Source organism: Streptomyces sp. NPDC047880, assembly GCF_040706515.1.
Classification (GTDB): Bacteria; Actinomycetota; Actinomycetes; order Streptomycetales; family Streptomycetaceae; genus Streptomyces.
Genome location: NZ_JBEZOK010000005.1, coordinates 1 through 108969, shown reverse-complemented (window position 1 = coordinate 108969; position 108969 = coordinate 1). Strand labels below are relative to the sequence as shown.

The following is a 108969-nucleotide window of genomic DNA, read 5'->3' as shown; positions in this document are numbered from 1 at the left end:
CGAAACGCGTACGTTACACACATCCGGAGCATCCTCCAGAAGGCCGAACATCCCCATATGTCCGGTTCCGTATGATCGACTTCCGCTACTCCGTTCGGCGGCCCGGGCGGGTTCACGTCGAATCCGGAATTGATCACGGGGTACCCCGGCGAGCCGCCGGTGATCAATTCCCAGGCGGCCCGCGCATTCCTTCACGGAACATTTGCGGTGCCGCGCGGGTCTCTTATGTGAATGCCGGACGGCGACCATGCCAATGTGACCCGGGAGTCACATGAGACTCAGGTGGGATCAGCGGTGCCGGGGGGTCGGGTGCGGCCGGACGAGGACGGCTCGGTAACCTAAGGCCCGCTGACAGACACTTAGGGCGGCTTTATCGGCCGCTCCGCTCGAGTCAAGGAGTTGCCGCCGCCGTGAGCAGCAGCCTTCGACGCGGTGCCCTCGCCGCCGCCGTCACCGCGTTCTCGATCGCCTCGCTCGCCGCATGCGGCGCCGGCAACGACGCCCAGACCCTGGAGATCAAGCCGGACAACGCGGCGACGAGCGTCGGCGACATCAAGGTCCAGAACGCGATCGTGATCACACAGCCCGACCTCGAGTCGACCGGCCCGGCCGCGATCTCCGCCACCCTCTTCAACTCGGGCCGCAGCGCCGAGACGCTGGAGTCCATCACCCTGCCCGGCACCGGCAAGACCGCCGAGCTCAAGCCCGCCAAGGGCGGCAGCCTCAGCATCCCGCCCGGCGGCTCGCTGATCCTGGGCGGCAAGGACAACGCCACCGCGATGCTGCCGAGCAGCCGCGAGGCCGTGCAGGACGGCAACGCCCAGAAGGTCACCTTCACCTTCAGCAAGACCGGTGCCGTGAGCCTGTCCGCGTTCGTCGTCCCCGCCGAGCACTACTTCAAGGAGTGGGGCCCCACCGAGGTCCCGGCCGCGCCGGGCGCCTCGTCGTCCCCGTCGGGTTCGCCGTCCGGCTCTCCCGCCGAGGGCGAGCCGGGCGCGCCGGAGAGCCCCGCGGCCGGTGAGACGCCGGGCGGCCACGACGCGTCCGGCACGCCGAGCGACGCGGCCTCGGCGAGCGCGAGCGCCGGTCACTGAGCAGACGCGGCAAGGGCGGGCCCCCTCCGAGGAGGGGGCCCGCCCTTCGTGCTGCCGTCGCCGTCCGCCGGCCTACGGCTCGAACTTGTAGCCGAGGCCGCGGACCGTCACCAGGTAGCGCGGGGCCCCCGGGTCCGGCTCGATCTTGGCGCGCAGCCGCTTGACGTGGACGTCGAGGGTCTTGGTGTCACCGACGTAGTCGGCGCCCCAGACGCGGTCGATGAGCTGCATGCGGGTCAGGACGCGGCCGGCGTTGCGCAGCAGCATCTCCAGCAGGTCGAACTCCTTCAGCGGCAGGTCGATCTTGGTGCCGCCGACGGTGACCACGTGCCGGTCGACGTCCATGCGGACCGGGCCGGCCTCCAGGGCCGCCGGGGTGACCTCCTCGGGCTCGCCGCGGCGCCGCAGCACGGCACGGATCCGCGCGACCAGCTCGCGCGAGGAGAACGGCTTGGTGACGTAGTCGTCGGCTCCTATCTCCAGCCCGACGACCTTGTCGATCTCACTGTCCTTGGCGGTCACCATGATGACGGGGACGTTGGAACGGCCGCGCAGCTGGCGGCACACCTCGGTGCCCGGCAGGCCGGGCAGCATCAGGTCGAGGAGGACGAGGTCGGCGCCGTTGCGCTCGAACTCGTCGAGTCCGTCGGGCCCGGTGGTCGCGACGGCGACCTCGAAGCCCTCCTTGCGGAGCATGTACGACAGGGCGTCGGAGAAGGACTCCTCGTCCTCGACGACGAGCACTCGGGTCACGGAAGGACCTCCGGGGCGGGAAGCGTTGCGTACGCGGTTGATTCGGGGGATGTGGGGGTCGACCGCCCGGCCTCCTCGTCGAGGCCCGCGCCTCCTGCGCGCGTCTCTCGGGCGGGCTGCTGATGTGCGCCGCGGGCCGCACCGGCCTCCGGCAGGCGCAGGGTGAAGGTGGAGCCCTGGCCTTCGGCGCTCCACACCGTGACCTCCCCGCCGTGCGAGGCGGCCACGTGCTTGACGATGGCCAGTCCCAGTCCCGTACCGCCGGTGGCGCGGGAGCGGGCCGGGTCGACGCGGTAGAAGCGCTCGAAGATGCGCTCCTTGTCCTTGTCGGAGATGCCGATGCCCTGGTCGGTGACGGCGATCTCGATGTGGTCCCCGCCGGGGGCGTTCACACTGCGGGCCGCTATGCCGACGCGGGTGCGGGCGGGCGAATAGTTGACCGCGTTCTCGACGAGGTTGCCGAGAGCGGCGGCGAGCTGGCCGCGGTTTCCCCACACGCGCAGGTCGGCGGCTCCCCCCGCGGCCATGGTGATCTGCTTGGCGCCGGCCTGGTGCCGGCAGCGGTCGATGGCCTCGGCGACGAGCTCGTCCACGCGGACCGGCTCGGCGTCCTCCAGCGGGTCGTCGTTCTGCACGCGCGAGAGGTCGATGAGCTCCTGCACCAGGCTGGTGAGCCGGGTGGCCTCGATCTGCATGCGCCCGGCGAACCGCTGCACGGCCTCGGGGTCGTCGGAGGCGTCCATCACGGCCTCGGAGAGCAGCGAGAGGGCACCGACCGGCGTCTTCAGCTCATGGCTCACGTTGGCGACGAAGTCGCGCCGGACCGCCTCGATGCGGCGGGCCTCGGTCAGGTCCTCCACCAGCAGCAGCACCAGCCGGGAGCCGAGCGGCGCGACCCGCGCGGAGACGGCCAGGGCCTCTCCGCGTCCGGTGCCGCGCCGGGGCAGGTCCAGTTCGACCTGGCGTATCTCGCCGTCCCGCCGGGTGTCCCGGGCCATCTGCATCATCGGCTCGACGGCGAGCTTGCCACCGCGGACCAGGCCGAGCGCGTACGCCGCCGAGCTGGCCTTGACCACGGCGTCGGCCTCGTCGAGGACGACGGCGGACGACCTGAGGACCGACAGGACCGTGTCCACGCCGGGCGGGAGCACGGCGTCGGTGTGCAGGGAGCTACGGGTGGGGCGCTTCTGCTCGCGCTCACTCCAGCGGAACGCGAGCATGGCGATGACACCGGTGAGAACCCCGGCGATCGCTGCCGCTGCGGCGACCGCCGCGTTCACGTCCATGCACCCAGGTTAGGCATGGCTCGGGCACCCTCCACAGCCGTCGGGCTGCGAGCTCGAACACTCGTCGCCCAGAGTTCACCTTGGAGCCAGTATTGGTTCATTTGGGATGACGGAAACAGACGCGTACGGGGCGGAACGTGGGAGCGTGGGGTTCGGACCGCCGGTCATACGACGGTCGTACCGCCGGTTGTCCGGTGGGCCCCGGCCCTTGGACCCCCGACTGAGACGCACGAGAGGGAAGCCTGATGCGGGACGCGTACCACGAGGAACTGGACTCGATCGGCGACGGTCTGGTGGAGATGGCCCGGCTGGTCGGGTCGGCGATCGGGCGCGCCACGACCGCCATGCTCGACTCCGACCTGAAGCTGGCCGAGAACGTCATCGAGGCCGACCAGAGGGTCGACGAACTCCAGCACGAACTGGAGGCCCGGGCCATAGCCCTGCTGGCGCGCCAGCAGCCGGTGGCGACGGACCTGCGCATCGTCGTCACCTCGCTGCGCATGTCGGCCGACCTGGAGCGCTCGGGCGACCTCGCCCAGCACGTGGCGAAGCTCGCGCGCCTGCGCTACCCCGACCGCGCCGTCCCGAGCGACCTGCACGCCACGATCCTGGAGATGGGCCAGCTCGCGCAGCGCCTGATGGCGAAGGCCGCCGAGGTGATCATCACCAAGGACGTCGACCTGGCGCTCCAGCTGGAGCAGGACGACGACGAGATGGACCTGCTGCACCGCACCCTCTTCCAGCACCTGATGGACGACCGCTGGAAGCACGGCATCGAGACGGCCGTGGACGTCACGCTGCTCGGCCGCTACTACGAGCGGTTCGCCGACCACGCGGTGTCGGTCGCCAAGCGCGTGGTGTACCTGGTGACGGGCGAGCACGCGGACGAGCTCCAGGCGGACGTGCAGCCGGAGATCCAGGCCGTTTCGCAGGCGGAGAGCGCCTGACGGACCCGGTCGGGGACGGGAGCCGGGGCGGTGCGGGCGGGAGCCGGGGGACGCTCGGGGGCGTGCCCAGGGGGCAGTCGGCGGCGGTCGGGGCGCGTGGGCGCCTCAGTGCGCCGTTGATGCGCCCAGCCGGACGGGCATCCAATGGGCACAGGCACCAGCCTCGAGGAGGGACCCATGGCCGAATCCCCCAGCACCACGCCCGACCCCGCCCGGCAGCGTGAGACCGAGCAGCCCGCCGAGATCAGGAGCCTGCCGCTGATCGCCGCGTGCGGCTGCGGCTCGGGCTGTGGCTGCGGGTGCCAGTCGGGCAGCCCCTGTCAGTGCGGCTGACGCCGACGCTTCGTTGTCCGTACCACCCGAGGGGCCCCGGCCGTACCGCCGGGGCCCCTCGGCGTGGGGTCGCCCGGGTGGCCGTACGGGCGGAGCATGAGAGGTAGGCAAGGCGGCGCGGGCGAGCACCGTGCCGGGAAGGAGGCGCGAGGCATGCCCAAGTTCATGGACGTCCATCGCGGCATGAAGGGCATCACGGAAGAGCAGTTGCGTGAAGCCCACAACGCGGACCTCGCCATAGAGAAGGACGAGCAGGTCCACTTCGAGATGGCCTGGGCGGACCCGGAGTCCGGCCACGTCTACTGCCTCTCCGAGGCCCCCTCGGCCGAAGCGGTCCAGCGCATTCACGAGCGCGCCGGGCACAAGGCGGACGAGGTGCACCCCGTGCCGTTGACGGTGCGGTGACCGGTTGAACTGGCTGAACGGGTCCCGGGGATCAGGCCGGTGACCCGTCGCACGCGGCCCGTCAGCGGCGCCGGCCGGCGTTGAGGCGGGCCGCCTGGCGGGTCAGGTAGTCGCGTTCGGCGAGGTCGGGGGCCTTGAGGGCCGCCTCGGCGTACAGGCGGGCCGCCGTCTCCGGGTCGCCGTCGCGTTCGTGGAGGACGGCTTCTCGACATCCCCGCGGAAGTTTTCTCCGGCGGTTTCGCGGGCGGCGCTTCGCAGGGCCCGGCCGGAGGTGCTCACTGCCCGACGCGGCCGTCGATCCGTTCGCGCAGGAGGTCGGCGTGGCCGCAGTGCCGGGCGTACTCCCCGATCAGCGCGAGCAGGACGTCGCGGAGCTGGAGCCGGCCGCCGGGCTCGGGGCCGAAGTCGGAGTGGCCGGCGTTGCCGGTGGTGAGGTCGGTGACGCCGGCCAGGTAGCGGTCGGTGCGTTCGACCTCGGTACGCCATTGGCGCCAGGCGGCGTCCACGACCGCCGGGTCGGCGATCGCCCCGTTGAAGTCACCGTCCCGGTCCTCGGCGGTGCGGTACAGCTTCGGCGTGTCCTCGCCCGTCATCACCCGGCGGACGTGCCGCTCCTCCTCGGTCACGTGCCGCACCAGTCCGAGCAGGGACATCGTGGACGGCGGAACGGACCGCCGGGCCATCTGCCCGGCGTCCAGGCCGGCGCACTTCATCTCCAGGGTGAGGCGGTAGCCGCGCAGGTGGTCGAGGAGGATGCCGCGTTCGTCGACGGGCCTGGCGCCCGTCTCGCGGGGGTCGTCGTCGGGGTCGACCCACATGTCGGGGTGGACGGTCGCCCGTGTCCACCGGGTCGTGTTTGTATCCGCTGACGTCACTGCTGCGCCGGTGTGTTCGCTCGAGACCATGCGGGCATGGTGTCCGGGGGCGGGGCGGCCCGCCACCGGATATCGGGGACGTTCTCGTACTGCGTTCTCTCTCCGAGGAGTTCGCCGTTCTCCCTCCGAGGAGTTCGCCGCCGTGGCCGCTCCGGCATGGCACGGGGCGCGGATGGGGACGAAACGCTCACCAAATGACCGCGATGCGCGATCCGCTCTGGCAGAGTCGATGCCTGTTCGAGGGGCGCCCGAAGCGCGTGCCCCAAGCGCCCAGTGACCCCGGGACATGCCATGAGCGACGCACGCAGCGACTCCGGACGGAACACTGACCGGACTCGCACCGCCGCCTTCCCGCCCGCGTGACGTCCACCGAGCAGCGCGCCGAGGGCGCGGGACCGTTCACCACCCGGCTCACCTGGCACACCCCCGGCGGCGGAACCGCCGTGTGGGAGTCACGGCTCGCCAGGCGGCGCGGCATCATCGCGGTCCGCCCGGCCGGGGCACCGGCCGGGCGGCACACCACGGCCGACGATCTCGCGCTCGCCCGGCTGCGCAGGCTCAACGCCATCGCCGCGACCGCCTTCGTCATCGGCGGCGCGCTCTTCGCGTTCGGCGGCGGTGTCGCCCAGTTCGGCTCGGGCGACGCCACCACCTGCGCCTCGATCTACTTCACCGGCGGCCTGTTCTTCAACACCGGCGGCTACGTCTCGCTGCTCCAGGTCGTCAACGCGCCCCGGCACGTCCCCGGGGGCGCCGGCCGCCTGGTCACGAGCGGCTGGCGCTGGTGGAGCTACGAGCCGACGCGGGTGGACTGGCTGAGCACGTTCGTCCTGTTCGCCGGCACACTGGTGTTCGGCGTCAACCTGCTGGACTCCTTCCTCCAAGGGCTGAGCGTCCAGCAGATCAACCGGCTGATCTGGGTGCCGGACGTGATCGGCTGCCTGTTGTTCCTGATCTCCGGCCACCTCGCCTTCGTCGAGATCTGCCACGGCCGGCGTCCGTGTGCGCGCTGGCGCAGTCTCGGCTGGTCGATCGTCGCCGTGAACCAGTTCGGCTCCGTCCTCTTCATGGTCTCCGCACTCGCCGCCTACACCCGCCCCGCCACGGCCGACCCGGCCAGCGCGGACATCGCCAACTGGGGCACCCTCCTGGGCGCCGCGTGCTTCTCCGTCGGCGGCCTCCTGCAGTTCGGCGAACGCCCTTGAACCGTGGTCGCCCTGATCAGGCATCAGCCGCCCGGCACAGCAAACCCTGTTGCCCGGAGCGTCACCTGTCGGATTCGATCGGAGCCATGACCGATGGCGCCGCAGTCGACATTGCCGATGAGCAGATCCTCAGCAACCAGATCATCCGGGGCATCAAAGCCCTCCGTGAGCATCTGGACTGTTCTCTCCATGAGGCTCTGGAGGCCTTCGCCGCCAGGTACGAGGTACTCAGGGCGGAGCGTCCAGGCGACTTCACATGCGGTCATGACGAGTACTGGACCGGCTTCTACTCGTGAGGGCTCCGACGCCGTGATCACACCGGGCCGGGGAGGCAGGGGGGTGGGGTCACGGCGCCACCGGGACCGCTACGCGCCGGGGGCCCGGTACTGGACTTGCCCGGCTTTGCGCAGGGCATCCATGGTTTCGTCGATGCTCAGGAGAACGGTCGTCTCGAACGAGCTGAGCGCGCCGCCTCCGCTGATCGCCAGGGCGACCGCGGCCATGGAGACGTTGTCGGGGGCCTCCCACAGGTTGTAGCCGTCGCGGGTGCCGAACGCGTACCAGAAGCCGTGCAGCTTGCCGCCGACGGACTCGATGTACGACTGAGCGGCCTGCGCACGGTCCTCGGGGTGGCCGATCAGTCTCGCCCAAGTCTCCGGCGTGTAGCTGAACCTCGACAGATAGAGCGGCATCATGTCTCCCTTTCGTCCCAGCAAGGGATGCCCCCGCAGGGTGCGATACGCCCCGAGGCCGCGCGCATCTCCCCCGAATGGCCGGGATGACGACCGCCATGGCCACGCCGTGAGCGGCTCCGCCCCCCTCGGGCCGGTGACCACTCGGCTGCTCCTCACCGGCCACGGCCCAAGCACAACAACAAGCCCCCTACCAGCGGCGAACCCGCGGGTAGGGGGCTTCTTCAGCTCGGGTTACTTCTTCTTGCCCTGGTTCTTGACCGCCTCGATCGCCGCTGCCGCTGCCTCGGGGTCGAGGTAGGTGCCGCCCGGGTTCAGGGGCTTGAAGTCGGCGTCGAGTTCGTAGGAGAGCGGGATGCCCGTGGGGATGTTGAGGCCCGCGATGTCCGCGTCGGAGATGCCGTCGAGGTGCTTGACCAGGGCGCGGAGCGAGTTGCCGTGGGCCGCGACCAGGACCGTGCGGCCGGTCAGGAGGTCCGGGACGATCGCGTCGAACCAGTACGGGAGCATGCGGACGACGACGTCCTTCAGGCACTCCGTGCGCGGCCGCAGCTCCGGCGGGAGGGTCGCGTAGCGCGGGTCGGCGAACTGGGAGTACTCGGCGTCGACGTCCAGCGGCGGGGGCGGGGTGTCGTAGGACCGGCGCCACAGCATGAACTGCTCCTCGCCGAACTCGGCGAGCGTCTGGGCCTTGTCCTTGCCCTGGAGGGCGCCGTAGTGGCGCTCGTTGAGCCGCCAGCTGCGGTGGACGGGGATCCAGTGGCGGTCAGCGGCCTCCAGAGCCAGCTGGGCCGTGCGGATCGCGCGCTTCTGGAGGGACGTGTGGACCACGTCGGGGAGAAGATCGGCGTCCTTCAGGAGCTCGCCACCGCGGACTGCCTCCTTCTCGCCCTTCTCGTTGAGGTTCACGTCCACCCAGCCGGTGAACAGGTTCTTCGCGTTCCACTCGCTCTCGCCGTGGCGGAGGAGGATCAGCTTGTACGGTGCGTCGGCCATGCCTCAGAGCGTAATCCACGCTTTCGCCCGTTCGCGTGGCTGCCCGACAGTCGGACGTTTGACGGGATCTGTTAATTGAGTGGCCCCCGACAACCGACGGCTCGTAATGTGCTCATGCCTTCAGCGCTACTTACACCCGCCACTCACGCCATGCTGCCCCCGGGGGATCCATGCCGTACGTCCTGCGTGCCCGACGTGCCGTCCGGGAGACGGTCTCCGGTCTCCCCCGCGAGTTCTGGTGGCTGTGGACCAGCACCCTCGTCAACCGGCTCGGCGCCTTCGTGGCCACGTTCATGGCGCTGTACCTGACCCTCGACCGCGGCTACTCCGCCTCGTACGCCGGTCTGGTCGCCGCCCTGCACGGGCTCGGCGGGGTGGTCTCCTCGCTGGGCGGCGGGGTGATGACCGACCGGGTGGGCCGGCGGCCGACCCTGCTGATCGCGCAGTCCTCGACCGCCGTGTTCGTCGCGTTGCTGGGCTTCGTGCACCATCCGGTCGCGATCGCCGGCGTCGCCTTCCTCGTCGGCATGGCGAGCAACGCCTCGCGGCCCGCCGTGCAGGCCATGATGGCCGACATCGTCCGGCCCGAGGACCGCATCCGCGCCTTCTCCCTCAACTACTGGGCCATCAACCTCGGCTTCGCCGTCTCCTCCATGGCCGCCGGTTTCATCGCCGAGGTCAGCTATCACGCCGGATTCCTGATCGAGGCGGGGATGACGATGGCCTGCGCGATCCTCGTGTTCCTGCGGCTGCCGGAGTCCAAGCCGGCCGAGCGGGTCGTGCCGGCGGGCGCCCGCGACGACTCCGTGAGCCTGCGCACCGTGCTGCGCGACGGACGGTTCATGAGCGTCGTCGGGCTGTCCTTCCTCATCGCGCTGATCTTCCAGCAGGGGTCGGTGGGGCTGCCGGTGGCCATGGGCGAGGCCGGCTTCACCCCGGCCGAGTACGGCATGGCCATCGCCGTCAACGGTGTGCTGATCGTCGTGCTCCAGATCCCGGTCACCCGCTTCATCGAACACCGCGATCCCCGCCGGCTGCTGGTCGTCTCGTCCGTCCTCGCCGGGTACGGCTTCGCCCTCACCGCCTTCGCGGGGTCCCTGGGGGTCATCGCGCTCACGGTGTGCGTGTGGACGCTGGCCGAGATCGTCAACGCGCCGACGCAGACCAGCCTGGTCGTACGGCTGTCCCCGGTGCACGGACGCGGGCGCTACCAGGGCATGTACACGATGTCCTGGTCGGTGGCCGGCCTCGTCGCCCCGCTGCTGTCGGGGCTCGTCATCGACCGGTTCGGGGCGGAGTGGCTGTGGGGGCTGTGCGCGGTGGTGGGGACGGTGGCCGGGGCGGGGTACGCCCTGCTGATGCGGCGCATGCCCGGGGAGGAGAAGGTGGTCGAGCCGTCGGTGGGGGTGCGGCCGCAGCCGGAGGTCGGCGCGGGGTGAGGCGGAACTGCCGTCACATCGGCAGTGAGCGCAGCCGCACCGGCCCGGCGGGCCAGCGCGCGTCGTCGCGCAGGGGCGTCACCATCGTGCGCAGCGGCATGGTCACCACGCGAGAGCCGGGTTGTCCGACGAGTACGTCCGTGTCGAGCGGCTGCCATCCGAGACGCCGGTACAGCGGCACGAGGGGTGGCCGGCAGAACAGCAGCGCGTGCCGGGGGCCCTGGGTGCGAGCGTGGTCGAGGGCCGCCGCGAGTACGAGCCGGGCCAATCCCCTGCCCCGTACGCCGGGCGCCACTGCCACTCCGCCCACGCCCATGACCTCCGTCTCCACCTCCCCGACCGCGACCGGAAGCCGCAGCAGACCGGCGTGGGCCACCAGCCGGCCATCGAGCCGGACGCCGAAGTGTTCCTCCTTGGGCAGCCAGGTCAGACCGGTTTCGGCCACACCGAACGGGTCGTCGCCGGCGCCGAGGATCTCGTCCTGTTCCGTCTTCGTGTAACGGGAGAGCCGGGTGACGGTCGGTGCACCGGGGGACTCGTCCGCGGTCCGGTGAGCGGACCCGTGAGCGGACTCATGAGCAGGCGGGTCAGCGGACCCGTGAGCAGGCCGGTCAGCGGACCCGTGAGCGGACTCATGAGCAGGCGGGTCAGCGGACCCGTGAGCAGGCGGGTCAGCGGACCCGTGAGCGGACCGGTCAGCGGACCCGTGAGCGGACCGGTCAGCGGACCCGTGAGCGGACCGGTCAGCGGACCCGTGAGCGGACCGGTCAGCGGAGTTGTTCGCAGGCATACCGGAATCATGATCCAGCGCTGGGCTGTCGACACCCTCTCCCCTGGCGACCGCCGCCCTACCCGTCCACGAAGCCGAGCTCCGTGTCCGGCCGGCACTGTGGGCAGGCCTTGACCCCTTCGGCGAGGGCCCGTCGGGCGTGGTCGCGGTCGACGCCCTTGCTGCGCCGGCCCGCGGTCCAGCAACCGCCGACGTGGACGTACACGGCCTCCCGTCCGGACAGGCCGCGTTCGATCAGCCAGTCCGGCGCGGGCGGCCGGGCCTGGAGGCCGCGCCGGTGTTCGGCCTGGCGGCGTTCCTCGTCCGCGATCCATCGGCGGGTGCGTGCCAGGTCGCGCACCTGCACGCGCTCCAGGAAGCGGAGCAGCGCGAGCCGCGACTCTGGATCGTTCATACGTTCGATTCTAGGAGGAGGTCACCCCCCGGGCCCACCCGGCCCTTCGTCCCTGCCCCGGGGGGGAGGCCGGACTACCTGAGAGGTAATCGACGTCCCCCGGCCCGCCCCGGCAGGCTGGGTGCCATGACGGCTGCCGACACGACACCCGCCGACACCGCCGAAGCCACCCGCTCCACCGTGCGGAAGTTCCTCGAGCTCCGGCTCGCCGGTGACACCGAAGGGCTCGCGGCCCTCTTCGCCGACAGCGTCGACTGGGTGCTCGCCGAGAACCCCGTCGTGCCCTGGATCCGGCCCCGGTCCACCGCCGCCGAGTGCGCGGCGCAGGCCGACGAGCTGGCCCGGCACACCGTCCCCGAGGACGCCCGCGCGTCCGTCCACACGTTCCTCGTCGACGGGACGGACGCCGTGCTCATGGGGCACGTCTCAGGAACCGTCCGGGCGACCGGCAAGCCCTTCTCGGGACCCTTCGCGCTGCGGCTCACCGTCGAGGGCGGGCGGATCACCCGGCACCACCTGTACGAGAACAGCGTGTCGATCGCCGAGGCCTGTACGCCTTGACGCCCCGGCGCGTGGCCGGGCCGGGGCCGTGGCACCTCAGGTCATCCGCCGGTCACCCCCCGCACGACCCGGACGTACTGCCGCCTGTCCTCGTCCCGTACGACCACCCCCAGCCGCAGCAGCTCCCCGTGCAGCTCCCGGGCCTCGGCGCCGTCCCCGTCCTTGCGGGCCTGCGCACGGGCCCGCAGCAGGGCGTCCGCACCCGTGGGCAGCCCGGGGGCGCCGGGGACCCAGCGGCGGAACTCGGCGTGGTGCGGATCCTGCTCCACCCAGGTGTAGCCGTGTGCGGTGAGGGTGTCGGCGAGGCGGCGCCAGTTCAGGCCGCTGCGCTCCCGCGCCCGTTCGAGGGTGTCTGGGCCGAGCAGGACGAGCTGTTTGCCGTCCCGGAAGAACACGGCGGCCTCCTCGCGGGTGAACTCCTGGACGCCGCCCCGGACGGCCAGGGTCACATGGGTGTCGCAGACTCGGACGGACAGCGACTCGTGCACCGCCGTGAAGCCGAGCAGCAGTCCGCCGAGCACACCCACCCCGGTCGTACCGAGGGTGAGGGCGGGTTCCGGGACCGAGGTCAGCAGTTCGGCCGGGCCTTCGAGGGGGGCCCACGGCAGGGCGAGCAGCAGGCGGGCGAGGAGCGGGAGCAGGGCGCCGGCCACGGCACCGCAGGCCACGCAGAAGAGCACGACCGCCCAGGCCGGTTCGGCGAGTTCGGTGGCCCCTGCCGTCCGTGGCTCCGGGCGCTTCCGCATGGGAACGTTCCTGGCTTCCTCCATACGGCCAGTCTCCTGAGCAGCCGCCCGCCCTGTCGTCAGCCGTTGGTCTACGCGCCCGCGACTTTGGTCTCCCACGGACTCCCCGTTCAGGGGTGCATCCGCGCCCCCTTCACCACCTTGTCCACCGCGTTCTTCGGGCCGTACACGGCGAGCCCCACGAGGTCCAGGTCCGCGGTCGGCACGGCTCGTACCGCGGCGCGGTTGTCGCGGTCGTTGCCCGTGGCGAAGAGGTCGGAGGTGAAGACCGCGCGGGGCAGGGCACGGGAGAGGGCACGGGTGTGGGCGGAGGTCAGGGTCTCCTTCGTGGCCTCGAAGACCATGACCGGCTGGCGGAACATGGGGAGGTAGGGCACGCCGTCCGCGTCCTCGTACGGTTCGCCGATCACCTCGGGGACCTGTGTTCCGAGGCCGCTGACCAGGAACGACGTCACGTTGAGGCGCTGCCAGGGCTCCAGGTCCGCGCGCAGCAGTACGGCGATCTTCGTGTCGAAGCGGATCGGTTCGGTGTTCATGGTCCGAGCGTGCCCGCCGGCCGCCGCCGGGGTCTTGTACGTTCTTTGCATGGCCTCCGAGTCCTCCCGGATCGTCTCCGCCTGGCGGCCCGCCGTCGAGGGTGTCGTCGAGGTCTTCCACGCGCGGTTCACCGAGTACGCGTATCCGATGCACGTCCACGACGCCTGGACGCTGCTGATCGTCGACACCGGGGCCGTGCGGTACGACCTCGACCGGCACGAGCACGGCACCCCGCAGGACACCGTGACGCTGCTGCCGCCGCACGTGCCGCACAACGGCTCCCCCGTCACCGCCGAGGGCTTTTGCAAGCGGGTGCTGTACCTCGACGGGACGTACCTGGGGGACGAGTTCATCGGGGCGGCCGTGGACCGGCCCGATCTGCGCGATCCGCTGCTGCGCCGGCGGGTGGGCCAGTTGCACGGCGCGCTGGGGCGGCCCGGTGAGGAACTGGAGGCCGAGAGCAGGCTGTTGTTCGTCGGGGAGCGGTTGCGCGGGCACCTGCGGGGCGATCCCGCCGCCGCTCGGCCGGCCGATCCCGTTCTCGCGCGGCGGCTGCGCGAGGTGCTGGACGAGCGGATCGTCGAGGGCGTCGTCCTGCGCGAGGCCGCCGGGCTGCTCGGCGCCCATCCCGCCCATCTCGTCCGGGCGTTCAGCGCGGCCTACGGCATCGCCCCGCACCAGTACCTGACGTCCCTGCGCGTGGGGCGCGCCCGGCGGCTGCTCCTGGAGGGGCATCCACCGGGCGAGGTGGCGGTGGCGGCCGGTTTCTACGACCAGTCACACCTCACCCGGCACTTCCGCAGGCTGGTGGGCGTACCGCCGGGGCGGTACCGGGCCGGTTAGGGCCTGTCGCCGCGCTCCGGGTGCGGCTGCCGGGCCGTACCGGGCCCGTCAGCGCTCGGGGCGCTGGGTGAGGTGGGTGAACGCGTCCAGGTTGCGGGTCGACTCCCCCCGGGAGACCCGCCATTCGTACTCCTTGCGGATCGCCGACGCGAAGCCCAGCTCCAGCAGGGTGTTGAAGGCGCCGTCGGAGGCCTCCAGGACCTGGCCGAGCAGACGGTCCAGCTCGTCGGGGGTGACGGCGGACAGGGAGAGGCGGCCGGTGACGTAGACGTCACCGTGCTGGTCGACGGCGTAACTCACCCCGTAGAGCTTGAGGTTGCGTTCCAGGAGCCAGCGGTGGACGCCCTGTTCGTTCTCGTCGGGGTGGCGGATGACGAAGGCGTTCAGCGACAGGGAGTGGCGGCCGACGATCAGGGAGATCGTCGTCTTCAGCTTGCGGGTGCCCGGGAGCTGGGCGACGTAGGTGCCGCGCTCGGGGCTCTCCCACTCCAGGTCGGCGTCCTTGAGCACTCCCTCGATGACCTGTGCCGCACGCTGTTCCTGATCGGTTTCACCCATGCAGCGAGCGTACGCGACGCCGGTGGGCCTGCATCGCGGCCGTGTAGACGTCCGCGGTGGCGGCGGCCGCCGTGTCCCAGCCGAAGGACTGGGCGTGGCGGGCGGCCTGGTCGCCCAGCCGGGGCGCGAGCTGCGGGTCGTCGGCGAAGTCGCGCAGCACGCGCGCGTAGTCGGCCGGGTCGTGGCCGCGGACGAGGAAGCCGGTGTGCCCGTCGCGCACGGCGACCGGCAGACCGCCGACCGAGGCCGCGAGCACCGGGGTACCGGCCGCCTGCGCCTCTATGGCGACCAGGCCGAAGGACTCGCTGTAGGAGGGCATGACCAGCACGGAGGCGGCGCGGAACCAGTCCGCCAGTTGTTCCTGGCCGACCGGCGGGCGGAACCGCACGACGTCCGCGATGCCCAGACGCGCGGCCAGCTTCTGCAGGCCCTCGGGCCTGGCGAGGCCGCTGCCGGAGGGGCCGCCGACGACGGGCACGAGGATGCGCGAGCGCAGTTCGGGGCGTTGGTCGAGGAGGACGGCGACGGCGCGCAGCAGTACGTCCGGGGCCTTCAGGGGCTGGATGCGGCCGGCGAAGAGCGGGATCAGCGCGTCCTGGGGCAGGCCGAGGCGGGCCCGGGCGGCGGCGCGGCCGTCGGCGGGCGAGAAGCGGCTGAGGTTCACGCCGGGGTGGACGACGGCGACCTTGTCGGGCTCGGCCGTGTAGTGCCGCACCAGCTCGTCGGCCTCCTCGGTGGTGTTGGCGATGAGGCGGTCGGCGGCGGCGACGATCTGGGTCTCGCCGATGACGCGGGCGGCCGGTTCGGGGGTGTCGCCGTCGGCCAGGTTGGCGTTCTTGACCTTGGCCATGGTGTGCATGGCGTGCACCAGGGGGACGCCCCAGCGCTGGGCGGCGAGCCAGCCGACGTGGCCGGAGAGCCAGTAGTGGGAGTGGACCAGGTCGTAGTGGCCGGGGCGGTGATGGGCCCAGGCCTGCATCACACCGTGGGTGAAGGCGCACAGCTGGGCGGGGAGGTCCTCCTTGTTGAGGCCCTCGTAGGGGCCGGCGTCGACGTGCCGGACGAGGACGCCGGGTGCCAGTTCGACGGTCGGCGGGAGCGCGGCGGCGGTCGCGCGCGTGAAGATCTCGACCTCCACGCCGTGCGCGGCGAGGCGCTGGGCCAGCTCCACGATGTAGACGTTCATGCCGCCCGCGTCGCCGGTGCCGGGCTGGTGGAGCGGCGAGGTGTGCACGGAGAGCATGGCGACGCGGCGGGGCCTGCGGTGCAGCCGCAGGCGCGCCGGCGACGACGCGGAGCGCCTGCCGAGCCTGCCGATGTACTGGCTCACGTGGCGTTCCTCCTCGCTCCGGGCATGCCTTCGCAGGGCGCACGGTGCCCTCCGACGGGGTGCAACACCGGAGGGGGGTGCTCCATTTCCCGATTCGGGAGTTTTACCGAATCATTACCACGTATCGCTCAACCGTTCGAGGATGGCCTTGCCCTGCCCACCACGCCTTCGCCCGAGGGACTCGTCGGAGCAGGACCGGCCCGACCCGATGCCCTCACCGCCCTGCACTACGGGCATCCCACGCACCGGCGGCGGCACCTCGGCCCCGACGGGCGCCGGAAGCCGCTTAACCTCGTAGGCATGACATCCCGCGCAGCGACCCGCCCCCTGGGCACGGTGACGCGCGGGACGACCAACCCCAACCGGCTGCGCCGCATGGACCGCTGGATCGCGGCCACGCACGGCGCCGAGCTGCGCCGCGCCGCCGACCCGGTGGCGGTCGACCTCGGGTACGGCGCGGCCCCCTGGACGGCCGTCGAGCTGCTGCAGCGCCTGCGCACGGCCGCTCCCCGCACGCGCGTGGTGGGCGTCGAGATCGAACCGGCCCGGGTCGCGGCGGCCCTGCCCTACGAGCGGCCGGGGCTCGCCTTCCGGCACGGCGGCTTCGAGATCCCGATCCCGCAGCGGCCCCTGCTCGTCCGTGCCGCCAACGTGCTGCGCCAGTACGAGGAGGGCGAGGTCGCGGCCGTGTGGCAGCGCCTGTGCGCACGGCTCGCACCGGCCGACCCGGCGGCCGGGTCGCGCGGCGGGCTGCTGGTCGAGGGAACCTGCGACGAGATCGGACGCCGGCACGTGTGGGTCGCGCTCGGCCCGGAGGGACCGCGCACGGTCACCTTCGCCACCCGGCTGGGCTCCCTGGAGCGCCCCTCCGACCTGGCGGAACGCCTGCCGAAGGCACTCATCCACCGCAACGTCCCGGGCGAGCCGGTGCACTCCTTCCTGCGCGACTTCGACCGCGCCTGGGCGGCCGCCGCCCCCTACGCCTCCTACGGCGCCCGGCAGCGCTGGATCCGCGCGGCAGGGGACCTGGCGGCCGACTGGCCGGTGGTGGACGGGCCCGCACGATGGCGACAGGGCGAAGTGACGGTGCACTGGGCGGCTTTGGCCCCGGGCGCCTGATTCCTCCCGTTCGGACAGGGGCCGTTGGAACGATCTCTTTGAGTCGTTCGTCACACAGACCGGGAGATCGCCTACCGGGGGGCATACCGGCGTGGGAGCTGCGGGAAGTACTACCCCTGTCGCTTTCCGGGCCGACATGGCAGCATCCCCAGGCGAGCCGTAAGTTACTGACGGTTAATCAGTTTGGGGGCGAGGTATGGGAACGGGCAAGCGTGGCCTGATCGCGACGGCGGTGGCCGTGGTCTGCGCGGTCACGGTGCTGGCGGCACCGGGCACGGCGTTCGCGAACCCCACCCCCTCCCCGACCCCGAGCGCGGCGCTCGCACCCGCCAAGGACCTCGAGGCCGTCCGCAAGAAGCTCGACAAGCTCTACCGCGCCGCCGGGCGCGCCACCGACGAGTACAACGCCGCCGACGAGAAGGCGGACAAGCAGTCCGCCGAGGTCGTCGCCCTGGCCAAGAAGATCGTCAAGGGCCAGGAGAAGCTCAGGAGACTCAAGGACCGCGCGGGCGCCGCGGCCGCCGCCCAGTACCGCGGGGGCGGACTGCCGCCCGAGGCCCACCTGGTGCTGAGCGACGACCCGCAGGACTTCCTCGACGGCGCGGGCCGGGTCCGCGAGGGCCACCACGCGACCAAGGGCCTCCTCGGCGAACTGACCCGCACCCAGGAGGACTTGGAGCAGTACGCCAAGGACGCCTCCGCGCAGCTGAAGAAGCTGGAGGCGGGCCGCAAGGCCAAGGCCGCCGCACAGAAGAAGATCGAGAAGCAGATCGAGCAGGCGGAGAAGCTCGAGTCCGAGTTGCAGAAGGAGGAGCAGGAGCGCCTCGCCGAGCTGGAGAAGGAAGCGGCGGACAAGGCGCAGACCGCCTGGCTCGACTCCGGCATCCTCGAAGAGATCGACGGCAAGGCCTCCGCGCAGGGCAAGAAGGCCGTGAAGTACGCCACGGCCCAGATCGGCAAGCCGTACCAGTGGGGCGCCGAGGGGCCGCGGACCTACGACTGCTCGGGGCTGACGTCACAGGCCTGGATGTCCGCCGGGCGCGGCATACCCCGCACCTCGCAGGAGCAGTGGAAGCGGCTGCGGCACATCGACATCCAGGACATGCGTCCCGGCGACCTCGTCATCTACTTCGGCGACGCCAGCCATGTCGCCATGTACATCGGCGACGGATCGATCGTGCACGCGCCGCGCCCCGGGCGGACGGTGACGATCGCGGGGGCCGGGACGATGCCCATCCTCGGGGTGGTACGGCCGGACGCGGGCGCCGACGCCGACTGAGCGCGGACGCACGCCGGCACCGACTCCGATGCCAGTGAGCGCGGACGCCGGGCCGGACCACGGCCCCGACGTGACCGAGCACGGGCCGGAGCGGGCACACCGGATAGCGGACGCCCTCGGTGACCTGGCCCACGTGACCCACCGCACGCCCCACCACAAGGGGTGCGTGCGCTGACGTGACGTTCGTCATCCCCGCAGCATCTCCGAGCTGTCCAACTGAGGTGCATATCGCGGCATATGACGCTGGCCGGTGGCGCAGCGGCGTGGCTCACACCATTCCAATGCGGCGCCGACACCCGCTATGGTCCCGCTCGGTGGGTCGAGGTCCCTCGCCCCACCGTGCCCTCGGGGGGAGGGAAGGAACCCAAGACGATGCCCGTACCCATACCGCGGCAGAGAGCGATCCCGGCCGCGGAGAGTGGTCAGGCGCAGGCCGCGTCCCCGCGCGGCGGCTCGGCCGAGGAGTCCGCGAAGGACGTCTCGCCCGCGACCCGCACGCCGGACACCGCCGGGAACACCACGGACAAGGTGGAGAACAACACCGCCCACACCAACCTGACGCTGCTGCTGATCGAGGACGACCCGGCCGGTTCGCCGATCGTGCCGGACATGCTCGACCAGGCAGGCAAGCCGATCCGCGTCCGCACGGCCCGCAACCTGACGGAGGCCGGCCGGCTGCTGACCGACGACGTCCACTGCATCCTGCTGGACCTGGCGCTGCCCGCGCCGGGCCACAGCGACTCGGCGGACGAGCTCGCCGTGCTCAAGCACGTGCTGGAGCTCGCGCCCCGGCACGCCGTCCTGGCGCTGACCGCGTCCGGTGACGCCGAGCGCGGCGCCGAGGCGGTGCGGGTGGGCGCCCAGGACTACCTCTTCCGCGACGAGCTGGACGGCAGGCTGCTGAGCCGCGCGATCCGCTACGCGGTGGAGCGCAAGCGGTCCGAGTCGGCGGAGCGCCGGCTCGCCGAGGGCCGGCTGCGCGCGCAGGAGAACCGCCGCCTGGAGCGCGGTCTGCTGCCGACGCCGCTGCTGGAGGGCTCGTCGCTGCGGTTCGCCGCCCGGTACCGCCCGGGCCGCTCGCGCGCGCTGCTCGGCGGCGACTTCTACGACGTGGTGCGCACGCCGGACGGCACGGTGCACGCCATGATCGGCGACGTCTGCGGGCACGGCCCGGACGAGGCCGCGCTCGGTGTGGAGCTGCGGATCGCGTGGCGGGCGCTGACCCTGGCGGGCCTGTGCGGCGACCAGCTGCTGGGCACCCTCCAGCAGGTGCTGGAGCACGAGCGGGCCGACGACGAGATCTTCGCGACCCTGTGCACGGTGGACATCGCGCCGGACGGCCGCCGGGCCGGGCTGTGCCTGGCGGGTCACCCGTCGCCGCTGCTGGCCCGCCCGGGCAAGCCGGCCCGCCTGCTGCCCTACGACAACAACGGCCCGGCCCTCGGGCTGCTGCCCGGCGCCCGCTGGCCGCGGATGCAGGTGGAGCTGGGCGCCGAGTGGAGCCTGATGCTCTACACCGACGGCCTGATCGAGGGCCACATCGGCCAGGGCCGGGAGCGGCTCGGTCAGGACGGCATGACGGAGATGATCCGCCGCCAGTTCGCCGAGGGCCTGCGGGGCGAGCAGCTGCTGCGGGCGGCGGTGAACGAGGTGCGTGACCTCAACGGCGGCGAGCTGACGGACGACGTGGCGGTGCTGCTGCTGGACCGGGTGCCGTAGCCCCGGGCTCTGCTGCTCCGGCCCTCGGCTCCGCTGTTCCCTGGGCCCTTACCTGTTGCAGGGGGCCTTACCCGTGGCGAAGGGCTTCAAGGGTTCCGAGGGCCCTTACCGGCCGCCGTTCCAGGGGCCGTAGGGGCCGTCGCTGCTGGAGCCGCGCCGGCTGCGGCCGCCGCCCGGGAGCGCCCGGATCGCGGGACGTACGTCGACCATGTACACGATCGTCGCGATGAGGCCGATGATCGGCAGGAACGACAGGATCGGGAAGAGCAGGTTCACCACGAAGGCGATCCCGAGGATGATCAGCCAGAAGGGCTTGGTCTTCTTGTCGGCCGCGCGGTAGGCGTCCTCCCGGCGCACGGCAGCGTCGAGCAGCGCGAAACCGCTGAAAACGATCAGGGCCATGCTCAGAAGCCACATAAACCCTGCGAAGCCCTGCATCAGCACAACGTCCACCACCTGACTCGGCTCGTCCTACGCGGTCACCGTACCCGTACAACGGGCCGGACACCCCCAGGGTGCCCGGCCCGTGTGGCCGCTCCGCCGTCCTACTTCGCGGGCGGGGTGGTCTTCTTGGCGGTGGCGGGCTTGCGCACCGGGGCCTTCTTGGCGGCCGGGGCCTTCTTCGCCTGGGCGGCGGCGGGCTTGGCCGGCTCCTCCGTGACCTCGACCGGCTGCGGCTTCGGCTTCGGCTCGACGGCCACGGCCAGCTCCTCGACGCCCTCGGCGACGTCCTCGATGCTGTCGGCGGCCTCGCCGCGCCAGGTCCGCACGGCCTGCTCGCCGTGCTCGGCGACCTTCTCGTAGGTCTCACGGGCCTTGACGGCGTACTCGGCGGCCACGCCGACGCCGCGCAGTGCGAAGTCCTGGGCGCTCTCGCCGATCTTCTTCAGGTCCGCGTCGATCGTGCTGCCGAGCTTCTTGATGTCGACGTCGATGGAGCCGATGAACTCCGTGACCTTGGTCTGGAGGGTCTCCTGCGTCTCCTTGACGCGGGCGGAGGCCTCCTTGGCCCGGGCGGACGCCTTCTCCTGGACGGCCTTGGTGTCGGTGTTGCGTACGGCCTCGAACCGCGCGGGGGCCTCGGAGCGCAGCTGCTCCACCAGGGCCGGCACCTTCTTGGCCTGCTGAAGGGCGAGGTCGGCGGTGCCTGCGGCGAAGTAGAGCGGCGTCGGGTCGCTGAAGGTCTTGCGCAGGTCGTCGGTGATGGCCATGGTGATGGTCCTCCCGGATTCTGTTTCGCTCGAGGGTTCGGCTGAGGGTTGTGTGATCCGCGGCGGGCGGCCCGTGCCCTGGTCCGGCTCAGCCGGCCGTCTGCTGCGGATCGGTGTCACTGCGGCCGCTGCCCTTGCGGGTGCGGCGGGTGGCGGTCGTACCGCCGTCGTTCGTGCTGTCGCTCTTGCCGGCGGTCTTACGGCTACGGCGCCGTGCGGGCTGACCGCCGTCGGCCGGGCCGGTCGGGGGTATCGCGGTGCCGGGAGCGTCCCCGTCGACGCTCACCGCACCGTCGGCCGTGACGACACCGACGACGCCCGCGCCGTCCGAGCCGTTCGCGTCGCCGCCGTCCCCGAATCCGTTCTCCTTGCGGAAGGACTCGTAGATCTGCAGCAGCACCTGCTTCTGCCGCTCGTTCAGCGTCGGGTCGGCGAGGATGACGGCACGCGTCTCCACCTCGTCCCGGTCTCGCTCGGCGTCGAGGATGCCGGCCCGGACGTACAGCGTCTCGGCGGAGATCCGCAGCGCCTTGGCGACCTGCTGCAGCACCTCCGCGCTCGGCTTGCGCAGCCCGCGCTCGATCTGGCTCAGATACGGATTGGACACCCCGGCGGCGTCGGCGAGCTGCCGCAACGACAGCTGCGCAGTGCGCCGCTGCTCGCGCAGATAGTCACCGAGATTGCCGACGTTGAGCGATGCCATGCCTCCACAGTGCAGCACCCCGCTAACTATTGCAAGCACCCGCTTGCAAAAGTGCGCCGCGCCACCCGGACGCCTCGAAGCGGGAGTGCGTCAGCGCGTCCGGGTCGGTGAGAACGGGGCTATGAGCGCGCGGGTTGGTTGGCGATCAGAAGAGTGCTGCCCGCAGGGCGAAAGCCCAGGCGCGCGTACATGCGAGCGACGGCGTCCTCCGCGTAGGCGAGGAAGACGGTGGTCACTCCGTGGTCACGCGCGTGACCGGCCAGGGCCGTCGTCACGGCGGCGGCGAGGCCCTGGCGGCGGGCGATGGGAAGGGTGCCTATGCCGCCGATCTCGGTGGTGGCGTTCGCCGGGTGGTAGTGGCCGGCGGCCAGTGGGGTGCCGTCCGGGGCGAAGGCGGCGATGAGCGTTTTGTGCCCGGCCCGGAGGGTGGGGCGGACCGTTGCCACCGTGCCGTCCCGCATGAGTTCCCCGGCCACCGCCGACAGCTCCTTGCGACCTGCCGGGCCCTCCTTGGCGAAGGCCAGGCGGGGAAGGGCGAGGACTGCGGCCAACGCGGGGTCATCGGCCGTCAGCACGCGCAGCGTCACTCCCTCCGGCAACGGCTGCGAGGGGAGTCGGTGGTGCGGATCCAGCACCATCAGCGGGCGTTCCGCCACGGGCAGGCCGACGGCCTCGACACAGGAGCGCAGCATCGGTGCCGCCTCGGCCAGCCACTCGAAAGCCTCCGGCACGCCGAGCTCGCGCTGCCGTGCCCGCACCCGGGCGATGTCGGCGGCGGTGACCGCCGACGCCCCCTCCGCGGTGGGCTGGGCGTGGCTGGGACCGCCGTAGTACGGGGCACCTGGCTTCCTCCGCACGAAAAGCCGTAAGGGACCGAACTCTTCGGCTTCGGAGAACAGCAACGGCACGGTGGAGTAGTACTGCTCGATACGAGCAGGCAGCGAGTCGCTCATGTGGCGCATCCCATCACGGAAGTGACGGCCGCTCTGCGGCACGGCTTCGAGCCACTGGGCGTACGCCGGGTAGCCGAGCGGGCTGTCCCCTGCGGCCTACTGCGGCTCGCCCGCCTCGACTGTGTCCTCGATCTCCGGCACGGGCACGCGCATCCCCCGGGACTCGGCGACCCGCAGCGCGTCGGTCAGGCACTCGGCGAGACGGACTCCGGCGAAACGGACCTCTGCGTACGGCGAGTTCGGGTCATCCAGCACCGTGCGGGCGAGACCGAGCACGTCGATGGCGGTGGCGAGCTGGACGGCTTCCAAGTCGTCGGCGAGACGGGAGAGGTAGCTGCCGTTGTCGTCGGTCACCACGGGATGGTCGCCGTACGCCCGCGTCGGGCTCAGGTGCTCGCCGTCGCCCACGTGGCCCGCCAGCATCAGCCGGCCCCCGGGCGCGAGGGTGCGGTGGAACTCGGCGAAGACGGTCGGCAGCCACTCCGGCGGGGTGTGGTGGGTGGAGAAGTACGCCAGGATGCCGCCGAGTTCGCCGCTGCCGATCTCCAGTGCGGTCATCGAGCCGACGGTGAAGCGGAGCTCCGGGTACGCCGCCCGGGCCAGTTCGACCATCGTCGGCGACATGTCCACGCCGAGGACCGGTACGCCCAGGGCGGCCAGGTGTGCCGTCACCTCGCCGGGACCGCAGCCCAGGTCGGCGACCGGCCCGAGAGGGGACGCGAGTTCGGCGAAGGCGGCCAGCATCGCGCGGGACACCGGGTCCAACTCGGCGGGCTCCGGGACGAGTCGGACGTAGGCGGCGGCGACGGTGTCGCAGTACTCGCGGATCGCGGTGAGGTGGGACGGCTCGGTCATGCCGCGAAGCCAGACGACGGCAGTGACACGCCCGTACTCCGACGTCGGTACGCCGGACTGCTCCCGCCGGGAGACGACCGCGCGGCCCCGGCCCGGCAGGGTGCCGGGCATGGACAGGGATACGGGACAGAAACCGCAGCCGGGCCCGCCCCGGAGGCTGGGCCGGTCCGCCCGCCGGGCCGCTCTCGTCGTGCACGTCACCGCCTCCGCCTGCTGGCTGGGGCTCTCGCTCGGGCTGCTCGCGCTCGGCACCACCGCGGCCTCCACCGGGTCCGCCGCGACCGTGGAGGCCTCCGTCCGGGCCATGAAGCTCTTCGCCGACTGGCTCCTGCTGCCTGTCGCGTTCCTCACGCTCCTCAGCGGCCTGCTGCTGTCGCTGGGCACGAAGTGGGGCCTGGCCAGGTACCGGTGGGTGTACACGAAGTTCTGGCTGACCCTCGCCACCACCACCGCCACGGTCCTCGCCCTGCGCCCCGGCGTGAACTCCGCGGTCACGGCCGTCGCCGCGGGCGGGCCGCTGCCGGACGCCGGTGACGTGCTGTTCGGGCCGGTCGTGTCGCTGTCCGCCTACGTCTTCATGACGGTGATCTCCGTCCTCAAGCCCTGGGGGAAGACCCGACGCGGCCACAGAAGGACACAGCCATTTGCCTAAAAGCTTTAGGTATGGGCACACTCTCTTCAGGCAGAAAGGAGAGCCCTCATGGCACGCGTGGGACTGACACCCGAGCGTCTGACCGAGGCCGGCGCCGAGCTCGCCGACGAGGTCGGCTTCGAGCAGGTCACCGTCTCGGCACTCGCCCGGCGGTTCGACGTCAAGGTCGCGAGCCTGTACTCGCACGTGCGGAACTCCCAGGACCTTAAGACGAGGATCGCCCTGCTCGCCCTCACCGAACTCGCCGACCGGGCCGCAGACGCCCTGGCCGGACGGGCCGGCAAGGACGCCCTGTCCGCCCTGGCGAACGTGTACCGCGACTACGCCCGGGAACACCCCGGCCGCTACGCCGCCGCCCAGCTGAGACTCGACCCGCAGACCGCGGCCGCGAGCGCCGGTGTCCGGCACGCGCAGATGACCAGGGCCCTGCTGCGCGGCTACGACCTGACGGAGCCGGACCAGACCCACGCGGTCCGGCTACTCGGCAGTGTCTTCCACGGCTACGTCAGCCTGGAGCTCGGCGGTGGTTTCAGCCACAGCGCCCCGGACACCGAGGAGACCTGGGCCCGGATCCTCGACGCCCTCGACACGCTGCTGCGGAACTGGCCCGCGGCCCCCACCGATCCCCGAGGCTGACACCCATGCACACCGAGCACGACTGGATCACCACGCCCCTCACGGCGGACCTCCTGCGCGGCGCCCTCGACGCGGAGCGCACCGAGCACGGCCTGCTCCCCCACCGTCTGCCCGCCCGGGCCCGCGCGCAGAACACCAACCCGCAGCTGGCGATGGCCGAGGCGCAGCCCTCCGGCGTACGGCTGGCGTTCCGCACCGCCGCGACCGTCGTCGAGCTGGACACGCTGCGCACCAAGCGCGACTACACCGGCTTCCCGTCGCGCCCGGACGGGCTGTACGACCTGCTCGTCGACGGCCGCCCGGCCGGCCAGGCCGCCGGGACCGACGGCAACGTCCTGACCGTCGACCTGGCCACCTGGGAGGGCGAGCTCACGTCCGGCCCGGTCGGCACGGTCCGCTTCACGGGCCTGCCCGCACGGGACAAGGACGTCGAGATCTGGCTGCCGCACAACGAGACCACCGAGCTGGTCGCCCTGCGCACGGACGCACCCGTGGCGCCCGCGCCGGACCGGGGACGCCGGGTGTGGCTGCACCACGGCAGCTCGATCAGCCACGGCTCCGACGCCGCGAGCCCCACGGCCATCTGGCCCGCGATCGCCGCGCTGCGGGGCGGTGTGGAGCTGGTCAACCTCGGCTTCGGTGGCAGCGCGATGCTCGACCCGTTCACCGCGCGCGCCATGCGGGACACCCCGGCCGACCTGATCAGCGTCAAGATGGGCATCAACATCGTCAACCAGGACGCGATGCGGCTGCGTGCGTTCGGTCCCGCCGTGCACGGCTTCCTCGACACGATCCGCGACGGGCACCCGGACACCCCGCTGCTGCTCGTCTCCCCCGTCCACTGCGCCATCCACGAGGACACACCTGGCCCCACCGCCCCGGACCGCGACGAGATCGGCAAGGGCCGCCTGGTCTTCGCCGCCATGGGCGACCCGGCGGAGACGCCCCTGGGCAAACTCACCCTCACCGTCATCCGCGAGGAACTGTCGCGCATCGTCGAACAGCGCGCCGCCGACGACCCCAACCTCCACTACCTGGACGGTCTCGACCTCTACGGCGAGAAGGACGCCGCCGCCCACCCCCTGCCCGACCACGTCCACCCGGACGCGGCCACCCACCGCCACATCGGCGACCGCTTCCACGAACTGGCCTTCACGAACGGAGGGCCCTTCGCCGCGGCGTAGCGACCGGCCGGCGGGGCAGGCCGGTCGGTCCTCGAAGCCCTGGTTCGCCAGGATCCCGTCGATGCGCGTGCGATGGGCCGGCTCCCAGGCGTCCAGGGTCTCGTCGGCCTCCTTGGCCGGCTTGGCCCGGGCCGCGGCCAGGACCTCCGCGCGGCGGGCCCCGGGGACCACCACCACGCCTTCCTCGTCGGCGACGACCGTGTCGCCCGCGTCGCCCGCGACCCCGCCGCAGCGCACCCGCTCGTTCAGCGGCCGGGCGGCCGACTTGGTGCCCGGGATGGGGATGACACCGCGTGCGAACACCGGGAAGCGCAGGTCCCGGACCTCACCGAGGTCGCGGATCAGCCCGTCGGCGACGAACGCGGCGATGCCCCGGCGCTGCGCAACGGCGCACACCCTGCCGCCGGCCAGGGCGTGGTCCAGGTCGCCGGACTGCACGACGACGACCGAGCCGGGGCCGGCCCGGTGGATCGCGGCGTGCAGCATCGTTGTCGCCGGGAGGGCAGTTGACGGTGAAGGCCGGTCCGGCCACCCGCGGGACGGGTCCCCACAGGGGCCGGATCCCGATGTCCATGACCTGCTCGCGGCCCAGCAGATCGGCCAGGGTGGTCGTGGGCAGGTCCGTGAACGCGTCGACGTCGGTCATGACACGGACCCCAACCACCCTCCCCTAGAAGGGCAGTGGCCTCCCCCGTACCACCTCGAGCCGGGAGACCGCCCTGGTCAGCACCACGTACAGCCGGTGCAGCCCCCGTGCCTCCGCCTCGGCGATCGCGGCCGGCTCGACGGCCACGACCTGGTCGTACTCCAGGCCCTTGACCACGCTCGCCGGCACCAGGGCGACCCGCGCGCCGAGTTCGTCGGGGCCCGCCGCCTCGATCCCGGCCGCGTCCAGTGCCGCCCGCAGCCGGGGAACGTCCGCGTCGGCCGCGACGACCCCCACCGAGCCCTCCCGGCCCAGCGCGTCCCGTACGGCCGCCACGACCGCCCCGGGCACGCCGTCCTCGGTCGTCTCGCGCAGCTTCAACTCGCCGTCCGAGCGCAGCGAACGGGCCGCCGGCACGTCCACGTCGAGGCGCTCCAGCAGCCGGTTGGCGAGCCCGACGACGGCCTGCGGCACCCGGAACCCCGTGGTCAGGGCGACCACGGCCGCGTCGGGTTTCCCCAGGTGTGCGAGAGCCGTGCGCCACGACCGGGCCGCCCACGGTGTCGTCCCCTGCGCCAGGTCACCGAGCACCGTCAGCGAACCGAAGCGGGCCCTGCGGGCGATCGCCCGGCATTCCATCGGGGACAGGTCCTGCGCCTCGTCGACGACGACGTGCCCGTACCCCTCCGGGTGCTCGATCAGCCCCGCCACTTCGTCGAGCAGCACGAGATCGGCGGCCGACCAGCGCGCCGACTTCCAGGACCTGGGCGGCCGCCGCCACAGCAGCGCCCGCTGCTCACCGGTGTCGAGGAGCCCCTCGGCGGCCGCCGCCAGCGCCTCCTCGTCGCCGAGCAGCCCGGCCACGACCTCCTCGGGCCGCACCCGCGGCCACACGGTGTCGACGTACGCCGACACCGGCCGTGCCCGCTCGATCCGCCGCACCCAGGCGTTCGGGGGCGGCCCGGCCCGCCGCTCGGCCTGCTCGCGCAGACACCGCACGATCCGCGCCCGCACCCGCTCCCGCCCGACCCCGTACGGCGGTTCCTCCTCCCGCACCCGTGCCACGATCTCCGCCAGCTCCCCCGCCGGGACCCGCCACCGGTACGACCCGTCCGGCACGGTGAGCGACGCGCCGCCGCCGTCGGCGCGCACCCGCGCGTACAGCGCCCGCCGCAGCACCTCGGCCATCCGGGCGTCGTGCTTCACGACCGCGGCCGGATCGTCGTCGGCGCCCCGGACCGGGCAGCGGGCGATCTCCTCGCCCAGGGTCGACTGCCGCACGCCGGTCTCGCCGAGGGCCGGCAGCACCTCGGCGATGTACGACAGGAAGGTGCGGTTGGGTCCGAGGATCAGCAGACCACCGCGCCGGATGCGCTGGGGGTGGGTGTAGAGCAGATAGGCCGCCCGGTGCAGCCCGACGGCGGTCTTGCCGGTGCCGGGCGCGCCCTGCACGCACACCGACACCGCCAGGTCCCCCCGTACGAGGTCGTCCTGTTCGGGCTGGATCGTCGCGGCGATGTCCCGCATGGGCCCGACCCGGGGCCGTTCGATCTCCCGGGCGACGATCTCGCTGTCGCGGGTCTCCCCCTGCTCCAGGTGCTCGTCCTCCAGGCCGGTGAGATCCCCCCGGTCGCCCCGGCTGCCGGGCGCCCACCCGAAGCGCCTGCGCACCGCCACGCCCTGCGGGTCACGGGCCGACGCCTGGTAGAAGGCGCGTGAGACGGGCGCACGCCAGTCGACGACGAGGGGCGGTTCGGCCGGGTGCTCCGAGATCCGCAGCCGTCCGATGTGCAACGGCCCGTCCCCGCTCTCCAGGGCTCCGAAGAACAGCGGCCCCTCGGGCAGTTCCCGCAGCGCCTTCGCCCGGCTGCGCAGCCGGTATCCGAGGACTTCGGCGTCGGCCCCGGATGCGGACACGTCCTCGCCGGTGACGACCTGTTCACCGGCGCCCTCCACCATCGCGGCGAGAGCGGTCCGGCAGCGCTCGTGGTGGGCGCGTTCCTGGTCGAGGGCGTGCTGGAGGGAGGGCTCGGTGGAGGTCATTCCCCCGAGCGTACGCGAAAATCTAACCGAGTTAAATAAATTACCGAGTCTCACCCAGGGGGCCGGGCCAGGGGCCGGAAGGCAGCACGGCGGCGAGCCGGCCGAAGGCCCGCTCCGCGGCCGCCACCGCGTCCGGCCGCACGTCGGCCGCCCGCTCCCCCGCGGCGATCCGCCGCCAGTTCTCCAGCGCCAGCACCCGCAGCACGGCCATGATCTGCCCGGCGGCCAGCCGCGCGTCCAGGTCACCTCCGAGCACCTCGGCGAGCGCCGCCTCCGAACGCTCCTGATGCGCGTGTGCCCGGGCCACCAGGGAGGGCGTCCCGTAGAGCAGGGTGTGGAAGGCCAGCACCTCGGGATGGTCGTTGAGCCCGGTCACCGGGTCTCCCCGCTCCAGCCCGTCCACGAAGTGCCGCCGCAGCGCGTCCACGGGCGCCGTCCCGGCCTCCGCCACCACCCGGGCCGCCTCCCCCTCGTGGTCGGCGATCCGGTACAGCACCAGATCCTCCTTGGCCGGGAAGTACCGGAACAGCGTCGGCTTCGAGATGTCGGCCGCCGCCGCGACCTCCGCGACGGACACCGCGTCGAACCCCTTCTCCAGGAAGAGCCGCACGGCGATGTCCGACACGGTCTCGTACATCCGCTGCTTCTTGCGCTCACGCAGGCCCGGCTTGGTCATACCGGGGAGCCTACGCAGCGGCGGGGTCAGGCCAGGGCGCGGGCGAGGTACGGGTTGGCCGTGGAGCGCACCGGAAGGCCGAGCGAACCCGTCGCGACGGCCAGCGTCACCGCGTAGGAGTCCACCGCCCGCCGGACGTTGGGCGCGTCCAGGCTCGCGCCCGTCACGATGCGGTCCAGGTCGACGTAGGCGGAGCGCACGATCTCCAGCCGGCGGTACACCCGCCAGTCCTTGCGCCAGTCGCGGGTGTACGCGGCGGGCAGCAGGCGCTCCCAGCGGCGGAACATGCGCTCCCTGATCTCCGGCCGGGTCGGCGTGAGGTGCATGTGCCGGACGAGGTCGTAGAGGGGGTCGCCGACGACGGCCATCTCCCAGTCGATGATGGTCAGCGCCAGATCGTCGTCACGGCGTACGAGGTTCCAGGGGTTCAGGTCGCCGTGCAGGAGCGCGGGCTCCCGGTCACTCACGCCGTGCCGGGAGAGGATCAGCTGCAACCGGTCCGGGTCGGGCAGCCCGAGGTGCCGCGCCAGCTGCCCGGACGCCTTCGGCAGGTCCCGTACCAGGGAGATCAGCTGTTCCCGCAGCCAGTCGTGGAACGCGCCCTGGCCGGCGAGCGGGTCGACCTGCTCGTACCTGACCTGCGTCAGGGCGCACAGCTGGTCCACCAGGCCGTCCGCCTCGTGCGGCAGCAGACCGTGGACCGGGTGGCTGGGGGGCCGGTCGACGTCCCGCGGCCCGCCGTAGGTGTGAAGGGCGATGGTGTCGCTCTGGTAGGTCTCGCCCAGGGCGAGCACCCGCGGCGCCGCCACCCGGGCGGACGACTCCTCGATCGCACGCAGCACGGCGTGCTCGCTGAGGAAGCCGCGCTCCCGGCGGCACACGTCGGGCAGCTTCCGCCGTACGACCACGGGCGAGCCGAAGCCCGGCACCGCCACCACGGTGTTCAGGTGCGCGGTGCCCTTGAACACCCGGCCCGCGGGCGCGGCCCCCTCCGCCAGCAGAGCCTCCCGGACCGCAGCGGAGGGGAAGTCGGAGCGCTCGGGCACCCGCCGGTCGGGCCGCCACTCGAACGCCTCCGCGATCCACGCCCGGCCGCTGATGTCCCCGTTCATCCGCGACACCAGCCACCGGAACAGGGCCCGCCGGATCTCGCCCTCCCGCGGCACACCGACGAGCCGCAGCGGTTCCGCCGCCGCCTCCAGGGCCCGGCGCACCTCGGCCGTCGCCTCGTCCAGGCTCGTCTGCGTGAACGATTCCTCCAGCGACCGGGCGGCCCTCATCACGTCCGGGAAGACGGACTGCGCCCGCTCGAACGCCAGATAGTGCCGCAGATCCCGCGCCAGACCGCTGACCGCGGCCGGACGGACCTGCTGCATGGCCTCGCCCCAGGCATCGACCACTTCGGCCCACTGGTGCGCCGGGTACCGCATCCGCACGAGGTGCGTCGCGAGGTCGTGCAGCGGGTCGCCGTAGGTGGCGAGCTCCCAGTCGACGCAGATCAGGGGCGGGTCGCTCGCGTACGACACGATCACGTTGTCGCGGTGCAGGTCGGCGTGGAGCAGGCTGTACGGCCGCCGGGCCATCGCGGGCACCCGCCCGGCCAGCCCGGCAAGCGCGTCCTCCGGGATGCCGAGCGCCGCGAACAGCCCACCGAAAGCAGCCCAGTTGGGCTGCCTGATCTGCCGGTCGGCCAAGTGGACCAGCGTCTGGAGGAAACCCTGGCTGTCCGTGTCGTTGCGGGGCCAGCCGGACGGCAGGGCGGGCAGCGCACCCCGCCGTACGTGTGCCATCTGGGCGAGCAGACCGGCCAGGGCCCGGATGAGCAGGGTGTCGACGGGCTTGCCGTTGGCGCAGACGCTGGACAGCGGTACGCCCTCCACAAAGCTGTGGACGGCGAAGTCCTCGCCCTTGACCAGACATTCCGGCGCGTGCGGCAGGACCCCCCGGACCGCGCCGAGGATCTCCGCCTCGTCCTCCCACGTCCGGATGACGACGGGCAGCGCGTCCGGACGCCGGATCCGGACCGTCACCGACGTCCCCGCCTCACGCCCGACCAGGCGGGCCATGCCCTCCGTGAGTGGAAGGACGTAGTTCCGGTTGTGGTGGCCGCTGGTCGCCACACCCAGCTCGGCGGCCCGTTGCACGAAGGCCCGGCAGGTGGCGTCGTGCGAGGCGCGCTCCCCGAGAAGAGGTCGGGAAGGAGAGGGTGCGCCCACGGGCCGCTCCGGAAGTACGAGAAGGGGGGACGGTCAGGCAAACGGTAGGTTCGCGGTCGGTGCCCCGCACGGCGGAGTGCGCCATCACGGGTGGTTTGCCACTCATCCGCATGAGCGTGCGCGAGCTTGTTCGATGGCGGCCGGTCGGCCCCTTCCCATACGAACGTGGACGAGCGTTTGACTCAATCGCTGCACGGTGCCGGAATGCTACACCCGGCCGCCCCCCGGCCCCCTCCTGTCGCCGTAGGGCCTTTTCCGCTACTCGGGCCCCTCGGACAACAGGTCCCACACGGAGCCGTACCACTTGCACATGGTGTCCACGAAGACGGTGCCGGCCGAGTCCGGATCGCCGTCCTGCACGTGGTGCGTCAGCGTGGCACCGAGGCCCAGGACGTCGAGGGCCCGCAACTGCTCCCCGCTGTCCAGGACCAGATCCCGCTCGACGATCTGGTAAAGGCCGTGCAGCACCTCGGCCCCGTTGATCACGTACAGCTTGAAGGTCGGCGTCAGGGGCGCGTGCCGGATGTGGAGCTCCACGGACGGAACCAGTGCCGCCGCCTTCAGGTCCCTCAGCACGTGGATCAGGGACTCGGTGCTCCGCCGGGTGATGGTCCGGAAGCGGTCCCTCAGGCGGGGGGCGTCGGCGGCGTCGAGGGCTCGTGGATAGGGCAGCTCCAGCGACTCCGACGGCAGGAGTATGCGCAGGACGATGCGCTCGGGCGCGATCTCGCCGGAGCGGATCCGCTCGGCCTGCAGCCGGATGTGGACATCCAGCGACTCGGACGTCAACGTGTAGACGTCCAGCGTGACTTCCTTCTGCTCGAACGCCGCGCTGATGAGCGGGCCGAGCCGTTGACTGCTCGTCGGCGAATGGATCCGCTGGGACTTGATCACCCGGGAGCCGCTCCCCTGACGGGATTCGATCCAGCGCTCGCTCTTCAGCTCCGCGAGGACCCGCTGCACGGTGTCCCGGGAGACGTTGAACTCATGGGCCAGCTCGCGCTGTGACGGCAGGCGCGAGTGCAGCGGGTAGCGGCCGCTGGCCAGCCGCGCCCGCAACTCGCCCGCGACGCGCTCGAATGATCTGCCGCCGCCTTCGCCGGTGTGCCCCTCACTCACACCGCGACCGTACCTCCTCCCCCAAGTGGTCAAACCGCCTTCGGTCAACTGGGGCAGTCAACTTGGTTGCTGGTTAAGGGATCAGCAGCCCAGGGCAGAACCACTTCGCGGCAACCAGTCCAATTTGACTGCAAGTTGATCGCTCATCGGGAAGTGGTTCCGGGGTGGTTCTGGGGGCGCCATGAAACTCGCACAACTGCTGTCCGCACTCTTCGGCTTGACCTTCGAGCGCGTGATCGAGACCCGCTACGGCCCGTCCGGCGTGCTCTGCCTGTTCCTCCTCGGAGCCGGCCTGCGCACCCGGAACCCGACCTGCCTGATCATCGCCACCGTCCTTCTGGGTCTGTTACTGGCCCGGTGCTAGTGCCGCGGGGCAGGCGGGACAGCACCCGCGATGTCCTGTCTCACTCGATCGAGTCGTTTTCTCAACGAACCGAGTCGTTCGGGCTTCTGTCTCGGCGAACCCAGTCACGGCTGAGTGTGCTGGCATTCGGAATGGCTGTACCGGCTGGCGTAGCTCGTGCACGGCTTGGTCGATTGGCTGGTCGCGCGGTGGGCGGCACTTCCGGGCTGGTACTGGCGCCTACGACCCGAACAGTGCCAGCACGTCGGCCATGAGTCGTGGTGGTAGCAGGATCGGTTGGTGCTGCTGGACTTCGATTCCTCGGGTTGGCGCGGCTTGTTTGCGCTGCCGGCCTGGTCTGCTCGACGGCTTCGCGGGGTCGTCCAGGCCGCGGCGTGACACCATCACGAAAATCTCAGGTGCGGTAGCGGGCCAGCTCCCAGGGGTCGTGCGCGGAGAAGATCTCGACCTGGTCACCATGGTCACGGACCAGTTCGCGCAGTCTGGCCTGAGTTCCGAGCCGCAGGTCGCGGTGCGCCTGTGCGTGCGTCTGGACGATGTCCAGCAGCGGGTGTGGTTCCTTCAATTCGCCGACTTCCCGGTGGTAGTAGTAGGCGTCGCCGCAGTGGAGGAGCCACCGATCGTCATTCAGCACGGCGACCCCGGTGTGGCCGACGGTGTGACCCCCGAGGGGGATGAGTTTGATCTCCGGTGGCAGTCCCTTCGGCTCCAACGCGGTGAAGCCGAACCACTGCTCGCCAAGCTCGTGATCGTAGGTGACCCATTCGGGCTCGTGTGCCCAGTGGGCCGGGCGGTAGCGGAAGCTGGGCGCCTCGGCGCGCGCCACGGCGAGTTCGGCGGCCATCACGTGGACCTGGGCGCCGGGGAAGTCGGGAAGGCCCCCGCTGTGGTCCACATCCAGGTGGGTCACGATGATATGGCGCACGTCGGATGGTGCATGGCCGAGCCTGACGACCTGCCGGATGGCCGTCTCCTCCTCGTCGAGCGCGGGCTGTGCCATCTCGACCCACTCGGTGCCGAGCGTGCCGCCCGGATCCCGGACGTTGCCGAGGCCCAGTCCGGTCTCGACCAGGACCAAGCCGTCGGCGTCGGTCTCGACCAGCAGGCAGTGATTCACGGCAGGTGTGGGCTGTGGGCCGTCGTAGGTGGCTTCGATCGTCCGGACCGATCCGCAGTTCAAGTGATGGATCTTCATGGCGACTAGGCTGCAACTTAAACTGCGGTTCAAGTCAAGGGACTTCGATGGATGAAGCGATGCTGGACATAGCCGAGGTCGCACGGCGCTCCGGTCTGACGCCCTCAGCCCTGCGGTTCTACGAGAAGAAGGGCTTGATCGCCCCCGCGGGCCGCAACGGCCTTCGCCGCACCTACCATCCGGACGTGCTGGAACGCCTGGGGCTGATCACATGCGCGCGCAGCGCCGGATTTTCGGTTGCTGAGATTGGCCGGTTCCTCGTGGCGCGGCCGTCCGACGCGGACCTGCGCGTCCGCATGGCCGCCAAGGCCCGCGACCTGGACGAGCAGATCGGCCAGCTCAAGCGGCTCCGCGACAGCCTCCGGCACGCCGCGGTCTGCGACTACGAGCTGATCGTTGACTGTCCCGGCTTCAAGCAGGCCGTCGGCAATGTGTCCGCACCGGCACCTGGCCCAGGCGGCTCCTTCTAGTCATGATCGCCGAGCAGCGGAGGAGTCGGCACCACGTCCGGCTTTGCGGTCAGACGTCTGACTCGACACCTGCGTGGCACAGGTGCCGGGTCCTGGCGGGGCGTCACAGCCGACCGGTCTGCCTTCAAGGAACCGAGTCCATGTGTCTCACCCGATCCAGTCCCCCCCAGGTCAGTGCTATGTGAACGACTGACTTCGTTGAGACAGCACCCGCGAGGTGTGATCCGGGCCGCCGTGCCCGCGCCCTGTCGGCTCACCGCCCCCTGGCCATCGCCGCGCCATTGGATAGACGCGACGACTCGTCTAGTCTCTAGATTAGACGCAACGGTAAGTCTCGGCATGCGCCGCGCCTTTCCGCACTCAACCGCTCACGAGAGGCCACTTCAGTGGGGAACTCGACCGTCCGCGCCGCCGACCGGACCGGCGCTCCAGAGAGGGCACGCGGCGGCGGCCTCGCCGTGTTCGGCGTGGCCTTCGCCTTCTGGATCACCATGGCGGGCACCACCGCGCCCACCCCGCTCTACCCGCTGTACGGCGAGGAGTTCGGCTTCACACCGTTCACCGTGACCGTCGTCTTCGCCGTCTACGCGCTCGGCGTCGTCCTCGGGCTGCTGGTCTTCGGCCGGCTCTCGGACCAGGTGGGACGCCGTCCCGTCCTGGTCGCGGCCACCCTGCTGTCCGTGATCGCCGCGGTGGTGTTCCTGCTGGCCCACAGCGTCGCCGCGATGCTCGTCGCCCGCGTCGTGTCCGGCTTCTCCGCGGCCCTGGTGACCGGCGCCGCCACCGCCTCCCTCACCGAGCGGCTCGGGCAGCACAGCCGCATCAAGCCCGCCACCCTCGCGTTATTCGCGAACATGGGCGGCCTCGCCTGCGGCACGCTGATCGCGGGGATCCTGGCGGACCTCGCGCCCTCCCCGCTGCGCACCCCCTGGGTCGTCATGCTCATCCTCGCCACCATCGGCACGCTCGGTGTCCTCGTGAACGGGGAGAGCTCCGCCCACCGTTCCGGTTTCTCGCTGCAGGTCCAGCCGCTGCACGTCCCCGCCGAGATCCGCTCGGACTTCCTGCGCTCCGCGATGGCGGCGGGCGCGGGCTTCGCCGTGCTCGGCGTCCTGACCGCCGTGACGGGCCTGTTCCTGGGGACGGTGCTGCACGAGTCCAGCCACGCCCTCACCGGACTCGTGGTCTTCATCGCCTTCGCCTGCACCGCCCTCGGCCAGCTCCTCGTCCGCACCCTCAAGCCCGCCACCGCCCTGCCCGCCTCGTGCCTGGGCCTGATCGCCGCGGCCGGTCTGATCGCCGCCGCGATGGCCACCCGCACCCTGGCTCCTCTGCTCGTCGGCGCCGCCGTCAACGGACTGGCGACGGGCATCGCCGTCGGTCACGGCATCGGCGGCATCACCACGCGCAGCGCCCCCCAGCACCGGGGCGCCTCGGTCTCCACCTTCTTCGCCATCCTGTACTCGATGCTGGCGGTGCCCGCGATCGGTGTGGGCGTCCTGATCCGCGAGACCAGCCTGCGCCCGGCCGGCGAGACGTTCAGCGCGGTGGTCGCCGCGCTCTCCCTCGGCGTCCTGCTCAGCCTGGTGCGGACCGGCCGGAAGGCCGCCTGAGCGGGCCTGCCGTGAACCGTTTCATGGCGGAGTCGCTGTGCCAGAATCACAGCGACGGACACGATGCGAAGGGTTGACGGAACCATCAGCGCCACGCGGAAACCACCACCGGCCTGCGAGAAGACCACGGTCGTCAGCCGAACCGGCCCACGCCGCAGCGAGAGCGTCCGGCTCGCGGTGCTGCACGCCGCGGACGACCTCCTGGTCGAGCGGGGGTTCGCCGCCCTGACCATCGAGGGCATCGCCCAGCGCGCGGGGGTGGCCAAGCAGACGATCTACCGCTGGTGGAAGTCGAAGGTCGACATCCTCCTCGACACCCTCACGGACGACGCCCGCGAGGCCCTGGAGTGGCGCGCGGACGAAAGTCGCGGCGTCGAGGAGACCCTCACCTCCCACCTGCAGCGAGTGGCCGACTTCTTCGAGGAGCCCGCCGGCCAGGTGCTGCTGGCCCTCCTGGGCCACGCCCATCTGGACAGCGAGACGGCCGCGTCGCTGCGGGCCGGGTTCCTGAAGGAGCAGCGGGAGCGCGACATTGCAGGCCTGCGAGATCTCCTCGCCCGCGACCAGGACCTGGCCCTCGACGACCGCGCCCTCGACCACCTCGTGGATCTGCTGCTCGGTCCGCTGTACCACCGGGTCCTGGTCTCCGGTTCCCCCATCGACAAGGAACTGGTGGAGACGACGTCCCGTCTCGTCCTCGCGCTCGCCCGCGAGCCGTCGCCCCGGAACCCCTGACCTCGGACCGACCTGCGGCAGTGGCCCCCCGACGCGTGTCGTCGGGGGGCCACTCGCACGCGGCGATCAGTCCGCGCACCGTGGCCGAGTCCACGGCGACGACGATCCGGTCGGCTGTGCCGACAGCGTCGCAGTGCTGCTGGCCGTGGGCCAGGAGCCGGTCCCCGGTGCCGTCTGCCGGCCAGCGGCGCAAGCGCGACCCCACACCGGAATCAGCGGCCGCACACCAGCCAGCCGCGTCACCAGCCTCTCCGGGCGGCACACCTAGGACCGGCGCAGGCGCAGCAGGCGCAGCAGCGGCTCCAGGGAGTCCAGGACCACGTCGGCCCCGGCGGCCTTCAGGAGCTTGGCCTTCCTTCCGTTGCGCGCGTACCCCAGGAAGGGCACCCCGGCCCCCTCGGCCGCCTCGCGGTCGGACGGCGTGTCACCGATCATCAGGGCATCGCCCGGCGCCACCCCCATCGCGTTCAGCGCCCGGTTCAGACAGTGCGGATGCGGCTTCAGGTGGTGCAGTTCCCGGGTCCGGCCGTAGATGTGCGGGGCGAAGCAGTCGGCGAGGCCGCGCCCCGCGAGGTACTTGCGGACCACCCGGGGCGAGTTGTTCGTGGTGATGGCCAGGCGCGAGCCCACGGCGGCCCAGGTGCGGATCAGCGGGTCGGCGTACGCGGTCGGCCAGGCCGAGGACGCGGCGCGCAGCTCCTCCTGGGTGAGACGTTCCTCCAGCTCGGCGACGAGGTCGCTGCCGGGGTGGCGGCGGTCCACGGCGCGCAGCACCACGTGCGGGTCGAGGGACTCCCGCTCGGTCTCGGTGAGCAGGCCGTGCAGGCCCCGGCTCTCCAGCCAGGAGACCAGGTCGCTCGCCACCTGCTCCGCCGAATGCCCGGCGAACAGGCGGCAGATGGGCCCGTCGAAGTCCCAGAGCACGACGCGCGCGCGTCCGGTCAGATCGCGGAGTTCGTACGGATCGTTCTCGGTCTCGATTGTCACCGCACCAGTCTGCGCCGTATCAGGAGTCACTAGGAGAGTGTCAGGTCGGTCGTGATGGTTTCCCAGAGGGCGTCGAACCACTTCTGGGATTCCTCCACGAACGCCGCGTCCCGCCGGCCGGCCCGCCGGGCGAAGGAGAACAGCAGGGACTTCGAGCCCAGGACGTCGTACATGTCCAGCGTCCGGCTCCCCCACTCCTCCTCGCGCCTGGTCAGCATGTAGTAGCCCATCAGGGCCTCTTCCGCGTTGAGGAGGTACAGCTTCACCGGCGGGGTGAACGGCAGTGCCCGGAAGCGGACCCGGACGTCCATGCCGTGGGTGGAGCGCAGCGCGAGCAGGTTGTGCTGCAGGACCTGGCCCTGGGCGTTGCGCATGGCCAGCCAGCGCTGGTGGACGGAGTCGTCCTCGCCGTGGGAATCGACCGGAACGGGGAAGGCGAGTTCGATGTCGCGGGACGGGACCAGGATGCGGACGTCGATCGACTCGGGGCGGATGCGGCCCTCGTGGATCAGGCGCAGCGGCTCGCCGAGGGCGACCATCAGCGTCTCGGCGGTGTGGCAGACGACGTCGGCACGCACGGCTCGCGCCGAGAACGCCTCCACCAGGCGCGGGGCCAGGCCCACCATGGTCGGCTGGGGCTCGCCCCGGGCGGGGGCCGGGGCCGCGATGCGCGGGGGGCTGCCCTTGCTGACGTTGGTGAGGAGACCGTCCTCCTGGAGGACCCGGAGGGCCTGGCGGACCGTGCCGCGCTCGACACCGAACTGCTCCGCGAGTTCCGCCTGGGTGGGCAGGCGGTCTCCCGGCTTGAGCTCACCGGCTCGGATGCGTTCCCGCAGGCTGTCGGCGATCTCCTGGGGCGATGACCTCTTGCTGCCGTTGACTGCCACGTTCTCCGCCACACTCTCCTGGGTCACGACCAAACGCTACAACTCTGATTTATCTGGCGGGAGTTGTTTGAAAGTTGTTTATGACTAGGGGCCAAGTGGGGACAACTTAATCAGAGTTGGTTGCCAACTTCTCGGAGTTGGCGGAAGTTTTGCTTCCGGACTTCCGAAGGGGGAACACCGATGCCCGCCCTCGCTCTCCTCTCCGCCGCCTTCGTCGTCGCCTTCGAGCAGCTCGTCCAGTGGAAGTACGGTCCGGCCGGCATCGTCGGCCTGATCCTCCTCACGGTGGGCGTCAAGGCCAAGAGCCCGGCCGTCAGCTCCGCCGGAGCGGTCGTGCTCGCACTGCTGATGACGGGGCCCGCCCGATGAGTCACCGCACCACCCCGGAACGACCCGTGGGAGACGTCAGCCCGTGAGCACCAGCTCCGAACTGATCGTCTCCCACAATGCGTTGAACCACAGGTGCGACTGCTCCACGAACGTCGTGTCACGCAGCCCCGCGCCCTGCCGGAAGGCGAACAGCATGGACCGGGTGCCCTGGGCGTCGTACAGCGCCGGCTGCTCGCGGTCGGTCTCGGCCTCCCGGCGCGTCAGCGTGTAGTACGCGAACAGCGCCTCCGTGCCGTTGAGCAGGTACAGCTTCACCGGCGGGGTGAAGGGCAGCGCCCGGAACGTGACGTGCACGTCGATGCCGTGCGTGGCGCGCAGGGCCAGCAGGTTGTGCTGGAGGACCTGCCCCTGGGCGTTGCGCATCGCCAGCCACCGTTCGTGCACCCAGTCGTCGCCACGCCCCTCGACCGGCACCGGGAAGGCCAGGTCGATGTCCCGGCTCGGCAGCAGCACCCGGACGTCGACCTTGGCCGGTTTCAGCCGCCCGGCGTGGATCTGCCGCAGCGGCTCGCCGATGGCGAGCGTGAGCGAGACGGACGTCAGGCACACGGCGTCGATCTCGACGTGCTCCGCCGCGAACGCCTTGGCTATCCGCGGAGCGAGGGCAACCGTCGTGGGCCGCGGCAGCGCTTGTGGGCCGGTCAGCGCACCGGCGGGGTCGGACGCGACGGTCGCCGGGCTGCCCTTGGACACGTTGGTGAGCAGCCGCTCGGACTGCAGGATCCGCAGCGCCTGCCGCACGGCACCGCGCTCGACCCCGAACTCGTGTGCCAGCTGGGCCTGGGTGGGCATGCGCTCACCCGGGCGCAGCGCCCCCGACCTGATCCGGGCACGCAGCTCCTCGGCCACCTCGTGATGGGTTCTCCGTGGCCGTCCTGACCTCTTCCGTCCTGGGACGGAGTCGTCTTCCGGGTCCGCTTCCGGGTCCACACCGGCACGGTACAACTTCCCGCCATCTTTGGGCAGTTCAGCGGAAGGTGGTTATGAGCCGCTTCCAGGCGGAGATAAGTACGGTGAAGTTGGTGGCCAACCTGAGGAACATGGTCACACCCTCAAGGCGGTTGGCCACCCGCCAGAGGACTCCCTTCCGGAGGGGAGCCGGGAGTCCCGCCCGGCCGGCACGGCCGCACGACAACACAACAGAACAGCTCGCTACGGATGCGGGTGCCAGCACACCAGCGGCCACCACCGGCACACCGGCAGGAGGGAGCGGCTCAGAACATGTCCGGGCACCACGGCCGCCTGGACGTACGCAGCAGGGCGTCGGCCTTCCGGGCGGCGCCCACTCGTTCCTCACGCACCCGTCCCAGCGCCGCCAGCCGCACCGCCGACTCGTCCCCGAGCCACAGCGCCGCCAACTCTCCCAGCCCCAGTGCGAGTTCCGCGCTCTGCGTGGTGGGCGTGCAGGACGCACCCTCGGGCGAGGCCTCCAGCCGGTACCGCCCGCCGGTCAGCCCGTCCACGCCGGCGACCTCCAGCACCAGCGTCCCCTGACCCTCGTACGTCCGCGCCTGAAGCGCCCGCTCGACGTCCAGGATGCGCACCCACAGCCAGTCGGCGAGCGTGGTGATCCGGGCCGCCCTCGGGTCGGGGAAGAGGTGCGGGAGCAGGTCGTCGGGCGCCCGCCAGCCGCTCTTCACCCGCACCACCCAGTCGATGGAGCACAGGTACTCCCACAGCGCGCGTTCCGCGGCCGGTGTCGTGCCGATCAGCCACCGCACGGTCGCCGTGTTCAACGGCTGCTTGGCCTCACCCCAGTTGTCGTCCACCTCGTAGGCGGCCATGCCCTCGACCTCGCCGGACGCCGAGCGGTACACGGCGAAGAAGGACGGCTTCCACGTCGGGTCCCAGCGCTGGGCGCCGGTGTTCGCCTTCCACCAGAACTCGTCGCGGTCGATGGCGCCGGGCCGGCCTCGGCGCAGCCGCTCGTGCAGCTCGGGTCCGAGCTTGCGGACGTCCTCGCCCTCCACCAGGTCGATCCGGCCGCCGTCCGCCGGTCCCGCCCACCGGGCGTCGAGGCCCGTGCGCGGCACATCGACCGTCCACTCCGCCATCGAGGTCGCCGGCCCGAAGCCGTACCGGCCGTAGATCGGGTACTCCGCGGCGATCAGCGTCGCGACGACGTCCCCGCGGTCCTTCGCGGCCGCCAGGTCCCGCGCCATCATGCGGCTGAGCAGTCCACGGCGGCGGTGGGTGGCGGTGACCGTGACGCCCGAGATGGCGTCGGCCGGGACGACGGCCCCGCCGACGGCCGTGAGCTCCTGGCCGAAGGAGCGGAACGTCGCCACACACCTGCCGTGGTCGAAGGCTCCGAGGTAGCGGCCTTCGATGAACCGCCCGCGCCGCCGGCCCTCGATCTCCTCCTCGGAGGGGGCCGGCGCCCGCAGGAAGCCGGTGTTCACGGCACGCAGCCATGCGGCGAACTCGGCTTCGGCGATCGGGCGTATCTCGATGTCGTCGGCACGGGGCACGGAGGTCATGGATTCACGCTAGGCGGAGGGCCGGCCGGTGTCGTCCGAATATCCGGGCCGCCGGCCCTCCCCCGGGCCCCGAGCGGCTCACACCAGCAGGTCGTCGACCTGCGCCTCCCCCTCGCGGTAGCGGCGCGCGATCTCGGCACTGCACTCGTCGGCCGTGCGCTGGAGGCGCCGGCGGCGCCGGGACACCTGCTGCTCGTGACGCTCCAGCCGCCCCATCGCCGTGTCCAGCTCCAGGTCCGTGCGCGCGCCCAGGTCGGACAGCTCGACCTCGGCGAGCATCTCCGCGGCCAGCTGCCGGCACTCCTCGCCCTGCGGGGTGCCCAGGGTGACGTGGCGGGCCGAGGAGCGGTGCCGGACCGGGCCGTCCCGCAGGATCTCCGCCAGCCGCTCCACCACCGACGTCTCCTCCGGCACGGCGGCGGAGGCCGCTCCCGCCGGGGTGCGCCGGGCCACCTCCGCGCGCAGGATGTCGATCCGCCCCTGGAGCAGCCGCCGCAGATAGCTGAGGTCCGCCTCGTCGCGCTGGGCCTCGCGGCGCAGCGTGCGCAGCTCGGGCAGGCTCAGCGCGGGCAGCTCGGGCGCGGAGCTGTCCGAGGGCAGCCGCGGGCTGTCCGTGCGCTGTGTGGGCGGCCGGTGGTACTCCGACGCGCCCACCCCCGTGTACGTCGACCGGACAGCCGCCTGCTGCTGTCCGGTGCTTGATGTGCTCATGTGCCTCAACCGTCCCCTCGACCGGTGTGTGCAAGCATCGTGCCACCCCAAGTGGCCGCTATGGGAACGAGTGCCCCCGATAGACCCCAGTTGGGCGGTATAGCGGCAAAATACGGCCGTGCAGGGGCTGTTGGCGTCCGCGCAAACCACCCTTTCGGGCCATCCGCCGACCGCGCGGGGCGCCGATGTCACCGCCCTGCATGATGGACGTATGCGAGCAGTGGTGCAGAGGGTGGACGGCGCGAGCGTCGTCGTGGACGGCGAGACCGTGGGTGCGATCGAGGGCGAGGGGCTGTGCGTCCTCGTCGGCGTCACCCACGAGGACACCAAGGAGAAGGCGGCCCAGCTGGCCCGCAAGCTCTGGTCGATCCGCATGCTGCACGACGAGAAGTCGTGCAGCGACATCGACGCACCGCTCCTGGTGATCAGCCAGTTCACGCTCTACGGCGACGCGCGCAAGGGCCGGCGCCCCACCTGGAACGCCGCCGCGCCCGGCGACGTGGCCGAGCCCCTCGTCGACGAGGTCGTCGCCCAGCTGCGCTCCCTGGGTGCGACGGTGGCCACGGGCCGCTTCGGCGCGGCGATGAGGGTATCGCTGACGAACGACGGCCCGTTCACGGTGCAGATCGAAATCTGACCCGAAAGATCTACAAGTCCTACGGCTCGACGACGACTTCCTGGGCCGCGGCGGTGTCGCCGGCCATCAGCGGGGCGTCCACCGCCACGTTCCGCTTCACCAGCGCGAGGGCGACCGGGCCGAGCTCGTGGTGGCGGGCCGACGTCGTGATGAAGCCGACCTTGCGGCCGTCGGGGCCGTCGTCCGCGAGCCGGAGCTCCGTCCCGGCCGCGGGCAGGTGGACCTCGCTGCCGTCGAGGTGCAGGAAGACCAGCCGGCGCGGCGGCTTGCCCAGGTTCTGCACCCGGGCGACCGTCTCCTGCCCCCGGTAGCAGCCCTTCTGCAGGTGCACCGCCGAGCCGATCCAGCCCAGCTCGTGCGGGATGGTGCGGTGGTCGGTCTCGAAGCCGAGCCGGGGCCGGTGCTGTTCCACGCGCAGCGCCTCGTAGGCGAGGAGCCCGGCGGGCGGCCCGGCGTGCCCGGCGTACGACTCCAGATCGGCGCGCGGCAGGAACAGGTCCCGGCCGTGCGGGGTCTCCCGTACGACGACGCCGTCCGGCACCTCGGCGATGGAACCGGCCGGGAGGTGCACGACGGCGATGTCGGCCGTCCGGTCGGCGACCTCGACCCGGTAGAAGAACTTCATCGACTCCAGGTACGCGATCAGCGCCTCCTGGGTGCCCGGCTCCACATGGGCCCAGACCGTCGCACCGTCGTCGACGAGGTACAGGGCGTGCTCGATGTGACCGTTCGCGGAGAGGATCAGCGCCTCGGTCGCCCGGCCCGCCGGGAGGTCGCTGACGTGCTGGGTGAGCAGCAGGTGCAGCCAGGCCAGCCGGTCCTCGCCGGTGACGGTGACGACCCCCCGGTGCGAGAGGTCCACGAAACCGGTGCCGTCGGCCAGGGAACGCTGCTCACGGAACAGGTCGCCGTAGTGGGCGGCGACACCTTCGTCCACGCCCTCGGCGGGGACGGCGCCGGGCAGGGTCAGCAGGGGGCTCTTCATATCCGTAAGCCTACGACTCGGTAGTTGAAGCCTTGAGCGTGCAGTCCTTGCACCGGCCGAAGATCGCGAAGTGCTTCAGGTCGGTGTCGAAGCCGAAGGTCTCCCGCAGCTTGGCCGTGAACTCGGCGGCCACCGAGACGTCCGCCTCGATGACGTTCTGGCAGTCCCGGCACACCAGGTGGATGTGATGGTGCCGGTCCGCGAGGTGGTACGTCGGCGCCCCGTGCCCCAGATGCGCGTGACTGACCAGGCCGAGCTCCTCCAGGAGCTCCAGCGTCCGGTACACCGTCGAAATGTTGACCCCCGACGCCGTCCTCCTCACTTCCACGAGGATGTCGTCGGGGGTCGCGTGCTCAAGGGCGTCCACGGCTTCGAGCACGAGTTGCCGCTGCGGGGTCAGCCGGTAGCCGCGCTGCCGCAGATCGCTCTTCCAGTCGGTGCTCACCACACCCAAGAGTCTAGGACTACTTGAAGAAGGCGATGCCGTCGTCCGGCATGTCGTCGGGCAGGGCCTTGGCCCAGCGCTCGACCTCCTCCGGGGTGACGACCTTCTTCAGGTGGGCGGACATGTAGGGGCGCAGCTCGACCTCGGGGGTCTGCTTCTCGCCGACCCACATCAGGTCGCTCTTGACGTAGCCGTACAGGCGCTTGCCGCCGGTGTAGGGCTGTGAGGCGGCCGTGCGGGCCACCGCGTCCGTGACGAGGTCGATCTGGGGCTTCTTGTCGGCCAGCTCGCCGTACCAGATCTCGATGACGCCGTCGTCGCGGGTCATCGTCACCTCGACCTTGCGGTCGGCGTCGATCCGCCAGAAGCCGTGCTCGGACTCCAGGGGGCGGACCTTGTTGCCGTCCTTGTCCAGCACCCAGCTGTGGGACTGGTACTCCAGGAAGTCCCGGCCGTCGTGGGTGAAGGCGACCTCCTGCCCGAAATTGCACTTCTCGGAGCCGGGGAAGTCGTGCACACCGGCGCCCGCCCAGGTGCCGAGCAGGAAGGCGAGCGGGACGAGGTCCTTGTGGAGGTCGGACGGGATCTCGATCATGTGAACTTCCTAGACGTGGGTCAGCGCTGGCCCTGGTACAGCTTCTTCACGGTCAGTCCGGCGAAGGCGAGGACGCCGACGGCGACCAGGACCAACAGGATTTCGAAGAAGATCTCCACGGGGTGCTCCTTGAGCGGGGGTGCGAACGGTTGCACAGGGCCGAGCCCAGCTTACGCGGGCCCTTCCGGCACTACGATTCCGGCTATGGCGAAGAAGCTGGTGATCAAGGTGACGGCCGGGGCGGACGCCCCCGAGCGGTGCTCCCAGGCGTTCACGGTGGCGGCGGTGGCCGTCGCCAGCGGCGTCGACGTCTCCCTGTGGCTGACGGGCGAGTCCGCCTGGTTCGCCCTGCCGGGCCGGGCCGCCGAGTTCGAGCTGCCGCACGCGGCTCCCCTGCCCGACCTGCTGGACTCCCTCCTCATGGCCGGCCGCGTCACCCTCTGCACGCAGTGCGCGGCCCGCCGCGACATCACGGAGCAGGACGTCCTCGAGGGCGTCCGGATCGCGGGCGCGCAGGTCTTCGTCCAGGAGGCGATGGCGGACGAGACGCAGGCGCTCGTCTACTGAGACTCCGAGTACAGGCAGAACGGGTGCCCTGCCGGATCCAGCAGCACCCGGACGTCGTCCTGCGGCTGGTACCCGGCGAGCCGCGCCCCGGCGGCGACGGCCCGCGCGGTCTCCCGCTCCAGGTCGTCGACCTCGAGGTCGGGGTGCACCATCATCCGCGGCCGGTCCGGCTCGCTCGGCCGGACCGGTGGCCGGTAGCCGGGTTCCGTCTGGAAGGCCGGCCCCGTGCCGCCGCCGGGCGGCCGGATGTGGACCCAGTCGGGGCCGTCCTCGTCCCGCCGGACGCCCCAGCCGGGCAGCAGCCGCAGATGGAAGTGGGCGAGCTCCCGGGCGTTCGGGGCGTCCAGGACCGCCGCTGTCAGTCTCATGGGGCGCGGATACCCCGGGCGGGCGGGGAGGACGCCGGTCAGTGCCGGCGCTTCTTGCCGTCCAGCTCGTCCCACCACTCGTCGGACTGGGGATCCCCGGAGGGGTCGTCCCACCACCGGTCCTCCGGCCCGCGCCGGTTCGCGACCATGGCCGCGACGGGCGGGATGACCATGGCGACCACGCACATCCCGACGGCGACGGGTACCGACCACAGCCGCACGACACCCCAGGCCAGCACGAAGAGGCCGATGCAGAGGCCCATCATCGCGAAGTACGTGTGACGCCGCCGTGCGTACATGTCTCCAGCGTAGGTCCGGGCAGGCCGAAGGGCCGCACCCCAGGTGTCCAACCCGGGGAGTGCGGCCCTTCGAGGACCGGTCGCCGTCAGACGGCGATCGCGACCTCCGCCAGGCCGCCCTGCTGGGCGACGACCGTGCGGTCGGCGGTGGCGCCGGGCACGAGGGCACGGACGGTCCAGGTGCCCTCGGCCGCGTAGAAGCGGAACTGTCCGGTCGCCGAGGTCGGCACCTCGGCCGTGAACTCGCCGGTCGAGTCCAGCAGACGGACGTAGCCGACCACGGGCTCGCCGTCCTTGGTCACCTGACCCTGGATGGTGGTCTCACCGGGCTTGATCGTCGAGGCGTCGGGGCCGCCGGCCTTCGCACCGCACATGTCGTACTCCTGAAGTCTGGAAAGGTCGGTCGGGGTTGCTTACTTGTTGGCGCCGAGCTCGATCGGCACGCCGACGAGGGAGCCGTACTCGGTCCAGGAGCCGTCGTAGTTCTTGACGTTCTCCACACCGAGGAGCTCGTGCAGCACGAACCAGGTCAGCGCGGAGCGCTCACCGATGCGGCAGTAGGCGATGGTGTCCTTGGCCAGGTCGACGCTCTCCGCGGCGTAGAGCTCCTTGAGCTCCTCGTCCGACTTGAAGGTGCCGTCGTCGTTGGCGTTCTTGGACCACGGGATGTTGCGGGCGCTCGGCACGTGGCCGGGACGCTGGGACTGCTCCTGCGGCAGGTGGGCCGGGGCGAGCAGCTTGCCGGAGAACTCGTCGGGCGAACGCACGTCGACGAGGTTCTGCGAACCGATGGCGGCCACGACGTCGTCGCGGAAGGCACGGATGGAGGTGTCCTGGGCCTTGGCCTTGTAGTCCGTCTTCGGACGCTCCGGCACCTCGTCGCCGGGGACCAGCTCGCGGGCGTCGAGCTCCCACTTCTTGCGGCCGCCGTCGAGGAGCTTGACGCTGTCGTGGCCGTACAGCTTGAAGTACCAGTAGGCGTAGGAGGCGAACCAGTTGTTGTTGCCGCCGTAGAGGACCACGGTGTGGTCGTTGCCGATGCCCTTGTCGGACAGGAGCTTCTCGAAGCCCTCCTGGTCGACGAAGTCACGGCGGACCGGGTCCTGCAGGTCCTGCGTCCAGTCGATCCGGATGGCGTTGCGGATGTGGTTCTTCTCGTAGGCGGACGTGTCCTCGTCCACCTCGACGATGGCGATGGTCGGGTCGTCCAGGTGCTCCTGGAGCCAGTCGGCGTCAACCAGGACGTCGTTGCGGCTCATGCTTCTTCTCCTCCGGGGCAGTTACGGCGGGGCGTGCGAGGTCTGCAGGGCGCACCCTTGAGGCAGGGCGGCGCACGGGTGCCCGTGATGCAGGGCTGCGGGGATGCGCGCGCCGGCGCGACTGCCGACGCGATCGCTCAGAAGGTGCGACAGAGCATGGCGGCGACGCGGCACAGGTCTACTGCCCGCCGCTTCGTGAGGTCCGCCTGTCGCTTCATAGCGTCGATCGTAGGGACGGTTTGGCGGGCGTGTCACCGGCGTGTCGCATATTGAGACGCCACAATCCGCCATATGGGATCGAGAGGCTGCCGGGCCGGTCACCGCGCGGCCCCCGGCCGACCCTGTCCACCCTCACATCTACGCTACGGACATCGCCGTCTCGCCCACCGGACAGTGCTGGTCGGACAGCCCTGGTCGGGCCGCCACGGGCGGGCCGTCACCGGAGGGCCGTGGGCCCGCCGTGCTCCTGTCTACCCGGCCAGCCGGACGCCGGAACCCTTCACCGTGATCTCGACGCCGTCCGGAGCGGCCTCGACCGTGTCCAGCTTGATGCCGCCGGGCAGGCCGTCGATCTTCTGCTGGAAGTCGGTGATCGCCCGGACGCGGTTCTCGGCGATGTCGACGCCGCCGAACCTGGGCAGGCCGTCGGCGTGCACGCGGACGGTGCCGTCGTCCACCTTCACCGAGCTGAGCACGGAGATCGGCTCGGGGAGCTTGGTGCCGAGGACCGTGGCCTCGACGGTGACCTTGATCTTGCCGTTGCCGCCGTCGGAGAGGCCCACGACGTTGGCGGTGACGCCCGGGGCGACCTGCGTGGGTTCGGACTTCGCCGTCTTCAGCAGCTCGTCGTAGGCGATGGTCGCGGTGCCGGTCGCGCTGGTGGCGGTGGCGGAGCTGTAGTCGCCGGAGAACTCGACGCCCTTCATGTCGGCCCGGAGGTCGTCGATACGGATCTTCCGGCCGTCGTTGCCCGCGGCGGCCTCGTAGTCCTTGATCCCGACCTCGATGTCGTCCAGGGAACCGCCGGCGACCTGGGTGAGGAACGGGAAGCCCTTGATCGACACGTCGGGGGTGGACGACAGGTTCTCCGTCGTCTTCAGCCGGTCGGCGGCCTCGTCCTCGGCGAAGTTCACCGCGATGCGGTCGGCGATCACGAAGAGCCCACCCAGGATCACGACGAAGATCAGCAGTATTCGCAGTGCGCGCATGCGGTGTGTCCCCCACCGGTCCGGTGCTTCGACGACCCGGTGGCCGTCCCTTGCGCGAGGGTAACGCCGAGGGGAAGGGGGACCGCGGAATTGTTGATCACCTGTGACAGGCGCGGAGGCCCGGCATCCGGGCCTCCGCGCCTGCGGACCTCCATGACCGCGGGTTACGCCAGCGCCCGGCCCAGGACGTACACCGCCGGTGCCGCCGCCGCCAACGGCAGGGCGACGCCAGCCGTGAAGTGGACGAAGCGGGACGGGTAGTCGTAGCTCGCGACCCGGTGGCCGATCAGGGCGCAGGCGGCGGCGCCCGCGCCGAGGAGGGCTCCCGAGGTGCCGAGGTCCGTGATCGCACCGGCCGCGACGCCCGCGCCCGCCGCCGCGAGGAGGGACACGACGACCGAGGCCGGGGTCGGCAGCGACAGGGCGCGGGCCGGGACGGCCACCGCCACGGCCACCGCGCCTACCGTCACCGCGTCCGCGGCTGCCGCGAGGTACCCGCCGGCCACGATCGCCAGCGCCGAGGCGGCGACCGTCGCCATCAGGCCGTACATCCGCTCGTCCGGGTCGGCGTGCGAGCGCAGTTGGAGGACCAGCGCCAGCAGCACCCACACCCCGAGCGTGCCCAGGATCGCCGCCGGCGAGCGGTCCGAGGCCAGCAGCGCCGCGTCGGCGGCCAGCGCGCCCGCGAAGCCCAGCGCGATGCCCTGCCGGGCGGGCCACATGCCGTTCAGCCGGAACCAGCCGGCCGCCGTGACGGCCTGGAGGACGACCAGCGGCACGAGCAGCGCGTACGTCCCGACCGCCGCGGCACCGGCCAGCAGCAGCCCGAGCAGCGCCGTCAGCGCGGCCGGCTGCATGCCGGGCTCGATGACCGGGGAGCGCCCCTCCGCCCGGGCCCGCTGCGCGTCCGTGACGCGCGTGTTGCCGCCGACGGTGGCGGGGCCGTAGCCGGGAGCGGAGGTGCCGGCGGCGTCGGCCGGGGCCGGGGCGTGGGCTTGGGCCGCGTGCCCCTGCGGGGGCTGCGGGATCCCGGGGTTCTGGGGAGACCGGGGTGATCGGGACGACTGGGGCGTCAGGATCGCCGTCTCCGGGTCCGGCGCCTGCGCGGCCACCTGCCGGTGGTTCTGCGTCTCCCAGGTCTGTCCCTGCCACTGCTGCGTGTACTGCTGAGCGGCGTGCGGGTCCTCGTACCCCTGGGGTCCCTGCCCGGGCCACGCCTGCGGCTGCTGCCCGTAGGGGCCGTAGCCGTCGTACGGCTGGTGGGGCTGGTTCGGCTGGTCGGTCATCGTCACCCTCCTGCGAACGGCGGGAGCACCTCGACCGTGCCGCCGTCGGCCAGCCGTACCGTCTCATGTCCGCGGGTGCCCACCGGGTCACCGTCCACGAGGAACGAGCACCGGCGCAGAACGCGCTCGAGTTCGCCGGGGTGGCGCTCGCGCACCCCGTCGAGCGCCTCGGCGAGCGTGACCGCCTCGTACGGCTCCTCGGCCACCCCGGCCGCGGCCTTGGCGGCGGCCCAGTAGCGCACCGTGACCTTTGGCATCTGCTTCCTCAATGAATTCGACGGTGAACCCCGTCAGGCTAGCCCGCCCGGGCGACGCCCCACTCCCCGATCCTGGCCAGCAGTTCGTCGCCCGTCGCGTGCTCGGCGTGCCCCATGCCCGGCTCCAGCCACAGTTCGCCCTGGTCACCGGCGGCCGCGGCCAGCATCCGCGGATGGTCGACGGGGAAGTAGCCGTCGGCGTCGCCGTGCACGATCAGCAGCGGGACGGGGGCGATCCTCGGCACCGCCTCCACGGGCGAGAGGGGCACCGGGTTCCAGTCCCGGTGGTGGATGCGCGTACGGAAGCCGTACCGGCCGACGATCCGCCCCTCGGGCCGGGTCACCAGCCAGTGCAGCCGCCGCATGGGCGCGGTCCCCCGGTAGTACCAGCGGGCCGGCGAGCTGACCGACACCACCGCGTCGGACTGCCCCGGGTGCAGCGCCGCGTGCCGGAGCACCACCGAGCCGCCCATCGAGAAGCCCACGGTCACCACCCGCGCGTGCCCGCGGCCGCGCGCCCAGGCCACCGTCGCCGCCAGGTCGAGCACCTCCCGGTCGCCGACCGTGGAGTGCCCGCCGGACATCCCGTGCCCGCGGAAGGAGAAGGTGACCACGCCCCCGTACCGCGCGAACGCCTGGGCGATCCGGCGCACGTGCGGGCGGTCCACCGCGCCCGTGAACCCGTGGGCGACGACGAACACGGGATGAGCGGAAGGCGTCCCCGAGGTGTCGTGCACGGCCGCTCCCGGCTCGTACAGGGTGTCGATCGCGACACCGTCGGACGTCCGCAGAAACGCTCTCGAAAGCATCCGCACAGGCTTTCCCCCACTCGTCTCGGCATGCGGACGATCGGTGGAACGCGCCACATGACCTGCCCGACCGGAGCTCATGTGGGCTATTCTGCTGGGCAGAGGACTCGGGCAGCGAAGCCCCCGGGTCCTTTTGTGCTTTCGGAAGCGTTGTATACGACGCGGGAAACCGCAGGTGTACGGGGCCTTCGGGATCGCAGAGCGGTGCTGTGCCAACAAACGTCCTCGCAGGGACCGAGGAGGAACCAGACATATGAGTTCTCTGCTGCTCCTGACCAATGCCCTCCAGCCGTCGACGGAGGTGCTCCCCGCCCTCGGCCTGCTCCTGCACAACGTGCGTGTGGCGCCCGCGGAGGGCCCCGCCCTCGTCGACACCCCCGGCGCCGACGTCATCCTCGTCGACGGCCGCCGTGACCTGCCACAGGTCCGCAGCCTGTGCCAGCTGCTGCGCTCCACCGGACCGGGCTGCCCGCTCGTCCTGGTCGTCACCGAGGGAGGCCTCGCCGCCGTCACCGCGGACTGGGGCATCGACGACGTCCTGCTGGACACCGCCGGCCCGGCGGAGGTCGAGGCGCGGCTGCGGCTGGCCATGGGACGGCAGCAGATCGTCAGCGACGACTCCCCGATGGAGATCCGCAACGGCGACCTGTCGGTGGACGAGGCGACGTACTCGGCGAAGCTCAAGGGCCGCGTCCTCGACCTCACCTTCAAGGAGTTCGAGCTCCTGAAGTACCTCGCCCAGCACCCCGGCCGGGTCTTCACCCGCGCCCAGCTGCTCCAGGAGGTCTGGGGCTACGACTACTTCGGCGGTACGCGCACGGTCGACGTGCACGTACGGCGGCTGCGCGCCAAGCTCGGCCCGGAGCACGAGTCGCTGATCGGCACCGTCCGGAACGTCGGTTATCGATTCGTTACGCCGGAGAAGCCGGAGAAGATGGAGCGCGCCGCCGAGGAGGCGAAGGCCAAGGCGGCCAGCGCGAAACAGGACACCGAGGACAAGTCGGCCGCCCCGGACGCCGCCGGCGCCCGCGCCAAGGCGTAAAGAGGCGTATTGCCCCGCCGGCCTGGGCACCGCTCCTCGCACAGGGTGTCCCGGACGGCGGTCGGGATATCGTACGGAACCTCCTTTACGCCCTGCCCACAGCCGGTATATCCGCGTAGACTCCGCGCGTGGCCAAGGTGACTCGGGATGACGTGGCGCGGCTGGCAGGGACTTCCACTGCCGTGGTCAGCTATGTCATCAACAACGGACCCCGGCCGGTCGCCCCGGCCACGCGCGAGCGTGTCCTCGCCGCGATCAAGGAACTGGGGTACCGGCCCGACCGGGTGGCCCAGGCGATGGCCTCCCGGCGCACGGACCTCATAGGCCTGATCATCCCGGACGCCCGCCAGCCCTTCTTCGGGGAGATGGCGCACGCGGTCGAGCAGGCCGCCTCCGAGCGCGGGAAGATGGTCCTCGTCGGCAACACGGACTACGTCGGCGAACGCGAGGTGCACTACCTGCGGGCCTTCCTGGGCATGCGGGTCTCCGGCCTGATCCTCGTCAGTCACGCGCTCAACGACCTGGCCGCCGCCGAGATCGAGGCCTGGGACGCCCGCGTCGTGCTGCTGCACGAGCGGCCCGAGGCCATCGACGACGTCGCCGTCACCACCGACGACCTGGGCGGCGCCGAGCTCGCCGTCCGGCACCTGCTGGAGCACGGCTACGAGTACGTCGCCTGTATGGGCGGCATAGCCGAGACGCCCGCGGTCGGCGACCCGGTCTCCGACCACGTCGAGGGCTGGCGCCGCGCGATGGACGACGCCGGGATCTCCACGGAGGGCCGCCTCTTCGAGGCCCTCTACAACCGCTACGACGCCTACCAGGCCGCCCTGAAGATCCTCTCCGGCCCCGAGCGCCCGCCGGCGATCTTCTGCTCCACCGACGACCAGGCGATCGGTCTGCTGCGCGCGGCGCGCGAGCTGCGGATCGACGTCCCCGGCGAGCTGGCGGTGGCCGGCTTCGACGACATCAAGGAGGCGGCCCTCGCGGACCCGCCCCTGACCACGGTCGCGTCCGACCGTTCCGCGATGGCCCGGGCGGCCGTCGACCTCGTCCTCGACGACGGGCTGCGGGTCGCCGGGGCCCGGCGGGAGCGGCTGAAGGTCTTCCCCTCGCGGCTGGTCACCCGGCAGTCCTGCGGCTGCGCGTAACCTCCGGCGGTGGACCGCGGCCTCCGGGCGGCGGGCGTCTTTACATCGGGCATACGAGGTTCTGTCGGGCTTCTCAGGGAGCACTCAGGAAGCTCTCATGGTCGGGCGACAAGCTCGGTTCCATGACCGAGAGCTTCCACCGCAGTGGCGAGTACGAGAACCCCTACGCGGGTCAGCAGCAGGCCCCGGTGAACCCCGAGTGGCCGCCCCCGCCGGCGTACGCCCCGGCGCATGCTCCGCATCCGAAGAAGCGCAATCGCGGCCCCGTCGCCCTGATCGCCGCCGTGGCGATCGTCGCGGCGGCGATAGGCGGCGGCACCGCCTACGGCATCCAGGAACTGACCGGCGACGACACCGTCGCCTCCAGCTCCACCAGCACCCACGTGGTCCCCTCCAGCCAGAAGGGCACGGTCGCCGGGGTCGCCAAGGCGGTCAGCCCGAGCATCGTCGAGATCAGCGCCGACTCCAACGCGGGCTCCTCCACCGGCTCCGGCGTGATCATCACCAGCGGCGGCGAGATCGTCACCAACAACCACGTCATCGCCGGGGCCTCGCAGATCAAGGCGACGACCAGCGACGGCAAGTCGTACACCGCGAAGGTCGTCGGCACCGACAGCAAGAAGGACCTGGCGCTGATCAAGCTGGAGAACGCCTCCGGCCTGAAGGCGGCCACGCTCGGCGACTCGGCCGGGCTCCAGGTCGGCGACCAGGTCGTGGCGATCGGCTCCCCCGAGGGGCTGTCCGGCACGGTCACCAGCGGCATCGTCTCGGCCCTCGACCGCGACGTCACCGTCCCGACCCAGGGGGGCCAGGACCAGGGCCAGCAGCAGTGGGGGCAGGGCCAGGGGCAGGGCGACCAGTGGCCGTTCGAGTTCGGCGGCCGCCAGTTCAACGGCGACACCGGCTCCGACACGACGACGTACAAGGCGCTCCAGACCGACGCGTCCCTCAACCCGGGCAACTCCGGCGGTGCGCTGATCGACATGAACGGCAACATCATCGGGATCAACTCCGCGATGTACTCGCCGGCCGGCCAGGCCTCCTCGTCCTCCGACGCCGGCAGTGTCGGCCTGGGCTTCGCCATCCCGATCAACACCGTCAAGGCCGACCTCGCGAAGCTGCGGGCGGGGTCGACCGACTGAGTCCGAGCACCTGACGGCGAGGAGTACGGCGATGATCCAGCAGGTGGTGCACACGGAGCCGGGCGAGGACCCGGCGGCGGTGGGACCGGCCCTGGCGGTGGCGTACGCCCTGCACGCGCCGACGGGCCGGGCGGCGGAGCTCACACCGACGGGCCGGGCGGCGGAGCTCACGTCGGCGGGCCGGGCGGCGGAGCTCACGTCGGCGGGTGGGCCGACGCCCAGGAGGGCGAGCCGGTCCGCACGGGCCGGCCGCCGACCGGTACGAGGCTGACGCGCCCCTGGCACGTCCCGCCCCCGGGCCAGCGCCCCTCCCGGCCCCCGGCACCCCGCCCCACCCGGCTCCGGGCAGGCGCTCCTCCCGCCCCAGACCCCTCGCCCCCGGGCAGGCTCTCCTCCCGGCGCGGCCTGCCGGCGTGGGACGCTGAGAGCGTCAGAGCAGCACCCCCGTCCCCTTTCACCCCGAGGACCCCGACCCATGAGCCCCGCAGACGGCGACCGTGACCCGCAGCGCATCCTGATCGTCGACGACGAGCCGGCCGTACGCGAAGCGCTCCAGCGCAGCCTCGCGTTCGAGGGGTACGGGACCGAGGTCGCCGTCGACGGCGCGGACGCCCTGGACAAGGCGGCGGCCTACCGGCCCGACCTCGTGGTCCTCGACATCCAGATGCCGCGCATGGACGGCCTGACGGCGGCGCGCCGCATCCGCGCCACCGGCGACACCACGCCGATCCTGATGCTCACGGCCCGCGACACGGTCGGCGACCGGGTCACCGGCCTCGACGCGGGCGCCGACGACTACCTGGTCAAGCCCTTCGAGCTGGACGAACTCTTCGCCCGCATCCGCGCCCTGCTGCGCCGCAGCTCCTACGCCACCGCCGTGGGCGCGGCCGACCCGGCCGACGAGGACGCACTCGCCTTCGCCGACCTGCGCATGGACCTCTCGACGCGGGAGGTCACCCGCGGCGGGCGCCAAGTGGAGCTGACCCGGACCGAGTTCACACTCCTGGAGATGTTCATGGCGCACCCGCGCCAGGTCCTCACCCGGGAGCAGATCCTCAAGGCGGTCTGGGGCTTCGACTTCGAGCCGTCGTCGAACTCCCTGGACGTGTACGTGATGTACCTGCGCCGCAAGACCGAGGCGGGCGGGGAGCCGCGGCTGGTGCACACGGTGCGGGGCGTCGGTTACGTGCTGCGGCAGGGCGGCGCCGAGTGAACAAGGCCGTACGCCGCTTCCGCTCCCTGCCGATCCGCTCCCGGCTGGCGCTGCTCGTGGCGGCGGCGGTGGCGTTCGCCGTGGCGGCGGTCTCCGTGACGTGCTGGTTCATCGTGCAGGGGAAGCTGTACGACGAGATCGACAACGACCTGAAGTCCTCGGTCGGACCGCTGCGCCCGGAGGAGGTCCAGGGCCTCACGGACAACTGCCGCCAGACGCCGTCCGACTCACTGGGCATGGGGTCGCGGCCCAAGAGCTACGGGCAGCTGGTCCGCGTCGACGGCAAGGTGTGCCTCTTCCCGAGTTCCACGGGGCAGGTGCAGGTCGGCGGCGACGACAAGGCCGTGGCCAAGGATCCCGATCCGAACCGGGCCCACATCCGCGACGGCACCGACGACCACGGCAACAAGCTGCGGGTGCTGACCACGGCGGTCGTCGTCAGGGACGGGTCCCTGACGCAGGGCGTCGCCGCCGACTATTCCCTCGTCATCGCCCTGCCGCTCAAGGGAACGCAGTCCACGCTCAACGAGCTGGCCCTGATCCTCCTCCTGGTGTCCGGCGTGGGGGTCATCGGCGCCGGAGCCGCCGGCCTGGCCGTCGCCCGGGCCGGGCTGCGCCCCGTCGACAAGCTGACCGAGGCCGTCGAGCACGTGGCCCGCACGGAGGACCTGAACATCCGCATCCCCGTGGAGGACGACAGCGAGGACGAGGTCGCCCGCCTGTCCCGGTCCTTCAACTCGATGACGTCGGCGCTGGCCAGCTCCCAGGAGCTGCAACAGCAGCTCATCGCGGACGCCGGACACGAACTGCGCACCCCGCTCACCTCCCTCCGCACCAACATCGAACTCCTCACCCGCAGCGAGGAGATGGGCCGGCCCATCCCCGAGGCGGACCGCAAGGCGCTGCTCGCGTCGGTGAAGGCGCAGATGACGGAGCTGGCCGCGCTCATCGGCGACCTCCAGGAACTGTCCCGTCCCGACACGGGCCAGCACGGGGGCCGGACGCAGATCGTCGCCTGGCAGGACACGGTCGAGTCGGCGCTGCGGCGGGCGCGGCTGCGGGGCCCGGAGCTGACGATCACGGCGGACATCGAGCCCTGGTTCGTCCGCGCGGAACCCTCCGCGCTGGAACGGGCGGTGGTCAACATCCTGGACAACGCGGTGAAGTTCAGCCCGGAGGGCGGCACGATCGAAGTCCGCCTGACCGGGGGCGTCCTCACGGTCCGCGACCACGGCCCGGGCCTCCCCGCCGAGGAACTCCCCCACGTCTTCGACCGCTTCTGGCGCTCCCCGAGCGCACGAGCCCTGCCGGGCTCGGGCCTGGGCCTGTCGATCGTGGCCCGCACGGTGCAGCAGGCGGGCGGCGAGGTGTCCCTCTCCCCGGCGGACGGCGGCGGCACGGTGGCGACGGTACGGCTGCCGGGGGCGGCTGTGCCGCCGCCCGAGGTGCCTTGACGGACACCACGGCCGGCTTTCGGCTCACGTAAGACTTCCGGGAGCCAGAACCCTTGTTCATACTCGGGATGGACAACTGGAGACTCCAGTGTGGCTCTGTCTACGCGGAAGAAAGTGGACCTTTCATGACCGCACAGATGAACGCACCGCTGGGTGCACCGCAGGACTCCGTGCAAACGGAGCTTCCCGACCTCAGCGCGTTCACGTTCTCGGAGCTGCGCGACCATACGGGCCAGGACATGGATCGCGCCCTGGACCTGATCACCGCACAGGCCGATCGTGCGCCCGCCGTGTTCAGAGGCGGCGGTGAGGGCCCGGGGGGGCGGCCCTGCGGCCCGATTCGACTGACCCCGGGAGTCCGGCTTGCACTGGGCACACCATGAACTCTCCTGGGACACCTTCGACGCACTCGCCCGCGGGCACGCAGGACCTGAGTCCGTGCGCGCTCTGCGGTGCTCCGAACGCAGCCGCACCCTTCTGGTGCTGCGCGCGATCCTGGACGAAGTCGAACGAAACCCTGAGGCCCCAGGGGATCTCACATCGCTGAACTCCGCGTGGGTTCTGCTGGACCGAGTCCAGCGGTCGGCGCCGGACGTGCTCGACGCGGTACTGGCCTATCCCTACGTCAGCGGCTGGGCGGGGCACACCTTGCGCCGGCTGCGGGTGCGGGCTACGGAGCCCTCCCCGCTGTGGGCGCATCTGGGACACCTCAACAGCGTCGCCGCCGCCGCGGCGTTACGTGCCGGGCTGGACGTACGGCTGTCTGTGCCTGCACGAAACGGCATGGTGTCCTTGCCGACGCTCGGTATGGCGTACGTCCCCGACGGGGCGGGGGCGCCCGCGACACCGTGGTCTCTTGCCGAGATCCGGTCATCCGCCGGGCACACCGAGATCAGCGTCGGCCAGGCCGTCGTGGTTCTGCCCGACGACCCCACCGAGGATGTTCAGGGCTGGTGGGGCCTGCGTCGACTTCACATCCGCACGCGCCCGGACCAGCCGGCCCTCTCTCTGCACCTCGACGACCTCGATCCCTACCGCGGCTTCAGCGGCCCTCTTCCACCCGACCGGATCGGCTCCGTCGAGGCGCGACGCTGGCAGTACCTGCTGACGGAGGCCTGGAGCATCGTCTGCATCCATCTTCCCGAGCAGGCGCGTGCCCTTGGCGCGGCGTTGGACGCCTTGGTGCCGCTGCCTCCTCTCGGCCGTTTCCTCGTCTCCAGTGCTTCCAGTGGAGAGGCGTTCGGGGGCGTGCTCATGTCGCTGCCCAGGGATCCCGCCGCTCTGGCCGCCACTCTGGTGCACGAGTCCCAGCACATCCTGCTGGGAGGACTCATTCACCTCGTCGCGTTGCACAACAACGACCCGGAGCCACGTTTCTATGCTCCGTGGCGTGACGACCCCCGGCCTGTCGCAGGCATCATCCAGGGCATCTACGCCTTCTTCGGCGTAGCCCGGTTCTGGCGCGCCCTGGCCGGCTCTCCTGACGAACGACTGCGTCGCACTGCGGCTTTCGAGTACATCCGATGGCACGGCCCGACATGCCGGGCGCTGGATGTACTGCTGAGGGATCCCGCTCTCACCGAAACGGGCAGACGGTTCTTCGAGGGAGTGGGGACGCAACTTCTCTCCTGGCAGGACGAACCATTCCCCGCAGAGGTCACCATGGCTGCCACGACTGTGGCGAACGATCACGAAACGCACTGGCGGTCGCACTATCTGCGGCCCGACGCGGCATTGGTGGAGAGGATCGCCCGCACCATTCGGACTGACTCCGAGGGCTTCCGGGAAACCCTTCAGAGCGAGGGCTGTCCGCTGGCGGACACCCTTCTCGCCGAACGGAACGTTCCCTGGCCCCGCACGCGTGCGGACCTGATCCGCCGCTCGGTCGAAGGAGGCATCACCGACAAGGACTTCGGCACGCTGGAAGCCGAGGCAACTCCAGGAGATCTAGCTCTTGCCGCGGGCCGGCACGCCGACAGCCAGCACGCGTACCGTGCCGAACTGGCTGTCTCTCCGGACTCCGCCTGGACCGGCTTCGCCCTCGCCTGGGCGTCCGCTCAACCCGGCCCAGGTCCCACGCTGCTTCTGCGGCGACCGGCCCTCGTCCGGGCAGTTCACCGGATGCTGCGCGAGACCGGAGAGTCGCCGGAGCCGGATGCGCTGGCCACCTGGATGGCGACGCGATGGCCCGACCTCGCGAGCGTTCAGCCCTGCCCTCGTACGGCGATGGCGTACCGGTAGCCGAGCTTGGCGTTGCCGGTGGTCCAGCGAACACCGTCGACCGACTGGCAGTAGGCGGACTGCAACTGCGACTCCGGCAGGTCGGGCATCTCCATGCCGAGATGAGACGCCTGCACCCGATAGTGGGAGTACGGCGAGCAGGAGACCCTGAGCCCGTCCTTGCCCTTGATCGTGACCCTCAGCTCATCGGTGACGTGAAGGACATCCGTGTAGCACTTCTCCTCACGGTCGATGAAGGCGAAAGCCCCGATCAGGTCGAGCTCGACTTCGAAGGAGCACCGCGTTCGCCCCATGCCGAGGGACACCGGCACGCGTACCGCTCCCACCTCCACCGCACGCCCGTTGATGCTGGAGCTGTCGACGAGAATCTGTCTGTGCCGTTTGACGAAGGCCACCGCCGGATCGGACTCCACTCCGTCCACGCACACGCGCCGCACCACGATGCTCGACCACTCCGGACGATCCTCGGGCACCTCCGCGATCATCGTGAACAACAGCCAGGGCACAACGGCCGCCTCAGGGGACTCCACCTCACACGCCATCTGGACCGACGCATCACCCCCTGAATCGATGACGAAGGTGTCGTGCCTACGGCGGAACCGTATGAGCTGCGGGACGTAGGCGTCGAGCTCTCGCAGGTGGGCCAGCGCCCGCACCTGCTTCCGGACGGAATCGGCCAGCAACCACAGCGCGGCCCCGCCCGTAGCGATGGACGTGACGATCAGCACCCAGGTCAGTACAAGGAAAACGGCGCTTTTGGAGGCGTCGGAGCTCAGGCCGACCAGAGTTCCCGCGATGGTGAGAACCACGGAGAGCACCGCGGAGACGAATGCGGCGAGCGCAGCGCTGACCCCCTCTGAACGTTGTGGTCTGCTCACCGCGAACACCCCCGAGGCCATGGCCGACACGCGGCCGTTCCCTCAAGAGGCTGCCCCGCAGCAACGGCGCAATCACGGGCGTCTCGATGCATGTCGAGCGTTGGCGTGCGCCAACATCCGAGGCACCCCAGCCATGGCCGCACCACAGCGCCGCCACAACCCTGGCGGACCTGTTGTTCAGCCGGTTCCCCTGGAGGTGCGAACCGAGCTCTCGTTTTTGACGCCGGCCAGGAACGACGCCCAAGGGTTCACGCCGAACACGAGTACCGGGCTGTCCGGGATTTTGCTGTCGCGGACGGGGACGACGCCGGGGTGGCCGTCGGCGACCTCCAGGCAGTTTGTGCCGCCCCCGTCGCTATAGGACGACTTGCGCCACGCGGCGGCGGTGTTGTCGGGGGCTTGGTTCATTCTCTGCACTCCTCAAGAAGGCGCTTGATGAACGCCGTCGACTCCACGGGAGTCAGCGCCGCGTCCCTGACGCGATCGTAGGACAAACGGATGCGCATGACCTTGTCCGCTTCCGTGATCAACTCTCCGAAGCCAATGCCCTCCGTCCAGGCGACCGGATCACCACCACGCCGCCAGAACAGCCAGAGGTGGCTGTCCATCAAGTCGTGCACCCCGGCGCGGAAGGGCAGCACCTGGATCGCGACGTTGGGCAACTCGGCCGCGTCCAAGAGGTGCGACAACTGCTCCGCCCACACCTTGCTGTCAGGGACAGAGCGCCGCAGAGCAACTTCGTCCAGGATCACCCGCACGTCCGGCGCCGACTCACGGCACAGCAACTCCTGCCGCCCCATCCGCGCAGCCACCTGTTCCTCGACTTCCTCACTGTTGCCTGCCGTTGTCTGGGCGCCGGACAACCCTGACAACACCGCTCGGGCATAGTCCTCCGTCTGCAAGAGGCCCGGCACGCGCAGCTGGAACATCCACATGATCTGCGCTGTCGCCTCAAGGTCCATGAATGCCTTGTACTTGTCCTTGATGACCTCCCTGCGCGCGTTCCGCCACTCACGAACCAGCAGATCAGCAGAGCCGTAGTAACTGTCCAGGTCCTCCATGACCGCCAGCTTGGACAGCCGGTCCCCCTTCTCCAGGCGGCTCAAGTAGCTCTTGTCGTAACCGGTCTCTTCGGACAACTGCCCCAGCGACTTGCCCGCCTGCTCCCGCAGGAACCTCAGCGTCCGCCCCAGGACCTCCCGCCCGCCGTCAACCACTTCTCCCACGTCACCCCTCCCCGTTGCCTGAGCGCCCGGACAACACCTGGCCTCTTCCGCAGCGTACGGGCAACCGGTGACGATGTGAGCACGAACGGTGATCACCGCTCGTCACACACCTCTTCTGCTCGCCCTGGAGGTCCGCGCATGAGGCTGCTCCCCTGGACCGGCGCCGACGGCAAGGCCTGTTACCTCTCCACCGACGACCCCGACAGCCTGGTCTCCCGACTCGCCGACGACATCGAGGCCGCCCAGCTGGCGTCCGCCGAAACCGTCCTCGCGGGCGCCGGAGCCGTACTGCACGACCCCAAGGCCGGTGAACGCGCCGTGCGGTTCGCGTTGACCCGGTCCGTGGAGTCCCTGGGCGACGTGCTGCGGATCGCCGCCAGTCGCGGCCGCGACAACCGATGAGCCGCCCTCGCCGGTCTGCTCACCGGCGCGGGGACCCGCTACCGCCGGACCCGGCTCGCCCCCGAGTCCCGCACCGCGTAGGGCGGGCAACCCGGCAACCTTTCCGCGTGGTGCGGCGACTGGTCAGCGGTCATTCCCCCACACGGAACGGATCGCCGCATGAGTGAGCCACGCAGCACAGCCCAGCACCGTCGCCGCAGAAGCCGTACCGCCGTGGCGGTCGGGGTCCCCCTGACCCTGACCGCCGCCGGCGCCTTCGCCTGCGGCGGCGACCTCGGCGTTCTGGGCTCCACCGCACTGCAGGCCTCCGCCGCCTCCGCCGCCGCCCCCGCCTGGGCCGCCGACACCGCCGACGGGTTCGCCTCCGTCAACTCCCTCGGGCAGAACGGGACGTACGGCGGGCGCGGTGGCCAGGTCGTCACCGTGAAGACGCAGGCCGAGCTGGAGAAGTACGCCACCGCGACCCAGCCGTACGTCATCGTCGTCGCCGGGGTCATCAACATGAACCCCGCAGGCAAAGAGATCAAGGTCCAGTCCGACAAGACCATCGTGGGCCAGGGGACCGCCGGGCACATCGTCGGCGGCGGGTTCTTCCTCGGCCAGGGCGTGCACAACGTGATCATCCGGAACCTGACCGTCCGGGACGCGTACCAGGGGATCTGGAACGACAAGGACCACGATTTCGACGCGATCCAGATGGACGGCGCCCATCACGTATGGATCGATCACAACGACCTGCGGCACATGGCCGACGGGCTCATCGACGTCCGCAAGGACTCGACGAACGTCACCGTCTCCTGGAACAAGCTGAGCGACAACAACAAGACCTTCGGCATCGGCTGGACCGAGAACGTCAAGACCGACATCACGATCCACCACAACTGGATCCGCGAGACCGAGCAGCGCAACCCTTCCACGGACAACGCCGCCCACGCGCACCTCTACAACAACTTCCTGGAGGACGCGCCGAACACGGGCATCGGCTCGTCGTACGGGAACTACGCGCGCGGCAGGACGAAGATGGTGCTGGAGAACTCCTGCTTCCAGGGCATCAGGAACCCGGTGATCAAGGACAGCGGCGCGGCGATCGTGCAGCGCGGCAACGTCTTCTCCGGCACCAGCGGGCGCAACGAGAGCGGCGGGAGCGCCTTCGATCCGAAGGCCTACTACCCGTACACCCTCGACCGCGCCGCCGACCTCCCGACGATCCTCAAGTCCGGTACCGGGCCCCGCGCTTCCCTCGGCACCGCCACGACCACCGCCTCCACCAGGGCCGCGGCCGCCACCACCCTCACCGTCGCGGCGGACGGCAGCGGCCAGTACCGCACCGTGCAGGCCGCCGTGAACGCCGTACCGGCGAACAACCCCTCGCGCGTGGTGATCGCCGTGAAGCCGGGGACGTACCGCGAACTGGTGAAGGTGCCCTCCAACAAGCCGCACGTCACCATCCAGGGCACCGGCGGCAGCCGCAAGGACACCACGATCGTCTACAACAACGCGTCGGGAACCCCCAAGCCCGGCGGCGGCACCTACGGCACGGGCGGCAGCGCCACCGTCGCCGTCGAGGCCGACGACTTCCAGGCGCGCAACCTGACCATCTCCAACGACTTCGACGAGAAGGCCAACCAGAACATCAAGGACCAGCAGGCCGTCGCCCTGCGGACCGCCGCCGACAGGGTGTTCCTCGACGGGATCATCGTCAGCGGGGACCAGGACACCCTGCTGCTCGACACCGCGTCGAAGGACCGGCTGGGCCGGGTCTACGTCGGCAACTCCTACGTCATCGGCAACGTCGACTTCATCTTCGGCCGGGCCACGGCCGTCGTCGACAAGTCCGTGATCACGCTGAAGAAGCGCTGGAACGGCACCTCGGCCGGGTACGTCACAGCGCCGAGCACCGCAGCGAACCGCAAGGGCTTCCTGATCGCCGACTCCACGGTGAACGGCGACGTGTCGGCCGGGAGCTTCCACCTCGGCCGGCCCTGGCACGCCGGCGGGGACGCGTCCCTCGATCCGCAGACCACGGTCCGCAACACCAACCTGAGCAACGCGATCAAGTCGGCCCCGTGGACCGACATGAGCGGGTTCTCCTGGAAGGACGACCGGTTCGCCGAGTACGGCAACCACGGCCCCGGTGCGGGCCGGGCGAGCGCCGACCGCCCGCACCTGACCGACGCGCAGGCCGCGAACCAGGAGGTCGCGGACTGGCTCGCGGGATGGACGCCTTCGGCGTCCTGAACGGCTCCCTTCCGGGTCCGGCTGACGAGCGGCGCCGGACCCGGAAGGGCCACCACATCGGGGGGGCTCACTGCTTCCAGGCGTAGTGCAGCCGGTCCAGGCCGCTCTGGTTGTTGACCGTCAGGCTGAGGTTCGTGCCCGTGCCCTGGAGCGTGGTGAGGGAGTAGGTGTCACCGTTGCGCAGGCCGGGCCAGTAGACCGAGCCCAGCCCGAGCTCCCGGATGGTGTCGGTCGCGGCCTGTATGTAGGCGACCTCGTTGGACGTGCCCACCGGGCCGTTGTAGTCCAGGCCGGTGGTCATCGAGGCGCCGAACTCGTCGAGGATCGTGCGCGAGGCACAGTCACCGATGCGCGCCTTGAAGTCCTGCTTCCACTGGTCGACGCTGGTCCAGTCGGTGTGCCAGAAGCCGTAGTTGTGCAGGGCCAGCCGGACGCCCTTGAGGCGCGGGTCGGCGCAGACCGGCTTGACGTCCTCGCTGTACTTGTAGCCGCCGATCAGGACCCGGTCGCGGGGCACGTTCGCGTGGGTGTCCACCCACTTCGCGGCGGTGTCGGTCCACTCCTGGGCGGTGTAGCCGAACGGCTCGTTCATCGGCTCGAAGTACACCTTGGAGTTGCGGGCGTAGGCGGACGTGATCCGCGCCCACATCCGGTCCCAGGACGCCTGGTCGTCGATCTTGCCGTCCTTGGCGTCGTCGGCCTCCCAGTAGCCGAGGATGACCTTGAAGCCCTTGTCGGTGGCGGCGTCGATCGCGCCCCGGTACGACTTCCAGAACGGCCCGTTCACCGATGCCGGGTTCACCGGGAGGCGGACGGTGTTGGCGCCCAGCCCGGAGAACCCGCCGATGATCGCCTCGGACTTGGCGTAGGTGGTGGCGTAGCCGTCGGCGGTGGACAGACCCGAGGGCACGACCGCGTCATGGGCGTAGTTGTCACGCGGGTCCGCCCAGTTGACGCCCTTGAAGTCGCTGACGGGCGGCGGGGCCGGACGGTGAGCGGGAGAGGCGGCCGCGGGGGAGGCGAACGCTCCGCCGAATGCCGTGACGCAGGCCAGCAGCGCCCCCACGCCGGCTGTCCCGCGCTGGTTCTTGTCGGACACGACATCCCCTTCTGAGCAGGTGCGAAGGCGAACGGCCGCAGGAGGCCGCTCAGTGGAGCACGAAACTAGAAGGGGACTCGAACAGAGGTCAACACTTCTGCACACAAAGTTTCATCAAGGGAGGTCTCAGCCGCCCACCGTCAGCCCCGAGCCGGACAGCCTCACCCGGATGCCGTCCTCCTCCACCCGGACGTCCTCCAGCCGCACGTTCCCCTGCTCCGGCTTCGGCAGTTCGAAGGCCAGGGCGAGCCGGTCGGCCAGGACCGGACGGGTCAGGCCCGACAACTCCCCGAGCAGATCGGGGTCGAGGCCCAGGCTCTTGAGCACCTGGGGGTTCTCCAGGGCGAGGTCGATGAGGTTCAGGCGCTCGGCCTGGCGGGCGAAGCGCGGGGAGCCGGTCAGCTCGGCGAGCTTGCCGTCGTCGGCGAGGGCCTGGTTCACGGTCGCCTCGGGCACGCCCATGCGCTGCACGATGGCCGGGACCGACAGCAGCGCCTTGGCCTTGCGGGTCTCCCGGGCCAGGTCGGCGGAGGCCTTGGGCGTCAGGTGCAGCCCCTCCGAGGCGCGCTTGCCGGGGCGGTAGGTCGCCAGGTCCCCGATGTCCAGACGCATGCCGCCGATCTCCGTGGCGATGCCCCGCTCCCCCTGCCGCTGGATCCGGGCCTCGGCCCGCAGCTTGAGGTCGTGCCCGGCGACGGGCAGGGTGCCGCGTGCCCGCACCCGGTTCCGGCCCTCACCGGTGAAGGTGACCTGGGAGGCGCCCAGTTCGCGGTTGAGGTCCTCGAAGGACAGCAGGACGTCCCCGTCGAAGCGGGGAACGTCGGCGCCGCGCACGGACGTCAGGCCGTCCGCGTCGAGCGTCACGTCATGGGCCGTGGCCGACACCTTCGCCAGCGAGACGCGGTCGGCGGCGACGTCCGGGACGGTCACCTTCACCGACTCGAGCCGCTTGTCGGCGAGTTGGGTGAGGAAGGGGAAGCCGCCGATCTCCACCTCGGGCGCGGCGGCCAGGTCGAGGCGGTCCTTGAGGGTGTCCGCTGCGCGGTGCTCGGCGTAGAGCACCGCCCAGCGGTCGCCGAGGGCGGCGAACGCGGCGAGGACGACCAGGCCGACGACCGCCTTCACCGCGAGCGGCAAGCCAGCGAAACGATTCTTCCGACGCCGCTTGCCGCCGCGGCGGTGGTCCGGCGGGGCCCAGGCGTCCTCGGCGCCCGCATCGTGTTCCTCGGGGAGGAACTCCTCCAGAGGGGTTTCCTCCAGAGGCCCGTCATCGAGGGCGGCGAGCTCCTCGTACGGGTTCGGACGGGGATGCGCATCTAGGTGGTGGGGGGTACGCATCGATCCATCCGATCATGCGTACCTCCCCCACCCGCAACTCGAATCCCGGGTATGCGACCTACTTCACGATCGTGATCCGGTCCGCCTTCGGGGGCGCGATCGGGTTGGACGCCGAGGAGTTGGCCGTCAGGTACTGCTCCAGCGCGGTCAGGTCGTCGGAGCCGACGACGTCGTTCGTGCCCTGGCCGAGGGTCGGGAAGCCGTCACCGCCGCCCGCGAGGAAGCTGTTCGTCGCGACGCGGTAGGTGGCCGCCGGGTCGATGGCCGCGCCGTTCAGCTTGATGCTGTCCGTGACCACCCGGTCGGCACCGGACTTGGTGAGGTCCAGCGTGTAGGTCAGGCCGGACGAGACCTGGAGGACCTTCGGGGCCGCCGCGTTCGGGCCGGACACCTGCTCCTTGAGCGCCTGGATGACCTGCGCGCCCGTGAAGTTCTGCAGGTTCACGGTGTTGGCGAACGGCTGGACCGTGAAGCCCTCGGCGTAGGTGACCACACCGTCGCCCTCACCGGCCTTGGCCGCGTAGGTCAGCGGTGCGCGGATACCGCCCGGGTTCATCAGCGCCAGGTCGGTCTCCGGGTCGAGCTGCTTGCCGTGGGCGAGCTGCGCGTCGGCGATGAGGTCGCCGAGCGGGGACTCGGTGCCGGTGTTGCCGATGTCGCCGGAGATGTAACCGATCGGCTTGTTGCCGATGGGCGCGGCCAGCGTGTTCCACTTGCCGATCAGCTCGGTCATGTCGTGCGCCTTGGGGACGTCCCGGGTGACCACGCGGTTCGCGGACTTCACCGCCGTACGGGCGATGTCGCCGGTCTTGCGGTCGTAGGTCAGCGTGGTGTCGGTGTAGAGACGGCCGAAGGACGCGGCCGAGGTGACCATGCGGGGCTTGCCCGCCGGGTCGGCGATGCTGCACACGTACGCGTTGTGGGTGTGGCCGGTGACCAGCGCGTCCACCTGCGGCGTGACGTTCTTGGCGATGTCGACGATCGGGCCGGAGACGCCGTCGCCCGCACCCGGGGAGTCACAGTCGTAGTTGTACGACGTCGACGCCGGGAAGCCGCCCTCGTGGATGAGCGCGACGATCGACTTCACGCCCTGCTTCTGGAGCACCTTGGCGTACTTGTTGATCGTCTCGACCTCGTCCTTGAAGGACAGGCCCTTGACGCCCTCGGCGGAGACGATGTCCGGGGTGCCCTCCAGGGTCACGCCGATGAAGCCGACCTTGACGCCGTTCTTCTTCCACACCCAGTAGGGCTTGAGGATCGGCTTCCTGGTCTTCTCGTCGAGGACGTTGGCCGCGAGGTAGGGGAAGTCGGCGCCCTGGAACTTCTCGTCCGTGTAGCAGCCGTCCTTCGGGTGGCAGCCGCCGTTCTGCAGCCGGGCCAGCTCCTTGGCGCCCTCGTCGAACTCGTGGTTGCCGACCGAGGTGACGTCGAGGTCGAGCTTGTTCAGCGCCTCGATGGTGGGCTCGTCGTGGAAGAGACCGGAGATCAGCGGGGAGGCGCCGACCATGTCGCCGCCGGCCGCGGTGATGGAGTACTTCTCGCCCTTGCGGGCCTGCCGCAGGTGCGTGGCGAGGTACTCGGCGCCACCCGCGTCGATGGTCTTCGTCGTCCCGTCGGGCTGCGTCTCGGTGACCCGGCCGGAGGAACCGGCGGGCGGCTCCAGGTTGCCGTGCAGGTCGTTGAAGGACAGCAGCTGGACGTCCTGGTAGCGGCCGGGCCAGTACCCGCCCGCGCGGTGCTCCTCCCCGGCGGTCGCCGACCCGGGCAACCCCGCGGCGGCCAGCGCGCCGACGGTGACGACACCGGCGGCGAGAGCGACCAAACGGTTCGTACGACGTCTGCGGCGATCCGAGTGCGCCGGTGAAGTGGCTGGCATACGCCCCCCTGTGGGTGTGCTGTCGGTTGTGCTCGGACGGTGTTGCCGTCCGGCGCAGCCTAGAGTCAACGCGCGTAGCGCGACAGGCCTTTCGTGGTTACGACCTGGTTGCTTCTTTGCCGCCGATTTGCCGGTGGTGCCCCGTACCCTCGTACGCATGACCAGCGACGACACCGTGAGGCCAGGCCGCCCCCGCTCGATCGAGACCCTTGCCGCGCTCTCCGCGGAGCAGACCGAGGCCGTGTTCGGGCTGCTCGACGAGGCGGCCCGGACCGACGGACAGCAGGCGGTGTCCGAACAGGGCCGGTTGCAGCTGCGCGGCGGCGAGCGGGAGGGCGTGTCCCATCTGCTGCTGACCGCCGGCGGGGAACTCGTCGGTTATGCCCAGCTGGAGGACACGGACCTGGTGGAGCCGCCGGCCGCCGAGCTGGTCGTGCACCCCGGGCACCGAGGGCACGGGCACGGGCGGGCGCTCGGCTCCGCGCTGCTGGCGGCCTCCGGCAAGCGGCTGCGGGTGTGGGCGCACGGCGGGCACTCCGCCGCGCGGCACCTCGCGCAGGTCCTCGGCCTGACCCTCTTCCGTGAACTGCGCCAGATGCGGCGGCCGTTGACCGACTTCGACGCACCCGAGCCGGTACTCCCCGAGGGCGTCACGGTCCGCACGTTCGTCCCCGGCGAGGACGACGCCGCCTGGCTCGCGGTGAACGCCGCCGCTTTCGCCCACCACCCCGAGCAGGGCTCCCTCACCCAGCGCGACCTCGACGACCGCAAGGCCGAGCCGTGGTTCGACCCGGCGGGCTTCTTCCTGGCCTTCCGCGGCGACGCACTGGTCGGCTTCCACTGGACGAAGGTGCACGCCGAGGAGGGCCTGGGCGAGGTGTACGTGCTCGGCGTCGGCCCCGGCGCGCAGGGCGGCGGACTCGGCAAGTCCCTGACCACGATCGGGCTGCGGCACCTCGCGGGGCAGGGGCTGCCGACGGCGATGCTGTACGTCGACGCCGACAACAAGGCGGCGGTGTCGGTGTACGAGCGGCTGGGGTTCACCACGCACGAGGTGGACCTGATGTACCGGACGGAGACCTGAGAGGACGGCCGGGGGTTCGGATCACGGCGTGACGGCGCGATCGGCGGGTGGCGGGTCAGGGCGGCGCCGGTCGGCGATGCTCTCGCCCCGGCTCGCCGCGACGCGCAGCACCTCCCCCAGCGACTCCACCGCCCTGACCAGCGTGAAACGCAGCGCGTGCTCACCGGCTCCGGCATCGCCGAGTACGGCCCTGGCGCCGGCGAGCACCTGCTCCGCGGACCCCAGTTGAGCAGCCTCGATGTCATCGGCGAGCCGGGAGAAGATGCTGTCGGGGTTGTCAGTGCTGAGGTAGCAGGGCCGTCCGTCGGTCCCGGTCCAGGGGAGCAGCCTCATACGAACACCTCCTCGGCGTGCAGGTACGGCCGGACGAGCGGGCTGTCCATGACCAGGGGTTCCGGGGGCCGAGGGCTGGGGACCGGCGGGGAGTGGGACAGCACCGGCGGCCGCCGGGCCGACACGGTTCGATGACGCCCTCGCGCGGGCAGCAGGCTCCGCAGGAAGGCGAGCAGCAGGTACTCGCAGAGTTCGGCGATGCGCAGACGCACGGAGGTGTCCCTTCTCAGGGCAGGGGGATGGACGGCGGGTTGACGAGCGGCGATCACCGTTCGTGCCTCGATCGTCACTGATCGCGCGCACGCTGCGGAAGACGTCCGGCGTTGTCTGGCGCGCAGGCAACGGGGAGGGGTGACGTGGGCGAAAAGGTTGACGCGGAGCCGGTCTCCGGGCGGCGATGCTCGGGCAGACGCTGAAGGTCCTGCGGGAGAAGGCCGGGAAGTCACTGGGGCAGTTGGCCGACGAGACCGGCTACGAGAAGAGTTGTCTGAGCCGGCTGGAGTCGGGTGAGCGGCTCTCGAAGGTGACCGTCATGGAGGACCTGGACGGGTACTACGGCACGGGTGACCTGCTCTTGAGCCACTGGAAGGCGGCTCGGCTGGATGCGTTCAAGGATCAGTACAAGGCATACATGGCTCTGGAGGCGACGGCCCGGATCATGTGGGTGTTCTCGCTGGGGATTCCAGGACTTCTCCAGACCGAGGACTTCGCCCGGGAGGTGTTGTCTGGGGCTCAGACAACGGCCGACGGTGACGAGGCTGTCGAGGAGCAGGTGGCGGCACGGCTCGGACGTCAGTACCTGCTGAGGCAGAAGCCGGAGCCTGAAGTCCGGATCGTCATGGACGAGTTCGCGCTGCGACGCCCCGCTGCCCGGGGCAAGACCTGGCAGGACCAGCTGGTTCATCTTGAGTCAGCCGCGTTGTGGCCGAACGTGGCGCTCCAGGTACTGCCGTTCTCGGCAGGAGCGCACCACCATATGAGCGGGTCCTTGCTGTTGCTGTGGCAGGGGGACGGGAGCGCCGTTGCCTACACGGAAGGCAACAGCAGCGGTCGGCTGATCGAGAATCCGTACGAGGTTCTCAGGGAGCGCTCGTCCTACGATCGGCTTCGCGACCTGGTGTTGTCCCCGTCGGACTCGCTCGCGTTCATCAGGGGCGTACTGGAGGAGCACAGATCATGACGAGCACCCGCGACCTCACCACCGCTGTGTGGCGCAAGTCGTCCTACAGCGACGGGGGAGCCAACAACTGCGTCGAGATCACCGACGCTTGCCCCGGCAGAGTCCCGGTCCGCGACAGCAAGCAACCACAGGGCCCGATACTCGTGTTCGGCGCGAAGCCTTGGGCGTCGTTCCTCACGTACGTCACCGACTGACTGTCGGGGCCGCCCGCGTTTCCAGGCCGCTCGCTCGCTTTCACTCCGCCCAGGACGGGCGCCAGGTCCTGCCTTCCGTGAGCCGGGGCTGTGCCGCCAGGTGGGCGCGCAGGGCGGTCAGGCCCGGGTGGGGGTTGTCCGTGCGCCAGAGCAGGGAGTGCGGGTAGACCGGGGTCGGGTCCCGCAGCGGGACGAGGCGCAGGTCGTGGTCGGCCGGCCAGACCAGCGGGGTGCGTTCGCTGAGGAAGGTCGCCAGGGTGGGGGAGCTCGCGACCGTGTCGAGGAGTGCCTCGACACCGAAGTTGGGGCCGATGGTGTCGATGGCCGGGCCGAAGGTGGCGGCGAGTTCGTCGTAGTAGGCGGCCCACTCCGTGCCGGGCTCGTTGCCCGGCATCCAGATCCGGTGTCCGGCGAGTTGCGCCGGCGTCACCCACTCGGCCCGGGCGAACTCGTGGCCGGGGCCGACACACAGCCGCAGCGGCTCGTCGAGGACCGGGGTCGACGTGATGCCGTCGGGGAGCCGGTGCCCCGGCATGGTGACGGCCCGGAACGTGGCGTCGACGGCCCCGTCCCGCACGGCGGCGACCGCCGCGTCGACTCCGAAGAGGGTGACGACGTCCAGCGTGATCTCCGGGTGGGCCCGGTGGAAGTCCCGTACCAGTCCCGCTGTGGCGGCCCGGCGCCCCACGACGTCCACCCGTAGCGCCCGGCCCCCGGGCCGTACGGCGGCCACCGCCCGTTCCTCCGCCTGGAGCAGGGCGCGGGCGTGCGGCAGCAGCGCCTGCCCGTCGATGGTGAGCTCCGCCCCGCGCGGTGTGCGGACGAGCAGCCGGACACCGAGGTCCTTTTCCAGCGCGGCGATCCGCTTGGACACGGCCTGCTGGGTGAGGGCCAGATCCACGGCGGCCTTCTGGAACTGCCCGGAGTCGGCGATCGCGACGAAGGCCCGTACGGTTTTGAGGTCCACGGGGGGGCAGACTAGCCGCACAACCTTTGGCTGTCGGAAGGCCTCGGGGACAACGGGCTTCAAGGACGGATGCGGCCGTCTGCACAACCATTTGATGTGCCCGGGTCCTTCTAGAGCCGGATCCGCCGCCGCAGGGGTTCGATCGCGCACACCGCGCCGACGATCACGGCCCCACCCAGCACCAACCCCCACCGCTCGTGCGCCGCCGCCCACCGCTCGTCCTCCACCGGGACGAACAGGGCCCAGCGGCCGGGCCAGAACAGCAGGCCGAGCACCGACGTGGTCAGCAGGCCGGTCGCCACCCGCAGTCCGGGCCGGGTCAGTTCGCCGAACCGCACCGCGACCGCCCCGCCCGCCACCGCCGCGGCGAAGGCCGCTCCCGCCTCCAGCGTGAGATCACCGACCGGGGGCCGTACGCCCGGCGGCACGAGCAGCAGTGCCACCGTCCACCAGGCAGCCGCGGCCGGGACGGCGAGGGCCGTCCGCAGGGCGATGCGAACCGGGCGCGGGGTCGGCACGGTGGACGTGGTGTGCCGGGCCGGGTCGTCCAAGAGGAAGGCCAGGCCCACCGCGAAGGCGAGGATCGCGGCCCGCAGCAGATACAGGGAGAGCCGTTCCGCCGGCTCGCCGGTCCGGGTCAGCGCGGCGAGCAGCAGTCCCGTCGCCCCGGCCGCGCCGATCGCCGGCCACGGCACCGTCCGGTGGACGGGGAACACCAGCTGTCGGATCAGGAGCACTTGTCCTCACCCTCGGGCGCGGGCAGGCCCAGCAGTTCGGCGGCCCGGGCCGCGGTGACCTTCGGTGCGGTCAGCTCGTTCCAGTGGTCCTTGACCCGCGCGCCGGCCTCACCGCGGGACAGGTCGAGCAGCGACCGCAGCACCTCGGTCTGGGCCTCGGTCATGTACAGCCCGGCGGTGGGCTGGAGCACGTAGGCGGAGCCGGTGACGGTGTCGTCGAGGCGGACGCGGCGCAGCGCGTCGAGCGGGTCGGACTCCCAGCCCACGGCCAGCCACATCAGGGGGACCATGCGGCCGTCGCAGATCGAGGTCGCGGCCTTCTCGTCGCCCGCGATCAGCACACCGGCCACGGCCGCGGAGAACTCGGGGACGCGGTTGCCGCCCCACTGGGTGCCCACCGTCACCTCGTGCGGACGCTCCAGCGAGGTCAGAGCGGCGTCACCGGAGAGGCCGTAGCGCGCCTCGATCCGCTGACGTACGACGAGGTGCTGCTCGTGGGCGCTGCCCCCGGCCAGGGACCGGACCCGGTCCACCACCCCGGCCCAGTCCGCGACCCGCGGCCCCCACTCGGGGAACGCGCAGTACGTCGATCCGTCCCGCCGGACGCAGGTCTGCACCTGCTCGGGGTGGAGTGTGGCGCGTTCGCGTGCCTTGACCAGCTCGGGGGAGTCGCCCGCCGACTGGGCCACTCCGCCGACCAGCGTCATGGCGAGCGCCCCGGCCACACCGGCGAACACGGCAGGCCTGCGGCCACCGGCCACGAGCACCGCCAGCAGCCCGAGGCCCAGGCCCAGCCCGGCCAGGTACAGGGCGTGCCAGCCGGCGGGCCGGCCCATCAGGTCCGTTGGCAGGGTGTCGAGGGTCCCTTCCTCGACCGCCGGCAGCAGCCACCTCGCCTCGTAGTTCATGCCCGAGAAGAACAGGAACAGGAACAGGAAGAGGACCACCAGCAGCGGCGCGGCCGGAGCGGACCGCACCAGCCCTGCCACCAGCAGACCGAACAGCCCGAACAGCAGCACGGTCAGCGGGCCGACGAGCAGTTCGCCCACCGAGCCGTGCCCGATCGCGCCGGGCCGCAGCGCCTCCCGGCCGAACTGCCCGGCCACGCACACGGCGGTGAGCAGGGCCGCGGACAGGACCGACAGCGCGTGGGCGGCCGTACGGCGCCACTGCGGGAGCACCAGCACCGCGAAGTGCCGTTCCGTGTCGTGCCGCCGGGAGCGCAGCGCGGCGAGGTTGACGGACAGCAGGACCGCCAGGCCGATGAGCATCGGCGCGCTCTGGGTGGCCCGGTCGGCGTCCTGGAGGGCCGGGTAGTCGCCCCACGTCCTCCCGCTGCGCCACACGGTCCAGCCGAGGTACACGGCGAAGGCCACCAGCACCGGGACCCGGGTCAGCAGCCGACGCGACTCGAACACGGCCAGGGCGAGCACGGCCTTCCAGGCCCCGCCCGGCTCCTCCACCGTCCCGGGCACGGCCGGTTTCTCCGTCACCGCGGTCATGCCGCCACCTCCGCTCCGCTGCCGTCGAGCGTGAGCAGGTAGCCGTCCTCCAGGGTGGGTTCGAGCAGCTCGGCGCCGGGCGGCGGGTCGCCCACGTTCCGGAAGGTGCCGGTCCCGGTGCGCCATCCCGCCTTCGCGCCGGGGGCCCGTTCGGTGCTGCTCCACACGCGATCCGCAGCCCGCGCGGTCAGCTCGGCCGGGGTGCCCTCGAACCGCACCCGGCCACCGGCCATGACCACCACGCGGTGGCAGAGCATCGCCACGTCCTCCGTCTGGTGGGTGGACAGCAGCACCGTCCGCCCTTGCCCGGCTTCCGCAATCAGCTCCCGGAACCGCATGCGCTGTTCGGGATCGAGCCCGACGGTCGGTTCGTCGAGCACCAGGAAGCCGGGATCGCCGACCAGGGCGGCCCCGAGGGCGACGCGCTGCCGCATGCCCCCGGACAGCTTGCGGATCCGCTTGCTCCGCACGTCAGCCAGGCCGACCTCGTCGAGCACACGCCGCACCTCCCGGTGCCGGGCGCCCCGGTCGGTCATCTCCTTCAGGATCGCCACGTAGTCGACGAACTCAAAGGCGGTGAAGTCCGGTTGGAAGCCCGGGGCCTGGGGGAGATAGCCCAGCCGGCGCCGCACCTCCTGCCGGCCACGGGCGGTGCCCGGGTCGTGCCCGAGCACGGTGAAGGCCCCCCGGTCGGCGGGCAGGGCGGTGGCGAGCACCCGCAGCAGGGTGGTCTTGCCGGCGCCGTTGGGGCCGAGCAGCCCGGTGACGCCGGCGGTCAGCCGCAGCGACACGTCGTCGAGGGCCCGGATGCCGCCGTAGCGGAGGCTCAGCCCGGAGGCGGACACGGTCGTGGTCATGCGGCACGTCCCTGGAAGAGGTCGAATCGGTCACGGAGCAGGAAGAGCAGCCCGGCGGCGAGCGCGGCGACGACCGCCGCCACGCCCTGCCCGGCCACGGTGAACGGCGCGAGCGGTACGTCCGCCCCGGCCCGCAGCATGTCGGCCGTCAGCAGCAGCCCGGCCCACGCCCCGCCCACCAGGGACGGTGCGAGCACTGGCCCGAGACGGGGCATCAGCGCGAGTCCGGTCGCCGTCAGCGCCAGCCCGGGCAGCACCCAGGCCAGCGCCCGCAGCCCGTAGGCGGGCAGGGCCAGGGTCGCCAGCCCGTTGAGCGCGAGCACGACGGCCAGCACGGCCACGGTCCGGATCATCAGCAGCCGGAACCCGTGCATCGGCGCGACGACGGCCATCTCGTACGTCGGATCCAGCGCGGGCCCGTACGACAACGCCACCCCGGCCAGCGGCAACAGCGGCGCGAGGGCCAGGAACAGCGTGGGGAACTCCCCGCCGCGCACGGCATGCCCGGCCGCCACGCTCAGCAGCAGCACGGCGACGACCGCCCCCAGCCAGGACCGCCGCAGCACCGGCGTCGCCGCCAGCAGCCGCGCGGTGTGCCCGGCCACCCCGGCGCGCACGAGCAGCCTTTCCAGCAACCCCGTGCGGGGCGCGTCCAGTTCGGCGTCGAGCCGGTCCCAGCCGGTGTCGAGAGCGACGGGATCGCTGACGTCGGCCAGCACCGCGCGGCAGCGCGCGCAGGAGGTCAGGTGCGCGTCGGCGGACCAGAGCGCGGGGGCCTGCAACTCCCCTCGCGCATAGGCGTCCAGTTCCTCTTCGGACACGTGCCAGCTCATGCCAGGGCCTCCCGCAACTGCTTCCGGGCCCGCATCGCCCGCGTCTTGACCGTCCCGGGTGGTATCCCGAGCAGTACGGCCGCCTCACGGGTGGTCAGCCCGTCGATGACGGTCGCCTGCAGCACCGCCCGCAGCTCCGGCGACAGCCGGACCAGCGCCCCGGCGAGGTCCCCGTGCTCCACCCCCGCGAGCACGCGTTCCTCCGCCGAGGCCTCGTCCCGGTGCCGCAGCCGCGCCAGGGCCTGCCGCAGCCGCCCCCGTGCCCCGTCGCCGCGCAGCGCGTCCACCAGCCGCCGCGACCCGATGCGCCACAGCCACCCGGCCGCGTCCGCGGAGTGGCCCTCCTGCCGGTAACGGGATGCGCCCCGCCACACCGCGAGGAACGTCTCCTGCACCACGTCGTCGACGACCCCGAGATCGGCGCACCGCCCCCGCAACCGGGCCCGGAGCCAGGGCGCGTAGCGCCGGTACAGCTCCTCGAAGGCACGCCGGTCGGCGTCCGCGGCGATGGCCCGCAGCAGCTCCCCGTCGCTTCTCGTATCGCTCACGTCTCCTCATCGGACGGCCCGGCCCGAACGGTTCACGAAAGCACGCTTGACTTTCCGGCCCCCCTTCCACCACCCTTTCACTACTCAATTAGTGAAAGGGTGGTTCAAGCAGTGGTCGAGTACCGCATCGACCGGCGCAGCGGCGTGGCCACCTACGTCCAGATCGTCCAGCAGACCAAACAGGCCCTGCGGCTCGGCCTGCTGGAGCCGGGGGACAAGCTCCCGACGGCCCGTGAGGTCGTGGAGGCCACCGCCATCAACCCGAACACGGTCCTCAAGGCCTACCGGGAGCTGGAACGCGAGGGGCTGGTCGAGGCCCGCCGCGGGCTGGGCACGTTCGTCCGCAAGTCCCTGAGCACCGCCCCCGCTGACTCCCCGCTCCGCGCCGACCTGGACGCCTGGGCGGCCCGGGCCCGCGAGGCCGGCCTGGAGCGCGAGGACGTGGCCGCCCTCTTCACTTCCGTACTCGACACGCACTTCACCGACTTCAAGGGGGACGCATGACCGACACCGCCATCGAGGCGGCGGGCCTGGGCAGGAGGTTCGGGCGACGCCGCGCCCCGGCCCTGGACGGCTGCGCCTTCCGGCTCCCCGCGGGCCGCGTCTGCGCCCTCACCGGCCCCAACGGCGCCGGCAAGTCCACCCTGCTCGCCCTGGCGGCCGGGTTGCTCCGCCCCACCGAGGGCACCGTCACCGTGCTCGGCACGACCCCGGCCGCGGCCCGCGAGCGCCTCGCCTACGTCGCCCAGAACAAGCCCCTGTACCCCCAGCTCACCATCGCCGGGACCCTGCGGCTGGGCCGCGACCTCAACCCCCGCCGCTGGGACGCCCGCACGGCCGAGCGGATCGTCGCGGAGGGCGACCTCGACCCCGACACGAAGATCCGGTCGCTCTCCGGCGGCCAGCGCACCCGCGTCGCCCTCGCCCTGGCCCTCGGCAAGCGCCCCGAACTGCTGCTCCTGGACGAGCCGATGGCCGACCTCGACCCGCTCGCCCGGCACCAGCTGACGGCCACGCTCATGGCCGACGCCGCCGACCACGGCACCACGGTTGTCATGTCCTCGCACGTCGTCGCGGAACTGGAGGGTTCCTGCGACCACCTGCTGCTGCTCGGCTCCGGCCGAGTCCGGCTCGCCGGGCCGCTCGACGAGCTGCTCGCCGCGCACACCCTGGTCACCGGCCGGGCGGGTGCCGCCCTCGACCCGCACACGGTGGTCGAGTCCCGCACCACCGGCCGCCAGCTGACCGCGCTGGTCCGGACCGCGGGCCGCCTCGGCGACGGACTCCACGGCGATCGCCCGTCCCTGGAGGAAGTCGTCCTGGCCCACCTGCGCTCCCCCGACGCCCCGCCGCTGCTGCTCGACGCGCGGGAGGCCGCCGTATGACCGCCCTCGACACCATGAGCGCACCCGCCGTCACCCGGCCCATCTCGCCGTCGCGCGGCCTGGTCCTGGCCCTGCTCCGGCTGCACCGCTCGGCGCTGCTGTTCTGGCTGGGGCTGGTGGCGGTGGCCGCCGGGGCGCTGCTGTGGGCGATGGGCCCGGGCGCGGACGCCGCCTGGGCCGAGTACCAGGCCATGGGCTGCGACCTGTCCCGCCCGAACCTGGGCTGCGACCTCCCCGGCGCCGCGAACAGCCGGTACCAGACGGCCGTGACGGTCGGCATCGGCCTCGTCAGGCTCCTCCCGCTGCTCACCGGGGCCTGGGCGGGCGGCGCCCTCATCGGCCGCGAGCTGGAGAACGGCACCGCTCAGCTCGCCTGGACCCAGTCGGCGGGCCCTCTGCGCTGGCTTGCCGCCAAGCTCGCGGTCCCGGCCCTGCTGCTCGTGACGGGCACGCTCACGCTGACGCTGCTGCATCGCATGCTGTGGTCGTCGGACCGTGCCTCGCTCAGCGTCATGGGCTGGCACGCGTGGTACGACGACGGCATCTTCGAGTTCAACGGCACCATCGCCGCCGCCCAGGCCCTCGCCGCCCTGGCCCTCGGCGTCCTGGTGGGGCTGCTGCTGCGCCGGACGCTGCCCGCCCTCGGCGTCGCCGTCCTGGCCGTCGTGTCACTCGTCTACGTCCTCGACGAGCTGCGCCCGCACCTGTGGCCGGTGAAGACGGTCGTGAGGGGCCTGGACGAGGGCACCGCCGGCTCCGACAGCATGATCGTCGAGACCGGTGCCCTGTCCGCTTCCGGTGCCCGCGTCCCGATCCCGGCATGCTCGGGCGAGCCCGGCTGCGACGCCAGAAACGGCATCACCCACTACTACGCCGACTACCACCCGGCCTCCCACTTCTGGCCCCTCCAGCTCATGGAGACCGGCCTCCTCCTCGCCGTCGCCGCCCTGGCGGCCGCGACCGCCTTCGTCCTGCTGCGCCGCCGCACGGGGGCCGCCGTATGAGCGCCCTCACCGCGGCGACCACCCCCGCCGCCCGTCCCGCCCTCCACCGGGGCGGCCTGCTGCGGGCGGTACTGAGCACCCACCGCACCGCCCTGGCCCTGTCGCTGCTGGCCCTGGCCGCCGCGACCGCCGCCCTGATCTGGCTGCACTCCCTCGGGGACGAGGCCAGGGCGGGCGTGAGTGCCTGCGCCACACCCCCCACCGACCGGCTCCCCTCCTGCGCGGCGGTCGAGGCGATCACCGCCGACGAGACGTACGCGAACGGCATCGCCGTACTCGCCACCGTCCTGTCCTGGGTGATGTTCCCCGTGGCCGCCTGGGCGGGCGGCGCCCTCATCGGCCGCGAGCTGGAGAGCGGCACCGCCCGGCTGGCCTGGACCCAGTCGGTCGGCCCCCTGCGCTGGCTGGCCGTGAAGCTGGCCGCCCCGGCCGCCCTGCTCACCACCGGCACCGGCACGCTCGTCCTGCTGAACCGCTGGGCGCGCGGGGACGGCGATCCCGACCTGGTCGGCGACTGGTACTACCCGGACGCGTTCGTGTCGACGGGCCCGGTGGCCGTGGCCTACGCCCTGGCCGGTCTCGCCCTGGGCGCCCTCGCCGGACTGGTGTGGCGCCGGGCCCTGCCCGCCACGGGCGTGGCCCTCGCCGCCGCACTGCTCGTCCACAGCCTCCTGGAGCGGTACCGCGAGGACCTCTGGCCGGCCGTGACCCGCACCGAGGCCGGCACGCTCGAACTGCCCCGCTCCGCGTTCCAGGTCGCCTGGGCCGACACTCCCCGGCACGGCGTGACGCTCACCCGCGCGACCTTCCACCCCGAGTCGCACTTCTGGCCGCTGCAGTACGTGGAAACCGGCCTCCTGCTGGCCGTGGCCGCCGCCGCGACGGCCGCCGCCTTCCGCGTCCTGTCCCGCCGCCTCCCCTGAGCCCGGTCCGCGCGTCCTTCCACGGGGGGATGGACGCGCGGACCGCACGGTCGGCACACGCCGTGGCACCCACCCGGCCCGGCGCCCGGACACTTGTGGCGCACACCCGACGCCCCGACACCCGCGGCACACCCGACGCCGGTGCCCCGACACCCGCGGCGCGCGCCCGACGCCGGTGCCCGCGGCGCGCGCCCGACGCCGGTGCCCGGACACCTCCCGGCCGGTGACGTGGCGTCGCGCCGAGCGGTGTCCACAGCCTGTGGGCGGCCGGCCCGGCCTTCCACCCGGCCCTGTGGACGCCCGCGGTCCGCCCCCCGGTGTCCCGCACGTCATGTCTCCGTAACCATCGATTCAGACGAGCTTGCGAAGCTCGGCCAATGAATCCCGCCGTGCCCGAGCCTTCCCCGCCCCGCGAGGGGCCCGAGGGAAACGGGAGCACTCATGTGGCACCTCCGCTCCCGCCCGCGCTGTCCGACGCGCCCGTGATGCTCGCGGCGCGGAAGAATGGGTCCATGAGGCAGCCGAACACCCAGGCACAGGCCCACCCGTCTCCCACCACCGCCCGTGGTGGAGGCCCTGCGGGCCACAGCAGCAATGCAAACGCGCAGCCCTCCGTGGGCTCCATCGCAGCCCACCGCCCGCACACGGTCGCGGCAACCGTCTCCGATCTGGAACCCGACATCGACGCCGACCTCGACGCCTACGAGGAGTCGCAGGCCGACGGCTCCCAGCTGCCCCAGGGCCGGTTCCTCGACCGGGAGCGCAGCTGGCTCGCGTTCAACGAGCGGGTGCTCGAACTCGCCGAGGACCCCGACACGCCCCTGCTGGAGCGGGCCAACTTCCTCGCGATCTTCGCCAGCAACCTGGACGAGTTCTTCATGGTCCGGGTGGCCGGTCTGAAGCGCCGTATCGCCACCGGCGTGGCCACCCGCTCCGCCTCCGGCCTCCAGCCGCGCGAGGTGCTGGAGATGATCTGGGCCCGCTCACGCGAGCTCATGGCCCGGCACGCCGCCTGCTACCACGAGGACGTCGCCCCCGCACTCGCGGAGGAGGGCATCCACCTGGTCCGCTGGAACGAACTGCAGGAGAAGGAGCAGGCCCGCCTGTTCACCCTGTTCCGGCACCAGATCTTCCCCGTGCTGACCCCGCTGGCGGTCGACCCGGCGCACCCCTTCCCGTACATCTCCGGCCTGTCCCTGAACCTGGCCGTCGTGGTGCGCAACCCGGTCACCGGCCACAAGCACTTCGCCCGGGTGAAGGTGCCGCCGCTGCTGTCGAGGTTCCTGGAGAGCTCGCCGGGCCGTTACGTCCCCATCGAGGACGTCATCGCCGCCCACCTGGAAGAGCTGTTCCCGGGCATGGAGGTCCTGGAGCACCACGCCTTCCGCCTCACCCGCAACGAGGACCTGGAGGTGGAGGAGGACGACGCCGAGAACCTCCTCCAGGCGCTGGAGAAGGAGCTCATGCGGCGCCGCTTCGGGCCGCCGGTGCGCCTGGAGGTCGAGGAGTCCATCGACCGCGAGGTCCTGGACCTGCTCGTGCGCGAGCTGAAGATCAGCGAGGCCGAGGTCTATCCGCTGCCGGGCCCGCTGGACCTCACCGGCCTGTTCCGCATCGCCTCCCTGGACCGGCCGGAGCTCAAGTACCGCAAGTTCGTGGCCGGCACCCACCGCGACCTCGCCGAGGTCGAGTCGGCGTCCGCGCCGGACATCTTCGCCGCGCTGCGCGAGCGGGACGTCCTGCTGCACCACCCGTACGACTCGTTCTCCACGTCCGTCCAGGCCTTCCTGGAGCAGGCCGCCGGAGACCCGGACGTCCTCGCCATCAAGCAGACCCTGTACCGGACTTCGGGCGACTCCCCGATAGTCGACGCGCTCATCGAGGCCGCCGAGACCGGCAAGCAGGTGCTGGTCCTGGTGGAGATCAAGGCCCGCTTCGACGAGCACGCCAACATCAAGTGGGCGCGCAAGCTGGAGGAGGCCGGCTGCCACGTGGTCTACGGCCTGGTCGGGCTGAAGACCCACTGCAAGCTGTCGCTGGTGGTCCGCCAGGAGGGCGAGACGCTGCGCCGCTACAGCCACGTCGGCACCGGCAACTACCACCCCAAGACGGCCCGTCTCTACGAGGACCTCGGCCTGCTCACGGCCGACCCGCAGGTCGGGGCGGACCTCTCGGACCTCTTCAACCGACTGTCCGGCTACTCGCGCCGGGAGACCTACCGCCGTCTGCTCGTCGCCCCCAAGTCGCTGCGCGACGGCCTGGTCTCGCGGATCACCAAGGAGATCCAGCACCACCGCGCGGGACGGCCCGCGTACGTCCGCATCAAGGTCAACTCGATGGTCGACGAAGCCGTCATCGACGCCTGCTACCGAGCGGCCCAGGCCGGCGTGCCGGTGGACATCTGGGTGCGCGGTATCTGCGCGGTGCGCCCCGGCGTGACAGGCCTGTCGGAGAACATCCGGGTCCGCTCGATCCTCGGCCGTTTCCTCGAACACTCCCGGGTGTTCGCCTTCGGCAACGGCGGCGAGCCCGAGGTGTGGTTCGGCAGCGCCGACATGATGCACCGCAACCTCGACCGCCGGATAGAGGCCCTGGTCCGGGTGACCGACCCGGCCCACCGGGCTGCCCTGAACCGGCTGCTGGAGACCGGCATGTCCGATTCCACCGCCTCCTGGCACCTCGGCCCGGACGGCGACTGGACCCGGCATGCGACCGACGCGGACGGACAGCCCCTGCGCAACGTCCAGGAGATGCTCATAGACGCCCGGAGGCGCCGGCGTGGCACAGCGACACCTTGACCCGACGGACCCCCGGTCCAGGCACGTCGGGCCCGCCCCCACCGGAGACGCCCTCGCGGGCTATCTGCGGGCCCAGGCGACGGAGTTCCTCCGGGCGCTGCGCCTGCACCGGGAGACGGGGTCGGGGACGAGCGGCTCGGAAGGCTCGGCCGAGGCGGCCCGCGCCCTGCGCCGCTCGGCCCGGCGCATCAGCGCCAGCCTGCACTCGTTCCAGTCCCTCCTCGACGCGGACTGGTGCGAGGCGATGCGCCCCGAACTGGCTTGGGTGTCGGGGACGTTGGCGATGGAACACGCGTACACGGCCCGGCTGGAACGCCTGCTGACGGCCCTGCACCGCCTGTCGGGCTCTTCAGCCCTCCCGTCCCAGGCGGCCGCCTCGGCTGCGGGCAGCAGGGCCGCTGGGGCGGCACCCGTCCCCCTGAGGGCCGCACCGGGAGACACCGGGCTGCGCACCGCCCCGGCCTCAGCACCGGAACGCGGCAACCTGACCGTGGGAGCGGCCAAGGCCGGCGCCCTGCTCGACCGCCAGCTCACCCTCGCCCGCACCCGGGCCCACTCCACGGCCCTGCAAGCCCTGGGCAGCAGCCGCTTCCACGCCGTCGCGGACAAGGTCGCGGTCCTGGCCAGCGAGGTTCCCCTGACCGAGGCCGCCGGCGCCACCGACCTGCGTCCCCTGGCCGCCGCCGCCCAGGACCGTCTCGCCGACGCCGTGAGCTCCCTGCCGCTGGTCACCGCGGGAAACCCGTACAACGCCACGGCACTCGTCCACGGCCTGTCCCCGGACACGGTCCCGCACCCGCAGGACGCCCCGTGGCACCAGGTCCGTCTGCTGCTGCGCCTGCACCGCTACGCCCGCGAGGCCGTCAGCGGGCCCAAGGGCAACGCCGTGGTGGACCTGCGCCTGCTCTCCGCGGGCCAGGCCCTGAACCGGCACCGCGACGCCTCGGAGGCGGCGGCAGCGGCGGCCCAGGCGGCCCGTACCCCGCGCATCGCCCCGGCCACGGCCTACGCCCTCGGCGTGCTCCACGCCGACCAGCGGCACGAGGTGGAGGCGGCGCGCTTCGCGTTCCAGCAGGCCTGGCAGAAGGAGACCGTGGGCGTGTCATGACCAGGCCCGGCACCAGGAGGCGGTGAGACCCGGTGAACACCCCCAAGGACACCACGGTCCAGGCGGCGGGCTGCGTCCTGTGGCGCCGGTCCCCGGCCACCGGCGAGGCGGAGCTCTGCCTCATCCACCGGCCGAAATACGACGACTGGTCGTGGCCGAAGGGGAAACTGAAGCGTGGCGAGGAGCCACTCGCCGGAGCCCTGCGCGAGGTGGCGGAGGAGACGGGCTGCCAGGCCGTGCCGGGCCCCGAGCTGTCCACCCAGCGGTACCGCGCGGGCGGTCGGCCCAAGCAGGTCCGCTACTGGGCCGCCGAGGCGGTGAGCTGCGCGTTCGTGCCGACGGACGAGGTGGACCGGGTCCTGTGGCTGACGCCCGCCGCCGCCCGCGACCGTCTCACACAGCCCCACGACCGGCCCCTGGTCGACGAGCTGCTCGCCGTGCTGCACCTGCCCCGCACGGCCGGCTGACCGAACGGTCCCGCTTCGTCCGCAAAGCGGAACGCCGCCGTTCTCTCCCCGTGAGCATTCCGTGACCTAACCAGGCCTTATGCAGGGGTTCACCCCTCGTTCATGTGCGGCCATCGGCGCCTTCACCTGATCTGCCTAATTTCGGCCTTACCGACGCGAGCCGCGCCCACGGAGGTGCGGCCGCGTCCGCGTCACTCAGACTTCGCACGCCGCCGATCAGGACGGCGGCTCCTGGAAGGAACTCAAGTGAAGCTTCAGCGCATGAACCGGCGGGCCCTCGCTCTCGGTGCTCTCGCCGTCTCCGGCGCCCTGGCCCTCACGGCGTGCGGCTCCGACGACACCGGCGGCAACAGCAACGGCGGCGGTTCCTCGAACGCCGCCGCACCGAGCAACGTCAAGTGCGACGACGCCAAGGGCCAGCTGCTGGCCGACGGCTCGTCCGCGCAGAAGAACGCGATCGACGCCTGGGTGAAGCAGTTCACCGCGGCCTGCCAGGGCCTCCAGATCAACTACAAGGGCGGCGGCTCCGGCGCCGGCGTCACCGCGTTCACCCAGGGCCAGGTCGCCTTCGCCGGCTCCGACTCGGCGCTGAAGCCCGACGAGGTCGCCGCCTCCAAGAAGGTCTGCGACGGCGGCCAGGGCATCGACCTGCCGATGGTCGGCGGCCCGATCGCGGTCGGCTTCAACGTCAGCGGCGTGGACAACCTCGTCCTGGACGCCCCGACCCTGGCGAAGATCTTCAACGGCAAGATCACCAACTGGAACGACCCGGCGATCAAGAAGCTGAACCCCGACGCGAAGCTCCCGGACCTCAAGATCCAGGCCTTCCACCGCTCGGACGACTCCGGCACCACGGACAACTTCACCAAGTACCTGATCGCCACCGCCAAGGGCGACTGGCCCTACGACGGCGGCAAGACCTGGCAGGCCAAGGGCGGCCAGTCCGCCTCCGGCTCCTCCGGCGTCGCCCAGCAGGTGAAGCAGACCAACGGCGCCATCGGCTACTTCGAGCTGTCGTACGCCAAGGACGGCCTGAAGACGGTCGACCTGGACACGGGCGCCGCCCAGCCGGTCAAGGCCACCGTCGAGAACGCCACCAAGGCGATCTCCGAGGCCAAGGTCGTCGGCACGGGCAAGGATCTCTCCCTGGAGCTGAACTACGGCACCAAGGCCGAGGGCGCCTACCCGATGGTCCTCGTCACCTACGAGATCGTCTGCGACAAGGGCAACAAGTCCGACACCCTGCCCGGCACCAAGGCGTTCCTGCGCTACATCGCCTCCGAGGACGGCCAGAAGGTCCTCGCGGAGAACGACTACGCGCCGATCCCCGCCGACATCATCTCCCAGGTCCGCACCACCATCGAGGGCCTGAGCTGACCCGCGTGCGGCCCGGTCCCCTCCCCGGGACCGGGCCGCACCGTCCGGTGCACCGCCGCCAGTGGCCGTACCTCCCGGTACGGCTCCGCAGACCGGAGAACCCGATGGGCACACCCACACAGATAACCGACGCACCTCCCCCCGCACCGCAGCCCACCCTCGACAAGCGCGCCGCGCGCGGGGCCACCCGGCCCGGAGACCGGATCTTCCTCGGCCTCTCCCGCGGCTCGGGCATCCTGCTGCTGGTGATCATGGCCGCGATCGCGGTCTTCCTCACCTACCGCGCCTCCCTCGCGATCAGCAAGGACCAGGGCAACTTCCTCACGACCTTCCAGTGGGACACCAACCTCGTCCCGCCGAACTTCGGCATCGCCGTCCTGGCCTTCGGCACGGTCGTCTCCTCGATCGTCGCCATGGTCATCGCGGTCCCGGTCGCCGTCGCCATCGCGCTGTTCCTCACGCACTACGCCCCGCGCCGGATCCGCGGCCCCATCGCGTACGTGATCGACCTGCTCGCCGCCGTGCCGTCCATCGTCTACGGCCTCTGGGGCGCCCTCGTCCTGGTGCCGCAGATGACCGGACTCTTCAGCTGGCTGAACGACTACTTCGGGTGGACCGGCGTCTTCTCGTGGGAGGGCGGCGCCCCCCGCTCGATGCTGACCGTCGGCATCCTGCTCGCGATCATGATCCTGCCGATCATCACCAACGTGAGCCGCGAGGTCTTCCGCCAGGTTCCGCAGATGCACGAGGAGGCGGCCCTGGCGCTCGGCGCCACCCGCTGGGAAGTGATCCGCATGGCGGTCCTGCCCTTCGGCCGCTCCGGTGTCATCTCCGCCTCGATGCTCGGCCTCGGCCGCGCCCTCGGCGAGACCATGGCCGTCGCCACCGTGCTCTCCCCGACCTTCGACATCCAGGCCAGCCTGCTCGACCCGGGCGGCGGCACGTTCGCCCAGAACATCGCCAGCAAGTTCGGCGAGGCCACCGAGTTCGGCCGCGACGCGCTGATCGCCTCCGGTCTGGTCCTGTTCGTCATCACCCTGCTGGTCAACGGCGCGGCCCGCGCGATCATCGCCCGCCGCAAGGAGTACTCGGGGGCCAACGCATGAGCACCGCGACCATCACCCCCAAGGGCCCCGGCAGCCTGCGCGGCGCCCGCCTGCCCAAGTGGTCCCCCTACGCCATCGCCGCCGGCTCGACCGCCCTCGCGATCGGCATCGGCCTCGCCGGCGGCCTGCACAGCCGCGTCCAGTGGGGCCTGATCGCCGCGGTCCTCTACGTCGTCGGCACCTACGCCCTCGCCACGGCCGTCGAGGGCAAGCGGCAGGCCAAGGACCGCATCGCGACCTCCCTGGTCTGGGTCGCCTTCCTGCTCGCCGTCATCCCGCTGGCCTCCCTGGTCTGGTCGACCGTCGCGCGCGGCGTGAAGGTCCTCGACGTCTACTTCCTGACCCACTCCATGGGCGTCGTCGCCGACACCGAGCCCGGCGGCGGCATCTACCACGCCATCCTCGGCACCCTGGAGCAGGTCGGACTCGCCACGGTGATCGCCGCGCCGGTCGGCGTGCTCACCGCGATCTACCTCGTCGAGTACGGCCGGGGCAGGCTCTCGCAGGCCATCACGTTCTTCGTCGACGTCATGACCGGCATCCCGTCGATCGTCGCGGGTCTGTTCATCCTCAGCCTCATGCTGATGTTCGACATGCAGCCCTTCGGCTTCGCCGGCTCGCTGGCCCTGGCCATCCTGATGATGCCGGTCGTCGTCCGCTCCACGGAGGAGATGCTCAAGCTCGTCCCGAACGAGCTGCGCGAGGCCTCCCTGGCGCTCGGCGTCCCCAAGTGGCGCACCATCCTGAAGGTGGTCCTGCCGACCTCCATCGGCGGCATCACCACGGGCATCATGCTCTCGATCGCCCGCATCACCGGTGAGACCGCCCCGGTCCTGCTGCTGGTGTGGGGCAACGCGTTCATCAACGCCAACCCCTTCGAGGGGGCGCAGGCCTCGCTGCCGCTGTACATCTACCAGCAGTACGCGAACAGCGCGGGCTCCGGAGCGGCGTACGACCGCGCCTGGGCGGCCTCGCTCACCCTGATCGCCTTCGTGATGCTCCTGAACCTGGTGGCCCGCGGTATCGCCCGCTGGAAGGCCCCGAAGACCGGTCGCTGACGCGACAACCTGCGGCTACCGCCGCGCGGGGCCACAGCGACCCCCCAGACTTTTGGAAGTGAAGTAGTCATGGCCAAGCGAATCGACGTCAGCGGACTGACCGCCTACTACGGTTCCCACAAGGCGATCGAGGACATCTCGATGACCGTCGAGCCGCGCTCGGTGACGGCGTTCATCGGCCCGTCCGGCTGCGGCAAGTCGACGTTCCTGCGCACGCTCAACCGCATGCACGAGGTCACCTCGGGCGGCCGCGTCGAAGGCAAGGTGCTCCTCGACGACGAGGACCTCTACGGCACCGGCATCGACCCGGTGTCGGTCCGCCGCGAGGTCGGCATGGTGTTCCAGCGTCCGAACCCCTTCCCCACGATGTCGATCTTCGACAACGTCGCGGCGGGCCTGCGGCTGAACGGCAACTACAAGAAGAGCGAGCTCGCCGACATCGTCGAGCGCTCCCTCAAGGGCGCGAACCTCTGGAACGAGGTCAAGGACCGGCTGAACAAGCCCGGCTCGGGCCTCTCCGGCGGCCAGCAGCAGCGCCTGTGCATCGCCCGGGCGATCGCGGTCGAGCCGAACGTCCTGCTCATGGACGAGCCCTGCTCGGCGCTCGACCCCATCTCCACGCTCGCCATCGAGGACCTGATCGGCGAGCTCAAGGAGCGCTTCACGATCGTCATCGTCACGCACAACATGCAGCAGGCGGCCCGCGTCTCCGACCGCACGGCGTTCTTCAACCTCGCGGCGGTCGGCCAGCCCGGCAAGCTCATCGAGATCGACGACACCGAGCGCATTTTCTCCAACCCGTCGGTCCAGGCCACGGAGGACTACATCTCCGGCCGCTTCGGCTGATCCGCACCCCGCCGACTCCTCGCGGTGCTGCATGGCGGTGCCACCGCGAGGCCGAAAAAGGGCCCGCCCCCTCTCCCGGGGGCGGGCCCTCTCGTCTGCGTCCGGCGCGCTACAGGAACGCCAGATTCACGATCCCGAACGACGCGGCGGCCACGATCGCCGCGGCCGGCATCGTGATGAACCACCCCAGGATGATGTTCTTGGCGACGCCCCAGCGCACGGCGTTCACACGCTTCGTCGCCCCGACGCCCATGATCGCGGACGTGATGACGTGGGTCGTGGAGATCGGCGCCTTGAACAGGAACGCCGTGGTGAACATGATCGACGCGCCGGTCGTCTCCGCCGCGAAGCCCTGCGGCGGGTCCAGCTCGATGATCTTCCGGCCCAGCGTCCGCATGATCCGCCAGCCGCCGGCGTAGGTGCCCAGCGACAGCATCACCGCACAGGCGATCTTGACCCACACCGGGATCGGATCGCCGTAGTCCTCGACATCGGCGATGACCAGCGCCATCACCACGATGCCCATGGTCTTCTGCGCGTCCTGCAGACCGTGCCCCAGCGCCATGCCGGCCGCCGAGACGGTCTGCGCTATGCGGAAACCCCTCTTGGCCTTGTGCGGGTTGGCCTTGCGGAAGATCCACAGGATCGCGGTCATCACCAGGTAACCGGCCAGCAGACCGACCACCGGGGAGATGAACATGGGGATGACGACCTTCTCCAGCACCCCGCTCCAGTAGACGGTCGTCCCGCCGGCCAGAGCCGCGCCGACCATGCCGCCGAACAGCGCGTGCGAGGAGGAGGACGGCAACCCGAAGTACCAGGTGATGAGGTTCCAGACGATCGCGCCCACCAGCGCGGCGAAGAGGATGCCCATCCCCTTCGACCCGGCCGGTGTCTGGATCAGGCCCTCGCTGACGGTCTTGGCGACCCCGGAGCCCATGAACGCACCGGCGAGGTTCATCACCGCGGCCATGGCCAGCGCGGCCTTCGGCGTCAGCGCCCGCGTCGAGACGGACGTGGCGATCGCGTTCGCCGAATCGTGGAAGCCGTTGGTGTACGTGAAGAAGAGCGCGACGCCGATGGTCACGACCAGAGCAAGGGTGTCCATGAAGGGCTCAGGACTCCTTGACGGCGATGGTCTCCACCGTGTTCGCCACGTGCTCGAAGGCGTCCGCCGCTTCCTCGAGCACATCCACGATCTGCTTGAGCTTGAGGACGTCCATGGCGTCGTACTTGCCGTTGAAGAGGTGCGCCAGCAGCTTGCGGTGGATCTGGTCGGCCTGGTTCTCGAGCCGGTTGACCTCGATCCAGTACTCGGTGAGGTTCTCCATGGTGCGCAGGTGCGGCATGGCTTCGGCCGTCAGTTCCGCGGCGCGCGCCAGGACCTCGATCTGCTGCTCGACGCCCTTGGGCAGTTCCTCGACGTTGTAGAGGACGACCAGGTCGACGGCCTCCTCCATGAAGTCCATGATGTCGTCGAGGGACGAGGCGAGGGAGTAGATGTCCTCGCGGTCGAACGGCGTGATGAAGGAGGAGTTCAGCTGGTGGAAGATCGCGTGCGTGGCGTCGTCACCTGCGTGTTCCGCTGCCCGCATACGCTCTGCGATCTCGGCCCGGGCGGATGTGTCCGCCCCGAGCAGTTCCATCAGGAGCTTCGAGCCCGTGACGATGTTGTCCGCGGAGGCGGCGAACATGTCGTAGAAGCTCGTCTCCCTGGGGGTCAGACGAAAGCGCACGTGGGGTCCTCGGGGTGCTTCGGTTTCGGTCAGGCTGATGCTAGGCGCATCATCCGGCCACGGCTATCGGGCCGCCCACCAGTGTCGCCCATCGGGCACAGTGATGAGCACGGGGGCGGTTCCCAGGGCCGTATACCCGGTAAAGAGCGGTACCATATACCCACCAGGGGTATATGTCGGCCCACTGCTCACCAGGAGGAAGCGATGACGGACGTGACCGACACCACAGATGTCGCACATGTCACCACCGGCACCGAGACTCCGGCCGATCACGACCACGGTGTGCACGGGTACCACAAGCAGAAGGACGAACACCTCAAGCGCCTGCGCCGCATCGAGGGCCAGATCCGCGGCCTGCAGCGCATGGTCGACGAGGACGTCTACTGCATCGACATACTCACGCAGGTCTCCGCCTCCACCAAGGCCCTGCAGTCCTTCGCCCTGCAGCTGCTGGAGGAGCACCTGCGGCACTGCGTCGCCGACGCGGCCCTCAAGGGCGGCGAAGAGATCGACGCGAAGGTGAAGGAGGCGACCCAGGCGATCGCCCGCATGCTGCGGACGTGAGCCGGGCGCCGTTCAGCCTCCGGAGGAGCCCCGCTCCTCGGCCACCTTCAGCACCTCGTCGATGCTCTCCAGGCTCAGCCGCTCGCGGGCGGCCGAGGCCGCGATGATCAGCTCTCCGCACAGCTCGATCTCGGCGAGGGCCACGTGGTCCTGAACTGCCGTACCGCCGACCGGAGCCACGTGCATCACCTCGTCTCTGCCGTTGCCGACTTCCTAGAGTAGGGAGCGGCACACACACCGCGCATGGCACGGACGGGCTAGTTCACGCCGGTCACTCCTCGGCGATCCTGCCCGCGTAGATGTCGTCGGTCCTGGGCAACCGTACGCGCACCGAGGCCCCGAAATCGTAGAGCAGCGTGGTCGAGGCGACGGCGACGGGGCTCTTCTGCTGCCCGTTCAGGAAGCTGAAACGGTGCCTGACCTTGCGGATGCGCCCCTCGTCGTCGAGGTAGGCGTCGAACGGCACCGCGGCCGTGGCGAACCCCTCGGCCGCCGCCTTCAGGGGCCCCTCGTTCCCCTTGGACGCCCGCCGGGCCGCGTCGGCGAGGTGTGCCGTCCCCCGGTAGTGCCGCACTCCGGTTCCCGCGACCTCCGTCCTGCCGACGTAGGTCGCCGTCCGCGTCCCGAGCAGCACCTCGGCCGCCGTGAACGGGTCGGTGGCCCCACCGGTGACGAGGTTGCCGTCGGACAGGGTCCGCGTGTCCACCCGCACCCATTTGTCCGGGGGCACCCCGGCGCCCCGGTTCTTCATGAACAGCGCACCGGGCGCGAGCAGTTCCGTGATCGGCCGGCGCTCGGCGCCCCCCGCGGGATCCTGCGGCAGCATCACCTTCAGCCGCCCCATCCGCTTGCGGTAGTCGTACGCCCCGGCACCGCGGATGGTCACCCGGGTCCCGCCGGTGGCCATCTCCATCGACGTACGGGCCTTGGAACTGCCCGCGTCGACGAGCCGGCCGGCGGCCTGCCGCAACGCGGTGACGGCGTCCCCGCCGCGGGAGTCCCCCGCGACCGCGTCACCCCCGGAGCACCCGGCGCACGCCGGGCCCGCTCCGGCCAGGACCACGGCCGCGACGACCGCCGCCCGCGTCCGCCGGTGCCGCCGTTCCCGCTGCCGCCCAGTCATCGCCTGCCTACCCCCAGCCGGTACGTCCGTCACGGGCCCCCTCGTTCCGGTTAACGACGGGTTTGTGCCCCCGTCACGCGAGCCTGCCGCCGGCCGCCGTACGGACCCTTCACCCGCGCTGGGTAACGTGGTCGGTGTGGCGCACCAGGACGGGCCGGAGCCTCCCCCCAACCTCCCGGAACACCGCACGACGACCATGGAGAAGGGCCGTTTCTGCATGGCCCACTGCATCTGCGGCTGGCGCGGTCCGGCCCGCAGGGCGAGAAGCCAGGCGCGCACGGACGCCGAGCGGCACGCGACGGGCTGAACCGGTGGCGGAGTTCGCCCCGCCCGTGTCCGGACCATGGAACCCCCACCCCCCATCCCCCCGTCTCCCAGGGCGCAACCACCGGGAGGCACCATGGAACGGCGCACGATCCTCACAGCCGGCACGGCGGCGATCGCCGCGGCCGCGACCCCCTTGACCACCGCCTGCACCCCGTCGGGCACCCGCTCCGGGGGCACGGCCACCGACGCCGTGCGCACCTCCGCCAAGTCGAGAACCGCCGCCGCGAACTGGTCCGCCCTGGCCCGCGACCTCGACGGCCCGCTGATCCGTCCCGGCGACGCCGCCTGGCCCGCGGCCCGGCAGCTCTACAACACCCGCTTCGACAACCTGAAGCCCGCCGCGGTCGCGTACGTGTCCCACGCGGACGACATCCGCACGACCCTGGCCTACGCCCGCGCCCACGCCCTGCGCGTGGCGATCCGCAACGGCGGCCACTCCTACGCCGGCTGGTCCTCCGGCGACGGCCGTCTGATAGTCGACGTCTCCAAGCTCAACCGCATCCGGGCCTCGGGCACCTCCGCGGTGGTCGGCGCCGGCGCCAAACTCATCGACGTCTACCGGGCCCTCGCCGCCAAGGGCGTCACGATCCCCGCGGGCTCCTGCCCCACCGTCGGCGTCTCCGGCCTCACCCTCGGCGGCGGCCACGGCGTGGTCTCCCGCGCCTACGGTCTGACCTGCGACAGTCTCACGCAGGCCACCCTCGTGACCGCCGACGGCAAACAGATCACGGCCAACTCCCGGGAGAACAAGGACCTCTTCTGGGCCCTGCGCGGCGCGGGCAACGGCAACTTCGGCGTGGTCACGGAACTGCACTTCAAGACCCACCCGGCCCCGCAGGGGGTCTCGGCATACCTGTCCTGGCCCTGGTCGAAGGCGGCCGCGGTGGTGAAGGCCTGGCAGGAGTGGGGGCCGTCGCAGCCCGACGAGATCTGGTCGTCCCTGCACCTGGCGAACGCCGCGGGCGGCACCCCGACCGTCTCGGTCTCGGCGTTCTCCCTCGGCACCCACGGCGAGCTGAAGAACGCCGTCGACCGCCTGGCCGACCGCGTCGGCGCCCCGGCCCGCAGCGTCTCCCTGAAGCGCCGCTCGTACGAGGAGTCGATGGAGGTGTACGCCGGCTGTTCCTCGTTCCCGACGGACGCTCAGTGCCATCTGCCCGGCTCGACCCCGGGCCGCTCCCCGAAGGGAGCGCTGGGCCGCGAGACGTACGCCGCGGCGTCGGACTTCTTCGACCACTCGCTGTCCGCGGCCGGCATCCGCACGCTGCTGGCCCAGATCGCCTCGGTACGCGGCGGCTCCGGCAGCATCGCCCTCACGGCCCTGGGCGGAGCGGTCAACCGCGTCTCCCCCACGGCCACGGCGTTCGTCCACCGCCGTTCCCGGATGCTGGCCCAGTACATCGGGGCGTGGCGGGCCGGCACGAGCGGTGCGACGGCCCGCGGCTGGCTGGCCTCGGCCCACAAGGCCATGCGCCCCCACGCGTCCGGGGCGGCCTACCAGAACTACACGGACCCGACCCTGACCGACTGGCGCAAGGCGTACTACGGGGACGCGGCGACCCGCCTGACCAAGCTGAAGAAGCAGTACGACCCGGACCGCTTCTTCACGCATCCCCAGGCGCTGTGAGGGGGTTGCCCGGTCGCCGCGCCGGGCGGCCCGCGAGCGGGCTGCCGGGTCACGTGCCGGGCGCCCGTGAGCGATGCACCCGGTCACGCACCGGGCGGCCCGTCGACTGATCGACCGGACACGCGCCGGGCGGCCATGAGCGATTCGCCCGCTCACGCACCGGGCGGCGCGTGAGCGGTTGTCCGGTCGCGGGCGGGGGCTTTGCCGCTACGCGGCGAGGTCCCGCTCCGAGGGACGCTCGCTGCGCGTCTCGGGGATCACCGTGTCCTCCCCTTCGGCACGCCCTCTGCCGCGCACGAGCCATCCCGCCCGGGGCGAGCGCTCGACGGCCTTCACCAGAGGCGTCAGCAGGGCCATGGCGAGCGGCGACAGCAGCAGCGCCACGGCGGTGCCCAGCGCGAACCCGCCCACGACGTCGGTCGGATAGTGCACGCCCATGTAGACGCGGATGAACCCGCCGAACAACGCCAGGACGAGGGCGACGAGACCGTACTTGCGGTGGGCGACGAACAGCCCGACCGCCATCGCCATGACGATCGTGGCGTGGTCGCTGACGAACGAGTAGTCGGTCTTGCCCTGGACGAGCACTTCGAGCCCCTGGTGGTCCAGGAACGGCCGGGGCCGCTCCACGAACCCCCGGATGGGCACGTTCACCAGCACCGCGATGCCGGCGGCCAACGGCGCCCAGACCAGGGCCGCGACGGTCGACGCCGCGTCCTCGCCGCCGCGCCGCCGCACCGACCACCAGCACCACACCACGAGCAGGACGATGCCGAGCAGCAGCCCGTACTCACCGACGTACTCCATGACGCGGTCGGACCAGGCCGGCGCGTCCTTGGCCAGGCCATTGATGTCGTACAGCAGGTCGACGTCGGGGTTCGACCCGGATTCGGCGAGTCCAGCCATGGTGCTGCGGCCCCTTCGTCGTCTGTGCCGGCGCACCCGTGCGTGCGCCGCTGCTGCCACCCCCGTGGTTGTAGATCCGCTTCCGCCGCACGCATGCGTGACGCGTACCGAATGGACGTCTGCTCGGCTACGTCAACAGGAACGCATGGTCCCCGTTGATACGTTCCACACTCCACCGAATGATCACGCAGACGTTATCGAAGAGAGATAAGTCTTCGCAGCTCAGGGGGTGGGTTTACACACGGTTCACACCGTCGTGGGCAGTGCTTTCGCGCCATCTTCGGTGACGCGGGTGGCTCCGAAGTAGTCGGGCGTGTCGATCGGGTCGAATCGGATGACGGCACCGGTCCGGGGCGCGTCGATCATGTACCCGCCTCCGACGTAAATGCCGACATGCCGGATGGCACGGGAATTGGTGAGGTCGTCCGAGAAGAACACCAGATCGCCGGGGAGCAGTTCGTCCCGCGAGGGGTGCGGACCGGCGTTGTACTGGTCGTTGGCCACCCGCGGGAGCTTGATGCCGACGGTCTCGTAGGCGGCCTGGGTCAGGCCCGAGCAGTCGAAGCGTCCGCCCTGTTCAGCGGTGCCGGTACCGCCCCACAGATAGGGCGTGCCGAGCTTCTTCTGTGCGTACTCGATCGCGGCGGCGGCCTGTTCGGAGGGATCGACCCGCCCGACCGGAGCCTCGAAGCTCTCGGAGAGCGTCGTGATCCGCTTCACGTAGTTCCGGGTCTCGCTGTACGGCGGCACACCCCCGTACTTGATCACCGCGTACGCCCCGGCGTTGTAGGCGGCCAGCATGTTCGCGGTCGGATTCCCGCCAACCTTCTTCACGTAGGAGGCGAGTTCGCAGTCGTAGGAGGCGGCCGACGGAATCGCGTCCTTCGGATCCCACACGTCACGGTCGCCGTCGCCGTCACCGTCGATGCCGTGACTGGCCCAGGTGCCGGGGATGAACTGCGCTATGCCCTGCGCCGCGGCCTGGCTCTGGGCTCTGGGGTTGAAGCCGCTCTCCTGGTACAGCTGGGCGGCGAGCAGGGCCGGGCTGATGGCGGGGCAGAGGTTGCCCCACTTCGCCACGAGAGCGGCGTACGCGGCGGGCACCGACCCCTTGGCCAGCGACTTCGCCCCGCCTCCCACGCCGTTGACCAGGTTCCCGGCGACGAGATAGACCCCGACGACGAGCAGCATCACGAAGGCCAGCGCGGAACTGATCGCAACACTCGCCACGATCCATGCCTTACGCACCGTCAACCGCCCCTCACCGCCCAGGAGTCCGTTGGTCAGTGTAGAGGCGGCCGCCACGCCCGGGAATGATCACGAGCAGGAGAGTCGGGGCACACGGGGCGACGGGCACGGCACGGGCGGCACGGCGAGAGCACGACGGGCCCGGCCCGGCGCACGGGTTCACGGCCCGTCACGTTCTCCCCACCGCCTGCTCGTACAGCCGCTCCGCCTCCGTACCGAGGACGACGCTGCAGGAGACGCCGGAGGTCATGCCGCCCCGGTCGTGCCCGCCGAGGACGCCGACGACCTGCCCGTCCCCGTTCACCCAGGGACTGCCGCTGGTGCCCCCGCTGAAGCCGGGGCACGCGATGCGCTGCTGCGTGCGGCCGTGCGCGGCGGGCTTGCCGGTGCAGCCGACGGGCGTCTCCCGGGCGTCGGGGTACCCGGTCACGGTCACCGCCACTGCCGCCCTCCTCCTCACCGGCCTCACCACCGCCGCCCACGCCCAGGCCGCGGCCCCGGGCAGCACCTCCGAGGTCACCTGGACCCGCTCCTGCGCCCTGCCCCGCCACCAGGGCGAGATGGCCTGCAACGCCCTGCGCGTCACGGGCGGCCGCACCGCCTTCCAGCAGCAGCACGGCATCTCCGCCCGGGCCGCCGACGCCACCTCCCCCTCCGGCTACGGCCCCTCCGACCTCCGCAGCGCCTACGGCCTGACCTCCGCCGCCGCGAACAACGGCTCCGGCCGGACCATCGCCATCGTCGACGCCTACGACGACCCCGACGCCGAGTCCGACCTCGCCACCTACCGCTCCCACTACGGCCTGCCCGCCTGCACCACGGCCAACGGCTGCTTCAAGAAGGTGAGCCAGACCGGCTCCGCCACCGCCCTCCCCACCCCCGACAGCGGCTGGGCCGGTGAGACGTCCCTCGACCTCGACATGGCGAGCGCCGTCTGCCCGAACTGCCACATCACCCTCGTCGAGGCCAAGTCCCCCTCCATGGCCAACCTGGGCACCGCCGTCAACGAGGCCGTCTCCCTGGGCGCCAAGTACGTCTCCAACAGCTACGGCGGCGGCGAGTCCTCCTCCGACGCCACCCACGACTCCGCCTACTTCAACCACCCGGGCGTCGCCATCACCGTCAGCGCGGGCGACGCGGGCTACGGCGCCGAGTACCCGGCGGCCTCCAAGTACGTGACGGCCGTGGGCGGCACCAGGCTCTCCACGTCCTCCACCACCCGCGGCTGGACCGAGAGCGTCTGGCGGACCAGCAGCACCGAGGGCACCGGCTCCGGCTGCTCCGCCTACGACACCAAGCCCGCCTGGCAGACCGACACCGGCTGCGCCAGGCGCGTGATCGCCGACGTCTCGGCCGTCGCCGACCCGGCGACCGGCGTCTCCGTCTACGACACCTACGGCTCCGACGGCCAGGGCTGGGCCACCTACGGCGGCACCAGCGCCTCCGCCCCGATCATCGCGAGCGTCTACGCCCTCGCGGGCACCCCGTCCGCCGGCTCCTACCCGGCCGGGTTCCCCTACGCGAACACCACCGCCCTGAACGACGTCACCAGCGGCAGCAACGGCAGCTGCACCACCGGCTACTTCTGCACCGCCCGGACGGGCTACGACGGCCCGACCGGTCTGGGCACCCCGGAGGGACTCGGGGCTTTCACCGGCTGACGCGCTTCCCTCCGGTGACGGTCCGTCACCGGAGGGCGCCGCCCGGTGCCGTGGGGGCCCGGAACGGCAGGGAGACGAAGGGGCCGCGGCATCCCAGCCGCGGCCCCTTCGCCGCGCCGGGTAGCCTTCACCCGGAGAACACCGGCGCGACCACTCACCCGACCAGCCGTCAGAAACAGCCCGTGACGGTGGGAAAGGCCGCAAGAGCAGCACAACGACGGAACCACACATCAGGTTCCGCTCAGGCCTCATTGCCCGGCGTGACCTGCCGTGATACACAGAGTGACCATACGATCCCTCGTGCACCGCCCGTCACCTCCCCTAGGGGCCGGAGCGGAACGGTGGCAAGGTATTCGTACGAAACCCGCCAATCAATGACGCCAAGTCGACATCCGACAGCATCATTGTCAGCGAGAATGAGGCCTGACCTCTGCACGACCGCAGAGGATGCGGAACTACCCAACAGGGGGCGGTGACTTACATGCTCTTTGCGGCCGACAAGGGAGACATCAACACCATCATCGGCGGGATCGCTCCGGACTGGGGCCCCTTCGGCAGCCTGGGCAACGAGGCGAAGGTGATGATCGAGGTCGTGATGGCGGTGGCCATCCTGCTCTGCCTCGGCATCGCCATCTGGGGTGCCGCCAAGCAGCGCATCGGAGCCACCGCCCTGCGCGACACCTTCAGCGCGGAACAGGGCAAGGGCCTCATCATCGCGGGTCTCACAGGAGTCTTCATCATCGGCTCCCTCGGCACCCTCTTCACGATCGTGTACGGCATGGCCGTGTAGCCCGGGCACCCCTGCGCCCGCCGGGACGCCCGGTTCGCTCCCCCTCCCCTCCATCCCACCCGCCCGTCGTGCCCACCGGCTGAGGTTGCGTTTCCCTGATGTCGAGTCACCACACCGCGCCCGCGCGGGAACCAGCACGGCTACCGTCGTACGAGGAGTATGAGAAGTACGACCGGTACGAAGTGTTTCCGCACGACGTCGAGGGGGCGTACGCGGCATGAGTCTCGGTGACGACCACGAGTCCTCCGGCGGTTACGCCGGCACGGGCCAGACCCGCACCCGCCTGCCCGACCCCGGCGACGCCTTCGGCGACCCCCGCCGCCGCACCTCGTCCCGCAGCCTCGTCACGGTGGTCGGCGTGGTGGTCCTCCTGATCGCAGCAATCGCCTTCGCCAACCGGGGGGGCGGCGACACCGAGAGCAGCGGCTTGGGCGGAGACAACGCGGGCAGTTCCCCGACGGCGCCCACGGGGCAGCGACCGGTGAAGTCGAAGACCGGCGACATCGCCACGGGCTACGCCCACACCGAGCAAGGCGCCCAGTCCGCAGCCACCAACTACGGCATCGCCCTCGGGTCGGCCGACATGTACAACCTCGAAAAGCGGCACGCGATCGTCAACACCGTGTACGCACCCGACATCGCCGCCGCGCAGCTACCCGAGTTCGACCAGGTGTACTCGAAGGAGAGCTTCCTGGAGAAGCTCGGCCTCACCAAGGACGGTGCCGCGCCGGGCGGCCAGACCTTCGTGTCGCGCGTCATCCCGGTCGGCACCAAGGTCACCTCCTACAAGGGCAGCACCGCCTCGGTCGCACTCTGGTACACCTCCCTCTTCGGCCTGTCGGGGGAGGCCTCCAAGAACCCCGTGACCGAGAGTTGGTACACCACGACCTACCAGCTGAAGTGGGCCGACGGTGACTGGAAGGTCACCGACTTCACCCAGAAGGACGGCCCGGTCCCGGTCGGGCGCGACCAAAGGGCCTCCACCGCGGAGGACATGAGCAAGGCCGTCGAGGAGTACGGAGGGTTCACCTATGCCCGTTAGGCATCACGTACTCAAACTCGGCGCCGCGGTCGCAGCCGTGCAGACGGCCACGGTCCTGCTGGCCACCCATGCCTTCGCCGCTCCCACACCCTCCCCGTCCCCCAGCAACAACGCCTGTGATCTCCTCCGGGGCGAGGCCCGGGAGATCTGCGAAGGCGACACCGGCAGCGGAAGCGGCAGTGGCACCTCCCGCCTCGACCCCACCTCCACCCTCGACCCCCTCTCCTCCCTCGCCAAGGGCTGCGCCGACGCCGCCTCCTGGACCGTCGACAAGCTCAGCGACGCCGTGAAGGAGACCGCCAACGTCGACTTCACCAACCCCAAGTTCCTCCAGCAGTACGCCGTCGTCTTCGCTGCCTCGACGGTCCTCACGCTCCTGCTCTGGCTCCTGGCCGTCGCCAAACGAGCCGTCCGCGGCGTCCCCATGACCACCGCCCTGTCCGAAGCCATCGGCTTCCTCTGGCTGACCGTCCTGGCCTCCGCCTTCACCCCGCTCATCCTCTACACCGTCGTCTCCGCCACCGACGGCATCACCGAGGTCCTCGCCAAAGCCACCGGCGACCAGACCGACGCCTTCTTCGGCACCTTCTCCGAAGCCCTCAAGAAGGACGATGACATCGGCGGCGGCCCGATCATGCTGATCGTCGTCTCCCTGGTCAGCATCCTCGCCGCCGGAGTCCTCTGGCTGGAGCTCGTCATCAGGGCCGCGCTCCTCTACGTCGGCGCCCTCCTCGGCACCGTCGTCTACGCCGGCCTCGTCGACAAGAACCTGTGGGGCCACGTCCGCCGCTGGGCCGGCATCATGATCGCGGTCATCCTCATCAAGCCGGTGATCGTCATCGTCCTCGGCCTCGCCGGCGCACTCTCCGCGGACGACGGCCCGAACGCCTTCTCCGCCGTCGTCTCCGGCTTCGCCATCATCCTGCTCGCCATCTTCGCCAGCGCGATGATCTACCGCTTCGTCCCCGGCTTCGGCGACGAGATCGCCGGCTCCCGCAACAACCGCCTCATGCAGGGCGCCGAAGGCAAGGCAGCGGCCGTCATCAGCTCCCCGGCATCCCTCGTCGCGCAGGGCATCAAGACCCACAGCTCCCGCGCCGACAACAACGGCGGAGGCAGCCAGTCCTCCGCCCCCCGGCCCAGCAACCCCGCTTCCGGCGGAGTCGCCGCGCACAGTGCGCGCACCTCGAACGGCGGCGGCGGATCCGTCCCCTCCGCCGCACCCGCCCCCCGTTCGAGCAGCCCCGTCAACACTCCCCACGCCAGCAACACCCGCAACAGCAGTACCAACCGCACGGGAGGTGAAGGGCGTTGACGACCGAGTCCCACGTGTCCCATCCGGTCACGCCCCGCCGGACATATCTGATCGGCCGCGCCCGGCCGAACGCGATCATCGGCCGCAACCGCGAGACCGGCGAGATCGCCCTGATCGTCGTGGGCGCGTTCCTCGGCATGATGTGCGGGCTCCTCGTCCCGGTCCTGTCGCTGCGCATCGTGCTGCTCGCCGGGTTCCCGATGCTGGCGCTGGCCGCGGTGTACGTGCCGTACAAGCACCGCACCTTCTACAAGTGGTTCGAGATCAACCGCAGCTACAAGCGGACCCTCAAGCAGGGCACCACCTACCGCTCCACCGCGATCGAGGCCGGCACCCGGCTGGACGGCAAGGAGATCGAGGTCGGCCCGCCCCCGGGCATCGGCCGCATCACCTGGCTGGCCGCCCCCTTCGGCCCCGACGAGATCGCCGTGCTCCTGCACGCCGACCGCAAGACCGTCACCGCCGCCATCGAGATCGAGGGCCCCGGCGTCGGCCTGCGCGACAGCGAGGACCAGGAAGCCCTCGTCGACCGCTTCGGCACCCTGCTCAAGCACGTGGCCAACGGCGACGGCTTCGTCACCCGCCTGCAGATGCTGGCCCGCACCCTCCCGGCCGACCCGGACGCCCACGCCAAGGACGTCGCCGTCCGCGGCGACGACAAGGCCCTGCCGTGGCTCCAGGAGTCCTACGACCAGCTCCAGTCGATGGTGTCCACCAGCAGCGAGCAGCACCGCGCCTACCTCGTCGCCTGCATGCACTACACGCGCGACCTCGCCGCCGAGGCCAACGCCATGGCCCGGGCCGCCCGCGCCCACGGCGGCAAGGTCGACCGGGACGCCGGACTCGCCGTCGTCATGGCCCGCGAGCTCACCGACATCTGCTCGCGCCTCCAGGAGGCCGACATCCGCGTCCGGCAGCCCCTCGGTCAGGGACGGCTGTCCTCACTGATCCACTCCATGTACGACCCGGACCACCCCATCGACCACATCCAGGCGATGACCAAACGCAACGCCTGGCCGGCCGAACTGGACGCCATGGAGCCCACCTACCTCCAGGCCAAGACCCGCGAGTCCTCCACCCGCGCCCCCTGGTGCCACGCCACCGCATGGGTGAAGGAGTGGCCGATGACCCCCGTCGGCGTCAACTTCCTCGCCCCGCTGCTCGTCCACACCCCGGACGTCATCCGCACGGTCGCCGTCACCATGGACCTCGAACCCACCGAGGTCGCCATCGAGCGCATGCTCACCGAGAAGACCAACGACGAGGCCGAGGCGTCCCGCGCCGCCAAGATGAACCGCACCGTCGACCCACGCGACGTCGCCGCGCACTCCCGGCTCGACCAGCGCGGCGAGGACCTCGCCAGCGGCGCCGCCGGCGTCAACCTCGTCGGCTACATCACCGTCAGCTCCCGCAACCCCGACGCCCTCGCCCGCGACAAGCGGACGATCAGAGCCTCGGCCGGAAAGTCGTACCTCAAGCTGGAATGGTGCGACCGCGAGCACCACCGCGCCTTCGTGAACACCCTTCCCTTCGCCACCGGCATTCGGAGGTAGGACCTGATGCGGGACCCGCTGTCCGTCCTCACCGACGCCTTCACCTCCTTCCTCTTCGGAAAGGTCGAGACGACCAGGCTCCCGGTGCGCACGTCCACGGGCCAGGCCCAGGCGGTCTACCTCCCGACCGCCGCCCCCGGCCTCGGCGACTCCGGCGTCATCATCGGCCGCGAGGTGTACTCCGGAAAGGGCTACATCTACGACCCCTTCCAGCTCTACGGCCAGCAGCTCCCGGCCCCCCACTGGCTGGTCCTCGGCGAGTCGGGCAACGGCAAGTCGGCGCTGGAGAAGACGTACGTCCTGCGCCAGCTCCGCTTCCGCGACCGCCAGGTCGTCGTCCTGGACGCCCAGGGCGAGGACGGCGTCGGCGAGTGGAACCTCATCGCGCAGGAGCTGGGCATAACTCCCATCCGCCTGGACCCGATGGCGGCCCTGGACATGGGCATCCGCCTCAACCCGCTCGACCCCGCGATCACCACCACCGGCCAGCTCGCGCTGCTCCGGACGATCATCGAGGTCGCCATGGGCCACGGCCTGGACGAGCGTTCCGGCTTCGCCCTCAAGGTCGCCCACGCCTACGTCAACGAGACCATCGTCGACCGCCAGCCCGTCCTGACCGACATCGTCGAACAGCTTCGCCACCCCGAACCCGAGTCGGCCGAGGCGATGAACGTCGCCATAGACGACGTACGGGCCTGGGGCCTCGACGTCGCCCTGGTCCTGGACCGGCTCGTCGACGGTGACCTGCGCGGCATGTTCGACGGCCCGACGACGGTCGGCATCGACCTCGACGCCCCCCTCATCGTCTTCGACCTGTCCCACATCGACCGCAACTCCATCGCCATGCCCATCCTCATGGCGATCGTCGGCGTGTGGCTGGAGCACACCTGGATCCGCCCCGACCGGAAGAAGCGCATCTTCCTGGTCGAGGAGGCCTGGCACATCATCAACAGCCCCTTCGTCGCCCAGCTGTTCCAGCGCCTGCTGAAGTTCGGCCGACGCCTCGGCCTGTCCTTCGTGGCCGTGGTCCACCACCTGTCCGACGTCGTGGACGGCGCCGCCGCCAAGGAAGCGGCGGCCATCCTCAAGATGGCCTCCACCAGGACGATCTACGCCCAGAAAGCCGACGAGGCAAGGGCTACCGGCCGGGTCCTCGGCCTGCCCCGCTGGGCCGTGGAGATCATCCCGACCCTCACCCCCGGCATCGCCGTCTGGGACGTCAACGGCAACGTCCAGGTCGTCAAACACCTGGTCACCGAGACCGAACGCCCCCTGGTCTTCACCGACCGCGCGATGACCGAGTCCTCCAACGACCTCGCGGACGACGCCCTGCACGCCGCCGAACTGGAGGCGGAGGAGCGGGCCGCGGCCTTCGTGGAGCATCACCTGGGCGACTCCGAATCGACGGTGGCGTAGGCGGCAGGGGAGGACACGTGAGACCGGACGACCGCCACACCCAGCGGGACGGCCAGGGAGGCATCCCCGACGGCCTGCTGGTCGGCATACTCGCGTTCCTCCTCGGCATGACCCTCCTGGTGTGGACGGCCACCGGCCTCGCCGCCTGGTTCGCCCACGGCTCCTGGCCACCCGGCGTCACCTTCACCCGCACGCCCCTCGCCATGCGCGCCCTCATCGCCAAGCCCCACGACATCCCCGGCGCCTGGCCCGACACACCCCCCGGCGAACTCTCCGGCTACGGCCTGTTCTGGGGCCTGTTCATCGGCCAGCTGATGATCCTGGTCGTCCTGACGGTGTTCGTGATGGGCACACTGGCCCGCTGGCGAGCGGTTCGCGCCCGACGCCGGGAGGAGCGGCTGTCGCACGCGGCAAGCGCACCAGCCCTCCAAGAGCAGCCGGCACCGCACCCGCACGGCACGCCGGCCCCTGGACAGCACGGGCCGGCGACATTGGCACATCACGCGGCCGCGACACCCGCACACCACGAGGCAGCCGCGCCGAAAGCGCACGAGGTGGCCGCGCCGGCACAGCACGAAGTACCCACCCCCCGCCGCGCGGCCCCGGATCCCACCCCCGTACCAGAAGCCACCGCACCCCTCACCCCGGCAGCAGCCGCACCTCACACGACCCCGGCTCCTCTGTTCGGCCAGGAACGGGTCGGCGGGTGGGAAAAAGTCCTCGTGGCCCCAAGGGAAACCCGTCAGGCCACCGCCACCCAAGCGGTAGCCGACGCGGAAGGCCCCGCCCTGGTCGTCACCTCCAACCCCGCCCTCTGGCAGGAGACCAAGGACGCCAGAGCCAAACTCGGCCCGGCCCACCTCTACGACCCCACCCACCTCTGCAACACCCCGTCCCGCCTCCACTGGTCCCCCACCACCGGCTGCGAGGACCCCCGGACCGCGGCGACAAGGGCCACCGCCCTCCTCACCCCCGTACGCCCCACCGCCAAACTCGACCAGGCGGTCAGCGACACGGCCACCACACTCCTGCGGAGCTACCTGCACGCCGCCGCCATCGACGGCCGCACCATCCGCCACGTCCACCGCTGGTCCCAGGGCACCCAGATCCAGGACGCCGTACGCATCCTCCGCACCAGCCCCAAAGCCGCCCCCGGCTCCGCCGGCGAACTCGAAGGCGCCCTCACCGCCCACCCCGAACGCCGCGACATGGCCCAGCAGCTGACGACCCGTGCCCTCACGGCCCTCTCCACCATCAACATCCGCGAGGCCTGCACTCCCAACCGAAATGATGCACTCGCCTTGGATTCCTTCGTCCACGAAGGGGGCACGCTTTATGTGGTGGGGGAATCCATCGAGGACCCCAGGACGAACCCGGGCGCGATGCCCTTCCTGACGGCCCTCGTCTCCAGCGTGGTCGAGCGCGGCCGGCACATGGCCGAACGGTCATCGGCCGGTCGCCTCGACCCACCAATGACGCTCGTCCTGGACGACGTCGCGGCCGTGGCCCCGCTTCCCCAGCTCCCGGAGCTGCTGGCCACCGGAGCGGACCGGGGCATGCCGACCCTGGCCCTGCTCCGGTCCCGCGAACAGGGCCGCGCCCGCTGGCCTCACGACGAACTGCCGGTCCAGTGATCCGCGGCGCACCGGCGCGCCGCCCCCCTCACTCCCGCTCGAGGACGAACTCCAGCTCCCGCTCCCCGGCATCACCCAGCGGCACCGTCAGCCCACTCGGCAGGAACCCCGCCCGCCGGTAGAACCGCTGCGCCCGCCCGTTCTCCTCGTGCACGATGAGCCGCACCCGCTCCAGACCCCGCCCCCACGACCACTCCAGGGCCGCGTCGAACAACACCTCGGTCAGCCCACTCCCGCGCTCCTCGGGCCGTACGAACACGCCGACCACATGCCCCTGCTTCCGCTCCACCGGAAACCCGGCCCAGTCGGTCGTCCCGGGCTCCTCCACGAGCACGGTCAGCGTCCCCACCCACCGCCCGTCCGGCCCCTCGGCGATGATCTGCTGGGCCTTGTCCGCCCCCTCGGCGGCCCCCGCCGTCCGCTCCTGCCAGAAGGAGTCCGGCCTGGCCGCGGCCTCCTCGTACGTCTCAAGGAACGCCAGGTGCGCCACCGGGTCCCGCAGCGCCACCAGCCGCAGCTCCTTCGCCGCAGGCCACTCATCAGCACGCACGGACCGGATCACATAGCTCATGCGGGCCACGGTAGTACCCGGGTACGACCCCCCTCACCCCGATTACCGCCGCCGGTCCGACGACCGCCGCCCCCGCCCGCACGAGCATCGAAGCATGCTGACGGCACACGAACTCACCAAGCGCTACGACGACCGGACGGTCGTCACGGACCTCTCCTTCACCGTCCGCCCCGGCACCGTCACCGGCTTCCTCGGCCCGAACGGCGCCGGCAAGTCCACGACCATGCGCATGCTCCTCGGCCTCGACGCCCCCACCCGCGGCCACGCCACCGTCGGCGGCCGCTCCTACGCCGCCCACCCCGCGCCCCTCACCGAGGTCGGCGCCCTGCTGGAGGCCCGCTCGGTCCACCCCGGCCGCACCGCCTACCACCACCTGCGCGCCCTCGCCCACACCCACGGCATCCCCCGCACCCGGGTCGAGCAGGTCCTCGGCCTCACCGGCCTGACCGACGTCGCCCACCGCCGCGTCAAGGGCTTCTCCCTCGGCATGGGACAACGCCTCGGCATCGCCGCCGCCCTCCTAGGCGACCCCGCCACCCTCATCCTCGACGAGCCAGTCAACGGCCTCGACCCGGAGGGCGTGCTGTGGATCCGCAACCTGCTGAAGTCCCTCGCCGTGGAAGGCCGTACGGTCCTCGTCTCCTCCCATCTGATGAGCGAGATGGCCCTCACCGCCGAGCACCTGGTCATCATCGGCCGCGGCCGCCTCCTCGCCGACACCACGGTCACCGACTTCGTACGCCACTCCGGAGCGGGCGCCACGAAGGTCGTCACCCCGGACGCCACCGCCCTGGCCGATCTCCTCACCGCGCCCGGCGTCGACATCACCACCGACGCCCCCGGCACCCTCCAGGTCCGCGGCACGGAGCCCGAACACATCGGCCGCACCGCAGCGGCCCACGGCATCCCCCTGTACGAACTGACCCCCGGCTCCGCCTCCCTGGAGGAGGCCTTCATGGACCTCACCCGCGACGCGGTGGAGTACCCGGCGACCCTGCAAGGAGCGGCAGCATGACCACGGCACCCCTCCCCTACCGCGTGACCCCGGCCCGCGTCCTGCGCTCCGAGTGGCACAAGTTCTGGACGCTGCGCTCCACCTGGATCACCCTCGTCGTCACCAGCGCCCTCACCGCGGCCATGGGCGCGGGCCTCGCCGCCGCCTACGACGGCACGGGCGAAGGCGGCATGGACACGGTCCTCTTCGTCCTCCTCGGCACCCAGTTCGCCCAGATCAATCTCGGCGTGCTGGGCATCCTCGCCACCGCCGGCGAGTACTCCACGGGCCAGATCCGCGCCACCATGACGGCCGTCCCCCGCCGCCTGCCCGTCCTGTGGTCCAAGGCCGCCGTCCTGGCCGCGGTCGCCCTCCCCCTCACCCTGGCGACGAACCTCCTCACCTTTCCCCTGGCACAGTCCTTCCTCACGGGCACCGACCAGGCGGCCTCCTTCGGCCACCCCGGCGTCCTGCGCGCCCTCGCCGGCAACGCGGCCGGACTCACCCTCCGCGCCGTCCTGGCCCTCGGCATCGGCGCCCTGGTCCGCTCGGTCCCGATGGCCATCGGCGTCTTCATCGGCCTCATCATGATCCTGCCGGAGGTACTGGCCGTGCTCCCCTACGCGTTCGTCGACGACGCCGCCCGCTACTTCCCCGGCAAGGCCCTGGAGGCCCTCACCACCGCGCAGTCGATGCCCGGCACGTCGACACCCGGCACCGCCCTCCTGGTTATGGCCCTGTGGACGGCGGCCGTCCTCACGCTCGCCTCGGCGGTCCTGCGCCGCCGGGACGTGTGACGCCCCGGCACCGGAACCCCGACGATGGACCCCGTGACGGAAAACCGGGCGCCGGAGCCCCTCACCGAGTACGCCCACCGCCTCACCCGCAGGGTGCGCGCCTTCGACCGACGCCACCCGCTGCTGTGGGACCTGCACTTCACCGCTTTCTGGGTGACAGCCGCCCTGATCGACTACGCCGGCGGCGGCTGGCGCCACAACGCCCACAGCCTCGACGTCCCCGGCTGGCTGCTCCTGACCATGAGCCTCGGCCTCTCGGTCCCCCTCATGTGGCGCCGCACCCACCCCGGAGCCGCCCTGGCCGTCCGGCCCCACCGCGAAGGCCGGCACCCAGGAGGACCCTCGCCTCACTTCCCTCACCGACCGGGAACGCGAGATCCTCACGGTCATCGGCCAGGGCTGGACGAACACGGAGATAGCCACGCGCCTGCACCTCGCCGAATCGACGGTGAAGACCCACGTGGGCCGCATCCTCGCGAAGACGGGCTCCCGCGATCGCATTCAGGCGGTCATCCTGGCCTATGACACGAAGCTGGTTCAGTCGTCGTGACAATGCCCTGAAGCACAGCCTGAAACCCTGCCCTAAACGCAGAAAACCCCGCATCCGAAGATGCGGGGTTTTCCCAAAAATTGTTCGGCGGCGTCCTACTCTCCCACAGGGTCCCCCCTGCAGTACCATCGGCGCTGTAAGGCTTAGCTTCCGGGTTCGGAATGTA

The 108969-nt window shown here is 71.3% G+C and carries 118 protein-coding genes, 1 rRNA gene and 6 pseudogenes; 61 read left to right on the top strand and 64 right to left on the bottom strand.

Annotation, left to right across the window (positions count from 1 at the left end; all coding sequences use genetic code 11):
• Positions 1–410: 410 nt before the first annotated feature.
• The gene (locus AB0937_RS10245) at positions 411–1094 is read left to right on the top strand and encodes a DUF461 domain-containing protein (RefSeq protein ID WP_366710799.1); all 684 of its coding nucleotides are present in this window, start codon (positions 411–413) and stop codon (positions 1092–1094) included.
• Between the two features lie 72 nt (positions 1095–1166).
• On the opposite strand, the gene AB0937_RS10240 is transcribed toward AB0937_RS10245, so the two are convergent.
• Both AB0937_RS10240 and AB0937_RS10235 read right to left on the bottom strand, forming a co-directional pair.
• A complete protein-coding gene (locus AB0937_RS10240; protein WP_030243122.1) occupies positions 1167–1847 on the bottom strand; it encodes a response regulator transcription factor in 681 nt (226 codons plus the stop codon).
• On the bottom strand, positions 1844–3133 hold the full coding sequence (locus AB0937_RS10235) for an ATP-binding protein (protein ID WP_366710798.1): 1290 nt from the start codon (positions 3131–3133) through the stop codon (positions 1844–1846). The genes AB0937_RS10240 and AB0937_RS10235 overlap by 4 nt, the downstream gene beginning before the upstream one ends.
• A gap of 245 nt (positions 3134–3378) precedes the next feature.
• Here AB0937_RS10235 and phoU point away from each other — a divergent pair, with 245 nt between their 5' ends.
• The 3 genes from phoU (at position 3379) to AB0937_RS10220 (ending at position 4818) form a co-directional block, all read left to right on the top strand.
• Positions 3379–4080 carry a phosphate signaling complex protein PhoU gene (gene phoU / locus AB0937_RS10230; protein ID WP_366710797.1) on the top strand — a complete coding sequence of 234 codons (702 nt, stop codon included), beginning with the start codon at positions 3379–3381 and terminating at the stop codon, positions 4078–4080.
• Between the two features lie 177 nt (positions 4081–4257).
• The gene (locus AB0937_RS10225; protein WP_167345925.1) at positions 4258–4413 is read left to right on the top strand and encodes a hypothetical protein; all 156 of its coding nucleotides are present in this window, start codon (positions 4258–4260) and stop codon (positions 4411–4413) included.
• A 153-nt stretch (positions 4414–4566) separates the two neighbouring features.
• Entirely contained in the window at positions 4567–4818 is a 252-nt protein-coding gene (locus AB0937_RS10220) for an SCO4226 family nickel-binding protein (protein ID WP_033312302.1), read from the top strand.
• A gap of 61 nt (positions 4819–4879) precedes the next feature.
• On the opposite strand, the pseudogene AB0937_RS10215 reads toward AB0937_RS10220, so the two are convergent.
• Both AB0937_RS10215 and AB0937_RS10210 read right to left on the bottom strand, forming a co-directional pair.
• Positions 4880–5020: pseudogene (locus AB0937_RS10215) on the bottom strand (RNA polymerase subunit sigma-24); the annotation flags it as partial.
• A 73-nt stretch (positions 5021–5093) separates the two neighbouring features.
• The gene (locus AB0937_RS10210) at positions 5094–5636 is read right to left on the bottom strand and encodes a DinB family protein (protein ID WP_366710795.1); all 543 of its coding nucleotides are present in this window, start codon (positions 5634–5636) and stop codon (positions 5094–5096) included.
• 416 nt (positions 5637–6052) lie between these two features.
• Here AB0937_RS10210 and AB0937_RS10205 point away from each other — a divergent pair, with 416 nt between their 5' ends.
• Together AB0937_RS10205 and AB0937_RS10200 are read left to right on the top strand one after the other, a co-directional pair.
• The gene (locus AB0937_RS10205; protein ID WP_366710793.1) at positions 6053–6898 is read left to right on the top strand and encodes a hypothetical protein; all 846 of its coding nucleotides are present in this window, start codon (positions 6053–6055) and stop codon (positions 6896–6898) included.
• A gap of 86 nt (positions 6899–6984) precedes the next feature.
• A complete protein-coding gene (locus AB0937_RS10200) occupies positions 6985–7194 on the top strand; it encodes a hypothetical protein (RefSeq protein WP_366710792.1) in 210 nt (69 codons plus the stop codon).
• A gap of 69 nt (positions 7195–7263) precedes the next feature.
• Here AB0937_RS10200 and AB0937_RS10195 read toward each other — a convergent pair whose 3' ends face one another.
• Both AB0937_RS10195 and AB0937_RS10190 read right to left on the bottom strand, forming a co-directional pair.
• On the bottom strand, positions 7264–7590 hold the full coding sequence (locus AB0937_RS10195) for a GYD domain-containing protein (RefSeq protein ID WP_366711094.1): 327 nt from the start codon (positions 7588–7590) through the stop codon (positions 7264–7266).
• 234 nt (positions 7591–7824) lie between these two features.
• Positions 7825–8586: a phosphoglyceromutase gene (locus AB0937_RS10190; protein ID WP_366710791.1), complete on the bottom strand. Its 762-nt coding sequence runs from the start codon at positions 8584–8586 to the stop codon at positions 7825–7827.
• 170 nt (positions 8587–8756) lie between these two features.
• Between AB0937_RS10190 and AB0937_RS10185 the strand changes: the two genes are divergently transcribed.
• Positions 8757–10025 (top strand): MFS transporter, encoded by a 1269-nt coding sequence (locus AB0937_RS10185; RefSeq protein ID WP_366710790.1) that lies wholly within the window; start codon positions 8757–8759, stop codon positions 10023–10025.
• Between the two features lie 13 nt (positions 10026–10038).
• Here the strand turns inward: AB0937_RS10185 and AB0937_RS10180 are convergent, their stop codons facing one another.
• Positions 10039–10500 (bottom strand): GNAT family N-acetyltransferase, encoded by a 462-nt coding sequence (locus AB0937_RS10180; RefSeq protein WP_366711093.1) that lies wholly within the window; start codon positions 10498–10500, stop codon positions 10039–10041.
• Positions 10501–10873: 373 nt separating this feature from the next.
• Positions 10874–11209: a DUF6233 domain-containing protein gene (locus tag AB0937_RS10175; protein ID WP_366710789.1), complete on the bottom strand. Its 336-nt coding sequence runs from the start codon at positions 11207–11209 to the stop codon at positions 10874–10876.
• Between the two features lie 126 nt (positions 11210–11335).
• Between AB0937_RS10175 and AB0937_RS10170 the strand changes: the two genes are divergently transcribed.
• A complete protein-coding gene (locus AB0937_RS10170; RefSeq protein ID WP_366710788.1) occupies positions 11336–11770 on the top strand; it encodes a nuclear transport factor 2 family protein in 435 nt (144 codons plus the stop codon).
• Between the two features lie 41 nt (positions 11771–11811).
• Here the strand turns inward: AB0937_RS10170 and AB0937_RS10165 are convergent, their stop codons facing one another.
• Positions 11812–12516, bottom strand: a complete 705-nt coding sequence (locus AB0937_RS10165) for a hypothetical protein (protein WP_366710786.1) — start codon at positions 12514–12516, stop codon at positions 11812–11814.
• Between the two features lie 110 nt (positions 12517–12626).
• Complete coding sequence (locus AB0937_RS10160) at positions 12627–13052, bottom strand: DUF2000 domain-containing protein (protein WP_366710785.1); 426 nt, start codon at positions 13050–13052, stop codon at positions 12627–12629.
• A gap of 49 nt (positions 13053–13101) precedes the next feature.
• Between AB0937_RS10160 and AB0937_RS10155 the strand changes: the two genes are divergently transcribed.
• The gene (locus AB0937_RS10155) at positions 13102–13896 is read left to right on the top strand and encodes an AraC family transcriptional regulator (protein ID WP_366710783.1); all 795 of its coding nucleotides are present in this window, start codon (positions 13102–13104) and stop codon (positions 13894–13896) included.
• A gap of 48 nt (positions 13897–13944) precedes the next feature.
• Here AB0937_RS10155 and AB0937_RS10150 read toward each other — a convergent pair whose 3' ends face one another.
• Together AB0937_RS10150 and mshA are read right to left on the bottom strand one after the other, a co-directional pair.
• Positions 13945–14454, bottom strand: coding sequence for a YbjN domain-containing protein (locus tag AB0937_RS10150; RefSeq protein ID WP_366710782.1), 510 nt, complete (start codon positions 14452–14454; stop codon positions 13945–13947).
• Positions 14447–15784: a D-inositol-3-phosphate glycosyltransferase gene (gene mshA / locus AB0937_RS10145; protein WP_366710781.1), complete on the bottom strand. Its 1338-nt coding sequence runs from the start codon at positions 15782–15784 to the stop codon at positions 14447–14449. The genes AB0937_RS10150 and mshA overlap by 8 nt, the downstream gene beginning before the upstream one ends.
• A 300-nt stretch (positions 15785–16084) precedes the next feature.
• Here mshA and AB0937_RS10140 point away from each other — a divergent pair, with 300 nt between their 5' ends.
• The 4 genes from AB0937_RS10140 (at position 16085) to AB0937_RS10125 (ending at position 19901) form a co-directional block, all read left to right on the top strand.
• Positions 16085–16903: a class I SAM-dependent methyltransferase gene (locus AB0937_RS10140; RefSeq protein WP_366710779.1), complete on the top strand. Its 819-nt coding sequence runs from the start codon at positions 16085–16087 to the stop codon at positions 16901–16903.
• Between the two features lie 196 nt (positions 16904–17099).
• Complete coding sequence (locus tag AB0937_RS10135) at positions 17100–18182, top strand: NlpC/P60 family protein (protein WP_366710777.1); 1083 nt, start codon at positions 17100–17102, stop codon at positions 18180–18182.
• Between the two features lie 34 nt (positions 18183–18216).
• Positions 18217–18357, top strand: a complete 141-nt coding sequence (locus tag AB0937_RS10130) for a hypothetical protein (RefSeq protein WP_366710775.1) — start codon at positions 18217–18219, stop codon at positions 18355–18357.
• A gap of 197 nt (positions 18358–18554) precedes the next feature.
• On the top strand, positions 18555–19901 hold the full coding sequence (locus AB0937_RS10125) for a SpoIIE family protein phosphatase (RefSeq protein ID WP_366710774.1): 1347 nt from the start codon (positions 18555–18557) through the stop codon (positions 19899–19901).
• A 105-nt stretch (positions 19902–20006) separates the two neighbouring features.
• Here the strand turns inward: AB0937_RS10125 and AB0937_RS10120 are convergent, their stop codons facing one another.
• From AB0937_RS10120 to AB0937_RS10100, 5 genes are all read right to left on the bottom strand, one after another.
• On the bottom strand, positions 20007–20339 hold the full coding sequence (locus AB0937_RS10120; protein ID WP_351636152.1) for a DUF2516 family protein: 333 nt from the start codon (positions 20337–20339) through the stop codon (positions 20007–20009).
• Between the two features lie 107 nt (positions 20340–20446).
• The gene (locus AB0937_RS10115; RefSeq protein WP_366710772.1) at positions 20447–21112 is read right to left on the bottom strand and encodes a hypothetical protein; all 666 of its coding nucleotides are present in this window, start codon (positions 21110–21112) and stop codon (positions 20447–20449) included.
• Between the two features lie 88 nt (positions 21113–21200).
• Positions 21201–21815 carry a helix-turn-helix transcriptional regulator gene (locus tag AB0937_RS10110; RefSeq protein ID WP_366710771.1) on the bottom strand — a complete coding sequence of 205 codons (615 nt, stop codon included), beginning with the start codon at positions 21813–21815 and terminating at the stop codon, positions 21201–21203.
• 119 nt (positions 21816–21934) lie between these two features.
• Entirely contained in the window at positions 21935–22768 is an 834-nt protein-coding gene (locus tag AB0937_RS10105; RefSeq protein ID WP_366710770.1) for a GNAT family N-acetyltransferase, read from the bottom strand.
• A gap of 96 nt (positions 22769–22864) precedes the next feature.
• Positions 22865–23623 (bottom strand): class I SAM-dependent methyltransferase, encoded by a 759-nt coding sequence (locus AB0937_RS10100; RefSeq protein WP_366711091.1) that lies wholly within the window; start codon positions 23621–23623, stop codon positions 22865–22867.
• Positions 23624–23732: 109 nt separating this feature from the next.
• Here AB0937_RS10100 and AB0937_RS10095 point away from each other — a divergent pair, with 109 nt between their 5' ends.
• From AB0937_RS10095 to AB0937_RS10085, 3 genes are read left to right on the top strand one after another with little or no spacing between them, the layout of a single operon-like run.
• Positions 23733–24275, top strand: a complete 543-nt coding sequence (locus AB0937_RS10095; RefSeq protein ID WP_366710769.1) for a DUF2269 domain-containing protein — start codon at positions 23733–23735, stop codon at positions 24273–24275.
• Between the two features lie 48 nt (positions 24276–24323).
• On the top strand, positions 24324–24911 hold the full coding sequence (locus AB0937_RS10090) for a WHG domain-containing protein (protein WP_366710768.1): 588 nt from the start codon (positions 24324–24326) through the stop codon (positions 24909–24911).
• 5 nt (positions 24912–24916) lie between these two features.
• A complete protein-coding gene (locus AB0937_RS10085) occupies positions 24917–26095 on the top strand; it encodes a GDSL-type esterase/lipase family protein (protein WP_366710767.1) in 1179 nt (392 codons plus the stop codon).
• A 30-nt stretch (positions 26096–26125) separates the two neighbouring features.
• Here the strand turns inward: AB0937_RS10085 and AB0937_RS10080 are convergent.
• The 5 genes and pseudogenes from AB0937_RS10080 to AB0937_RS10060 all read right to left on the bottom strand — a co-directional run.
• Positions 26126–26741 (bottom strand): annotated as a pseudogene (locus tag AB0937_RS10080) (RraA family protein); the annotation flags it as partial.
• A gap of 24 nt (positions 26742–26765) precedes the next feature.
• Complete coding sequence (locus AB0937_RS10075; protein ID WP_366710766.1) at positions 26766–28784, bottom strand: AAA family ATPase; 2019 nt, start codon at positions 28782–28784, stop codon at positions 26766–26768.
• Between the two features lie 40 nt (positions 28785–28824).
• On the bottom strand, positions 28825–29460 hold the full coding sequence (locus AB0937_RS10070; RefSeq protein WP_366710764.1) for a TetR family transcriptional regulator: 636 nt from the start codon (positions 29458–29460) through the stop codon (positions 28825–28827).
• A gap of 26 nt (positions 29461–29486) precedes the next feature.
• The gene (locus AB0937_RS10065) at positions 29487–31604 is read right to left on the bottom strand and encodes an aminoglycoside phosphotransferase family protein (protein ID WP_366711089.1); all 2118 of its coding nucleotides are present in this window, start codon (positions 31602–31604) and stop codon (positions 29487–29489) included.
• Positions 31605–31934: 330 nt separating this feature from the next.
• On the bottom strand, positions 31935–32795 hold the full coding sequence (locus AB0937_RS10060) for a GntR family transcriptional regulator (protein WP_366710763.1): 861 nt from the start codon (positions 32793–32795) through the stop codon (positions 31935–31937).
• Positions 32796–32976: 181 nt separating this feature from the next.
• On the opposite strand from AB0937_RS10060, the gene AB0937_RS10055 reads away from it, so the two are divergent.
• Positions 32977–33159 (top strand): hypothetical protein, encoded by a 183-nt coding sequence (locus AB0937_RS10055; RefSeq protein ID WP_366710762.1) that lies wholly within the window; start codon positions 32977–32979, stop codon positions 33157–33159.
• A 394-nt stretch (positions 33160–33553) separates the two neighbouring features.
• Here the strand turns inward: AB0937_RS10055 and AB0937_RS10050 are convergent, their stop codons facing one another.
• Positions 33554–34354 (bottom strand): MBL fold metallo-hydrolase, encoded by an 801-nt coding sequence (locus AB0937_RS10050; RefSeq protein WP_366710761.1) that lies wholly within the window; start codon positions 34352–34354, stop codon positions 33554–33556.
• Between the two features lie 47 nt (positions 34355–34401).
• Here AB0937_RS10050 and AB0937_RS10045 point away from each other — a divergent pair, with 47 nt between their 5' ends.
• The 3 genes from AB0937_RS10045 to AB0937_RS10035 all read left to right on the top strand — a co-directional run bounded on the left by AB0937_RS10045 (position 34402) and on the right by AB0937_RS10035 (position 37172).
• Positions 34402–34824 carry a MerR family transcriptional regulator gene (locus AB0937_RS10045; RefSeq protein WP_366710760.1) on the top strand — a complete coding sequence of 141 codons (423 nt, stop codon included), beginning with the start codon at positions 34402–34404 and terminating at the stop codon, positions 34822–34824.
• A 386-nt stretch (positions 34825–35210) separates the two neighbouring features.
• Complete coding sequence (locus tag AB0937_RS10040) at positions 35211–36437, top strand: MFS transporter (protein ID WP_366710759.1); 1227 nt, start codon at positions 35211–35213, stop codon at positions 36435–36437.
• Between the two features lie 63 nt (positions 36438–36500).
• A complete protein-coding gene (locus AB0937_RS10035) occupies positions 36501–37172 on the top strand; it encodes a TetR/AcrR family transcriptional regulator (protein WP_366710758.1) in 672 nt (223 codons plus the stop codon).
• Here the strand turns inward: AB0937_RS10035 and AB0937_RS10030 are convergent.
• The 3 genes and pseudogenes from AB0937_RS10030 to AB0937_RS10020 form a co-directional block, all read right to left on the bottom strand.
• Positions 37147–37368: pseudogene (locus tag AB0937_RS10030) on the bottom strand (hypothetical protein); the annotation flags it as partial. The gene AB0937_RS10035 and the pseudogene AB0937_RS10030 overlap by 26 nt on opposite strands.
• A gap of 68 nt (positions 37369–37436) precedes the next feature.
• Complete coding sequence (locus AB0937_RS10025; RefSeq protein WP_366710757.1) at positions 37437–38159, bottom strand: HAD-IA family hydrolase; 723 nt, start codon at positions 38157–38159, stop codon at positions 37437–37439.
• A gap of 29 nt (positions 38160–38188) precedes the next feature.
• Complete coding sequence (locus AB0937_RS10020) at positions 38189–39079, bottom strand: winged helix-turn-helix domain-containing protein (protein ID WP_366710756.1); 891 nt, start codon at positions 39077–39079, stop codon at positions 38189–38191.
• A gap of 147 nt (positions 39080–39226) precedes the next feature.
• On the opposite strand from AB0937_RS10020, the gene AB0937_RS10015 reads away from it, so the two are divergent.
• On the top strand, positions 39227–39415 hold the full coding sequence (locus tag AB0937_RS10015; protein WP_031143363.1) for a hypothetical protein: 189 nt from the start codon (positions 39227–39229) through the stop codon (positions 39413–39415).
• 36 nt (positions 39416–39451) lie between these two features.
• On the opposite strand, the gene AB0937_RS10010 is transcribed toward AB0937_RS10015, so the two are convergent.
• The 3 genes from AB0937_RS10010 to AB0937_RS10000 all read right to left on the bottom strand — a co-directional run bounded on the left by AB0937_RS10010 (position 39452) and on the right by AB0937_RS10000 (position 42627).
• The gene (locus AB0937_RS10010; RefSeq protein ID WP_366710754.1) at positions 39452–40381 is read right to left on the bottom strand and encodes a winged helix-turn-helix domain-containing protein; all 930 of its coding nucleotides are present in this window, start codon (positions 40379–40381) and stop codon (positions 39452–39454) included.
• Between the two features lie 269 nt (positions 40382–40650).
• Positions 40651–41916 carry a GNAT family N-acetyltransferase gene (locus AB0937_RS10005; RefSeq protein ID WP_366710753.1) on the bottom strand — a complete coding sequence of 422 codons (1266 nt, stop codon included), beginning with the start codon at positions 41914–41916 and terminating at the stop codon, positions 40651–40653.
• Positions 41917–41994: 78 nt separating this feature from the next.
• Positions 41995–42627: an aerial mycelium formation protein gene (locus AB0937_RS10000; protein WP_366710751.1), complete on the bottom strand. Its 633-nt coding sequence runs from the start codon at positions 42625–42627 to the stop codon at positions 41995–41997.
• Positions 42628–42838: 211 nt separating this feature from the next.
• Between AB0937_RS10000 and dtd the strand changes: the two genes are divergently transcribed.
• Entirely contained in the window at positions 42839–43264 is a 426-nt protein-coding gene (dtd, locus tag AB0937_RS09995) for a D-aminoacyl-tRNA deacylase (RefSeq protein WP_030242984.1), read from the top strand.
• Between the two features lie 19 nt (positions 43265–43283).
• Here dtd and AB0937_RS09990 read toward each other — a convergent pair whose 3' ends face one another.
• Genes AB0937_RS09990 through AB0937_RS09980 form a run of 3 tightly spaced genes read right to left on the bottom strand, consistent with a single transcriptional unit; the run spans position 43284 to position 45289 of the window.
• Positions 43284–44249 (bottom strand): folate-binding protein, encoded by a 966-nt coding sequence (locus AB0937_RS09990; protein ID WP_366710749.1) that lies wholly within the window; start codon positions 44247–44249, stop codon positions 43284–43286.
• Positions 44250–44259: 10 nt separating this feature from the next.
• Complete coding sequence (locus AB0937_RS09985) at positions 44260–44697, bottom strand: transcriptional repressor (RefSeq protein WP_366710747.1); 438 nt, start codon at positions 44695–44697, stop codon at positions 44260–44262.
• A gap of 16 nt (positions 44698–44713) precedes the next feature.
• A complete protein-coding gene (locus AB0937_RS09980; protein WP_366710745.1) occupies positions 44714–45289 on the bottom strand; it encodes an FABP family protein in 576 nt (191 codons plus the stop codon).
• A gap of 204 nt (positions 45290–45493) precedes the next feature.
• Here AB0937_RS09980 and AB0937_RS09975 point away from each other — a divergent pair, with 204 nt between their 5' ends.
• Positions 45494–45856 (top strand): DsrE family protein, encoded by a 363-nt coding sequence (locus AB0937_RS09975; RefSeq protein ID WP_366710744.1) that lies wholly within the window; start codon positions 45494–45496, stop codon positions 45854–45856.
• Here the strand turns inward: AB0937_RS09975 and AB0937_RS09970 are convergent.
• The 9 genes from AB0937_RS09970 to AB0937_RS09930 form a co-directional block, all read right to left on the bottom strand.
• Positions 45850–46224, bottom strand: coding sequence for a VOC family protein (locus AB0937_RS09970; RefSeq protein WP_366710742.1), 375 nt, complete (start codon positions 46222–46224; stop codon positions 45850–45852). The two genes, AB0937_RS09975 and AB0937_RS09970, sit on opposite strands and share 7 nt — an antisense overlap.
• Positions 46225–46262: 38 nt before the next feature.
• Positions 46263–46523, bottom strand: coding sequence for a DUF3099 domain-containing protein (locus AB0937_RS09965; protein ID WP_366710741.1), 261 nt, complete (start codon positions 46521–46523; stop codon positions 46263–46265).
• Positions 46524–46609: 86 nt separating this feature from the next.
• Positions 46610–46897 carry a DUF1416 domain-containing protein gene (locus AB0937_RS09960; protein ID WP_003991226.1) on the bottom strand — a complete coding sequence of 96 codons (288 nt, stop codon included), beginning with the start codon at positions 46895–46897 and terminating at the stop codon, positions 46610–46612.
• Between the two features lie 39 nt (positions 46898–46936).
• Positions 46937–47782: a sulfurtransferase gene (locus tag AB0937_RS09955; protein ID WP_366710739.1), complete on the bottom strand. Its 846-nt coding sequence runs from the start codon at positions 47780–47782 to the stop codon at positions 46937–46939.
• 137 nt (positions 47783–47919) lie between these two features.
• A complete protein-coding gene (locus AB0937_RS09950) occupies positions 47920–48000 on the bottom strand; it encodes a putative leader peptide (RefSeq protein WP_350310325.1) in 81 nt (26 codons plus the stop codon).
• 252 nt (positions 48001–48252) lie between these two features.
• Positions 48253–48990, bottom strand: a complete 738-nt coding sequence (locus AB0937_RS09945) for a DUF2993 domain-containing protein (protein ID WP_366710737.1) — start codon at positions 48988–48990, stop codon at positions 48253–48255.
• Positions 48991–49154: 164 nt separating this feature from the next.
• Positions 49155–50276 (bottom strand): hypothetical protein, encoded by a 1122-nt coding sequence (locus tag AB0937_RS09940; RefSeq protein ID WP_366710736.1) that lies wholly within the window; start codon positions 50274–50276, stop codon positions 49155–49157.
• 2 nt (positions 50277–50278) lie between these two features.
• The gene (locus tag AB0937_RS09935; RefSeq protein ID WP_234845559.1) at positions 50279–50533 is read right to left on the bottom strand and encodes a MoaD/ThiS family protein; all 255 of its coding nucleotides are present in this window, start codon (positions 50531–50533) and stop codon (positions 50279–50281) included.
• Positions 50534–50571: 38 nt separating this feature from the next.
• On the bottom strand, positions 50572–51423 hold the full coding sequence (locus tag AB0937_RS09930) for an alpha/beta fold hydrolase (RefSeq protein ID WP_366710735.1): 852 nt from the start codon (positions 51421–51423) through the stop codon (positions 50572–50574).
• A 172-nt stretch (positions 51424–51595) separates the two neighbouring features.
• Between AB0937_RS09930 and AB0937_RS09925 the strand changes: the two genes are divergently transcribed.
• The 8 genes from AB0937_RS09925 to AB0937_RS09890 all read left to right on the top strand — a co-directional run bounded on the left by AB0937_RS09925 (position 51596) and on the right by AB0937_RS09890 (position 59585).
• On the top strand, positions 51596–52384 hold the full coding sequence (locus AB0937_RS09925; protein ID WP_366710733.1) for a response regulator transcription factor: 789 nt from the start codon (positions 51596–51598) through the stop codon (positions 52382–52384).
• 128 nt (positions 52385–52512) lie between these two features.
• Positions 52513–53535, top strand: a complete 1023-nt coding sequence (locus tag AB0937_RS09920; protein WP_234845557.1) for a LacI family DNA-binding transcriptional regulator — start codon at positions 52513–52515, stop codon at positions 53533–53535.
• A 122-nt stretch (positions 53536–53657) separates the two neighbouring features.
• Positions 53658–54677 (top strand): trypsin-like peptidase domain-containing protein, encoded by a 1020-nt coding sequence (locus tag AB0937_RS09915; RefSeq protein WP_366710732.1) that lies wholly within the window; start codon positions 53658–53660, stop codon positions 54675–54677.
• 31 nt (positions 54678–54708) lie between these two features.
• Positions 54709–54948, top strand: coding sequence for a hypothetical protein (locus AB0937_RS09910; protein ID WP_366710731.1), 240 nt, complete (start codon positions 54709–54711; stop codon positions 54946–54948).
• A 204-nt stretch (positions 54949–55152) separates the two neighbouring features.
• Positions 55153–55890 (top strand): response regulator transcription factor, encoded by a 738-nt coding sequence (locus AB0937_RS09905; RefSeq protein WP_366710729.1) that lies wholly within the window; start codon positions 55153–55155, stop codon positions 55888–55890.
• Positions 55887–57344 carry a HAMP domain-containing sensor histidine kinase gene (locus tag AB0937_RS09900; protein WP_366710728.1) on the top strand — a complete coding sequence of 486 codons (1458 nt, stop codon included), beginning with the start codon at positions 55887–55889 and terminating at the stop codon, positions 57342–57344. The genes AB0937_RS09905 and AB0937_RS09900 overlap by 4 nt, the downstream gene beginning before the upstream one ends.
• 125 nt (positions 57345–57469) lie before the next feature.
• Positions 57470–57727 carry a hypothetical protein gene (locus AB0937_RS09895; protein ID WP_366710727.1) on the top strand — a complete coding sequence of 86 codons (258 nt, stop codon included), beginning with the start codon at positions 57470–57472 and terminating at the stop codon, positions 57725–57727.
• 55 nt (positions 57728–57782) lie between these two features.
• Positions 57783–59585 (top strand): HEXXH motif domain-containing protein, encoded by a 1803-nt coding sequence (locus tag AB0937_RS09890; protein ID WP_366710725.1) that lies wholly within the window; start codon positions 57783–57785, stop codon positions 59583–59585.
• On the opposite strand, the gene AB0937_RS09885 is transcribed toward AB0937_RS09890, so the two are convergent.
• From AB0937_RS09885 to AB0937_RS09875, 3 genes are all read right to left on the bottom strand, one after another.
• On the bottom strand, positions 59549–60394 hold the full coding sequence (locus tag AB0937_RS09885) for a hypothetical protein (protein ID WP_366710724.1): 846 nt from the start codon (positions 60392–60394) through the stop codon (positions 59549–59551). The genes AB0937_RS09890 and AB0937_RS09885 overlap by 37 nt on opposite strands.
• 246 nt (positions 60395–60640) lie before the next feature.
• Entirely contained in the window at positions 60641–60871 is a 231-nt protein-coding gene (locus tag AB0937_RS09880) for a DUF397 domain-containing protein (protein ID WP_366710723.1), read from the bottom strand.
• Positions 60868–61689: a helix-turn-helix transcriptional regulator gene (locus AB0937_RS09875; RefSeq protein ID WP_366710722.1), complete on the bottom strand. Its 822-nt coding sequence runs from the start codon at positions 61687–61689 to the stop codon at positions 60868–60870. The genes AB0937_RS09880 and AB0937_RS09875 overlap by 4 nt, the downstream gene beginning before the upstream one ends.
• Before the next feature lie 138 nt (positions 61690–61827).
• Here AB0937_RS09875 and AB0937_RS09870 point away from each other — a divergent pair, with 138 nt between their 5' ends.
• Together AB0937_RS09870 and AB0937_RS09865 are read left to right on the top strand one after the other, a co-directional pair.
• The gene (locus AB0937_RS09870; protein WP_366710720.1) at positions 61828–62091 is read left to right on the top strand and encodes a hypothetical protein; all 264 of its coding nucleotides are present in this window, start codon (positions 61828–61830) and stop codon (positions 62089–62091) included.
• A gap of 159 nt (positions 62092–62250) precedes the next feature.
• Complete coding sequence (locus tag AB0937_RS09865; RefSeq protein ID WP_366710718.1) at positions 62251–64329, top strand: pectinesterase family protein; 2079 nt, start codon at positions 62251–62253, stop codon at positions 64327–64329.
• Between the two features lie 67 nt (positions 64330–64396).
• Here the strand turns inward: AB0937_RS09865 and AB0937_RS09860 are convergent, their stop codons facing one another.
• The 3 genes from AB0937_RS09860 to AB0937_RS09850 all read right to left on the bottom strand — a co-directional run bounded on the left by AB0937_RS09860 (position 64397) and on the right by AB0937_RS09850 (position 68642).
• Complete coding sequence (locus AB0937_RS09860; RefSeq protein WP_366710717.1) at positions 64397–65428, bottom strand: cellulase family glycosylhydrolase; 1032 nt, start codon at positions 65426–65428, stop codon at positions 64397–64399.
• A gap of 126 nt (positions 65429–65554) precedes the next feature.
• Positions 65555–66766, bottom strand: a complete 1212-nt coding sequence (locus tag AB0937_RS09855) for a DUF2993 domain-containing protein (RefSeq protein ID WP_366710716.1) — start codon at positions 66764–66766, stop codon at positions 65555–65557.
• A 58-nt stretch (positions 66767–66824) separates the two neighbouring features.
• Positions 66825–68642: a bifunctional metallophosphatase/5'-nucleotidase gene (locus AB0937_RS09850; protein WP_366710715.1), complete on the bottom strand. Its 1818-nt coding sequence runs from the start codon at positions 68640–68642 to the stop codon at positions 66825–66827.
• Positions 68643–68799: 157 nt separating this feature from the next.
• Here AB0937_RS09850 and mshD point away from each other — a divergent pair, with 157 nt between their 5' ends.
• Positions 68800–69726, top strand: coding sequence for a mycothiol synthase (gene mshD / locus AB0937_RS09845; RefSeq protein WP_366710714.1), 927 nt, complete (start codon positions 68800–68802; stop codon positions 69724–69726).
• Between the two features lie 21 nt (positions 69727–69747).
• Here mshD and AB0937_RS09840 read toward each other — a convergent pair whose 3' ends face one another.
• Together AB0937_RS09840 and AB0937_RS09835 are read right to left on the bottom strand one after the other, a co-directional pair.
• Positions 69748–70059, bottom strand: a complete 312-nt coding sequence (locus tag AB0937_RS09840; RefSeq protein WP_366710713.1) for a hypothetical protein — start codon at positions 70057–70059, stop codon at positions 69748–69750.
• Complete coding sequence (locus AB0937_RS09835) at positions 70056–70271, bottom strand: hypothetical protein (protein WP_366710712.1); 216 nt, start codon at positions 70269–70271, stop codon at positions 70056–70058. The genes AB0937_RS09840 and AB0937_RS09835 overlap by 4 nt, the downstream gene beginning before the upstream one ends.
• 185 nt (positions 70272–70456) lie before the next feature.
• On the opposite strand from AB0937_RS09835, the gene AB0937_RS09830 reads away from it, so the two are divergent.
• Both AB0937_RS09830 and AB0937_RS09825 read left to right on the top strand, forming a co-directional pair.
• On the top strand, positions 70457–71239 hold the full coding sequence (locus tag AB0937_RS09830) for a helix-turn-helix transcriptional regulator (RefSeq protein WP_366710711.1): 783 nt from the start codon (positions 70457–70459) through the stop codon (positions 71237–71239).
• A complete protein-coding gene (locus tag AB0937_RS09825) occupies positions 71236–71433 on the top strand; it encodes a DUF397 domain-containing protein (RefSeq protein WP_366710710.1) in 198 nt (65 codons plus the stop codon). Before AB0937_RS09830 ends, AB0937_RS09825 begins: the two co-directional genes overlap by 4 nt.
• A gap of 40 nt (positions 71434–71473) precedes the next feature.
• On the opposite strand, the gene AB0937_RS09820 is transcribed toward AB0937_RS09825, so the two are convergent.
• The 6 genes from AB0937_RS09820 to AB0937_RS09795 form a co-directional block, all read right to left on the bottom strand.
• The gene (locus tag AB0937_RS09820) at positions 71474–72400 is read right to left on the bottom strand and encodes a LysR family transcriptional regulator (protein WP_366710709.1); all 927 of its coding nucleotides are present in this window, start codon (positions 72398–72400) and stop codon (positions 71474–71476) included.
• A 110-nt stretch (positions 72401–72510) separates the two neighbouring features.
• Complete coding sequence (locus tag AB0937_RS09815) at positions 72511–73137, bottom strand: ABC transporter (protein ID WP_366710707.1); 627 nt, start codon at positions 73135–73137, stop codon at positions 72511–72513.
• Positions 73128–74639, bottom strand: a complete 1512-nt coding sequence (locus tag AB0937_RS09810; RefSeq protein ID WP_366710706.1) for an ABC transporter permease — start codon at positions 74637–74639, stop codon at positions 73128–73130. Before AB0937_RS09810 ends, AB0937_RS09815 begins: the two co-directional genes overlap by 10 nt.
• A complete protein-coding gene (locus AB0937_RS09805; RefSeq protein ID WP_366710705.1) occupies positions 74636–75496 on the bottom strand; it encodes an ABC transporter ATP-binding protein in 861 nt (286 codons plus the stop codon). Before AB0937_RS09805 ends, AB0937_RS09810 begins: the two co-directional genes overlap by 4 nt.
• Positions 75493–76329 carry a zf-HC2 domain-containing protein gene (locus tag AB0937_RS09800; RefSeq protein ID WP_366710703.1) on the bottom strand — a complete coding sequence of 279 codons (837 nt, stop codon included), beginning with the start codon at positions 76327–76329 and terminating at the stop codon, positions 75493–75495. The genes AB0937_RS09805 and AB0937_RS09800 overlap by 4 nt, the downstream gene beginning before the upstream one ends.
• On the bottom strand, positions 76326–76877 hold the full coding sequence (locus tag AB0937_RS09795) for an RNA polymerase sigma factor (protein WP_366710702.1): 552 nt from the start codon (positions 76875–76877) through the stop codon (positions 76326–76328). Before AB0937_RS09795 ends, AB0937_RS09800 begins: the two co-directional genes overlap by 4 nt.
• Positions 76878–76988: 111 nt before the next feature.
• Here AB0937_RS09795 and AB0937_RS09790 point away from each other — a divergent pair, with 111 nt between their 5' ends.
• The 11 genes from AB0937_RS09790 to pstB all read left to right on the top strand — a co-directional run bounded on the left by AB0937_RS09790 (position 76989) and on the right by pstB (position 88949).
• Positions 76989–77381, top strand: coding sequence for a GntR family transcriptional regulator (locus AB0937_RS09790; RefSeq protein WP_366711087.1), 393 nt, complete (start codon positions 76989–76991; stop codon positions 77379–77381).
• On the top strand, positions 77378–78262 hold the full coding sequence (locus AB0937_RS09785) for an ABC transporter ATP-binding protein (RefSeq protein ID WP_366710701.1): 885 nt from the start codon (positions 77378–77380) through the stop codon (positions 78260–78262). The genes AB0937_RS09790 and AB0937_RS09785 overlap by 4 nt, the downstream gene beginning before the upstream one ends.
• A complete protein-coding gene (locus tag AB0937_RS09780) occupies positions 78259–79266 on the top strand; it encodes an ABC transporter permease (RefSeq protein WP_366710700.1) in 1008 nt (335 codons plus the stop codon). The genes AB0937_RS09785 and AB0937_RS09780 overlap by 4 nt, the downstream gene beginning before the upstream one ends.
• A complete protein-coding gene (locus tag AB0937_RS09775; protein WP_366710699.1) occupies positions 79263–80189 on the top strand; it encodes a hypothetical protein in 927 nt (308 codons plus the stop codon). Before AB0937_RS09780 ends, AB0937_RS09775 begins: the two co-directional genes overlap by 4 nt.
• A gap of 377 nt (positions 80190–80566) precedes the next feature.
• Positions 80567–82987: an RNA degradosome polyphosphate kinase gene (locus AB0937_RS09770; RefSeq protein WP_366710698.1), complete on the top strand. Its 2421-nt coding sequence runs from the start codon at positions 80567–80569 to the stop codon at positions 82985–82987.
• A complete protein-coding gene (locus AB0937_RS09765) occupies positions 82968–84095 on the top strand; it encodes a CHAD domain-containing protein (RefSeq protein ID WP_366710697.1) in 1128 nt (375 codons plus the stop codon). The genes AB0937_RS09770 and AB0937_RS09765 overlap by 20 nt, the downstream gene beginning before the upstream one ends.
• Positions 84096–84127: 32 nt before the next feature.
• Positions 84128–84562 carry an NUDIX hydrolase gene (locus tag AB0937_RS09760; protein ID WP_366710696.1) on the top strand — a complete coding sequence of 145 codons (435 nt, stop codon included), beginning with the start codon at positions 84128–84130 and terminating at the stop codon, positions 84560–84562.
• 246 nt (positions 84563–84808) lie between these two features.
• Positions 84809–85939, top strand: coding sequence for a phosphate ABC transporter substrate-binding protein PstS (gene pstS, locus AB0937_RS09755; protein WP_366710695.1), 1131 nt, complete (start codon positions 84809–84811; stop codon positions 85937–85939).
• A gap of 104 nt (positions 85940–86043) precedes the next feature.
• The gene (gene pstC, locus AB0937_RS09750) at positions 86044–87045 is read left to right on the top strand and encodes a phosphate ABC transporter permease subunit PstC (RefSeq protein WP_366710693.1); all 1002 of its coding nucleotides are present in this window, start codon (positions 86044–86046) and stop codon (positions 87043–87045) included.
• Entirely contained in the window at positions 87042–88103 is a 1062-nt protein-coding gene (gene pstA / locus AB0937_RS09745; protein WP_366710692.1) for a phosphate ABC transporter permease PstA, read from the top strand. The genes pstC and pstA overlap by 4 nt, the downstream gene beginning before the upstream one ends.
• A 69-nt stretch (positions 88104–88172) precedes the next feature.
• The gene (gene pstB, locus AB0937_RS09740) at positions 88173–88949 is read left to right on the top strand and encodes a phosphate ABC transporter ATP-binding protein PstB (RefSeq protein WP_031105672.1); all 777 of its coding nucleotides are present in this window, start codon (positions 88173–88175) and stop codon (positions 88947–88949) included.
• 109 nt (positions 88950–89058) lie between these two features.
• Here the strand turns inward: pstB and AB0937_RS09735 are convergent, their stop codons facing one another.
• A complete protein-coding gene (locus AB0937_RS09735; RefSeq protein ID WP_366710691.1) occupies positions 89059–90057 on the bottom strand; it encodes an inorganic phosphate transporter in 999 nt (332 codons plus the stop codon).
• 7 nt (positions 90058–90064) lie between these two features.
• Positions 90065–90685 (bottom strand): DUF47 family protein, encoded by a 621-nt coding sequence (locus tag AB0937_RS09730; protein ID WP_356919834.1) that lies wholly within the window; start codon positions 90683–90685, stop codon positions 90065–90067.
• A 204-nt stretch (positions 90686–90889) separates the two neighbouring features.
• On the opposite strand from AB0937_RS09730, the gene AB0937_RS09725 reads away from it, so the two are divergent.
• A complete protein-coding gene (locus AB0937_RS09725) occupies positions 90890–91249 on the top strand; it encodes a metal-sensitive transcriptional regulator (RefSeq protein WP_366710690.1) in 360 nt (119 codons plus the stop codon).
• Between the two features lie 12 nt (positions 91250–91261).
• On the opposite strand, the gene AB0937_RS09720 is transcribed toward AB0937_RS09725, so the two are convergent.
• The gene (locus tag AB0937_RS09720) at positions 91262–91429 is read right to left on the bottom strand and encodes a hypothetical protein (RefSeq protein WP_366711107.1); all 168 of its coding nucleotides are present in this window, start codon (positions 91427–91429) and stop codon (positions 91262–91264) included.
• A gap of 91 nt (positions 91430–91520) precedes the next feature.
• A complete protein-coding gene (locus tag AB0937_RS09715) occupies positions 91521–92372 on the bottom strand; it encodes a hypothetical protein (protein WP_366710689.1) in 852 nt (283 codons plus the stop codon).
• Between the two features lie 136 nt (positions 92373–92508).
• Here AB0937_RS09715 and AB0937_RS09710 point away from each other — a divergent pair, with 136 nt between their 5' ends.
• Positions 92509–92679: a hypothetical protein gene (locus tag AB0937_RS09710; RefSeq protein ID WP_366710687.1), complete on the top strand. Its 171-nt coding sequence runs from the start codon at positions 92509–92511 to the stop codon at positions 92677–92679.
• A gap of 93 nt (positions 92680–92772) precedes the next feature.
• Positions 92773–94326: an FAD-binding oxidoreductase gene (locus AB0937_RS09705; protein ID WP_366710686.1), complete on the top strand. Its 1554-nt coding sequence runs from the start codon at positions 92773–92775 to the stop codon at positions 94324–94326.
• Positions 94327–94533: 207 nt separating this feature from the next.
• On the opposite strand, the gene AB0937_RS09700 is transcribed toward AB0937_RS09705, so the two are convergent.
• The 3 genes and pseudogenes from AB0937_RS09700 to AB0937_RS09690 form a co-directional block, all read right to left on the bottom strand.
• Positions 94534–95232 (bottom strand): phosphatase PAP2 family protein, encoded by a 699-nt coding sequence (locus tag AB0937_RS09700; RefSeq protein ID WP_366710685.1) that lies wholly within the window; start codon positions 95230–95232, stop codon positions 94534–94536.
• Positions 95233–95478: 246 nt separating this feature from the next.
• On the bottom strand, positions 95479–96480 hold the full coding sequence (locus AB0937_RS09695; protein ID WP_366711085.1) for a bifunctional lytic transglycosylase/C40 family peptidase: 1002 nt from the start codon (positions 96478–96480) through the stop codon (positions 95479–95481).
• Between the two features lie 169 nt (positions 96481–96649).
• Positions 96650–96925 (bottom strand): annotated as a pseudogene (locus tag AB0937_RS09690) (serine protease); the annotation flags it as partial.
• Here AB0937_RS09690 and AB0937_RS09685 point away from each other — a divergent pair.
• The 7 genes from AB0937_RS09685 to AB0937_RS09655 all read left to right on the top strand — a co-directional run bounded on the left by AB0937_RS09685 (position 96867) and on the right by AB0937_RS09655 (position 105891).
• Complete coding sequence (locus AB0937_RS09685) at positions 96867–98141, top strand: S53 family peptidase (protein WP_366710683.1); 1275 nt, start codon at positions 96867–96869, stop codon at positions 98139–98141. The pseudogene AB0937_RS09690 and the gene AB0937_RS09685 overlap by 59 nt on opposite strands.
• Positions 98142–98622: 481 nt before the next feature.
• Positions 98623–98931, top strand: a complete 309-nt coding sequence (locus AB0937_RS09680; RefSeq protein ID WP_003991275.1) for a hypothetical protein — start codon at positions 98623–98625, stop codon at positions 98929–98931.
• A gap of 217 nt (positions 98932–99148) precedes the next feature.
• Positions 99149–99973: a hypothetical protein gene (locus AB0937_RS09675; RefSeq protein WP_366710682.1), complete on the top strand. Its 825-nt coding sequence runs from the start codon at positions 99149–99151 to the stop codon at positions 99971–99973.
• Positions 99963–101288 (top strand): hypothetical protein, encoded by a 1326-nt coding sequence (locus AB0937_RS09670; RefSeq protein WP_366710681.1) that lies wholly within the window; start codon positions 99963–99965, stop codon positions 101286–101288. The genes AB0937_RS09675 and AB0937_RS09670 overlap by 11 nt, the downstream gene beginning before the upstream one ends.
• Entirely contained in the window at positions 101285–102841 is a 1557-nt protein-coding gene (locus AB0937_RS09665; protein ID WP_366710680.1) for an SCO6880 family protein, read from the top strand. Before AB0937_RS09670 ends, AB0937_RS09665 begins: the two co-directional genes overlap by 4 nt.
• A 6-nt stretch (positions 102842–102847) precedes the next feature.
• On the top strand, positions 102848–104257 hold the full coding sequence (locus AB0937_RS09660) for an ATP-binding protein (protein WP_366710679.1): 1410 nt from the start codon (positions 102848–102850) through the stop codon (positions 104255–104257).
• Between the two features lie 17 nt (positions 104258–104274).
• Complete coding sequence (locus tag AB0937_RS09655; protein ID WP_366710677.1) at positions 104275–105891, top strand: type IV secretory system conjugative DNA transfer family protein; 1617 nt, start codon at positions 104275–104277, stop codon at positions 105889–105891.
• A 28-nt stretch (positions 105892–105919) separates the two neighbouring features.
• Here the strand turns inward: AB0937_RS09655 and AB0937_RS09650 are convergent, their stop codons facing one another.
• Positions 105920–106462: a GNAT family N-acetyltransferase gene (locus tag AB0937_RS09650; protein WP_366710676.1), complete on the bottom strand. Its 543-nt coding sequence runs from the start codon at positions 106460–106462 to the stop codon at positions 105920–105922.
• Between the two features lie 94 nt (positions 106463–106556).
• Here AB0937_RS09650 and AB0937_RS09645 point away from each other — a divergent pair, with 94 nt between their 5' ends.
• From AB0937_RS09645 to AB0937_RS09630, 4 genes and pseudogenes are all read left to right on the top strand, one after another.
• Positions 106557–107477, top strand: coding sequence for an ATP-binding cassette domain-containing protein (locus AB0937_RS09645; RefSeq protein ID WP_366710675.1), 921 nt, complete (start codon positions 106557–106559; stop codon positions 107475–107477).
• Complete coding sequence (locus AB0937_RS09640; protein WP_366710673.1) at positions 107474–108253, top strand: ABC transporter permease; 780 nt, start codon at positions 107474–107476, stop codon at positions 108251–108253. The genes AB0937_RS09645 and AB0937_RS09640 overlap by 4 nt, the downstream gene beginning before the upstream one ends.
• Positions 108254–108277: 24 nt before the next feature.
• Positions 108278–108556: pseudogene (locus AB0937_RS09635) on the top strand (sensor histidine kinase); the annotation flags it as partial.
• A 31-nt stretch (positions 108557–108587) separates the two neighbouring features.
• Positions 108588–108803 (top strand): annotated as a pseudogene (locus AB0937_RS09630) (LuxR C-terminal-related transcriptional regulator); the annotation flags it as partial.
• Between the two features lie 82 nt (positions 108804–108885).
• Here the strand turns inward: AB0937_RS09630 and rrf are convergent.
• Positions 108886–108969, bottom strand: a 5S ribosomal RNA gene (gene rrf, locus AB0937_RS09625); the annotation flags it as partial.

What these genes read in the sequence shown, in the direction of transcription:
- AB0937_RS09865 (WP_366710718.1), top strand. Translation starts at nt 62,251, where the DNA reads ATGAGTGAGCCACGCAGCACAGCCCAGCACCGTCGCCGCAGAAGCCGT.
- AB0937_RS10150 (WP_366710782.1), bottom strand. Translation starts at nt 14,454, where the DNA reads ATGGGTGAAACCGATCAGGAACAGCGTGCGGCACAGGTCATCGAGGGA.
- AB0937_RS10110 (WP_366710771.1), bottom strand. Translation starts at nt 21,815, where the DNA reads ATGGCATCGCTCAACGTCGGCAATCTCGGTGACTATCTGCGCGAGCAG.
- AB0937_RS10055 (WP_366710762.1), top strand. Translation starts at nt 32,977, where the DNA reads ATGAAACTCGCACAACTGCTGTCCGCACTCTTCGGCTTGACCTTCGAG.
- AB0937_RS09650 (WP_366710676.1), bottom strand. Translation starts at nt 106,462, where the DNA reads ATGAGCTATGTGATCCGGTCCGTGCGTGCTGATGAGTGGCCTGCGGCG.
- AB0937_RS10170 (WP_366710788.1), top strand. Translation starts at nt 11,336, where the DNA reads ATGACGGCTGCCGACACGACACCCGCCGACACCGCCGAAGCCACCCGC.
- AB0937_RS09915 (WP_366710732.1), top strand. Translation starts at nt 53,658, where the DNA reads ATGACCGAGAGCTTCCACCGCAGTGGCGAGTACGAGAACCCCTACGCG.
- AB0937_RS09870 (WP_366710720.1), top strand. Translation starts at nt 61,828, where the DNA reads ATGAGGCTGCTCCCCTGGACCGGCGCCGACGGCAAGGCCTGTTACCTC.
- pstB (WP_031105672.1), top strand. Translation starts at nt 88,173, where the DNA reads ATGGCCAAGCGAATCGACGTCAGCGGACTGACCGCCTACTACGGTTCC.
- dtd (WP_030242984.1), top strand. Translation starts at nt 42,839, where the DNA reads ATGCGAGCAGTGGTGCAGAGGGTGGACGGCGCGAGCGTCGTCGTGGAC.
- AB0937_RS10140 (WP_366710779.1), top strand. Translation starts at nt 16,085, where the DNA reads ATGACATCCCGCGCAGCGACCCGCCCCCTGGGCACGGTGACGCGCGGG.
- AB0937_RS09725 (WP_366710690.1), top strand. Translation starts at nt 90,890, where the DNA reads ATGACGGACGTGACCGACACCACAGATGTCGCACATGTCACCACCGGC.
- AB0937_RS09910 (WP_366710731.1), top strand. Translation starts at nt 54,709, where the DNA reads ATGATCCAGCAGGTGGTGCACACGGAGCCGGGCGAGGACCCGGCGGCG.
- AB0937_RS09945 (WP_366710737.1), bottom strand. Translation starts at nt 48,990, where the DNA reads ATGCGCGCACTGCGAATACTGCTGATCTTCGTCGTGATCCTGGGTGGG.
- AB0937_RS09700 (WP_366710685.1), bottom strand. Translation starts at nt 95,232, where the DNA reads ATGGCTGGACTCGCCGAATCCGGGTCGAACCCCGACGTCGACCTGCTG.
- AB0937_RS09805 (WP_366710705.1), bottom strand. Translation starts at nt 75,496, where the DNA reads ATGACCACGACCGTGTCCGCCTCCGGGCTGAGCCTCCGCTACGGCGGC.
- mshD (WP_366710714.1), top strand. Translation starts at nt 68,800, where the DNA reads ATGACCAGCGACGACACCGTGAGGCCAGGCCGCCCCCGCTCGATCGAG.
- AB0937_RS10045 (WP_366710760.1), top strand. Translation starts at nt 34,402, where the DNA reads ATGGATGAAGCGATGCTGGACATAGCCGAGGTCGCACGGCGCTCCGGT.
- AB0937_RS10050 (WP_366710761.1), bottom strand. Translation starts at nt 34,354, where the DNA reads ATGAAGATCCATCACTTGAACTGCGGATCGGTCCGGACGATCGAAGCC.
- AB0937_RS10105 (WP_366710770.1), bottom strand. Translation starts at nt 22,768, where the DNA reads ATGAGCGACTCGCTGCCTGCTCGTATCGAGCAGTACTACTCCACCGTG.
- AB0937_RS10135 (WP_366710777.1), top strand. Translation starts at nt 17,100, where the DNA reads ATGGGAACGGGCAAGCGTGGCCTGATCGCGACGGCGGTGGCCGTGGTC.
- AB0937_RS10220 (WP_033312302.1), top strand. Translation starts at nt 4,567, where the DNA reads ATGCCCAAGTTCATGGACGTCCATCGCGGCATGAAGGGCATCACGGAA.
- AB0937_RS10070 (WP_366710764.1), bottom strand. Translation starts at nt 29,460, where the DNA reads ATGACCAAGCCGGGCCTGCGTGAGCGCAAGAAGCAGCGGATGTACGAG.
- AB0937_RS09930 (WP_366710735.1), bottom strand. Translation starts at nt 51,423, where the DNA reads ATGAGCTCCGGTCGGGCAGGTCATGTGGCGCGTTCCACCGATCGTCCG.
- AB0937_RS10235 (WP_366710798.1), bottom strand. Translation starts at nt 3,133, where the DNA reads ATGGACGTGAACGCGGCGGTCGCCGCAGCGGCAGCGATCGCCGGGGTT.
- AB0937_RS09980 (WP_366710745.1), bottom strand. Translation starts at nt 45,289, where the DNA reads ATGATCGAGATCCCGTCCGACCTCCACAAGGACCTCGTCCCGCTCGCC.
- AB0937_RS09895 (WP_366710727.1), top strand. Translation starts at nt 57,470, where the DNA reads ATGACCGCACAGATGAACGCACCGCTGGGTGCACCGCAGGACTCCGTG.
- AB0937_RS10195 (WP_366711094.1), bottom strand. Translation starts at nt 7,590, where the DNA reads ATGCCGCTCTATCTGTCGAGGTTCAGCTACACGCCGGAGACTTGGGCG.
- AB0937_RS09825 (WP_366710710.1), top strand. Translation starts at nt 71,236, where the DNA reads ATGACGAGCACCCGCGACCTCACCACCGCTGTGTGGCGCAAGTCGTCC.
- AB0937_RS09965 (WP_366710741.1), bottom strand. Translation starts at nt 46,523, where the DNA reads ATGTACGCACGGCGGCGTCACACGTACTTCGCGATGATGGGCCTCTGC.
- AB0937_RS10095 (WP_366710769.1), top strand. Translation starts at nt 23,733, where the DNA reads ATGGACAGGGATACGGGACAGAAACCGCAGCCGGGCCCGCCCCGGAGG.
- AB0937_RS09990 (WP_366710749.1), bottom strand. Translation starts at nt 44,249, where the DNA reads ATGAAGAGCCCCCTGCTGACCCTGCCCGGCGCCGTCCCCGCCGAGGGC.
- AB0937_RS09780 (WP_366710700.1), top strand. Translation starts at nt 78,259, where the DNA reads ATGACCGCCCTCGACACCATGAGCGCACCCGCCGTCACCCGGCCCATC.
- AB0937_RS09940 (WP_366710736.1), bottom strand. Translation starts at nt 50,276, where the DNA reads ATGACCGACCAGCCGAACCAGCCCCACCAGCCGTACGACGGCTACGGC.
- AB0937_RS09775 (WP_366710699.1), top strand. Translation starts at nt 79,263, where the DNA reads ATGAGCGCCCTCACCGCGGCGACCACCCCCGCCGCCCGTCCCGCCCTC.
- AB0937_RS09905 (WP_366710729.1), top strand. Translation starts at nt 55,153, where the DNA reads ATGAGCCCCGCAGACGGCGACCGTGACCCGCAGCGCATCCTGATCGTC.
- AB0937_RS10075 (WP_366710766.1), bottom strand. Translation starts at nt 28,784, where the DNA reads ATGACCTCCACCGAGCCCTCCCTCCAGCACGCCCTCGACCAGGAACGC.
- AB0937_RS10210 (WP_366710795.1), bottom strand. Translation starts at nt 5,636, where the DNA reads ATGTGGGTCGACCCCGACGACGACCCCCGCGAGACGGGCGCCAGGCCC.
- AB0937_RS10035 (WP_366710758.1), top strand. Translation starts at nt 36,501, where the DNA reads ATGCGAAGGGTTGACGGAACCATCAGCGCCACGCGGAAACCACCACCG.
- AB0937_RS09850 (WP_366710715.1), bottom strand. Translation starts at nt 68,642, where the DNA reads ATGCCAGCCACTTCACCGGCGCACTCGGATCGCCGCAGACGTCGTACG.
- AB0937_RS09680 (WP_003991275.1), top strand. Translation starts at nt 98,623, where the DNA reads ATGCTCTTTGCGGCCGACAAGGGAGACATCAACACCATCATCGGCGGG.
- AB0937_RS09640 (WP_366710673.1), top strand. Translation starts at nt 107,474, where the DNA reads ATGACCACGGCACCCCTCCCCTACCGCGTGACCCCGGCCCGCGTCCTG.
- AB0937_RS09800 (WP_366710703.1), bottom strand. Translation starts at nt 76,329, where the DNA reads ATGAGCTGGCACGTGTCCGAAGAGGAACTGGACGCCTATGCGCGAGGG.
- AB0937_RS10100 (WP_366711091.1), bottom strand. Translation starts at nt 23,623, where the DNA reads ATGACCGAGCCGTCCCACCTCACCGCGATCCGCGAGTACTGCGACACC.
- AB0937_RS09785 (WP_366710701.1), top strand. Translation starts at nt 77,378, where the DNA reads ATGACCGACACCGCCATCGAGGCGGCGGGCCTGGGCAGGAGGTTCGGG.
- AB0937_RS09810 (WP_366710706.1), bottom strand. Translation starts at nt 74,639, where the DNA reads ATGACCGCGGTGACGGAGAAACCGGCCGTGCCCGGGACGGTGGAGGAG.
- AB0937_RS09735 (WP_366710691.1), bottom strand. Translation starts at nt 90,057, where the DNA reads ATGGACACCCTTGCTCTGGTCGTGACCATCGGCGTCGCGCTCTTCTTC.
- AB0937_RS10085 (WP_366710767.1), top strand. Translation starts at nt 24,917, where the DNA reads ATGCACACCGAGCACGACTGGATCACCACGCCCCTCACGGCGGACCTC.
- AB0937_RS09670 (WP_366710681.1), top strand. Translation starts at nt 99,963, where the DNA reads ATGCCCGTTAGGCATCACGTACTCAAACTCGGCGCCGCGGTCGCAGCC.
- AB0937_RS10115 (WP_366710772.1), bottom strand. Translation starts at nt 21,112, where the DNA reads ATGGCCATCACCGACGACCTGCGCAAGACCTTCAGCGACCCGACGCCG.
- AB0937_RS10000 (WP_366710751.1), bottom strand. Translation starts at nt 42,627, where the DNA reads ATGAGCACATCAAGCACCGGACAGCAGCAGGCGGCTGTCCGGTCGACG.
- pstA (WP_366710692.1), top strand. Translation starts at nt 87,042, where the DNA reads ATGAGCACCGCGACCATCACCCCCAAGGGCCCCGGCAGCCTGCGCGGC.
- pstC (WP_366710693.1), top strand. Translation starts at nt 86,044, where the DNA reads ATGGGCACACCCACACAGATAACCGACGCACCTCCCCCCGCACCGCAG.
- AB0937_RS10090 (WP_366710768.1), top strand. Translation starts at nt 24,324, where the DNA reads ATGGCACGCGTGGGACTGACACCCGAGCGTCTGACCGAGGCCGGCGCC.
- AB0937_RS09960 (WP_003991226.1), bottom strand. Translation starts at nt 46,897, where the DNA reads ATGTGCGGTGCGAAGGCCGGCGGCCCCGACGCCTCGACGATCAAGCCC.
- AB0937_RS09830 (WP_366710711.1), top strand. Translation starts at nt 70,457, where the DNA reads ATGCTCGGGCAGACGCTGAAGGTCCTGCGGGAGAAGGCCGGGAAGTCA.
- AB0937_RS09660 (WP_366710679.1), top strand. Translation starts at nt 102,848, where the DNA reads ATGCGGGACCCGCTGTCCGTCCTCACCGACGCCTTCACCTCCTTCCTC.
- AB0937_RS09770 (WP_366710698.1), top strand. Translation starts at nt 80,567, where the DNA reads ATGAATCCCGCCGTGCCCGAGCCTTCCCCGCCCCGCGAGGGGCCCGAG.
- AB0937_RS09645 (WP_366710675.1), top strand. Translation starts at nt 106,557, where the DNA reads ATGCTGACGGCACACGAACTCACCAAGCGCTACGACGACCGGACGGTC.
- AB0937_RS10225 (WP_167345925.1), top strand. Translation starts at nt 4,258, where the DNA reads ATGGCCGAATCCCCCAGCACCACGCCCGACCCCGCCCGGCAGCGTGAG.
- AB0937_RS09950 (WP_350310325.1), bottom strand. Translation starts at nt 48,000, where the DNA reads ATGAAGCGACAGGCGGACCTCACGAAGCGGCGGGCAGTAGACCTGTGC.
- AB0937_RS10200 (WP_366710792.1), top strand. Translation starts at nt 6,985, where the DNA reads ATGACCGATGGCGCCGCAGTCGACATTGCCGATGAGCAGATCCTCAGC.
- AB0937_RS10175 (WP_366710789.1), bottom strand. Translation starts at nt 11,209, where the DNA reads ATGAACGATCCAGAGTCGCGGCTCGCGCTGCTCCGCTTCCTGGAGCGC.
- AB0937_RS09955 (WP_366710739.1), bottom strand. Translation starts at nt 47,782, where the DNA reads ATGAGCCGCAACGACGTCCTGGTTGACGCCGACTGGCTCCAGGAGCAC.
- AB0937_RS09715 (WP_366710689.1), bottom strand. Translation starts at nt 92,372, where the DNA reads ATGACTGGGCGGCAGCGGGAACGGCGGCACCGGCGGACGCGGGCGGCG.
- AB0937_RS10185 (WP_366710790.1), top strand. Translation starts at nt 8,757, where the DNA reads ATGCCGTACGTCCTGCGTGCCCGACGTGCCGTCCGGGAGACGGTCTCC.
- AB0937_RS10015 (WP_031143363.1), top strand. Translation starts at nt 39,227, where the DNA reads ATGCCCGCCCTCGCTCTCCTCTCCGCCGCCTTCGTCGTCGCCTTCGAG.
- AB0937_RS10190 (WP_366710791.1), bottom strand. Translation starts at nt 8,586, where the DNA reads ATGGCCGACGCACCGTACAAGCTGATCCTCCTCCGCCACGGCGAGAGC.
- AB0937_RS10120 (WP_351636152.1), bottom strand. Translation starts at nt 20,339, where the DNA reads ATGCAGGGCTTCGCAGGGTTTATGTGGCTTCTGAGCATGGCCCTGATC.
- AB0937_RS10005 (WP_366710753.1), bottom strand. Translation starts at nt 41,916, where the DNA reads ATGACCTCCGTGCCCCGTGCCGACGACATCGAGATACGCCCGATCGCC.
- AB0937_RS09705 (WP_366710686.1), top strand. Translation starts at nt 92,773, where the DNA reads ATGGAACGGCGCACGATCCTCACAGCCGGCACGGCGGCGATCGCCGCG.
- AB0937_RS10165 (WP_366710786.1), bottom strand. Translation starts at nt 12,516, where the DNA reads ATGCGGAAGCGCCCGGAGCCACGGACGGCAGGGGCCACCGAACTCGCC.
- AB0937_RS09675 (WP_366710682.1), top strand. Translation starts at nt 99,149, where the DNA reads ATGAGTCTCGGTGACGACCACGAGTCCTCCGGCGGTTACGCCGGCACG.
- AB0937_RS09925 (WP_366710733.1), top strand. Translation starts at nt 51,596, where the DNA reads ATGAGTTCTCTGCTGCTCCTGACCAATGCCCTCCAGCCGTCGACGGAG.
- AB0937_RS09970 (WP_366710742.1), bottom strand. Translation starts at nt 46,224, where the DNA reads ATGAGACTGACAGCGGCGGTCCTGGACGCCCCGAACGCCCGGGAGCTC.
- AB0937_RS09880 (WP_366710723.1), bottom strand. Translation starts at nt 60,871, where the DNA reads ATGAACCAAGCCCCCGACAACACCGCCGCCGCGTGGCGCAAGTCGTCC.
- AB0937_RS09855 (WP_366710716.1), bottom strand. Translation starts at nt 66,766, where the DNA reads ATGCGTACCCCCCACCACCTAGATGCGCATCCCCGTCCGAACCCGTAC.
- AB0937_RS09840 (WP_366710713.1), bottom strand. Translation starts at nt 70,059, where the DNA reads ATGAGGCTGCTCCCCTGGACCGGGACCGACGGACGGCCCTGCTACCTC.
- AB0937_RS10160 (WP_366710785.1), bottom strand. Translation starts at nt 13,052, where the DNA reads ATGAACACCGAACCGATCCGCTTCGACACGAAGATCGCCGTACTGCTG.
- AB0937_RS09975 (WP_366710744.1), top strand. Translation starts at nt 45,494, where the DNA reads ATGGCGAAGAAGCTGGTGATCAAGGTGACGGCCGGGGCGGACGCCCCC.
- AB0937_RS09935 (WP_234845559.1), bottom strand. Translation starts at nt 50,533, where the DNA reads ATGCCAAAGGTCACGGTGCGCTACTGGGCCGCCGCCAAGGCCGCGGCC.
- phoU (WP_366710797.1), top strand. Translation starts at nt 3,379, where the DNA reads ATGCGGGACGCGTACCACGAGGAACTGGACTCGATCGGCGACGGTCTG.
- AB0937_RS10125 (WP_366710774.1), top strand. Translation starts at nt 18,555, where the DNA reads ATGCCCGTACCCATACCGCGGCAGAGAGCGATCCCGGCCGCGGAGAGT.
- AB0937_RS10155 (WP_366710783.1), top strand. Translation starts at nt 13,102, where the DNA reads ATGGCCTCCGAGTCCTCCCGGATCGTCTCCGCCTGGCGGCCCGCCGTC.